The 81,603-nt window shown below is 68.8% G+C and carries 66 protein-coding genes, 1 tRNA gene, 1 pseudogene and 1 riboswitch; of the genes and pseudogenes, 38 read left to right on the forward strand and 30 right to left on the reverse strand.

The features are described from left to right. Positions 1-130: 130 nt before the first annotated feature. The 4 genes from AB0M88_RS24115 to AB0M88_RS24130 all read right to left on the reverse strand — a co-directional run bounded on the left by AB0M88_RS24115 (position 131) and on the right by AB0M88_RS24130 (position 2,556). The gene (locus AB0M88_RS24115) at positions 131-412 is read right to left on the reverse strand and encodes a DUF3040 domain-containing protein (protein ID WP_364105792.1); all 282 of its coding nucleotides are present in this window, start codon (positions 410-412) and stop codon (positions 131-133) included. 190 nt (positions 413-602) lie between these two features. Continuing rightward, positions 603-830, reverse strand: a complete 228-nt coding sequence (locus AB0M88_RS24120; RefSeq protein ID WP_364105794.1) for a hypothetical protein — start codon at positions 828-830, stop codon at positions 603-605. A 10-nt stretch (positions 831-840) separates the two neighbouring features. Beyond that, positions 841-1,929, reverse strand: coding sequence for a crosslink repair DNA glycosylase YcaQ family protein (locus AB0M88_RS24125; RefSeq protein ID WP_364105796.1), 1,089 nt, complete (start codon positions 1,927-1,929; stop codon positions 841-843). An 18-nt stretch (positions 1,930-1,947) separates the two neighbouring features. After that, a complete protein-coding gene (locus tag AB0M88_RS24130; protein WP_364105798.1) occupies positions 1,948-2,556 on the reverse strand; it encodes a GNAT family N-acetyltransferase in 609 nt (202 codons plus the stop codon). A gap of 199 nt (positions 2,557-2,755) precedes the next feature. Between AB0M88_RS24130 and AB0M88_RS24135 the strand changes: the two genes are divergently transcribed. Next, on the forward strand, positions 2,756-3,400 hold the full coding sequence (locus AB0M88_RS24135) for a TetR/AcrR family transcriptional regulator (RefSeq protein ID WP_364105800.1): 645 nt from the start codon (positions 2,756-2,758) through the stop codon (positions 3,398-3,400). A gap of 144 nt (positions 3,401-3,544) precedes the next feature. On the opposite strand, the gene AB0M88_RS24140 is transcribed toward AB0M88_RS24135, so the two are convergent. Continuing rightward, a complete protein-coding gene (locus AB0M88_RS24140) occupies positions 3,545-4,783 on the reverse strand; it encodes a saccharopine dehydrogenase NADP-binding domain-containing protein (protein ID WP_364105802.1) in 1,239 nt (412 codons plus the stop codon). A gap of 227 nt (positions 4,784-5,010) precedes the next feature. Beyond that, positions 5,011-5,151, forward strand: a riboswitch (cyclic di-AMP (ydaO/yuaA leader). Positions 5,152-5,157: 6 nt separating this feature from the next. Between AB0M88_RS24140 and AB0M88_RS24145 the strand changes: the two genes are divergently transcribed. Continuing rightward, positions 5,158-5,832, forward strand: coding sequence for a transglycosylase family protein (locus tag AB0M88_RS24145; protein ID WP_364105804.1), 675 nt, complete (start codon positions 5,158-5,160; stop codon positions 5,830-5,832). Positions 5,833-6,634: 802 nt separating this feature from the next. Here AB0M88_RS24145 and AB0M88_RS24150 read toward each other — a convergent pair. Beyond that, the gene (locus tag AB0M88_RS24150; protein WP_364105914.1) at positions 6,635-6,982 is read right to left on the reverse strand and encodes a nuclear transport factor 2 family protein; all 348 of its coding nucleotides are present in this window, start codon (positions 6,980-6,982) and stop codon (positions 6,635-6,637) included. Between the two features lie 91 nt (positions 6,983-7,073). Here AB0M88_RS24150 and AB0M88_RS24155 point away from each other — a divergent pair, with 91 nt between their 5' ends. Both AB0M88_RS24155 and AB0M88_RS24160 read left to right on the forward strand, forming a co-directional pair. Beyond that, positions 7,074-7,946, forward strand: coding sequence for a LysR family transcriptional regulator (locus AB0M88_RS24155; protein ID WP_364105806.1), 873 nt, complete (start codon positions 7,074-7,076; stop codon positions 7,944-7,946). 9 nt (positions 7,947-7,955) lie between these two features. Continuing rightward, positions 7,956-8,309 (forward strand): hypothetical protein, encoded by a 354-nt coding sequence (locus AB0M88_RS24160; RefSeq protein ID WP_364105808.1) that lies wholly within the window; start codon positions 7,956-7,958, stop codon positions 8,307-8,309. A gap of 16 nt (positions 8,310-8,325) precedes the next feature. Here the strand turns inward: AB0M88_RS24160 and AB0M88_RS24165 are convergent, their stop codons facing one another. Further along, positions 8,326-8,949 carry a class I SAM-dependent methyltransferase gene (locus AB0M88_RS24165; RefSeq protein ID WP_364105810.1) on the reverse strand — a complete coding sequence of 208 codons (624 nt, stop codon included), beginning with the start codon at positions 8,947-8,949 and terminating at the stop codon, positions 8,326-8,328. A 148-nt stretch (positions 8,950-9,097) separates the two neighbouring features. Here AB0M88_RS24165 and AB0M88_RS24170 point away from each other — a divergent pair, with 148 nt between their 5' ends. Next, positions 9,098-11,623 (forward strand): right-handed parallel beta-helix repeat-containing protein, encoded by a 2,526-nt coding sequence (locus tag AB0M88_RS24170; RefSeq protein WP_364105812.1) that lies wholly within the window; start codon positions 9,098-9,100, stop codon positions 11,621-11,623. Between the two features lie 65 nt (positions 11,624-11,688). Continuing rightward, entirely contained in the window at positions 11,689-12,210 is a 522-nt protein-coding gene (locus AB0M88_RS24175; protein ID WP_364105916.1) for a sigma-70 family RNA polymerase sigma factor, read from the forward strand. Here the strand turns inward: AB0M88_RS24175 and AB0M88_RS24180 are convergent. Next, positions 12,207-26,183 (reverse strand): hypothetical protein, encoded by a 13,977-nt coding sequence (locus tag AB0M88_RS24180; protein ID WP_364105814.1) that lies wholly within the window; start codon positions 26,181-26,183, stop codon positions 12,207-12,209. The two genes, AB0M88_RS24175 and AB0M88_RS24180, sit on opposite strands and share 4 nt — an antisense overlap. Before the next feature lie 121 nt (positions 26,184-26,304). Between AB0M88_RS24180 and AB0M88_RS24185 the strand changes: the two genes are divergently transcribed. From AB0M88_RS24185 to AB0M88_RS24195, 3 genes are read left to right on the forward strand one after another with little or no spacing between them, the layout of a single operon-like run. After that, positions 26,305-27,345, forward strand: coding sequence for a hypothetical protein (locus AB0M88_RS24185; RefSeq protein ID WP_364105816.1), 1,041 nt, complete (start codon positions 26,305-26,307; stop codon positions 27,343-27,345). Between the two features lie 8 nt (positions 27,346-27,353). Beyond that, positions 27,354-27,659, forward strand: coding sequence for a hypothetical protein (locus AB0M88_RS24190; protein ID WP_364105818.1), 306 nt, complete (start codon positions 27,354-27,356; stop codon positions 27,657-27,659). Between the two features lie 12 nt (positions 27,660-27,671). Next, the gene (locus AB0M88_RS24195) at positions 27,672-27,977 is read left to right on the forward strand and encodes a WXG100 family type VII secretion target (RefSeq protein ID WP_364105820.1); all 306 of its coding nucleotides are present in this window, start codon (positions 27,672-27,674) and stop codon (positions 27,975-27,977) included. Positions 27,978-28,026: 49 nt separating this feature from the next. Here the strand turns inward: AB0M88_RS24195 and AB0M88_RS24200 are convergent, their stop codons facing one another. Together AB0M88_RS24200 and AB0M88_RS24205 are read right to left on the reverse strand one after the other, a co-directional pair. Continuing rightward, the gene (locus tag AB0M88_RS24200; protein WP_364105822.1) at positions 28,027-32,496 is read right to left on the reverse strand and encodes an FtsK/SpoIIIE domain-containing protein; all 4,470 of its coding nucleotides are present in this window, start codon (positions 32,494-32,496) and stop codon (positions 28,027-28,029) included. Then, positions 32,496-33,680: a hypothetical protein gene (locus AB0M88_RS24205; RefSeq protein ID WP_364105824.1), complete on the reverse strand. Its 1,185-nt coding sequence runs from the start codon at positions 33,678-33,680 to the stop codon at positions 32,496-32,498. The genes AB0M88_RS24200 and AB0M88_RS24205 overlap by 1 nt, the downstream gene beginning before the upstream one ends. A gap of 193 nt (positions 33,681-33,873) precedes the next feature. Here AB0M88_RS24205 and AB0M88_RS24210 point away from each other — a divergent pair, with 193 nt between their 5' ends. Then, complete coding sequence (locus AB0M88_RS24210; protein ID WP_364105826.1) at positions 33,874-34,389, forward strand: hypothetical protein; 516 nt, start codon at positions 33,874-33,876, stop codon at positions 34,387-34,389. Positions 34,390-34,443: 54 nt separating this feature from the next. Here AB0M88_RS24210 and AB0M88_RS24215 read toward each other — a convergent pair whose 3' ends face one another. The 3 genes from AB0M88_RS24215 to AB0M88_RS24225 all read right to left on the reverse strand — a co-directional run bounded on the left by AB0M88_RS24215 (position 34,444) and on the right by AB0M88_RS24225 (position 39,293). Next, positions 34,444-35,958, reverse strand: coding sequence for a S8 family serine peptidase (locus tag AB0M88_RS24215; RefSeq protein ID WP_364105828.1), 1,515 nt, complete (start codon positions 35,956-35,958; stop codon positions 34,444-34,446). Positions 35,959-36,041: 83 nt separating this feature from the next. Then, positions 36,042-37,655 carry an RICIN domain-containing protein gene (locus AB0M88_RS24220; protein ID WP_364105830.1) on the reverse strand — a complete coding sequence of 538 codons (1,614 nt, stop codon included), beginning with the start codon at positions 37,653-37,655 and terminating at the stop codon, positions 36,042-36,044. A 198-nt stretch (positions 37,656-37,853) separates the two neighbouring features. Next, complete coding sequence (locus AB0M88_RS24225; protein ID WP_364105918.1) at positions 37,854-39,293, reverse strand: glycosyltransferase; 1,440 nt, start codon at positions 39,291-39,293, stop codon at positions 37,854-37,856. On the opposite strand from AB0M88_RS24225, the gene AB0M88_RS24230 reads away from it, so the two are divergent. Continuing rightward, positions 39,198-39,491 (forward strand): GNAT family N-acetyltransferase, encoded by a 294-nt coding sequence (locus AB0M88_RS24230; protein WP_364105920.1) that lies wholly within the window; start codon positions 39,198-39,200, stop codon positions 39,489-39,491. The two genes, AB0M88_RS24225 and AB0M88_RS24230, sit on opposite strands and share 96 nt — an antisense overlap. A 112-nt stretch (positions 39,492-39,603) precedes the next feature. After that, positions 39,604-41,235, forward strand: coding sequence for an esterase-like activity of phytase family protein (locus tag AB0M88_RS24235; RefSeq protein WP_364105832.1), 1,632 nt, complete (start codon positions 39,604-39,606; stop codon positions 41,233-41,235). Between the two features lie 68 nt (positions 41,236-41,303). Here AB0M88_RS24235 and AB0M88_RS24240 read toward each other — a convergent pair whose 3' ends face one another. The 3 genes from AB0M88_RS24240 to AB0M88_RS24250 form a co-directional block, all read right to left on the reverse strand. Beyond that, a complete protein-coding gene (locus AB0M88_RS24240; RefSeq protein ID WP_364105834.1) occupies positions 41,304-41,744 on the reverse strand; it encodes a hypothetical protein in 441 nt (146 codons plus the stop codon). A 348-nt stretch (positions 41,745-42,092) separates the two neighbouring features. Continuing rightward, positions 42,093-42,941 carry a hypothetical protein gene (locus tag AB0M88_RS24245; RefSeq protein ID WP_364105836.1) on the reverse strand — a complete coding sequence of 283 codons (849 nt, stop codon included), beginning with the start codon at positions 42,939-42,941 and terminating at the stop codon, positions 42,093-42,095. Next, a complete protein-coding gene (locus AB0M88_RS24250) occupies positions 42,938-43,144 on the reverse strand; it encodes a hypothetical protein (protein ID WP_364105838.1) in 207 nt (68 codons plus the stop codon). Before AB0M88_RS24250 ends, AB0M88_RS24245 begins: the two co-directional genes overlap by 4 nt. Positions 43,145-43,216: 72 nt before the next feature. Here AB0M88_RS24250 and AB0M88_RS24255 point away from each other — a divergent pair, with 72 nt between their 5' ends. Next, complete coding sequence (locus tag AB0M88_RS24255) at positions 43,217-43,570, forward strand: hypothetical protein (RefSeq protein ID WP_364105840.1); 354 nt, start codon at positions 43,217-43,219, stop codon at positions 43,568-43,570. A gap of 40 nt (positions 43,571-43,610) precedes the next feature. Here the strand turns inward: AB0M88_RS24255 and AB0M88_RS24260 are convergent. Next, a tRNA-Arg gene (locus AB0M88_RS24260) sits at positions 43,611-43,686 on the reverse strand. 377 nt (positions 43,687-44,063) lie between these two features. Here AB0M88_RS24260 and AB0M88_RS24265 point away from each other — a divergent pair. The 5 genes from AB0M88_RS24265 to AB0M88_RS24285 all read left to right on the forward strand — a co-directional run bounded on the left by AB0M88_RS24265 (position 44,064) and on the right by AB0M88_RS24285 (position 46,923). Next, positions 44,064-44,456, forward strand: a complete 393-nt coding sequence (locus AB0M88_RS24265; protein WP_364105842.1) for a YbaB/EbfC family nucleoid-associated protein — start codon at positions 44,064-44,066, stop codon at positions 44,454-44,456. Further along, on the forward strand, positions 44,453-44,758 hold the full coding sequence (locus AB0M88_RS24270; RefSeq protein ID WP_364105844.1) for a type VII secretion target: 306 nt from the start codon (positions 44,453-44,455) through the stop codon (positions 44,756-44,758). Before AB0M88_RS24265 ends, AB0M88_RS24270 begins: the two co-directional genes overlap by 4 nt. Then, the gene (locus AB0M88_RS24275; protein ID WP_364105846.1) at positions 44,755-46,002 is read left to right on the forward strand and encodes a WXG100 family type VII secretion target; all 1,248 of its coding nucleotides are present in this window, start codon (positions 44,755-44,757) and stop codon (positions 46,000-46,002) included. Before AB0M88_RS24270 ends, AB0M88_RS24275 begins: the two co-directional genes overlap by 4 nt. Continuing rightward, positions 45,999-46,301: a hypothetical protein gene (locus AB0M88_RS24280; protein ID WP_364105848.1), complete on the forward strand. Its 303-nt coding sequence runs from the start codon at positions 45,999-46,001 to the stop codon at positions 46,299-46,301. The genes AB0M88_RS24275 and AB0M88_RS24280 overlap by 4 nt, the downstream gene beginning before the upstream one ends. Before the next feature lie 70 nt (positions 46,302-46,371). Continuing rightward, positions 46,372-46,923 carry a flavoprotein gene (locus AB0M88_RS24285; protein ID WP_364105850.1) on the forward strand — a complete coding sequence of 184 codons (552 nt, stop codon included), beginning with the start codon at positions 46,372-46,374 and terminating at the stop codon, positions 46,921-46,923. A gap of 130 nt (positions 46,924-47,053) precedes the next feature. Here AB0M88_RS24285 and AB0M88_RS24290 read toward each other — a convergent pair whose 3' ends face one another. From AB0M88_RS24290 to AB0M88_RS24310, 5 genes are all read right to left on the reverse strand, one after another. Next, positions 47,054-47,674 (reverse strand): hypothetical protein, encoded by a 621-nt coding sequence (locus AB0M88_RS24290; protein ID WP_364105852.1) that lies wholly within the window; start codon positions 47,672-47,674, stop codon positions 47,054-47,056. A 374-nt stretch (positions 47,675-48,048) separates the two neighbouring features. Beyond that, entirely contained in the window at positions 48,049-48,501 is a 453-nt protein-coding gene (locus tag AB0M88_RS24295; protein ID WP_364105854.1) for an NUDIX domain-containing protein, read from the reverse strand. Between the two features lie 7 nt (positions 48,502-48,508). Then, positions 48,509-48,910, reverse strand: coding sequence for an MFS transporter (locus tag AB0M88_RS24300; RefSeq protein ID WP_364105856.1), 402 nt, complete (start codon positions 48,908-48,910; stop codon positions 48,509-48,511). A gap of 513 nt (positions 48,911-49,423) precedes the next feature. Further along, positions 49,424-50,176, reverse strand: coding sequence for a hypothetical protein (locus AB0M88_RS24305; protein WP_364105858.1), 753 nt, complete (start codon positions 50,174-50,176; stop codon positions 49,424-49,426). Then, entirely contained in the window at positions 50,166-51,182 is a 1,017-nt protein-coding gene (locus AB0M88_RS24310; RefSeq protein WP_364105860.1) for a restriction endonuclease, read from the reverse strand. Before AB0M88_RS24310 ends, AB0M88_RS24305 begins: the two co-directional genes overlap by 11 nt. A 418-nt stretch (positions 51,183-51,600) precedes the next feature. Here AB0M88_RS24310 and AB0M88_RS24315 point away from each other — a divergent pair, with 418 nt between their 5' ends. From AB0M88_RS24315 to AB0M88_RS24325, 3 genes are read left to right on the forward strand one after another with little or no spacing between them, the layout of a single operon-like run. Then, positions 51,601-52,155, forward strand: a complete 555-nt coding sequence (locus AB0M88_RS24315) for a hypothetical protein (protein WP_364105862.1) — start codon at positions 51,601-51,603, stop codon at positions 52,153-52,155. 16 nt (positions 52,156-52,171) lie between these two features. Beyond that, positions 52,172-52,501, forward strand: coding sequence for a hypothetical protein (locus AB0M88_RS24320; protein WP_364105864.1), 330 nt, complete (start codon positions 52,172-52,174; stop codon positions 52,499-52,501). Continuing rightward, a complete protein-coding gene (locus AB0M88_RS24325) occupies positions 52,498-52,845 on the forward strand; it encodes a hypothetical protein (RefSeq protein WP_364105866.1) in 348 nt (115 codons plus the stop codon). Before AB0M88_RS24320 ends, AB0M88_RS24325 begins: the two co-directional genes overlap by 4 nt. 591 nt (positions 52,846-53,436) lie before the next feature. Here the strand turns inward: AB0M88_RS24325 and AB0M88_RS24330 are convergent. The 3 genes from AB0M88_RS24330 to AB0M88_RS24340 are packed head-to-tail and all read right to left on the reverse strand — an operon-like array spanning position 53,437 to position 55,349. Continuing rightward, on the reverse strand, positions 53,437-53,838 hold the full coding sequence (locus tag AB0M88_RS24330) for a contact-dependent growth inhibition system immunity protein (RefSeq protein WP_364105868.1): 402 nt from the start codon (positions 53,836-53,838) through the stop codon (positions 53,437-53,439). A gap of 34 nt (positions 53,839-53,872) precedes the next feature. Continuing rightward, on the reverse strand, positions 53,873-55,039 hold the full coding sequence (locus tag AB0M88_RS24335; RefSeq protein ID WP_364105870.1) for a putative T7SS-secreted protein: 1,167 nt from the start codon (positions 55,037-55,039) through the stop codon (positions 53,873-53,875). After that, on the reverse strand, positions 55,032-55,349 hold the full coding sequence (locus tag AB0M88_RS24340; RefSeq protein ID WP_364105872.1) for a hypothetical protein: 318 nt from the start codon (positions 55,347-55,349) through the stop codon (positions 55,032-55,034). Before AB0M88_RS24340 ends, AB0M88_RS24335 begins: the two co-directional genes overlap by 8 nt. Before the next feature lie 445 nt (positions 55,350-55,794). Here AB0M88_RS24340 and AB0M88_RS24345 point away from each other — a divergent pair, with 445 nt between their 5' ends. The 4 genes from AB0M88_RS24345 (at position 55,795) to AB0M88_RS24360 (ending at position 63,105) form a co-directional block, all read left to right on the forward strand. After that, positions 55,795-56,046, forward strand: a complete 252-nt coding sequence (locus AB0M88_RS24345; RefSeq protein WP_364105874.1) for a hypothetical protein — start codon at positions 55,795-55,797, stop codon at positions 56,044-56,046. A gap of 513 nt (positions 56,047-56,559) precedes the next feature. After that, the gene (locus AB0M88_RS24350; protein WP_364105876.1) at positions 56,560-57,822 is read left to right on the forward strand and encodes an ATP-binding protein; all 1,263 of its coding nucleotides are present in this window, start codon (positions 56,560-56,562) and stop codon (positions 57,820-57,822) included. 467 nt (positions 57,823-58,289) lie between these two features. Beyond that, positions 58,290-61,520 carry a DEAD/DEAH box helicase gene (locus AB0M88_RS24355; RefSeq protein WP_364105878.1) on the forward strand — a complete coding sequence of 1,077 codons (3,231 nt, stop codon included), beginning with the start codon at positions 58,290-58,292 and terminating at the stop codon, positions 61,518-61,520. A gap of 169 nt (positions 61,521-61,689) precedes the next feature. Further along, positions 61,690-63,105 (forward strand): plasmid pRiA4b ORF-3 family protein, encoded by a 1,416-nt coding sequence (locus tag AB0M88_RS24360; protein ID WP_364105880.1) that lies wholly within the window; start codon positions 61,690-61,692, stop codon positions 63,103-63,105. A 123-nt stretch (positions 63,106-63,228) separates the two neighbouring features. Here AB0M88_RS24360 and AB0M88_RS24365 read toward each other — a convergent pair whose 3' ends face one another. Beyond that, positions 63,229-64,455, reverse strand: coding sequence for a glycosyltransferase family 4 protein (locus AB0M88_RS24365; RefSeq protein WP_364105881.1), 1,227 nt, complete (start codon positions 64,453-64,455; stop codon positions 63,229-63,231). A 139-nt stretch (positions 64,456-64,594) separates the two neighbouring features. Further along, complete coding sequence (locus AB0M88_RS24370) at positions 64,595-64,882, reverse strand: hypothetical protein (RefSeq protein ID WP_364105883.1); 288 nt, start codon at positions 64,880-64,882, stop codon at positions 64,595-64,597. Positions 64,883-65,312: 430 nt separating this feature from the next. Between AB0M88_RS24370 and AB0M88_RS24375 the strand changes: the two genes are divergently transcribed. After that, a complete protein-coding gene (locus AB0M88_RS24375) occupies positions 65,313-66,530 on the forward strand; it encodes a helix-turn-helix domain-containing protein (RefSeq protein WP_364105885.1) in 1,218 nt (405 codons plus the stop codon). Positions 66,531-66,814: 284 nt separating this feature from the next. Then, the gene (locus AB0M88_RS24380) at positions 66,815-67,021 is read left to right on the forward strand and encodes a GntR family transcriptional regulator (protein WP_364105887.1); all 207 of its coding nucleotides are present in this window, start codon (positions 66,815-66,817) and stop codon (positions 67,019-67,021) included. 191 nt (positions 67,022-67,212) lie between these two features. On the opposite strand, the gene AB0M88_RS24385 is transcribed toward AB0M88_RS24380, so the two are convergent. Then, a complete protein-coding gene (locus AB0M88_RS24385; RefSeq protein WP_364105888.1) occupies positions 67,213-67,506 on the reverse strand; it encodes a hypothetical protein in 294 nt (97 codons plus the stop codon). Positions 67,507-67,732: 226 nt separating this feature from the next. Between AB0M88_RS24385 and AB0M88_RS24390 the strand changes: the two genes are divergently transcribed. The 8 genes from AB0M88_RS24390 to AB0M88_RS24425 all read left to right on the forward strand — a co-directional run bounded on the left by AB0M88_RS24390 (position 67,733) and on the right by AB0M88_RS24425 (position 78,905). Then, positions 67,733-69,688 carry a hypothetical protein gene (locus AB0M88_RS24390; RefSeq protein ID WP_364105890.1) on the forward strand — a complete coding sequence of 652 codons (1,956 nt, stop codon included), beginning with the start codon at positions 67,733-67,735 and terminating at the stop codon, positions 69,686-69,688. A gap of 496 nt (positions 69,689-70,184) precedes the next feature. After that, entirely contained in the window at positions 70,185-71,273 is a 1,089-nt protein-coding gene (locus AB0M88_RS24395) for a DNA cytosine methyltransferase (protein ID WP_364105892.1), read from the forward strand. A gap of 41 nt (positions 71,274-71,314) precedes the next feature. Further along, positions 71,315-73,891: a Z1 domain-containing protein gene (locus AB0M88_RS24400; RefSeq protein ID WP_364105894.1), complete on the forward strand. Its 2,577-nt coding sequence runs from the start codon at positions 71,315-71,317 to the stop codon at positions 73,889-73,891. Beyond that, entirely contained in the window at positions 73,888-74,892 is a 1,005-nt protein-coding gene (locus tag AB0M88_RS24405; RefSeq protein ID WP_364105896.1) for a PD-(D/E)XK motif protein, read from the forward strand. Before AB0M88_RS24400 ends, AB0M88_RS24405 begins: the two co-directional genes overlap by 4 nt. Continuing rightward, a complete protein-coding gene (locus tag AB0M88_RS24410) occupies positions 74,889-76,730 on the forward strand; it encodes a hypothetical protein (protein ID WP_364105898.1) in 1,842 nt (613 codons plus the stop codon). Before AB0M88_RS24405 ends, AB0M88_RS24410 begins: the two co-directional genes overlap by 4 nt. Next, positions 76,727-77,638: a hypothetical protein gene (locus AB0M88_RS24415; protein WP_364105900.1), complete on the forward strand. Its 912-nt coding sequence runs from the start codon at positions 76,727-76,729 to the stop codon at positions 77,636-77,638. The genes AB0M88_RS24410 and AB0M88_RS24415 overlap by 4 nt, the downstream gene beginning before the upstream one ends. After that, complete coding sequence (locus AB0M88_RS24420; protein ID WP_364105902.1) at positions 77,635-78,423, forward strand: DUF6339 family protein; 789 nt, start codon at positions 77,635-77,637, stop codon at positions 78,421-78,423. The genes AB0M88_RS24415 and AB0M88_RS24420 overlap by 4 nt, the downstream gene beginning before the upstream one ends. Further along, on the forward strand, positions 78,420-78,905 hold the full coding sequence (locus tag AB0M88_RS24425; RefSeq protein ID WP_364105904.1) for a very short patch repair endonuclease: 486 nt from the start codon (positions 78,420-78,422) through the stop codon (positions 78,903-78,905). Before AB0M88_RS24420 ends, AB0M88_RS24425 begins: the two co-directional genes overlap by 4 nt. 170 nt (positions 78,906-79,075) lie before the next feature. Here AB0M88_RS24425 and AB0M88_RS24430 read toward each other — a convergent pair whose 3' ends face one another. Both AB0M88_RS24430 and AB0M88_RS24435 read right to left on the reverse strand, forming a co-directional pair. Next, a complete protein-coding gene (locus tag AB0M88_RS24430) occupies positions 79,076-79,504 on the reverse strand; it encodes a hypothetical protein (RefSeq protein ID WP_364105906.1) in 429 nt (142 codons plus the stop codon). Further along, the gene (locus tag AB0M88_RS24435) at positions 79,429-79,794 is read right to left on the reverse strand and encodes a hypothetical protein (protein WP_364105908.1); all 366 of its coding nucleotides are present in this window, start codon (positions 79,792-79,794) and stop codon (positions 79,429-79,431) included. The genes AB0M88_RS24430 and AB0M88_RS24435 overlap by 76 nt, the downstream gene beginning before the upstream one ends. 1,002 nt (positions 79,795-80,796) lie before the next feature. Here AB0M88_RS24435 and AB0M88_RS24440 point away from each other — a divergent pair. The 3 genes and pseudogenes from AB0M88_RS24440 to AB0M88_RS24450 form a co-directional block, all read left to right on the forward strand. Then, positions 80,797-80,949: pseudogene (locus tag AB0M88_RS24440) on the forward strand (IS1380 family transposase); the annotation flags it as partial. Between the two features lie 51 nt (positions 80,950-81,000). Next, positions 81,001-81,318, forward strand: a complete 318-nt coding sequence (locus AB0M88_RS24445; RefSeq protein ID WP_364105910.1) for a transposase — start codon at positions 81,001-81,003, stop codon at positions 81,316-81,318. After that, positions 81,315-81,603 (forward strand): IS3 family transposase (locus AB0M88_RS24450; protein WP_364105912.1); only part of this gene is annotated, 289 nt, incomplete at its 3' end. The genes AB0M88_RS24445 and AB0M88_RS24450, both read left to right, overlap by 4 nt.

Here is an 81,603-nt window from a genome sequence, read left to right on the forward strand (position 1 = left end):
CCGCGGGGGGGCCCCCGGGCGACCGCCACACACACCCACCCCACCGCCCCCCGGCCCCCCCCCCCCCCCGCCCCCGCTTCTCTGGGCGACTTCTCGGTGCGACTTCTCGGTGCGACTTCTCTGGGCGACTTCAGCCTTTGGGGACGCGGCGGGTTCGGAGGATGACGGCGGTGGAGACGGTGACGGCGCAGGCTCCGGTGATCGCGGCCGGGCTCCACCAGGTGAGGATGCCCAGGGTGATCGCGGTGGCCCAGAGGACGACGGCGGTCAGGATCAGGGTGATCGGGAAGCGTTTGCGGTGGGCCGGGGCCAGGGGCTGGGCGCCCTCCAGCCGGGCGCAGAATTCGGGATCGTCGCGCCTTAACTGGCGCTCCAGTTCTGCCAGTCGACGGCTGTCTTCCCTGCTCAGCATGTCGCCACCTCCGCTCCGGCCGCGGGCCACGCACCTGACCGGGAACATGACCACCCCGATCAATGCCATTGTTACTCGCGCGTTGCCTGAGCGATACCTGAAGAGACTCCAACCTGAGGACGAATCGCCGCCTTTGCCGGATAAGGCCGAAAATTCCGAGTTATCGACGGTCAACTTCTCCGGTGATCTGTCAAGAGCGAAAACGATCGTCGGCCGACCGGCGCGGGGCCGCGAGATATTCCTGCACCTGCTGTTGCTGCCGAGTCTTGAGCGCGCCCACGTTGTAGATCTCGTCGAGCGGGCCCATCAGCCGGGCGCCGGAACCGCCACGCCGCAAACGCCGGGCCAGCAGCACGAACGGCGCGAGCACGATGACCAGGCCGACCGCAACGGCCAGCACTCCGAGCACCTGAGTCATGCCGGACAGCCTATTCGAAGGTGACGGTGGCGGACGGAACACCGCGGGCGCGGGCCACGTGCATGGACTCCTCCTCGATGTCGGCGCGCTGGGGTGGGGTCAGCGGGCCGAACGGGGTCACCGTCAGGTCGACGCGCTTGCGGGCCACCAGCTTGGCCCGCCACACGCCGACGATCTCGCCGTCGGCCAGGACGACGCCCGGGTTGCCGAGGATGCGCCAGACCTCCTTCTGCCGGTCGCGGCCGGGCACCAGCAGATCGCGGTCACGGGCCTGGAGAAGAGGATCCATGCCGGGGAGGAGGCGGACGCTCTCCGGAGTCGGGGGCGACTCGAACTTCTTGACCGCGGACGCCGGCAACCAGCCCTTCTTGCCGTCGACGGTGACCTCGGCCAGGTCGGCGGGCCAGACCCGCTTGATCTCGGCGGTCGTGGTGCCCACATATTTCGCCACCTCGGCCGGGGTGGCGGGGCCGAGAAACCGCAGGTATGTCGCGATGAGGTCGGCCATGCCCTCGTTTGCGGAAGGGATCGGGGGGGCGCCGGGGATCGGGCCGAGCGTCGCCTCGCGGCCGCGGGACTCGACCTCGACACCGCCGGCCAGGCCGGCCACCTGCCAGATGTTGCCGCCGATGTGCCGGGCCTTGCAGGAACGGCACTCATAGGTCAGCTGTCTGGGCACCCGCTTGCTGACCTGGGTGCTCACCTCGCCCCGGGCCATCGAACGGGTCAGCACCTCGCGGAACGCGGCCGCGGTGACCCGGAACGCCTCGATGCCGAGCTTGCCCGCGTCGGGCATCTGACCGCTCTTGATGCGGGCGGCCGCGTCGGCGTCGGTGAGCGGCCACAGCTGCTGGACCAGGGCCGGAAGGTCACGGCGACGATGCAGGTGCGGGGCGCCGCGGGCCGCCCAGACCATGAGCAGCCGGTCGTCGTCGAAGTCGGCCGTGGTGCGCGCGGCCAGGGCGACCTGGAGGGAACCCGGCATGTATTCCTGCACGCCGAGATCGAGCACGTCGAGGTCGGCCGGCTTGGCCCGGCCACGCTTGGCCAGGCCGTGCGCGGCCACGCGGAATGCCATCACCTGGGCGCGGTCGGCCATCGAGCCACCTCTCGAAAACTAGGTGCGACGACCGTACCGCCGGGCTGCGACATTTCTCAGCCGTTCCATCCGGGAGCCGGCCCGGCCCTCGACCAGTTCCCAGGTGTCCAGGCTGGTCGGACCGTACGGGCCCTCCTGCAGGATCGGCGGCTCACCGGTCAGGCGGAAACCGCAGTGACGGGCCACGGCGGTGCTCCCGAAATTACCCGGATCGATCCGCAGAAGGAGGCGGGACAACTTCAGCGTGCCTTGGGCGTACGCCGAAAGCAGTGACAACGCACCCGCCGCGAGCCCCCGGCGCCGATGCGGCGCACCGACCAGATAGCCGAGCTCGGCCTCCTTGAGGCCGAGGTCGACGCCGAAGAGCAGGACCTCGCCGAGGGGCAGGTTGCCGTTGGTGGTGATCGCGAGCTGGATGCGCTGGCCGGTGGTGCGGCCCTGGTAGGCGCGTTTGAGATAGGCGATGCCGGCCTCGACGTCGAACGGTGACGGCATCGGCGTCCAGCGGGCGATGTCGGGGTCGTCGAGCATCACGACCAGGTCGTCGAGGTCGTCCGAACGCCACTCGCGCAGGACGATGCCGCCTCCCGTCAGAGTGAGCGGGTAGGGAAGGCGGCTCGCGGTCACCAGTGAATCGTGCCGGTAAAGGGGTGGTTCCGGCCAGTAGCGAGAGGGTTGTGAAGGTGTTGCGTGCGGGACAGTGGGGGCGTAGAGGCAGCAAGGCGGGCCGATCGAACAGACCAACGTGGACCGTCGAGAGGCTTGATCACCTGGGCTTTTCGGCGCTGCTTATGAGTAGTCGACGCGGAGGGCCTACGGTGGGGGCGTGGAAGAGCGGACGGCGGTTGCGCCGCGCCGAGGCGGTCCAGCGCGTCGCGGCGAGAACTACGGCGGCCGATCCCGGCAGGAACGCGCCAGCGACCGGCGGACGCGGATCGTGACGGCGGCGGTCCACCTGTTCGGCACCCGCGACTATGAGCAGGTCACGGTCGCCGACGTCTGCGCGGGGGCGAGGGTCTCCAAGCGCTACTTCTACGAGCACTTCACCGACCGGGAAGATCTGCTGCTGATCGTGCACCGCGAGCAGAACCACTGGCTGCTCGCCCAGGTCGCGGGCGCGGCCCCACGCCAGGCGGCGACGGCCGAGGAATTCCTGCGGCCGATGATGCGGACACTGATCGCCAAGCTGGTCGAAGATCCGGAACGGGCCCGGGTGATCTACGTCAACGCGCCGCGGATGGAGACCCGCCGCCGAGGCGTACTGCGGGAGGACGCCCAGCACTTCGCGCCGCTGGTCAACCGGTTCGTCGGGACGACGACCGACAAGCGGCGGCTGGAGCGCACGCTGCTGGCCCTGATCGCCGGGATCAGCGAGGTCATCATCGACTGGATCTCCCGCGGCATGGCCGAGGACCCGGACGAACTGGCCGAGCACCTGACGTGGATCGCCGGCCACCTGCTCGCCCGCTGACGTTTGACGCGCGCACTCGTCGGGCAGTCTCACGTTGATCAGGTACGCCTGTGTTCCGGACAAGGCCGGGAAAACGGGACTCCGGCCTTGTCCGGCGGGCGGGCACCCGCTCGGTCAGCCGGCGCTCGGTCAGCCGACGCTCGGTCAGCCGGCGCGGGTGGCGGTTATGGTCAGGCCGGCTCCGCGCAAGCGGTCGACCAGCGCATCGCCCATCGCGGTGGCCGGGGTCAGCACTCCGCCCTCGGACGGCGGCAGCGCGTCTCGGTCGAAGGCCAGCGCCAGCGCCGACTCGCCCAGCATGACCGCGGTCGCGGCGTAACCGGGATCGCCCTGGGCCCGGACCCGGGACCGGTAGCGCACGCCCGTCGTCGTGACGGTGAAGACGTCGACCGTGAAGTGGCCCGACGCGCGGGTGCGTTCGCTCGGGCCGGTGCCCGGATCGGGCAGGATCCGGTCGAGGATGGCCGGCGGCGTCACGGCCAGGCCGACCATGGCGGCGCCGAGGCCCAGCTTCAAAGCCCCGGCCAGCAGCGGCGAAAGCGGGGAAGTGCCGACGCTCATCGTCTCGCGGTAGCGGAACGCACGGCCGTACGACCAGCCCCGCAGGGCATTCGAGCGGCGCACGATCCGGGTGTTGAACGAGGCCATGAAGAACGGGGCGAGGCTGCCGCGCAGGGACGGATCGACCTCCGCGCCGGGCACGGTGAGCATGTCGGACTGGCGGCCCAGGTCGGGCTCCGCGGCGCGGTCGGGGCTCAGCGAATAGGGACTCGCCGCGATGCGGCGCCGCGCGCGGTCCTTCTTCAGCTCCTCCGCCTGGTTGCGGATGGTGCCGATGGTGCCACCGCTCATGCCGCCGCGGAGGCTGGTCACGACCAGGGTGGTGGTGGTCAGATCGCCCGCCTGGTCGGCCTTGACCTGCCGGTCGAGGACGTGGACGCCGATGTCGGAGGGAATCGAGTCGAAGCCGCAGGCGTGCACGATGCGGGCGCCGGTGCGGCGGGCCAGGTCGTGGTTGGCGTCGATGCTGTCGCGGACGAAGAGCACCTCACCGGTCAGGTCGGCGTAGTCGGTGCCCGCGGCGGCGCAGGCCGCGACGAGGGCGCGGCCATATTTCAGGTACGGCCCGACCGTCGTGACGACCACCCGGGTGGAGGCGGCGAGCCGGGCCAGAGCGGGTTCGTCGGAGGCGTCGGCGACCACGATCGGCCAGTCGACGCCCAACTCGGCCCGAATTCGAGTGAGCTTCGTCTCGGAGCGGCCGGCCAGCGCGAGACGAGCGCCGGCGGGGGCGTGCGCGGCCAGGTGGCGGGCGACGAGGGCGCCGGCGAAACCGGTCGCGCCGTAGACGACGACGTCGTACTCGCGTGTGGGCTGGGTCATGGTTGCCGATTCTGCATCAGACCAGGGGGCCACGGAGCGGATGGTTACCGACCAGTAATTTAATCGCGTCGCATATCGGTCATACTCGTCCTAAAGAAAGATCAAATAGGGCAATTACTGAGAACAACGTCACTAGACCTTGGCGATCGCCGAATCGGCCCGGCTAGGTTCGGTCGGTCCGCCAACGTGGACACCGTGGGCGGAACGCCGAGTCCTTGCCGCCGCCCGACGGAACTTAACCCAAGGCATGGAGCGGGGGACCCAAAAGTTCCTCGGCGCGCTGCTGCGCGCCTCGGGGTGAAGCCGCCATGCGCGGCCGGGCACCTCAGCCCGAACCCGACAGCTCACCTCGCAGGCGTGGAGGTTTCTCTGTCATGGCACAGATCCGTAAGCATGCCCGAATTGCCCTCGGCCTCACCGCCGCGGGCGTGGCGGGCACAGCCGCCCTGCTCGGCCCGGCCTCCGCGGCGCAGGCGTCCAGTGTGAACTGGGACGCGATCGCGCAGTGCGAGTCCGGTGGCAACTGGAGCATCAACACGGGCAACGGCTTCTACGGTGGCCTGCAGTTCACCAAGGGCACCTGGAAGGCGTACGGCGGCACGAAGTATGCCAGCACGGCCAACAAGGCGAGCCGGTCCGAGCAGATCGCGATCGCCGAGAAGGTTCTGCGCGGCCAGGGCATCGGTGCCTGGCCCGTGTGCGGCAGGAAGGGCGGCTCGACCAAGCACTACTCGGGCAGCAACACCAGCGGTTCGCACAGCAGCAAGTCGAGTCACAAGGCGACCCACAAGGCGAGCCACACCTCGAAGTCGGTGACCCACAAGTCGTCGAGGACCACCCACCACAAGGCGACCACCACCAGCCGGGTCGTGCGGTCGGCGTCGGTCAAGGCGACCGGCAAGACCTATGTGGTGCGTTCGGGCGACACCCTGTCGGCCATCGCGACGCGCTACCAGGTCAAGGGCGGCTGGCACGCCCTGGCCTCGCTCAACACCGGCATCATCAGCGACCCGAACCTGATCTTCCCCGGTCAGCGGATCGCGCTCTGAGCTGCCCGCTCTGAGCTGCCCGCTCTGAGCTGGCGACTTTGAGCTGGCCCGCCTTGAGCCAGCCCGGTGTGAGCCGGCCCACCTTGAGCCGGCCCGCTGTGAGCTAGAAAATTCCACCGCACCAACCCCCGGGTGCCCCATCCCCGGTGATCAGCCACTCCGGCCCCGTTCCGTGCGAAGCACGGTGAGCCATGGGTCAAGCCATGCCCCCGGGTGATCCCATGTCCACAGAGGCCACGGTGGCGAGTGCGCTGTGGTGGTGCCATTCCCCCCGATCGGCACCACCACAGCAGCACATCGTCGTGTCGCGCTAAGCGCCGACGCCGGCTCCCAGGCCAACGATCAAGCCTTCGCGAGATCGCCGGCCTGGGCGCCACGCCTTTCGCGACCGCGCTCGGCCAAACTCACCCTCGGCACAACCACGTTCAGCGCCACCGCGCACTGCCCAACCTCGCTCGGCCCGACCGCGCACTGCCCGACCCGCACTGCCCGACTCGCTCGGCCCAATCACGCCCGACCCAACCGCGCTCGGCACCACCGCGCAGTACCAACCGCGCTCGGCCCAACCGCGCTCGGCCCAACCGCGCTCGGCCCAACCGCGCTCGGCCCAGTCACGCTCAGCCCAACCGCGCTCAGCCCAATCACGCTCGGCCCAATCACGCCCGGCCCAATCACGCCCGGCCCAATCACGCCCGGCCCAATCACGCCCGGCACCACCGGCCCGGCACCACCGCGCATTACGCAACCAGGCTCGCCACAACCGCACGCTGCGCCACCACGCACTGGACGACTCGAGAAGCGATCAGCGCGACGCCGGTGTGACGAACTCGGGCTGATCGAGCACCCGCAGCCACGAGCCGTCGGGCTGGCGGCGCACCACCTGGGCGCGGGCGCCCGCGCCGTCGCGGGGTGGCGTCGAGGTCAGCGCCAGGTCGCCGCTGATCAGCGTGGGCAGCGGCTGCTCGGGCGTGAACTGCGGCATCTTGGGGAGCAGCTCGGCCCACAGCTTTTCGATCGCGGAGCGGCCGACGGTCTGGCGGCCGGGCGGATAGGCCATGACCGCGTCTTCTTCATAGAGCCGAGCCAGGCCCTCCGCATCTTTGGCGTTGGCCCGCTCGACGAACAGGCGGGTCAGGTCTTCGGGCGTCATTGCCTTCTCGTGTTCGCTCATGGCCCCACCCTGCCGGGGCGCGAGCCAGTAGTCCAACAGATGGTTGTTGTCGTAACTAGAATCCCCAGTTATGGAACTGCGCCAGCTCCAATACTTCGCCGCGGTCGCCGACGAGGCCAACTTCACCCGCGCCGCGGCCCGCGTGCACATCAGCCAGTCCGGCGTTAGTGCGCAGGTCAGGGCCCTGGAAAGGGAACTCGGGGCGGAGCTCTTCGACCGGTCCGGGCGCACCGCCCGCCTCACCGAGGCGGGACGCGAGGCTTTGCCGTACGCGAAGGCCGCGCTCGACGCCGTGGCCGGCCTCCGGCAGACCGTCGACCAGGTGCAGGGGCTGGTGCGCGGCCACCTGACGGTCGGCATGGTCATCGGCTGTGAGGTGAAGCCGCTGTTCGCCGCGCTGGCCGCGTTTCACCGCGAGCATCCGGCGATCGAACTGGAGCTCGCCGAGGACAATTCCGACCAGTTGGTGGCCGGTGTGCGGACCTCATTGCATGACATCGCGCTGGTCGGGCTGGCCGGTGATGTTCCGGAGCATCTGGCTTCCCACGTCATCGCCCGCGAAGGCCTGATCGTATTGGTGCCGCCCGATTCGGAACTGGCCGGCCGGGACGCGATAACCGTGGAGGAGCTCACCGCGTACCCGATCGTCACCCTGCCGGAAGGCACCGGCATCCGGGCCGTTTTCGACGAAGCCTTTATCTCCCAGGGTTTTATGCCCGATCTGGCGCTCGCCGCGTCGGCGCCCGGCGCCGTCGCGAGTCTCGCCGCCCGCGGTTTCGGCGTCGCGGTCCTGAGCGAGTCGATGGCCGCCAGCTTTCCAGATCTGAAAGCGGTGCCGATCACCGGAGTCCCCGTTCCGGCCGTGCTCGCGTTGGTCTGGCGTCCGCGGGTCAGCGCCGCGCTTCAAGCGCTGCTGCCACATTTGAAAGCAGCGTTCGGCTAGTCTCCGGGCGTGGCCGTCCCGCTTCGTGAACAACTCCGGAAAGCCCTGCCCGTCGCGATGAAAGCCCGCGACCGGGTCGCCGTCGGCGTGCTGCGATCCACGCTGGCCGCGATCGACAACGCCGAAGCCGTGGTGCCGGCGGAAACGAAGGCCCTCGCGATCGAGCAGTCGCCACTCGGGGTCGGGGCCGCCGAGGCCGAGCGGCGCGTCCTCTCCGCCGGCGACATCGCGCGGATCGTGCAGGACGAGGTCGATTCCCGCGAGGAGGCCGCCGTCGATTACGAGCGCGCCGGGCATGCCGACCGGGCGGCTCAATTGCGCGACGAGGCCCGCTTCCTGGGCGAATTCCTCACCGTTTCCTAGGGCCCAGGCGGCCTCCTCACCGTTTCCTGGCGGCTATCCGTTCGACCGTGCCGGCCTTGAGCCGTTCCGATTCCTCGATGAGCAGCCCGGCCCCCTCGACGATCGGGCGCGGGCGCCGCGTCATGTGCTCGCCGCCGTGGGGAATCGTGTAAATCTCCAGCAGCCGCTGACCCGCCCAGATCGGCCACCAGTTGCTGCCGATGTGGTCGAGCAGAAGCAGGAGGCCGCCCGGCCGAAGCACCCGGCACATCTCGAGAAGGGCGGTCCGCTCGTCGGGCACCGCGCACATGGCCAACGTGCACACGACGGTGTCGAAAGCGCCGTCGTCGAACGGAAGCGCCTCCACGTCGGCCTCTTTCAGTTCGATCGCGCGGCCGAGCGCGGCCGACCGGGAACGGGCCCAGGCGAGCATTTCCGGGCTCAGGTCGACGCCGGTCAGGCGCGCTTCGGGCGGATAGAGAGCGAGGTTGAGGCCGGTGCCGACGGCGACCTCGAGAACGTCGCCCCGGGCCCGCGAGCACACCCATTCCCGGCCGCCCCGAAACTGGAAGCGCTCCAAGAATCGCATCGCCCGGTCGTAGCGCGGGGCGACCTCGTCCCAGTAGCGACGCGATCTGATGGTCGGGTCTTCGACTTCCATCGGGCACCTCCCGGTCGGCCCTCCATGACATCAGAGCGGCACCATCGACGTCGACCGCTCCGTGTTCCGCCCCGGTTCACCGGAAATCTCGACGCCGTTGGTCCGGGCACCGCAAGGTTCTCGTGGCGTAAGCGGCGAGGAGCGGTGAATGCGGGCGGCACGGCGAAGCGGTGGAGTCACCGAAACCATCCGAGTGGCTCCCGGCGAGCGCAACGCCACGCAGAGCATCGAGGCCGCGTTGCGGTCGGCGGCGCCCGGACAGACCGTGCTGCTCTCCCCCGGCGTCTACCGCGAAGACCTGGTCATCGACCGCGAGGTCCGGCTCGTCGCCGAGTTGGGCCGGGGCACGGTCTGGCTGATCGGGCGCGTGCCGGTGCGGCTGACTGCCGCCGCCACCCTCGCCGACCTGGTGTTGACCGGGGGCGACCCGGGCGAGGCGGTGCTGTCGGTGACCGGGGGCAGCCCCGAGATCGTGGGTTGCGAGTTCCGGGACGGACGGGTCGAGGTCTCCGGCGGGGCCGCACCCGAGCTGCGCGACTGCCGGTTCACCGGCGGGCGGCTGGCCGGACTGTACGCGCTCGGTGACAGCGTGGTCCGGATGACGAGCTGCCTGGTCAACGGCGTGGACGGGATCGGCGTGGTGGCCGGCGGATCGGCCCGCGTGTCGATTGAGGACTGTTGGGTCAGCGGGGTCAGCGGCTCGGGCCTGCGGGCCCGCGGCAACGCCCGGGTCGAGATCGCGCGCGGCGGGCTGACCGCCCCCGGGCGGCACGGCGTGCTGGCCGAGGAGACCGCCGAGGTGACCGTCCGCGAGGCGGCGATCGAGCGGAGCGGCGCCGACGGTGTGCTGGCGAGCGGGTCGGCCCGGGTCGACCTGGTCGGGTGCCGGATCGCCGACGGGGCCGGGGCGGGCGCGGTCGCGACCGACCGGGCCGAGGTGACACTGTCCGGCACCGGGATCGACCGGGCCGCGACGACCGGTGTGGTCGCGCGCGGCGAGGCGACGGTCCGGGTCACCGGCGGGTCGGTACGGCACGCGGGCGGTAACGGGATCTTCGTGTCCGAGCGGGCCACGGCCACGCTGAGCGACACCGCGGTCGGCGACTCGGCGTACAGCGCGGTGCACGCCGGCGGCTCGGCGCGGCTGACCGCGACCCACCTGTGGATCGGGCCGTCGGCCGAGCACGGGCTGCACCTGATCGGCGAGGCGACCGCCGAACTGACCGGCGGCCGGGTCCGTGGGTGCGCTCTGGCCGGGATCAGCCTCGAGGACCATGCCTCGGCCCAGGCGACCGGCACGGTGCTCGACGGCAACCGCAACGGCGTGCTGCACGGCTCGGACCGGCCGGTGAAGCTCACCGAGTGCGTGGTCAGCGCCAGCGAGCGGGCCGGGGTGCAGATCGGCACCGGTGCCACGGCCGAGATGAGCGACTGCCGGGTCGAGCGCACCGGCACCGCCGGCATCGTCTTCGAGAAGGACAGCGGCGGCTCGGTGACCAAGTGCTCGGTGACCGGCGCGGCCGGCTCGGGCATCGTGGTGTGGACCGGCGCGACCCCGGACGTGCAGGAGAGCTCGTGCACGGAGGGCGGCAAGAACGCGCTCTTCGTCGGTGAGGGCGGCGGCGGCACGTTCACCGACTGCGTCTTCACGGCCAGCGCGTTCCCGGCTGTCCACGTCGGATCGAAGGCGACCCCGAAGCTGGTGCGCTGCCGGATCCGGGACACCGAGGTCGACGTGGCCCTGGACGACGACGCGGATCCGACCTTCGAGGACATCACGCTCACGGACGTACCGAATTCGCTGTTGCCCGGCTCGGCCGCGCCCGCCCCGGAAGGCGGTGGCGGCACGGCGGCCGAACAGGAGGCCGACCTCCCGGAGTTGCTCGCCGAACTGAACGCGCTCGTCGGCCTCGACCGGGTCAAGCAGGACGTGCAGGCCCAGGTTAAGCTCATGCAGACCGTGCGCCGCCGGCAGGACGCCGGCCTGGCCGCGCCGCCGCTGAGCCGGCACCTCGTCTTCGCCGGCAACCCGGGCACCGGAAAGACCACCGTGGCCCGGCTCTACGGCAAGTTGCTGACCGCGCTGGGCATGCTCGAACGCGGCCACCTGGTCGAGGCCGACCGTACGGCGATGGTCGGCGAATACGTCGGGCACACCGCCCCGCGCACCCAGGGGATCTTCCGCAAGGCGCTGGGCGGGGTGCTGTTCATCGACGAGGCCTATTCGCTGGTGCCGCCGGGCAACCCGCAGGACTTCGGTCACGAGGCGATCGCCACGCTGGTCAAACTGATGGAGGACCACCGCGACGACGTGGTGGTGATCGTGGCCGGATACCCGCTCGAGATGGGCCGGTTCGTCGCCTCCAATCCCGGTCTGGCGTCCCGGTTCTCGCGCACGCTGACCTTCGAGGACTACGGGCCGGACGAGCTCACCGAGATCGTCGAGACCCAGTGCCGGCAGCACGAATACCGGCTGGCGCCCGACGCCCGGGAGGCGCTGCACGCCCACTTCGCGACGCTTGATCACGGCCACGGTTTCGGCAACGGGCGTGCCGCGCGGCAGCTGTTCCAGCGGATGACCGAACACCAGGCCCAGCGGGTGGCCGATCTGACCGATCCGTCCACTGACGACCTGCTGGAATTGACCGCATTGGACATCCCGGTCGGCGGTTAACAGCCTATGAAATAAGGGTTTTTTCCTCGCTTTGCCGTCTAATCGAACATAGCGTCCTGGCTGTGATGGGCGTGCCGCGGGAACTCACCGCCTGGTTCGAGGACGTGCTGGTGCCCGAGAGCACCCCGCTGCTGCGGCGCTACGTGCGCCAGCTGGTGCCGGGCGACCCGCACCGCGCCGACGACATCGTGCAGGAAACCCTGCTGCGCGGCTGGCGGCACATCACCACGTTGGCCGCGACCCGCTCCCCGCAGGCCTGGCTCTCCCGGGTCGCCCGCAACGTCGCCATCGACTGGGCCCGCCGGCACGCGGCCCGGCCGACCGAGGTCGACGAGGACCTGGCGACGTTCCCGGCACCCGACGACGAGCACTACGACGCGGCCCTCGACCGCACGGTGCTGATCGGCGCGCTGCGGCGGCTGTCACCGGCCCAACGGGAGATCCTCGTGCTGGTGCACTGCGAGGACCGTACGCACGCCGAGGTCGCGCACTCGCTCGGCGTGCCGGCGGGGACGGTGAAGTCCCGCGCCTTCTACGGCACCCGGGAACTGCGCCGCGTGCTCGGCGACATCGGCGTCACCGGCTAAAACTTCAAAAGAGCGAGGACATCGGGCGGCAGGGCCGCTTGCGGTTCCTCCGGTACGGGCGGGGGCTGCGCGCCGTGCTTGTACGGCAGTGGCCGCACCTCCTCGCCCAACTGCTCGGACATCTTCTCGGCGACGTTGGTGAGCCAGCGCTTCACGTCGGCCGGCTGCACGCCCGGACGGACCTTGTCCGACATGTACCGGCCCGACTTGTCGTTGACCGTCCACACTCCGGTGCCGGGGTCGCGGCTGAGTTCGCCGCTGATGCGGGCCGGGCCGGCCCAGGCGGTGCCGTCGTCGGTGAAGCGGGCGCCGATCGTCGGGTGGCCCTGCTCGTTGATGCTCGCCTTCAGCTGCTCGACGGTCAGGGTCGGATCCTTGGCGTACATGGCCGTGAACAGCTCGCCGATCTGCCGGTCGGAGACCGCGGTCAGCAGCTCCTCGCTGCCGATCCAGATCTGCCCGCCGGGGTCGACGACGTAGTGCCAGTGGGCGTCCGGGCGTCCGGCCCAGACGAAGTCGTGGAAGCCGGAGAGCGGCATGAGCGCCGGGTTGATCCGCACCTCCTGCGTCGGCAGGGCGTCGCCCTTTACCCCCTTGGCGTCGTGGGGCTGGGGCGGCGACAGCTCGAACGGCTTGACCTTCTTCGGATAGACCGCCGGTCCGTATTCGACGTCGAGGTCGGCGGGCCCGCGGTCGGCCTCGGCCGGCTCGCGGGAGTGCGAGAGCAGATTGGTCATGCCGCGGTCGAACTCGGCCGGCTCGCGCAGGTGCGAGAACGGCTCGGGCGGCGCGCCCTCGGTGGTGTCGGCGAGCAGGTTGAGCACGGACTCCGGGAGGGCCGGGGGCGCCGGCGGCCGGCCGGGCGGGGGTGGCGGAGGGAGCTGCGAATCGTCCTTGGGCGCGGGCGGTGGGGGCGGGGGATCCTGCGGCGGGGGCGGGTCGCTGTGTTTGTAGGGCTGGGGGCGGACTTCGGTGCCGAAGTGGTCGGACATGCGGGCGGCCACGTTGGTGAGCCAGCGTTTCACGTCCGGCGGCTGGATGCCGGGGCGGACCTTGTCGGACATGTAGCGGCCGGACTTGTCGTTGACCGTCCAGACGCCCTTGTCGTCGCGACTCAGTTCGCCGCTGATGCGGGCCGGGCCGGCCCAGGCGGTGCCGTCGTCGGTGAAGCGGGCGCCGATCGTCGGGTGGCCCTGCTCATTGATGGCGGCCCTGAGCTGCTCGATGGTGAGCGTCGGGTCCTTGGCGCTCATCGCGGTGAACAGGTCGGCGATCTGGCGCTCGGAGACCGCGGTCAGCAGTTCCTCGCTGCCGATCCAGATCTGGCCGTCCGGCGCGACCACGTAGTGCCAGTGGGCCTCGGGCCGGCCCGCCCACAGGAGTTCGTCGAAGTCGGCGAGCTTCATCAGGGCGGGGTTGACGCGCACGGCCTGGGTTTGAAGGGCGTCGCCCTTGACGCCTTTGGCGTCGTGCGGCTGCGGCGGTGAGAGTTCGAAGGGTTTGACCTTCTTGGGGTAGACCGCCGGGCCGTAGTCGTGATCGAGATCCTGGGTGGCCGCCGCACCGCGTTCCGACGAAGCGGGGGCCTTCCGCACGTCGAAGACGGCGTGGTCACCGGTGACCGGTGCGAACACGTCGTCGGCGTCGCGGAGGCCGAGGATGCCGTTGTGCAGGCCGATCTGCCCGGTGCGCACCTGTTCGGCGATCTCCGGGGCGAGCCGGTTGAACTCGGCCACCCGCTGGTCGTAACGGGCCCGCAGAGCGGGACTCGCGTCCTTCGGCAACGTCAGCGCGGTCGCGCCGAGCAGGCCGTGGTCCGGGGCGCCGGCCGGGCGCATCAGCCCGGCCAGGCCGATCGTGTGCTCGCTCGCGCCGAGCTGCACGTCGAGCTTGTTGATCGTCTCGGCTCTGATCGACTGAGGCCGGGGAACAGCGAGGCCGTCCCTCCAGCGGATGCCGGCCGGGTCGGCCGGGCGTACGTAGATGGCGAGGCCGTGCCGGTCGGCGAAGGTCTGGAAGCGGTCGACCCGCGGGGCATGCGAGGAGCCGAGGTTCTTGAGCTGGTTCCAGCGGCGGAGACGCTTGGCGAAGGCGAGTGAACCGTCGGGGCGCGGAGTGAACGGCTTCGACAGTTTGTGGAGCACGCTGCGCGACAGGTTCTTGAGCGTCGCGAACGGGGCGGGCCCGGCGGGGCGAACCGCGGGCGAGACCGCCATGTAGTGGTCGCCCGAGCGGAAGATGTCGACGACGTCGGCACCCTCGCGTCCGGCCAGGGCGGGCGCGATGCCCGTCTGGTGCACCCGGAACTGCACGTCCAGGGTGTCCGCGAGCAGCGGCAGGAACGCCTCGCCGAGCGGTGTGCCGTACGCGTTCTCCCAGTCGGCGACCGCGCGCACCAGGCCGTCGAACTCGTTCCGGTCGAGGGCCCGGTTCGCGTCCAGGTAGTGGTGCGCGGTCACGTCCCGCAGGGTCGCGTCGTCGAGTTTCGCGAGTTCGAAGTGGACGCCGCGCTTGGCCAGGTAGTCGAACATCTGCCGCATCGACAGCGCGTCGTCGTGCAGGCCGCCGTGGGCGTTGAGCTTGATCTCGCGGGTCGCACGGATCGAGGCCGAGTTCGCCGACCTGCCGCTCGCGACCAGTTCGGCGGTGCGGGTGGTCTGGTACGCCTCGCGCAACTGCGACAGCGGGAGCAGCTGACCGGTTTCGGCACGGGTCACGCCGTACGCGTCGAGGCGCGCGAGCAGAGCGGCGCGCGACATTCCGTCGATCTCGTCCCGGACCCCCGCCATGATCGCGTGGTTGCGGTATTGCCGCACGACCTGCGTCGGCACGTGTTCGCGGCCGAGGGTCTGCAGGTGGTTCTCGGCGAGGTTGCGCAGTTGTTCGGCGGCGTGACCGAGGTCGGTCTGGGTCGGTACGAGCCCGTCGTCGTTGCGGATGCCGTTGCCGCGCCACGTTTCCAGGTCGCTCTGGATGCGCCGCGGGTTGCCCAGCCAGTCGTGCAGGCCGGTGCTCGCGTCGAGGCGTGCCCGCACGCGGTCGGGGGCGCTGCCGAGCACCGAGTAGAGCTGGCAGCGACCCTCCCCGGGCACGTTGTGGATCAGACCGCCGGGCACCGCGCCCGGCGTGGCCGGGACCGGGACCGAGACCTTCTTCTTGAGTTTGTTCACCGGCCTGGCCGCCGAAACGGGGACCGCGGCGCGGGATTTCGCGGTGGCTCCGTCGTAGTGGTCGCCGTCGCGGTGCACCTGGATGAGCGGCGCGTCGTCGCGGCCCAGCGTGAGCGGGTCGAACCGCGGCTGGTGTACGTCGATCCGGGCGTCGAGCCCGTGCGCGAGCAGCGGCAGGAACGTCTCCCCGGCGTTGCCCGCCCAGGCCGTCGGCCAGTTCTCGACCGCGTCCATGATCTGCGCGTATTCCATGTCGTCGAGCGGCCGAGCCGGGTCGACGTAGTGGTCCATCGCGCGGTCGTACAGCTCGCCCAGGCTCGCATCGGGGTGCACCTCGCCGGTGACCCGCTCGATCAGCTGCTCCCGGCTCAGCCCTTCGACCTCGGTGCGCATGAGTCCGAGGTTGTTGTGCCGGAACGCGTTGATCGCGGCGAGCGGCACCGACGCCGCGCCGCCGTCGTGGAGGTTGCGGTGGACCAGCGTGCGCAGGTGGCCCGCGGCCTGAGCGAGCTCGGATCCGGCCGGCACCGGGCCGGGCCGGCGCACCATCTCGCCGATCTGGCTGCGCACCTGGCCCGAGTTCTTGAGCCAGGCGTGCAGTTCGGGCGAGCCGAGGCCGGCCGTGGCGAGCCGGTCGCCGATGAGCGAGGGGTTGCTCGCGACCATCGAGTAGAGCTGGCAGTTGCCGTCCCGCGGCACGGCGACCGGCAGCATGGGGGTGGCCTTGTCGGCCGGGCCTTGGATGTGCTGGGCGAGTTCGGTCATCCGCACGTCGGTGGCCGAGGCCGAGGCGACCCCGAGGTAGTCGTGACGGAACTGGTCGAGCAGCTTGTACTGCTGCTGCTCGAGCGCCCACCACTTCTCGCCGGCCGTCTCCCACGCCGCGACGAGCCCCGGAATCTCCTGCTCCTTGGCACCCCCGGGATCCCGGTACGCGTCGAACCGGGTCGCGTCGAGTTTCTCGGCCGCCGCCACGAACTCGTCCGCCGCTGTCGCCAGGTTCTTCTCGTGGGCGACCAGCGTCTCGAAGGCGCCCTTGCTCGCGTCCGAGGACAGGCCGAGCGCGGTCCGGGAGTCGTGCAGGCCCATCCGCAGCGTGACCACCGAGATGTCGTCCGGCGACGCGCTGCTCACGAACTTCGTCTTGCCGAAGGTCTTGTCGAGCTGGATGGTGATCTCGACCCGGCTGAGGTAGTCGATCGCGGCCGACCGGCTCTCCGGCTTGGTGTTGCCGAGCACGCCGGTCGACCCGCTGCCGCTCTCGGTCGCGACCTGCGAGTCGCCGGCCGAGATGCCCGGGCCGCCCTGTTCCAGGGCCTGATAGGCGTCGTCGGCGTAGCCGCGGCCGACCAGCGGGATCCGCGGGGTGCGCAGCGACTGGACGATCTGGTTGGTGCCCGCGCTGTAGCCCGAGGTGGTCAGCGGGGCGTGCTCACGGAACACGCCCGAGCTCACCCCGCCGAGCGAGGCCGCCTCGGGCACCAGCTTGATGTTGACCTTGGCGCTCTGCCCGAAGATCTGGGCGCTGACCGCTTTCGGCAGGTCGAGGCCGTCCTTGGTGATCATCTGGCCGACGCCGGGCAGCAGGATCGCCGGGGTGAGGCCCTGGTGGATGGTGTGCGCGCCGGCGTAACCCGGCTTGGCCAGTCGCTTGGCCGCGCCGGTGAGCAGCTTCTCGACCGTCTTCTGAAGGTGCGCGATCTGGGTCATGTCCTCGGCCGAGAACCGGGGCGGGATCGGCAGGCCGTTCGAGGTGGTCCAGCCCGGGCCGAGCTCGCCCGGCTGAGCGATCTCATAGGGGGCAGGCGCCTTGACCTCCTCGGCCGGATCGCGGGGCAGCCGCAGGTCGTCGGCCCACCGGTCCTGCTCGACCACGTCGTGCACGACCAGCAGCGGCTCGCCGACCGGCTTGCCCCGGTCGAACACCATCAGCGAGAACTTGGCCGGGAACGTCATCCGGGCCTTCACGCCGCGGCCCGAGCTCATGTTGGTGTGTACGGTGGTGAGGCCGCTGGCCTGCGAGTTGGCGGTGTGCGAGGAGGCGCCGACGCTGTCCCCGACGCCCATCGCCAGGTTCTCGCCGTGGTGGTTGGAGACGCCGGTGCCGCTGGCCGTGCCGAACACCGACGAGCCGTGGGTGCGCTGCACGGTCGTGCCGGTGTCCTGCACCAGCGTGGTCTTGATGTCGAGGTCGTCGTGGCTGGCCACGAAACCCTTGAACACCGGCTCGCCGGCCGGTTCCGCGATCAGGCGTACGTCGCGGGCGTGCTGGGTCATCCGGCCCGGCTTCAGGTGCAGCACCGAGACGCCACCGTCGACCATGGACGGCCAGTGCTGCTTCACCCCGAGCGGCGTGAACAGGTAGAGCAGCCGGCGCCGATTCAGCATCGGGTCGGCCAGTCCGCGGCCGTTGATCGAATCAGCGATCCTGGTGGACGCCAAGGCCTTTCGGGCCGGCGCGATCAGGTCGGGCGTCTCGCGGAACGCGTAGAGGCCCAGGCCGGGACCGTGGCCGGGGGCCAGCCGCAGCGACGTGCTGACCGACGGGAACCACGGCTTGGCGATCGTGCCCGGGTCGGCGTCGAGCTTGGGCAGCAGCCCCAGCTTCTCGACCACGTCGGCCTCGAGCCGCAGATAGACGGCGTTGGTGATGGTGCCGTCGCGCTGGATCGACTTGAAGTGGTGCAGCCAGTCGCCGCTGCGCAGGGCCTGCGGGATGATCGCGAACCGGTCCGGATCGGTGGTGATCTCGGCCGCCACGGTCACCCGCATGTCGAACTTCACGACGTACGCCCGGGTCTTGCCCTTGCGGTTGTTGGCGTTGCGCTCGATGGCGCCGGACAGGCTCTCGCTTTTGCGCTCCGTCCTGGCGTACGCGATCTTCTCGACCCCGCCCTGCAGGACCCCGCCGCCACCGTGCGTGCTGCCGGTCGTGCCCGGCTTGCGGATGTTGGCCGATCCGTTGACCCGGCCGACGATCTGGTGCTCGGTGCTCTTCGCGCCGTCCACCTCGACGCCGCCGATCGACGCGTTCTCGACCGTGATGTGACCGTGCGCCGGGAGCAGCTCGGGCTTGCTCAGCGAGACCGAGACGGCCAGGTCGACCTGGGCGCCGTCCTCGTTGCTCATCAGCTTGTCGACGGTCCACTGGTCGTTGAGCATCGCCCGGAGCTGGCCGACCTCGTCGATGTCGTTGAGCCGCCCGATCAGGCCGATCCAGAGCGACTTGCCCTCCTCCAGCCCGTCGATGCCGTACTGGCCACCGATCCTGGTGTGGGAGAACACGTCGTCGGCGTACTTCTGGGCCGCGGTCAGCGCGTCGCGGGCCAGGTCGAGGATGAACCTGTTGCCCGGCATCGCCTCGATCGAGAGCCAGTCGTGCACCGGAAGCTTGTCCCCGGCGTCGACCCAGTCGCGCAGGGCATTGACATCGAGCTGGGTGCGGCGGCTGACCCCGAGCGCGTCCGGACGAGGGGTGAAGACCGGCTCCTGCGTGAGCTGGTGGGGCAGCACGGTGCTGTTGTCGTAGAGGACGCGTACGGGTTTGGACTCGGTGAGCCGGTAGCGGGTGAGTTCCCCGACCACCTCGGTGGCCGGCGCCGGGGCATGGGTGGCCGACGGCCGGGCCGGGCGCGGCGAAACGATCTGGCCCATCCCGACCCGCGACTTCGGCTGGAGGCCCGGCCGCTTGGTGTACGAGTACACGTGCACGGTGATCTCGAGCTGGTTGCCGAAGACCTGGGAGTCGGGGGTGCCGCCGTTGAGGCGTACCTCGTTGCCGGTCAGCTGGGAGCCGCCCTGCTTGCCGAAGCGCCCACGATATTCGACCGCGCCGTACGGCGAGAGCGCGGCCGAGACGTGGTCGTCGCTGAACCGGAAGACGCCGCCGCCCTCGAGGGTCACGTTGCCGCGCCACTGCCCGGCGGCCACGATCTTCGTTTGCGTTCCGTCCGAGCGGACGTTGCGGACCGCCTGCCCCTTCTCCTGGCCCAGGTGGTCGAAGTCGTTCACGTAGCGGCCGGTCACGTGCACGACGACGTGCCGCGTGCCGATCTTCTTGGTGCGGGTCAGCTCGGCGATCAGGCCCCACTTGAGCAGCGCCGGCTGGCCCTGGCGCAGGCCGGCCGGGGTGATCACGCGGTCGAGGGCACTCTGGTTGCGGGCCCGCTCGATCGCGGTCCGGCTGCTGCCCATCCGGGTCACCCGGGTCTGGTCGGCGAACTTGGGCAGGAAGCCGCCCTCGAACCGCCGGATCAGCTCGATCACCTCGGACTGCAACTGGCCGAAGTCGGTCAGGCCGTAGGTGACCGAGCGGCCGCCGGTCTTGGCGTAGGGCGGCACGAACCAGGTCTTCGGCGACGGGGTGAGCGTCCTTACGCCGCCCGCCAGCTCGATCGCCTTGGTGAGTGGAAGACGCCCGAACACGACCAGGTCGACGTCCATCACGGGAACCCGGCCGTCGGACCACAAGCGGCTGCCCGGCACCTCGCGAACGGCCGGCGTCACCTTCAGCCGGATGTGCGCCTCGACCCCGACGTTCTTGATGTCCTTGAACTCGGTGCCGATCCGGGACGCGCTCGCCGACGAATGCGAGGCGGTCAGCGACCGGAAGAATCCGCCCGACAGTCGCAATTGGGCATAGCCCGGCCCGAACGCCCAGCGGATCGGGATGACCGACAGCGCGCCGCCGGTGCGCGAGGTCTGCTGCACCTTGGTGGCCGAGCCGATGCCGGGCTGCCAGCGGAACGACGTCTTGTCGATCTTGGCAAGCACGCTGAACTCGGGCATCGTCGCCTCGAGTTGGAGCGAGAGCGCGTGAGCGTTGTGCGCGCTGCTGATCACCGGCGGGTGGACCGGGCCGTCGAGGGCCGGGATCAGGTGCGAGATGACCGACGACTCGGAGAACAGGTCGCGCGCGTTGCCGGCCCCGAGTGAACCCGGATCGACCGTCTTGCTGGGGTTCAGCTTGACCAGGATCTGCTCGGACACCTGCTGCCAGGTGTGGGCGGGAACTGTGCCGTCGTCGAGGTCGAGGCCGGCGCGCAGGATGCGTACCGGGGTGAAGTGCTCGACGATCTCGGCCATCGCCTGCTCGTCGAGATGGACCGGGGTGACGTTCCCGGCGCCGGTCGCCTTGGCGATGTCGTCGACCGAACGGAAGGCGACGTCGGTGTCGACCGGGGTGGCGGTCTTACTGATGCCCTGGCCGATGCCGGCGCGCGCGTCCTCGGCCGTGATGTGGAACTTCACCGGGGTGTCGACGAGGTGCGAGGGACCGCCGCTGCGGACGTTGTGGGAGTCGGTGAGGCGTACGGTCTCCTCGGCCGATTCGATCGGCCGCGAGAGGGCCATCTCGCCGCCGAACCCACCGCCCGGGCCGATGCGCTGCGGGATGGTGACGTTGGCGCCGAGGGCTCCGGTTCCGCCGGTGGTGACCGACTCGCGCGTGCCCTGCGAGAAGTCGGCCCGGGTGTCGAATTTGGCCTTGTCGTCGGCCTGGCTGAGGAACTTCGTGTCCTCGGGCTTCCAGTCCGGGCGGATGGTCACCCGGTGCCAGGCGCCGGTGCCGTCCTCGACGTCGAAGCTGCGTCCGCCGGAGGCGAAGAACGACTGCTTGTCGGTGCGCAGCGCCTCGGCGATGTGCGAGGTGTCGACGGCCTTGCCGGCGAACAGCGGGACCTTGCCGCGCCAGCTCTCGTCGAGGCGGGCGTGGACGGCCGCGTTGACGCCGGCGTCGATGTCGGTGACGAGCCGGTCCAGGTCGCCGATCGAGTCGACCTCGTAGAGCAGCTCCGGCCGCTTCGCATAGAAGCCGGGAAGGCCGCCCTTCGGCGGCTCGATCTTCGGCTCGGCCGGGACCGCCTTGTTCCCCAGCGGGACGAGCGGGATCTCCTCCGCCTCTTCGGCGATGGCGTCGAGAGTGGTCTCGAAGCGCACGTTCGGCGCGACGTCGAGGAGCGATTCCCAGAGGTTCTCGGGCGGGTGCGTCACCAGCGCTTCGCTCGCCCTGCTCCCCAGAGAACCAGAGAAATGCGGGGCCAGGACTTCGGCTATCTGGCCGAGGGCGGCCGGGCTTATTTCGTACGCCTCGTCGTGCGCCTGTGGACCCATGAGGTCGTGGGCCGTCGTACCGGTCGGCTCGACCGGCCGGAGCAGAGCATCGTCCCGCAAAAGCCCATCCTGGGCCCCCAGGTAGTGCACGACCTCGTGGGCGTAGGCGCCCGGGGTCGCGCCGACCTTCCACGCACCCTGGTTCATGCCGTCGACACCGTGGCCGACGTGGACGCTCGTGTGAGCGAGGGCCGGGTCGTCGACGAACTCGACCGCGACCCGGATCGGCTGGTCGTGGCCGGGCAGCCGGGGCGCGGGGTCGTTGACGAACCGCCGCACGCCGTCGTGGGTGGCCGCCTTGAGGTCGGCCAGCTCGTGCGGGGCGACCGTGGCGTCGGCGTCGAGGTGCACCTTCAGCGTGAAGGTCAGCTCCTGGTCGGTCGCGGTGAGCTGGTAGCGGACGGCGATCCGCTCGCCGCCGCCGACCGGCCGGCTGACCGTGAACGGGTGGTCGCCGGCCGCCTTCTCGAACCGGAACGGCTCCCGCAGCGCGGTCCACCGGTCGGTGTCGACGTCGACGGTCCGGCCGGGATCCGGTGTTCTCGTGGCTCCGCCGAGCAGTTCGCGGGGTGGCACCAGGTCGTCGCCGACATGCTCGGCCGGCGGCCTGACCATCTCGGCCGACTGATCGCCGACGATCTTCGGCTGCCCGGCCTTCGGAGCGTCCACTTTGGGCTCGGCCTTGGGGCCAGCGGGCAGATCGCGCGGTGGCTCGGGGAAGGACGGGAGGTCGGCGCCCGGGTCCTTCGGCGTGGTCGGAAGGTCGTGCGGGGTCGCCGGGAACGACGGCGGGGTATCGGTGTGGGTGAACCCGGGGGCGTGGTCGAGCGGCGGCCGGTCGTCCGCGCCGCGCAGGGCCGCCAGCTTGTCCGAGAGGCTGGTGAACTCGGCCGCGTTGGCGTCGCGCAGGTCCTCGGACAGGCTCGACAGGCTCCGGTCGAGCCGGGTGTCGAGCGGCGTGATGTGGTCGGCCGACGACATCGCCTGGCTGATCTGGGCGCCGCGATGTTCGCGGTACTGGTCGAGCCGGGCCATGTAGTTGTCGAGGATCCGGTCGATCGTGGCCTGGTCACCGCCCGCCGCGCCGAACGCGTCCTGCCACGTCTCGTGCTCGCCGGCCGGCAGGTCGCCGGTGCCGTCGCGCAGCTCGCCGAGCTTTCCGTCGCGCTCCAGTGACCGGATCCGCTCGGTGTAGCGGCCGAGCACGTCGGCGTCCGCGTTCAGGTCGGCGGCCAGCGCGAACTCCTGCTGCCACCGCGCCCGCTCACCCTCGCTCATGCCGAGCAGCTCGTTGTGGCCGTCGCGCAGCGCGGTGAACCGCTCCCCCAGCAACGCCTCGCCCGGATCGTGGGCCGGCACGGTCGGCAGCTCGGGCGGCGGCGCGTCGTCGCCCCCGTCGAAGTGCGGCCCGTGGTCCTCGACCGGCGGCCCGTCGTGCCCGTCCCGCAGCGCCGAGAGCCGCGCCTCCAGGTCGTCGAACTCGCCGGCCTCGGACGCTTCCGGCAAGTGCTCGGGCGGGTGCGGCAGGTCGTGCAGCCGCTGGGTGACGATGTAGCCGGCCAGCGCGTTCTCGTACGCGTTGAGCAGGTGTTGGAGGTCGTCGGCGTGGCCGAGCGAGGCCGCCCGCTCGATGCCGGCCGCGTGTTCCAGCCACTCGACCTTGCCCATGCCGAGCTGGGCCGCCCGCCCGTGGCCGCCGTCCACATGCGACCGGAACGACTCGAGCCGGATGTCGAGGTTGTGCGCGTCGATCCGGCTGTGCAGCGCGTTCAGGTGCTCGGCGGCGTCGCCCAGGCGGCCGTCGGTCAGCGCGGTCCGGGCGTCCGTGGTCAGCCGCTCGACCTCGTCACCGGGCAGGTGGGCCTGGCGGGCGTCGTGGGTGAGCTGGTCGAGGCGTACGGAAAGCTCGTGCGCACCCGGCGCACGCACCGGGTCCCCGGTCGGCGCGTGCGGCATCGCGTGGTCGCCGCGCAGCGCGTCGAGCCGGGTCCGCAGCTGTGCGTCGGTGAGGTGGTCCGCCGCCGGCTCGGGGGTGTGCGGCGGCTCCTCGGCTCGCGCGTCCGAGAGCCGGCCTTCGAGGTGGGTGAGCCGCTCGTGGGCGGTCGAGCGGGCGATCGCGTCGGCCGGTGAGAGCGAGGGCGGCGTCGGGAAGTCGGCGGCCGTGAGGTGCGTGGTGTGGGTGCTCCCGCCGGGCCCGTGGTCGAGCGCGCTCAGGTGGGGCCGGTGGTCGGCGCCACGCAGGGCGTCGAGGCGGGCGCCGAGCTCGTCGACGCTGGTTCCGGGGTGGTGGGCCGGCACCGAGGGCAGGTTGAGCTCGAGGTGTGCCGGATCGGTGTGGGTGTTGGCGGCCAGCGTCTTCAGCTGCAGCTCGGCGCCGGCCAGGTCGGGATCGCTCGGGTGGCCGGGGCCGCGCAGGTCGTCCAGCCGCTGCTGAAGGTGCGCGTCGTCGAGATGGGCCGGGTCGAGGTGCTCGATCTTCAGGCCCTCGGCGGTGCGCTTGACCAGCGACTCGGCGACCCGGATGTCCTTCTGGGCGCGGGCCACCGCCAGCGCGTCGCCGGAGGCGTTGCCGAGCGAGTCGTGGGCCCGCCGCAGCTGGTCGAGCGCGTGCAGGTGGTTGGCCTGGGCGGGCGAGACGAAGCCGGCCTCGTCGGGCCGCGGCGACTGGTGGGACAGGTTGACCACGTCGTGGTCGAGTGCGGCCTTCGGGTGGGCGAGCAGGTTCATCGCCCGGTCGACCGAGAGCTGGCGGGCGGGCGGCCCGGTCAGGTCGAGCTTGCCCAGGTCGCCGCCGTGCACCGAGCCGAGGTTGCCGGTGTGCAAGGCACCGAGCGCCTTGGTGTCGACATGGCCGGCGTTCAGGTGGACCGGGCTGCCCAGGTCCGCGCCGTGGGCATGGAACGCCGTCTCCGGCAGGCCCAGGTTGAACGAGACCCCGGTGTCCGAGATCCGCATCGCGCTGACGTCGCCGGTGTTGAGGGCTCGCATCTCGGCGCCGCCGAAGCCCGGCAGCCCGTCGATGCCGTTCGTGAACTTGTTGAGGCCGGCGCCCAGGTTGCCCATGTGCATGTTCGGCATCGGGACCGCCCCGAGCCCGCCCATCGCCGGGAGGTTCAGGTGGTCGACCGCGCCGAGGTTGCCGACGTCCGTCCTGCCCGGTGCGCTGAGGTCGAAGCCGCCCAGGTGCAGCGCGTTCGCCGTGTTCAGGTGGTTGAGGCCGGCCAGGTCGTGCGCCCCGACGGTGCTGATGCCGGAGAAGTCGACGCCGGTGGCGGACAGGCTCATGTTCGGCGTGTGCACGTTCGTCATCGCGTGCTCGGTCAGGTCGGGCAGGTGCAGGCCGCTCGGGCTGAAGTTGAGCGCGTTCCCGCCGCCGACGTGGGGCGTACCGCCGGGGTGGATGACGTTGACGTGGGTGAGGCCCTCGACCAGCCGGGCGCCGGTGCCCAGCGCGCCCAGCTTGCTGAATTCCGAGATGTTGAGTCCGCGGCCGAGGACGCCGACCTTGAACGCGCCGAGCACGCCGAACTTGCCGATCTCGTCGGCGGCCAGCGGGGTGAACAGGCGCAGCGCCTTCCATCCGCCGAACTCGTTCGCCGCCAGGGTCTTGATCTGGGTGACCGCCACATGGGCCAGGCCCGAGAAGTCGGTTCCCTTGATCGTCGTGAAGGCCCGGTTGAGCGCGCCCGGAAAGGTCACCGCCAGCGCCCGCGGAACGTCCTGCACCACGAAGTTCTTCAGCGTGACGAACCCGTGCACGGCCAGGTTGTCGAGCGACGTGACGAACTTCGGGATGCTCAGCAGGCCGATCTTGACCGAGTTGGCCACCACCACGCTGATGTCGCCGATGTTGGCGAAGACCTGCCCGAAGCTGAAGTTGTGGGCGATCGTCCAGAAGTCGGCCAGCCCCCGGGTGATGGTCGTCGCGCCCGACTTCGCGAACTTGACGATGTTCTTCCACGCCGCGCCGGCCAGCTTGGTCAGGCTGCTGAGCGAGATCAGTGGCCGGGTGCTCGGTCCGAGCACCGAGAGCAGGCCGAGCACCAGTCCGAGCAGGTTGGTCTTGCCCTCGGCGAAGTCGACGATCGTCTTGATCGCCATGACCGCGCCGAGGCCGAACGCGATCAGGCCGAGCGGACCCCCGACGAAGATCGCGATGACCGAGATGACCAGCACGATCCAGCCGAAGATCTCCCAGAAGATGTCGCACGCCGACTTCGGCGTCTTCGGCGACTTGATGTACGAGGCGGCGTCGTGGATCGCCGTCTGGAGCGTGCTCGCCGCGCCCTTCAGGTCCTCGCCGGCCGACTTCGCGTCGCCCTGCAGCGTGGTGACCCGCTGCTCGTCGGCGCCGCCGGCCTGGTTCAACGCGGTGTCCGCTTTGGACTGCGCCTCCCGCAGCGCGGTCACGTACGTACGGATCGCCGGGCCGGCGGCGGTGAACGCCTGCTTGACCCCGGCCACGAAGCCCTGCATCTCGGTGGTGACCTGCTTGCGCAGCCAGTCCGCGGTCTTGCCGACGAACGCGCCGTCGCCGCTCTTGGCCACCACCTGCGACAACCCGGAGTCGGCGGTCTGGGCGTTGGTGGCCATGTTGTCCATGTAGTCGGCCACGCTGAGCAGGATGTCCGGGTCGCCCGGGGTCGGGTCGCCGTCGAGCTTCAGGGCCGACCAGTCACTCGGACGTGCCACCGTGCCTCCCACCGTCGTGTTCCGACTGTCTGACGCACGCGACGGTGAAGACGGTTCATGAACCGTCGGGAGGGTCCGATGCGTCAGACGGTTCGGGACACGACGATGGGAGGAGTGTGCTGTGGCCGACCTGGTGCTCGACTACGCGCTGCTGCACGACCTGGCGAGCAGCATGCGAGACCTGAAAGCCAAGATCAAGACGGACGTGGACGCCGGCTCGAAACGGGCGGTCGTCACCAAGGACGGCACCGTCGTCAGCTCGTCCGAGGTGGGCAACACCACCGTCTACGCCGCCCTGAGCGCGTTCTTCGCCGGCTGCAACGGGCCGTTCAAGGACTCGATGGACCTGCTCGACAAGCTGGCCGAAAACTTCGACGGCATCGCGAAGGCGTTCTTCGACGTCGACGCCGACTTCTCCGGCAAGGTCGACACCGAGCGCATGCAGGCCCAGATCGCGCAGTGGCAGGCCGACGGCAAGGCCTACCAGCACTACCTCGATATCAAGGACAAGTCGGTCACGTTCCAGTACTACGACGAGAACGGCAACCTGCAGACCGGCAAGATCGGGCTCTGGGACCCCAACCAGAAGCCGCCGGACGCACCCGGGCCGATCCCGAGCTCGATCGACGGCACGTCGGTCGGCAGCAACCACACCACGGTGACGACCGACTCGAACGGCAACATCACGTCCGAGACGACGACCGTGGACTCGGGGAACGGGCTGACCTACACCGAGACGACGAACTACACCTACCACGACACCAACGGGGACGGGAAACCCGAGTACGTGGACTACTCGTCGACGATCACCCACTCGGACGGCTCGAGCGAGACCACCACCAAGACCACCAACACGTCCGACGGCTCGTACGTGGTCAAGGACACGACCAAGGACGGGACGAGCACCAGCACGGTGACCCCGAAGCCGAACGGCGGCTCGCACGACGTCACGGTCGACACCGACGGCAACACCACGACCACCGACGTCGACGTGACCGGAACCGGCACGGGCACCAAGACGGTCAGCGGCCCGAACGGCACCGACCACTACACCGGCAACCCGGACACCGGGCAGTGGACGCTGACGTCGCACGACGACCCGCCGCCCGGCAGCGACCCGTACGCCGACCCCGACCCGTACATCAGCCCCAACACTCCCTGAGGAGCCTCATGCCCAACATCACCGTCGACTACGGCAAGGTCGACGCGGCGTCGACCGCGCTGCAGTCCGCCGTCACGAACATCGTGCCGCGCCTGACCGCCCTGCAGTCCGCCGTGACCAACCTGCTGACCAGCGACGGCGGCCTGTGGCTGCAGAAGTCGAGCCCGACGCTGAGCGGCCAGTACACCGAGTTCAACAACTCGGTCACCTCGGCCGTGCAGAACATCACCAGCTTCGCCCAGCAGTTCCAGAACATCGTCGCCCAGCTCAAGGCGATGGACGACGCGATCACCCAGTCCAGCTCCAGCAACTGACCAGGAGTTCCGATGGCCGAAGTAAATGTCGATTATTCCCAGGTCAACTCGGTTGCCGCGAAGCTGACCTCGGAGGGCGGCGACATCGCCACCCAGCTGGGCACCCTGCAGACCACGGTGGCCGACCTGCTGACCAGCCAGGGCGGTCTCTGGCTGCAGCAGTCGAGCCCGGTGATGAGCCACCAGTACCAGGAGTTCAACGCGTCGCTGACCAAGGCGATCGGCGAGCTGTCGACCTTCGCGCAGAGCTTCAACCAGATCGCGAAGAACCTCTCCGACATGGACAACCAGCTCGCGGCGCCGCCGAAGGACAGCTGACCGCGCGTACGGAAATCGCCCCGGCGCCGTGAGCGCCGGGGCGTTCCTTTTATCGCAACGCCGTGTGTGGAACGACGATCGAGGTCAGCGCCCCGGTCGACGGCTCCGGAACATAGCCGCGGCCCGGCCGGCTGCCGGAACGCAGCAGAGCGGGCGGCACCCGCATGCCGAGCAGATCGCCCTCGAGCGCGGTCTGCGGCGCCAGCAGGACGCCCTGACGCGACCGGCGGGCCTCGGAGACCCAGCCGCTGAGCGCCTGCAGGAGCGTCTCGGCGGTGCCCGCGTAGGCCAGGCCCATCCGCCGGTCGCGGCCGGTCGCCACCACCTGCCGCAGCACCGGGTCGATCGGGTTGGCGAAGCCGAACACGTCGACGTCGTCGACCAGCACCACCACCGGCCCGCCGGCCTGCTCGATCGCGGCCGCCACGTGCGCCGGCTCGGGCGTCGGGCCCTCGAACACCCTGACGTTCGGGTGCGCGGCCAGCCGGCGCAGCGGCGACTCCCGCGGGGTGATCGCCACCAGCCCGGTGCCGCCGGCGAGCAGCGAGACCGCGAGGGTGGAGAGCGCGTTGCTGCGGCCGGATCCGGGCGGGCCGGCGACCAGGAACGTGTTCTGCTGGCCGGCGAAGTCGACCAGCTTCGGCGACGCGGCGTCACCGCCGAGCCCGATCAGGCCGGTCATCGGGCGCCTGCGGTCCTCCGTCACCTGAGCGAACGCCTCGGCGAACGTGACCGCGGTGGGCAGCCCGGCGACCGGGAACGGACGCCGGCCGGCCGGCACCGCCGCATCGCGGGTGGCCGCCTTGACGCCGATCCGGCGCAGCGCCTCGGCCTGCGCCGGGCCGGACGGATCCGGGGCCAGCAGCGCGATCTGGAGCTCCGAACGGTCGAGCGAACTCCAGCCCCGGCCGGGCGGAACCACCTCGGGAACCCGCCGCGGGCTGATGCCGGCCCCCGAGTAGTCGGTGCGGTCGCTCATCCGCAGCAGGATGCGGTTGTCGTTCAGCCCGCCCGCCCGGCCCGCGAGCAGGCCCCGCTCCGAGGTCATGACCAGGTGCAGGCCGGCCGCCGGGCCCTCGCGGAGCAACCCGAGGATCTGGTCGAACAGCCGGCCGCCGTCGTGCTCGGTGAGCACCGCGGCGAGCGAGTCCCAGCCGTCCACCATCAGGACCAGGTGGGCCGGGCGGTCCGCGGGCGGCAGCACCCCCCGCAGTTCCTCGATGCCGGCGCACGAATGCCGGGCCAGCAGCTCGTGCCGGGCGGCCAGCTCGGAGGCGAGCCGGGCGACCAGGCGCTCCAGCCGTTCCATGTCGGACCGCGGGACGACCGCGCCGCAGTGCGGCAGGTCGGCCAGCACGGCCAGCGCGCCACCGGCCGCGTCGACGCCGTAGAAGTGCACGTCGGCGCTGGACATGTCGCGGGCCAGCGAACCGGCGAGGGTCCGCAACAGCTGCGAGCGCCCGGACCGGGACGCGCCCAGGATGTAGAGATGGCCCAGCGTGGCCAGGTCGCAGACGAGCGTCCGCTGGGCCTGATGCTCGGGGAAGTCGGCCAGGCCGTAGGCGACCGCGGTCCGGCGGGGCGGCGCCTCCAGGTCGTCGAGCACGACCCGCGGGCCGAGCGCGGGCAGCCACGGGCTGGGCTGCGGCTCCGAGCCGATCTGCCCGGACGCCTCGGTGATCGCGTCGACCAGCACGTCGAGATCGGTGGCGGCCAGCTCGTCCGGGTCGTCGACGTCGGCGTCCGGGTCGACCGGCGGCGGCAGCGTACGGCCGAGCCGGGGCCAGGGCAGCTCGACCCCGTGCAGCGGGGTTTCCCTTCTCTGCGGAAGGTCGGAGTCGGCCTGGTGCACACCACCGACGTACGCGGTCTGGAACGGCAGCGTCGACCGGTGCGCGAGCCGGGCCAGCGCACGGCCGGGCACGCTCACCGGAATCAGCGCCGCGTCCGGCACGTCGATGACGTCGGTGCTCTCCATCGGGTCGGTCACCCGCAACGCGATCCGCAGGTTGGTGTTGGCCCGGATGTCGCTGGTCACCACGCCGCCCGGGCGCTGGGTCGCCAGGATCAGGTGGATGCCGAGCGACCGGCCCCGCTGGGCGATGCTGACCAGGCCGGGAATGAAGTCGGGCACCTCCCGCACCAGGGTCGCGAACTCGTCGATCACCAGCACCAGGCGCGGCACCGCGGGCAGCGACGGGTCGCGCTGGCGCATCACCCGATAGCGCGCCAGGTCCTTGGCCGCGACCTGGGCCAGGATCTCCTCGCGCCGCCGCAGCTCGGCGGCCAGCGACTCCAGCGCCCGGGTGACCAGTGCGCTGTCGAGGTCGGTGACCATGCCGAGGGTGTGCGGCAGGCGGACGCAGCTGTGGAAGGCGCTGCCGCCCTTGTAGTCGACGAGCACGAAGGTGAGCTCGTCGGGCCGGTTCACCGCGGCCAGCGACACCACGATGCTCTGCAGCAGCTCCGACTTGCCGGCGCCGGTGGTGCCGGCGACCAGCGCGTGCGGCCCGTCGCGTACCAGGTCGAGGGTGACCGGGCCGTCGAAGCCGGCGCCGATCACGAACTGGGTCGACGCCGGCCGGGACGTCCACGACTGCACGAGCGTGGCCGGGTCGGGCGACTCGGCGCCGAGCAGGGTCAGCAGCCGGGTGCGGTCGGGCAGGCCCGCGGTCTCGTCCGGGGTGACGTCGCGCAGCGGGGCCATCGCGCGGGCGATCCGGTCGCACCACTCGGGCGTGACCTCGTCCGGGCGTACGCCGGTGGCCTCCGGCAGGCCGGTCTGGCGCACGGTCAGCCCGTCGGCGTCGGCCCGTACGACCGCGGTGCACTCCTCGGGCAGCAGCCGCTCCTCGGCGTCCAGGCAGATCGCGAACACCCGCACGAGCGGGCCCTCGGTGAGCACCTGGACCATGCCCGGCACGTCGCGCAGCCGCCGGGCGCCGTCCACGATCAGCAGCACGTCGGGCTCGCGGAACATGACCTGGCCGAGCTGGGAGCCCCGCGCCTTGGTCCGCGCGGTGATCAGCGCGACCAGGTCCGACACCCGGTTGGCGACCGTCTCGGGATCGTTGCCGACCATCGTGTAGGGCCGCGCGGCCAGCCCCTCCTCCGGCGGCCGGGTGTGCGGCAGCCAGCGGATCCAGCCCCAGCGGTCCTGCGCCGACGGCTCGGTGAGCACGTGGATGCGCAGGTCGCGCGGGCTGTGCAGGGCCGCGGTCTGGGCGACCAGCCAGCGCGCGACCGAGTGCACGCCCTCCGGCTCCCCGGCCAGCCCGATCACGCCGCGCTCGACCAGGTCGAGGGTGACCGGCACGTCGCGGACGTTCCACCGCACCTGGCGTTCGCCGTCGCCGCGCGCCGGATCCTCGATCTCCATCAGCGAGGGCTGGTCGATCGTGCCCACCCGGAGCACCAGGTGGTCGGGATCGCGGCGGCGGCGCTCCCACAGCCGGCGGCCGGGTCCGATCGCGGTTACCCCGACCGTCGCCGGGTCGGGCGACGCCTCGCAGCGGGCCCGCCGCTCGGCGTCCACATCGGCCGCCAGCTCGCGCAGTGCGGCCGCCCGCTTGCGTTTGTAGTCGGCCCGGTCGCGACGGTACTTCTTCCGCCCGCCCCGCCGGTCGGTATACCAGTTGGCCAGCGCGAGAATCGGGCTGAACACCATGATGATCAGGTAGAACAGCGAGTGGAAGAAGACGACGAAAGCCAAGCCCATCACCATCGGCGAGAGCGTGACCAGCACCGGAATCGGCCGGCGGTTGGGCTTGGTCGGCGGAACCGGCAACCGCTTGCGGGAAAACAGCAGCGGCGGCACGATCCGCGGCGGCCGGTTGAAGTCGAGCATCGGCACGTCGACCGCCGGGGTGACCGCGGCGTCCGGCTCGGTCCGCTCGACCAGCCGCAGCAGGCTGTCGCCGACCGCCAGGTCGATGCCGGGCCGCCAGCGCTGCGGCGCGTCCGGGTCGGGCGGCGGCGCGGGCGGATCCTCCCGGTCCAGGTCGTCCTCCCGCTCGCGGGGCGGCTCAGGCGGCGGCACGGCCACGGCCAGGCGCGCCCGGCCGGTGCCGCCGGCGCTCACCCAGGCCCGGCCCGCGTGGTCGACGGTCAGGCGGGCGCCGTGCTCGGGCAGGCCGGGGCCGCCCGGGTCGATCGCCGAGCCGGGCGCCGAGCCGATGTCGTGGCTGCCCAGGCCGACCGGCCAGATCCGGCCGGCTGCCGGGCCACCGACCGCGTGCACCTCGAGCCAGTGCCGGGTGGCGTCGCCCGGCAGGTCGCGGACGGGCGCGTCGGGCGCCGAGGCCCCGAGCCCGAGCCGGATGCCGGAGTGCACCCCGGCCTCGCTCAGCGTGAGCGACGGATCAACCGGGACGCCGTCCAGGAAGGCGGCCTCGGCCGGCTCGTCGACCAGCGTCGAGACCTTCTCGGCCAGCAGGCCGACCGGGGTGTCGGCCTCCACGTCGACGGCGACGTCGCGGCTCTTCCGGTCGGGCGAGACCACGGTCAACAGGGTGCGCATCAGCGGTCTCCGGAGCTTCGCGAGGAGGAGGAGGAGGCGGCGTCGGCCGGAGCCGGTTCGATGAGGTCGTCGACGCCGGGGGCCGGCTCTTCCGAGCTTCCTTCCCGGGCTTCCCGCGGGGCCTCTTCCTGGGCCTCTTCCTGGGCCTCTTCCTGGGCCTCTTCCTGGGCCCAGACCGGGCGCCCGGGGCCGCGCGCCGGGTCGATCGCCGGAGCGGCGGCCAGGGCGCGCTCGATGCCCCTCCACAGTGGCGCGCCGTCGGCGTCGACGCCCAGCTCGGGGGCGACCACGCGGCCCTGCGAGCTCACCCGCAGGCGCCAGCGCGAACCGGGCAGATAGCCGGCGGCCAAAACCAGAAGACCCGGATCGCGGGCGGTCAGCGCGGCCAGAAGGGCCACGTCACTCTCGCCGGGGCGAGAGCAGATGAGGACCGTACGCGGGTGCCGCCCGGCCGGTCGCTGCTCGAGAACCCTGGTCAGCTCCCGCAGCGGCCGCGCGACCGGCGAGTCGAGCACCGCGTCGTGCAGCAGCAGCGTGGCCGGCGCGCCGAACAGCCCCGCGGTCAGCTGAGCGGCGAGCGCGGCGACCAGCCGGTCGGCCGGGGCGGTCGCGCCATGCACCGAGATCATGCCGGGCGAGCGGGCCAGATCGAGCAGCACCACCTCGTCACCGGCCACGCCGACCGCGACCGGAAGCTGGTCGCCGTCCCGGTCGCCGTAGACCGGCCGGGCCGCGATCCAGCCGTTGTCGCCGGCCGGCTGCCAGGGCGCGACGTCGGGCGCCGGGGCCGGATCGGGGCCGGCCAGGGTGACGGTCACCGCCTTCGGGCCCAGCCGAAGCTGGAACGGCCAGGTGCCGGGGCTGCCGGCCAGCGCCGACCGGGCGCTGTCGAGCGCCTCGCGGACGGCGGCCGACGGATCAGGCTCGGCCAGCCGGGCCGCGATCACCTTGGCGCCACGGCGGAACCGGACCGACCGGACGACCGGGGCGGTCAGGTCACGCCACGCGTCGACGAAGGCCCTTTTGATTCGGCGCGCAGTGCGGCGCAGGCCGTAGCGGCGGTCGTACCAGCGGGCGAAGACGGCCAACAGGATCAGCAATTCGATCACCGACAGCACGACCAGGACGGTCTGCCGGTGATCGGAAAGAAACTGACCGAGGCCGTGCGGCGAGAGCACGCTCAACCGGTCTTTCCTCCTACGTTCGGTCCACTCGCGATAGGACCGGTCGAGTGCACGGAAGCGAGGAATACACCATGTCCGACAAGCTCGGCCAAGACGTGAACTTCCGATGACGCCTGCGTTCCGCCGCCCGTTGTTCGAGTAGCCGGACGCGATACTTCGCGGGCGCTTCGTTTTGTCAAAGGGGAGATCCGCCTTGCCACGCCCGTCGCGGGTCCTTCTGGTCGCCCTGCTGCCGCTGCTGCTCCCGGCCGCACCCACCGGCACCGGTCGCTATTACATCGTTGGGCCGCCGGTGCACGGCCAGCCCGACTATCTGTATGCGATCGCGGTCGCGACCCTGCACAACGGAAACCGCTACCAGGAGATCTTCCGGCTCAACCAGGGCCGCGCGCAGCCCGACGGCGGCCGGCTGACCGACCCGGCCGAGGTGCTGCACCCGGGCTGGGTGCTGGCGCTGCCGAAGGACGCGCGCGGATCGCGGGTGCTGACCGAGCCCCTACCCCTCGACAACCCGCCGCCCTCACCGGTGGCGACGCCACCCCCGGCGTCCACCGGGGAGCCGCTGCTGACCTACGGGGGCTTGACGCTCGCCGTGCTGCTGGTCGGATTCGCGGTGGTCGTGCTGCGACGGCGGCCGTCCGAGCCGGCGGTGACCAGGTCTGTCCAAGATGGACCAACGGCGCCGGCACCGCCCCGCATGCCGAGCTAGGCGCGACGGCTCCTGTCGAACCTGACGCGGTGGCCCACGCCCGACCACCCTCGATCAGCTCTTCCGCCCCGATCCGGCCAACTGACCGTCGTCCAGCTTCTCGTTGAACGGGTCGTCCTGGCTGTCGACCGCTCGATCACGCGCCGCCCGCGCCTCCCGGGACACCCGCATCTGCCGCAGCCACAGGCCGAAGATCAGCAGGACGACCAGGACAATCGCCACGATCAGCACGATCGTGCCGATCACCGCGTCGTGGTCCCCCGCGACCGCGACCGGCGTGTCCAGCGCCTGCTGCACCCCGACCGGCAGGGGCCGCACCACCGCGTCGTACGGGCTGACCAACCCGGCGCCGTAGCGATCGGCCGGCTCCCACGCCGTGGCCGTGCGCAGCACCTGCTTGGCCGACTCGGGCGCGCCGAGCCCGGGGTGGGCCGACCGCACCAGAACGACCGCCCCGGCCACGTACGCCGCCGCTTCCATCGCGGTGCCGGGAGCGACCAGGTCGACGCCGCTGACCGGGTATTTCGCCGACGGATTCCGGTTCTCGCGCACGCCACCGACCCGGAGCAGGCCTTCCTCCGGCCCGGCGACCCCGTTCTTCCCCGCCGCCCGCACCGGCATCACCACGACGACGTTGTGGCCGATCGCGTTGTCGACCGCGTTGCGCACCGTCGGGTCGGCCACGTCGACGTACGTGCCGAGCGCGATGACCTGGGCCCCGGTCGAGACCGCGACCTGGATCGCGGTGGCCGCCCGCTCGGCCGTCGTGCTCCTGGTGCGGTTGGTCAGCCGGATCGGCACGACGATCGCCTTGGGCGCGATGCCGAATTTCCGCCCGTCCGCGTCGTCGTCGCCGGCCGCGATCAGGGCCATCGTGGTGCCGGTGCCGAGGCAGTCGGTGTCGCCGCGGCCGGTGCCGCTGACGATGTCGGCGCCGGCGGCGACGCGGGTGTTGAGGGCCGGGTCGAGGCCGTCGACGCCGGAGTCCACGATGGCCAGCCGGATGCCTTCGCCGGTGGTGCTGTTCCAGACGCGGCCCGGGTCGAGTTGTTGTTGTCCCCAGCTGATGGCCGGCTGCTTGACCGCGAGGCAGGACTTGGTCGGCGGTTTGATCGGCGGCTTCCCGGGGTTCGTCCTGCCGGGCGGGGTGGGAGTGCCGGGCGGGGTCGGAGTGAAGGTGCCACTCTGCGGAGTATTGGCCGGAGACGGCTTGACCGAGGGTGCCGGCTTGACGGTTACGGTCGGCAACACGCCGTAGTGCAGCTCGGACCCGATCGCGTCCCATGGCATCACCAACTGCCAGCCCGCGTGCAACGTGGCCGGATCGGTCAGCCGCCCACCGTCGGGCTGCGCGCGCCCCGAGTTCAGGCTGAGAATGTCCCCGGCCCGGTTCGAGTCGCCCAGAAACCGGGTCGAGATCTCGAACAACGTCTCCGGCTTGCCCTGATAGGCCGCCGCAACCGTGTAATAGAGCTGATAGGTCTGTGTCGGGGCGGCCTCGGCCGACGACGGCACGATCAGCGTCGCCAGCAAGGCCAGCACCGTCAGCGCGACTGCTCGCACCCTCATCGGTCAGCTCCTCGGTCGATGTCGAACAGCACTCCGCCCGGCAGCACGAGCACCGGCCCGCCGGCCGCGTGCCCGCCGGCTTCTCACCACTTCTTGACCAAGGCCCAGTCCTGGTCGTCGCCCTCGGTGCACGTCCACAGCGCCAGCCGGGTGTCCGGCGCGGTCGGCTTGACCCCGGTCACGTCCACGCACAGCCCGGACGCCGTGTTGACGATCCAGTAGTACTGCCGGCCACCGGACGAGAACGTCGGCTGCAGGCGGAAGTACTGGTTGTCCTGGTCGAAGCAGCCGGTCTCGTCGAGCTGCGACTCCGGGGCCGCCGCACCGGTGCCCGGCGGGTCGACGCAGTAGTTGTCGGTCACGCTGCGGATCCAGTACTCCTGGTTGCCGTTGGCGTCCTTGCCACGCGGCACGAAGGCGTACTTCTGGTTGTCGGGCGCCGTCTTGGCGCACGGCGCCTGGTTGACCGGCCCGTCCCGCGGGCCGGCGCCGTAGCCGGGGATGTCGAAGCACTGGGTCGTGGCCGAGTCGTAGATGAAGTACGGCCCGTAGGACGCCCCCGATCCGGAGCCCTTGACCGGCGGCTGGTCGCCGGCCGGCTTGGACGACGCCTTGGCCGGCTTGGTCGTGGCCGTCGTCGTGCCGGGCGTAGTCGCCCCGGCCACCGGCGCCTTGCCGTCGGCAAGAGTGCTCGTCGAAGCATCCGGGCTGGGACTGTGCGGCGTCGCCGAGGGCGCCTTCACCTGCAGCCGGGCGTCCTTCGCATATTCGGTGGCGTCGCGTTCCACCACGTCGGCCAGCTTGGCGACCGCCGGCGTGTCCGCGGCCGCCGAGCCCTGGGTGAACGTGGCCAGCGCCGTCGAGTATTCGCCGTCGTCCTTGACCAGCGCGCACATCGTCTTGCCGAGCGCCGGCAGGGCCGTTTTCGGGTCCCACGGCGTGCTCGAGTCGGACGGCGGCACGTACCGGACCCAGGTCTGCGGCAGGAACTGGGCGATGCCCTGCTCCCCGGTCGGCCCGAGTTTCTGCTGGTCGAAGCCGGAGGTCGCCATCACCTGCGCCGCGATCCGGCTCGGCGGCATCTCGGGGCACACCTTGCCCGCCGCGACGACGGCCGGCACCAGCGCGTCGGGCACCGGCACGACCGGGTCCTCGACCACCTGGGGGTCGGTCGTGGCGGTCGGCGCCGCCACGCCGCTGCCCCCGAACTCGGGCTGCAGCGCATACCAGGCGGCGTAGCGCTCGACGGTGTCGACGTACTCCTGGGTGCTGTCGGGAACCGCGCCGGCCGAGACCACCGCCTCCATGCTGGTGCGGTGCGCGGCCAGCGCGAGGTCCCACTGGTCACCGTCGATCTTCACGACCCGGACCTGGCCGACCAGCTGGCACATGTCGTGCGCGAGCGCGACGATGCTGGCTTCCCGGTCGGTCGGCTGGGCGCCCTGCCACGGCGCCCATTTGGCCCAGACCTGGGTGGTGAGCGCCGCCGGCCCCTGGCCGCCGACCTCTTTCATCGCCGCGACCGGCTGGCCGCTGAACTGCGACGCCGCCATCACCTGCCCGGCCAGCCGGGCCGGGGTCAACGTCGGGCACGATCCGGCCGCCGAGACCAGCGTGCGCAGGTCGTCGCTGGAGACTCTGCTGCCTTCCAGCGGATCGGCCGCACTGGCCGAGTTGTTCGCCGCGGACGTTGCCAAGGTGATCAAAGCCGCCGCGGCGAGCGCACTTCCCGCTACCACCCTGCGACCGGCCATGAGCCGTCTGAACATCCGGCGTGCCCTTCATTCGGACCAGACTCGGGACAGAACGAAGGGACCTTAACGGTCGAGAAATGTCCCAGATCGGGGCAGAAAGTAACGGCGGACTTGCACGGCATGAACGTTGAATGAACCGATTCAGCCACTCACCAGCTTCTCCAGCTCAGCGACCACTGTGGAGGGAGAAGGCATGCCGGCGATCTCCTTCGCGACCTCCCGCGCCGCCGCGCGCAGCGTCTCGTCGGTCAGCAGGCGGGTCAGGTCGGCCGCGGTGATTTCCTTGGCCTCGACGGCAAAACCGGCGCCACGATCGGCCAGTTTCTGAGAGTTGAACCGCCGGTCGCCGGCGCCCGGCGTCGTCAGCTGCGGCACCCCGGCCGCCAGGCCGCCGAGCACACTTCCCGCCCCGGAATGGTGAATGAAGGCCGCGGCATGGGCAAGCGCCCGGTCCAGTGGGATCCGGTCGACCGCCCGCACATTCGCCGGAAGCCGGTCCGCCTTCGCCGGCCGCACCAGAACGAACTCCGCATCGACCGACGCCGCTGCCGCGACGACGGCCGGCATCGGGTCCCCGTCATTCGGCCCTTTGAGCGTGCTCCGGCTGACCAGGACGCGCGGCTTGTCGCCCGCGGTCAGCAACCACTCCGGGATCGAACCGCCGCCGGAGAACGGAACCGGCCGCATCGCGATCGCCCCGGCCAGCGGCCCATCCCGCAGGCTGGGCGGGGTCACCGCGATAGTCAGCTCCGGATTCGGAATGGCGAACTTCGCCATCACCGACGACCTCGTCACGGCCTCGAACAGATCGGTGGCCGGCCACAGCGTGTTCTCCTGCAATGCCGACGGAATCGACAGCCGCCCGGCCACGACCGCCCCGGCCTCGGCGAGCGGTTCGAAGACGATCAGATCGGGGTCCTCCTTCTCCGCCAGCGCTTCCAGCGGCCCGATCAGCGCCAGATTGGCCCGGCCGAAAAGCTCGCCGACCATGGCCTGCCCGGCGATCCCGCGCATCTCGTCGCGCGCCAGGCCCGGATGCCGCAGCGCGACCCGGACCGCGCTGCGGGGCAGACTGAAACCGGCCCCGATATCGGCCGTGCGCAATCCCATGACGTCGGGCGGAAATCCGCCGCCGGCCAGAATCACCTCGTGCCCGGCGTCGCGGCAGGCCGCGGCCAACGGAACCAGCGGCAGCAGATGGCCTTGCAGCGGCGCCGCGACGAACAGAATGCGCATGAAGCGGGTTGTATCACGGCCGGACTGAGGCGAGGCTGAGGTGATATGCGAGCGAATCTGTTCTTCGGCGAACCCCCGGCGCCGGCGTTGGAATCGGCGCGGGCGGTCTACGCGGCGGCCTTCGGCCGGCCACCTTACAACGAGGGACCACGGGAGGCCGACGACTTCGTCTCCCGCGTTCTCCGGTACGCGGCGGAGCGTGACGGCGTCCGCCTGGTCCTCGTCGACGACGCCGCGATAGGTCTGGCGCTGCTCGCCCGTACGGGTGACTGGTGGCGCGACCGCGCCGCCGAGGCCGCCCGGTCGCAACGCTGGGTCGGCGATCTCTGCCTGGAGGTGGTTCACCTCGCCGTGCACCCTGACCGGCAGGGCCAGGGGCTCGGCCGGCTGACCCACGACCTCCTGATCGCCGGCTCCCCCGCCCCGACCGCACTGCTCACCTGTGACCCGCGGGCCGAGCCCGCCCGCGCGCTCTACCGCGGCCGCGGCTGGACGACCATCGGCCGGCTCGGGACGTCCGACCTCATGGCCCGGGATCTCTGAGTCTTACGCGCCGTCCTATTCGTCCCGGGGATCATGATCAACTTCCGTGGTCTAACGCCGGTGACCATCCGGCGTTCACCTGGCGGCCACCCGGCGGCCCGAGACTCCGGTCATGGACACCCGTTCAATTCGCCGCGCCCGCACGCGGCTCGCTTCCCGCCGCGGGCTCGCGCTCGCCGGCGCCGGCGCACTCGCGCTGACCCTGGTGACGCCCGGCGTGGCCAGCGCGCACCACGCGCCTTCGCTCGCCGCCCGCAACGACGCCTACCGCGTCTCCGGCGCGACCACTGTCGACCCGCGTCACGGCGTCTTCGGCAACGACCACGGCGACCCGCTCACCCTGATCGACCACACCGATCCGGCGCACGGCACGCTCACGCTCAACGCGGACGGCTCCTTCCGGTACGCCCCGGCCAAGGACTTCCACGGCACCGACACGTTCACCTACACCGTGAGCGACGCGGTGAAGCTCTACACCACACACATCGCCCCGCTGGCGACCATCGGCGGCGTGACCATCAGTGGCGGCGGCTACGGCTCGTCGCTGACCCCGGTTCCGGGCCGCTCCACCGAGTTCTACGGCCTCACCGACCGTGGCCCCAACGTGGACGGTCCGAACGGCACCAAGGTCGAGCCGCTGCCGAACTTCCACCCGCAGATCGGCCGGTTCCGCTTCGACCGCAACGGCAAAGCCGTCCTCGAGAAGACGATCACCCTGCGCCTGCCGAACGGCACCCCGTACACCGGTCACGTCAACAACGTCGCCGACACCGGCGAGACGATCACCGACCTGAACGGCAACCCCCTCCCGGCCGACGCCACCGGCTACGACTCGGAGGGCCTGGTCGCCCAGCGCGACGGCACCTTCTGGGTGTCCGACGAGTACGGCCCGCTGATCACCCACTTCGACCGCGACGGCCGCCAGATCGGCCGGTTCTCCCCCTACGACGGCAGCCTGCCGCCCGAACTGAAGAACCGCGTGCCCAACAAGGGCATGGAGGGCCTCACGGTCACCCCCGACGGCCAGACCCTGGTCGGCATCATGCAGTCGGCCCTCCAGCAGCCCGACCTGACCCAGAAGCCGGGCAACGTCACCACGCTGCGCATCGTCACGGTCAACCTGCGCACCCACGCCACCCACGAATACCTCTACCTGCTCGACGACCCGGACGACACCGGCACCGCGGTCAGCGAGATCACCGCCCTGTCAGCCACGAAGTTCCTGGTCGACGAGCGCGACGGCAACTTCCCGCCGGCCGCCTTCAAGAAGCTCTTCCAGATCGACCTGACCGGCGCCACCGACGTCGGCCCCCACGCCCCGGGCTACGACGCCACCAAGGGCGGCTACCTGATCAACGGCGGCAGCATCGAACACACGGTCGGCAAAACCGACACCGCGACCGCCACCGCCACCCTGGCCGCCGCCGGCGTCAAGCCGGTCAGCAAGGCGCCGTTCCTCGACGTCACCAACCTGCTGACCACACTCGACCCGCAGGCGAAATTCTTCTCCCACGACAAAGTCGAAGGCGTGGCCCAGCTCAACGGCGGCCGCACCGTCATCCTGTCCAACGACAGCGACTTCGGCATCGACGGCCTGACCCAGTCCACGACCACGCCGTTCACGCTGCACCCCAAGGTCTCCCCGGCCACCGAGCGGCAGGACGACGGCGAATTCCTCGCGGTCGACATGACCAAGCTCCCGGCCGCCACCAGCACGGCGACGGTCACCATCAGCGTCCGCTGACCCACGGCTGACTGAAGAAAGGGAGGCGGCCCGCTGCCGGGCCGCCTCCCGTACGCGGTACGCCCGGGTCAGCGGCGGCCAGTGGCCAGCGCGACCAGGAACTGGCCGCCACCCGCGTCGACGCTCGCGGTCACCGGCAGCCCGGGCACCAGCCGCGAGAACCGGTCGACCAGCCAGTCCGCCGTCTCCTCGGCATCCTTCTTGTTCGGACAACGGGCAACCAGCTCACGACCGCCCTTACGCTCGAGGCGCTCGGCAACGGTGATCAGCGGCGCGGGCTCCACCACACGCAGACGGTCAGGCCAGGCGATGACCACCTTGACCGCACCCTTGCGGCTGTTACAGGCCCGGTGCGCAAGCCGCTCACCGACCTTGGCCTTCTTGTCCGCCGTACGGCTGTCGACACTGGGCCCACGCGGATCGTTCACCGACATGCCGGCATCAACCGGCTCGTCACACACCCAGCACCGCCAGCCGTCGCGCTCCGCCACGTCATCCAGAAGACTCATCCCAGCAAACTAGCCTGCCAGCTCTCCGGCCCAAGACAGCCGGCCCGTCGGCATCAGTCGACGGCGACCGCCGCACTGCCGTCGTGGCCGCGGTGGTCGGCGCTTGTGCTCTCCACCGCCGCAACGATTGCTCCGCCGCCGTCCGGGCGACGGTGAGCTGGTCCGAGCCGTGGCGGCTGCCGGTCCCACCGCCCGAGCCGGCCGAGCAGCCCCTTGATGTTCTCGATCAGTTCTGGTGCTTGGCCCTGACTCCTTCAGCGACGGCTTCCGCGATTCGGTGCGCCCGCCCCGAGGGGTTCGGACGCTTTGGGTCGGCCGGTGGTGTGATGCGTGCACCATAAGCCGTATTCAGGCGAGGCCCGGTTTATCGGGAACGCGTTGCCACCACCATGCGTCACCGCCGGGCACTGGGGGTGTGGTGGCCGGGTGGGTAAGCGCCTTGAACTTTTCGTCGACGTGGCCGATTGCCCATCGGAACCGTCCGGTCGCGGCGGCCGGTAGCCGGGTGACCGCGGCGTCCAGTTGGTCTCGGGCCGTCAGGTCGTCGCGGTAGAAGTCGGTGGGGTACCAGCCGTCGGGTGGCCATCCGGCGGCGATCCGTTCGATGAGCTGTTCCCAGACGGCGAGGTAGGTGAGGGCTTGCCGGACCGCGTCGTGGGAATCCCCGCGCAGGACAGTGTTCTCGTCGGCGAGCCAGGCGGCCAGTTCGTCAGTGACCGGTGTCGGCACACGATGCTCGCGGATTACCTCGGGCAGGCGTTCGACGCGCACTGAGGGGAGCTGCGGGACGGGCTTTTCGACCGCGTCCAGCCGGTAGGCCGCGAGGTCGCCGTTCTCCTCGTCGTAAACGCGCGCCCTTGTCCGCGTCCCGTCGGGGGTGATCAGCCAATACGCCGAGGGTGGGAATTCCTGGGCGGCCCAGAGCACCGGTGTGCCCAGCCGGGCGGCGATGAGCTGGGCGGCGACGGAGATTTCGGGCTGCTGGGCCGCGCCCGCACCGAGGTAGATGTCGAGGAGCCAGGACAGATCCCCGGCGACCGGCTCGTAGGTGCACAGGACGGGCGAGTCCCAGGCGCGGTCCTCGGCGTCGCGGTCCGCGACGTCGACCGCGTCGACTGTCACGCCGGCCAGGTCGGCGAGCGCGGCGGCGAGGGCGGCCCGGTCGAAGCCGCCGGCGAGGAGCAGGTCGTATGTCATCCCTGGTAGGTCCCGTCGTAGATGGCCTTGGCCCTGGCGATCGCGTCCGGATTGTGGATGAACCGCGGGTCGCGGGTGAAAGCGGGGACCTTCGCGGGATCTCCACCGGCCTTCGCGATTTCGGTCAGGGCGGCGTACTCGTTGCGGTCCAATTTCACGATGCCGGGGCCGGAGTCGGGATAGACGGTGCCGCCGGGTTCCACTCCGTACGTCCTCCCATTGATCTCGGGGCAGAACCGCTACGAGGTGCCTCAGCCCGATCCAGGCTCACCCGGATGGCAAAGCACTCCGACCTCGATGCCACCGTCGAGATCATCGTCGTGGATGCGTACGGCGACGACGAGCAGTACACGGCCTTCCTCACCGTCCTCGAGGAACAGGTCCGGCTGCCGGCCGCGGCGCGGCTTCTCGGTATGCCGGTTACTGTCACCCGCTTCGGCTACGACAACGAGGCCCGCGGCCTGACCGCCCGCTGCGAAGCAGAGAGCGGGACCGGCGAGGTCGCGCTAGCCGATCTCACCTTCCCGCCGGAAACCGAGGCCACGTGGATCCACGCGGCCTATCGCTACTACCTAGGGCTCCGCCCGTTCCCCGCCGACCCGCGCCCGGGCTGGGATTGGCCAAGCTGACCGTGGTGTTGCGCTCGCTTCTGGCCGTGAGGTGGCGAGTTGGTGCCCCCGGTAGGAATCGAACCTACGACACACGGTTTAGGAAACCGATGCTCTATCCCCTGAGCTACGAGGGCCTGCGGCCCATATCGTACCTACCAGGGCGTTCTCCTGCGTGCTCGGGCGTCCCCTGGGATCCCAACCGGTGCCGTCGGGGGCGCTGGTTGCGGTTCCGGCGCTGGTCGGAGGACGCGCGGAGCAAATTCCGGGCATTCGTGGTCCCGGTGCTGGTCAGTTCCGGACAAGCTCAGTCGGTGCTGTCGCGTGCCAACGACTCGCGGAGCAGCATCGGAGGCTCACAGTCTCGCGTCGGTTCGATACGTCGCCCAGCACTCCGCAACTCACCGGCGCACGCCGGAGCTGAACCTTAAGCACTCGCCGAGCGTGCCTGTTTACGCGGGTGCGTCACCCGCCGCCGCTAAAGTGTGACGTTCTTCGATGGCAGGGGGCCGCGGTGATCGACGGACCAGATGCAGGGCTCAGCCTGGACCGGATAGACGAGTGGGAACGTGGCTTCGCTGAACGTGCGGCCCAGGCCAAAGCTCTGGCCGAACGCACTGCTCAGCTCTCGGCGACCGCCCGCGGCGGTGACGAGCTGATCGAGGTGACGGTCGGGCCCAACGGACAGATCACCGACCTGCGGCTAGACGAAGAGATCCGCCGACAGGCGGCAGCGACGACGGCCCGGCAAATTCTTTCGACGGTACGGGCGGCTCAGCGCGCTCTGCTTCAGCAGGTCGAAGGGGTGGCCGCCGAGACGGTCGGCGCCGACAGCACAACCGGGAAGGCCGTCCTGAGCAGCCTGAGCGCGCGACTCTCGGTCGACGACGAGGAGCCCATGCCGTGAGCGGCCAAGTGCAGGTCAACTCGACCGACCTTGTGTCGCATGCCGGCCAGGTGGACGGCATCGGGGACGGCCTGACCACCGCGCAGCAGGCCGGTGCGGCGGTTCGGGCGGACGCAGGGGCGTACGGGCAGCTGTGCCAGATCGTGCCGGCCTTGCTGAACCTTCTTCAGGACAAGGCGATCGATGGCATCGCCGCCGCAGCTACGTCGGTACACGACACCGCGAACGCGCTGCGCTCTACAGCCAGCGACTACGACGGCTCCGACGGGCGGGCCGCGGACCGGATCCGGAACACGCGATGAGCACCGCCAATCCGCTCGTCGCCACCGCCTCGAACGCGCCGGTCGACCCATGGTCCGGGGTGTGGATCGCCCAGGACATCGAGACGCTGTGCGACGGGGTCAAGAACGGCAGTTGGATCGAAGGCACCCTCGGCGCGGTCTCGGCCGGCCTCGACGCACTCGCGCTGATCTCCGATCCGATCGGCGCACTGCTCCAGTACGGGGTCGCGTGGATCATCGATCACGTCAAGCCGCTGTCCGAGGCGCTCGACTGGCTGGCCGGAGATCCCGCGCAGATCGCCGCCCATGCTCAGACCTGGCATAACGTCGCCGGCGCCCTGCACGATCGAGCCGGCGACCTGGATCAAGCCGTCCGCTGGGACACCGCCGAGTGGACCGGTGGCGCGGCCGCCGCGTACCGGAACTGGGTGGGCCAGCAGAAGGGCGCGGTCGACGGCCTCGCCCAGGCCGCCACCACCCTGGCGACGATCACGGAGGCGGCCGGGCAGCTGATCGCGGGCGTACGCATGATGGTCCGCGACGCCATCGCCACACTCGTCTCCCGGCTGATCGAGTACGCGATTGAGGAACTCGCCTCCTTCGGGTTCGCCACTCCGCTGGTGATCGAACAGGTCAGCACGCTGTGCGCCTCCTGGGCCGCCAAGATCAGCAAGTGGCTCAAAGACCTGATCGGGAGCCTGACCAGGTTGCGGGGCGTGGCCAGCAAGGTCGGCGAGCTGATCGACAGCCTCAAGGGCCTGCTCGGCCAACTCGGACACGGCGGTGACGACGCCGGTGCCGTACTGCAGACCGGCGGCGAACTGCGCCGTCCTCGCGGGGACATCGACTTCGAAGAGGACTGGGCCAATCACGCCTACGACACATTCCGAGGCAGCGACGACGAACTAGCGGGCGTTACCGCCACGGCGAGCCAATACGGATTCAGCCCGGAAGATATCGAGCAGATCAAGAACCACGTGTTCCGCGACGAACATAAGCTCGATATGTACGGCGACGACACGGTGGGCCGTTTCGACGCAAACCCGCGGATGGCTGAGGCATGGCAGCGCCTGGCCGACGGCAACCCGCACCCGGCCGACATCGACCTGCTGAAGCACGAGCGGTACGAGTCCAACTACATGACCCAGACCGGCGACCAGAGCTACGGGCGAGCCCATGCCGCGACCCTCGACGCCGGCCACACATGGGATCCTGAAGCGGCAGCTCGCGACGGGTTCGGCTACCAGCGAAGGGACGGAAATTGACAGCCTCGATCGGAATCTGGGCCCAGGGCGACCTGACCGGCGACGTGGTGCTCTACCGCTGGGAGGCCGACGACCAGACCGGCTTCGTCACCTTCGAGGCCGCAACCCAACGAATCCGGCCGGCCGACCAGAGCGCCCAGCCCATCGGCGACCTGCAGTACGACCCCACGGCAGGCGAGGCCTCCGGCACCGCCGACGGCGTGGAACGGCGCCTGTTCAACCAGGTAGTCGTCGCGATCATGCGTGCATACCGCCGATCAGGATCCGCACCGAGTACGGCCCACGCCTATTACTACTGATACCGAGAATGGCCGGGACGATCGGACTCGCGTACGCAATTCGGGCTGCAGCCCCGATGAGGAGAGGACTATGCCGACTGCCGGACATCCCGTGCTCTATGCCGTGGCCTGCGGCGGCCGTCCCGCCGCTGACCTGCCGCCGTTCATCACCGCTTTGCGGACGGCCGGCTGGCACGTCTGCGTGATCGCCACTCCGTCCGCGCTCAAATTCATGGATCTGGCCGCCATCGCCCAGCTCACCGGGCACCCGGTGCGCTACGACTGGAAACAACCCGACGAGTCCGACGCCCTGCCCCCCGCGGACGCGTTCGTCATCGCCCCAGCCACCTTCAACACGATCAACAAAATGGCGACCGGCGCCAGCGACACCCTCGCGCTCGGACTGCTCAACGAGGCCATCGGCATGCAACTGCCGATCATCGCCGTTCCCACACCCAACATGAAACTGGCCCGTCACCCCGCCTTTCACACCAGCGTTGCGCTCCTACGGTCCTGGGGCGTCGAGGTCATGTTCGACCTCGAACGCTGGCCACTGCCGGAGCCGAACATGGGCGCTCCCGCCGCTGACTTATTCCCGTGGTTCGACCTCATCGAAGCGGCAACGACCCTCCGCGAGCGGTGAACTGCTCGTTCTGGTGAATTGAACTCGCACACGCCGGCTTCAGCGTCCCCGACAAGGTGCACCTCGTAGTTCGACGCCTTCCGCGGTGTCGCCGGGCATCTCGCGAACGAGGTGCCCGGCGGGTGGCCGACTATTCGCGGGATGACGGGCCGGTCCAGCCTGGTCCGGCGTCCCGACCGTCAATGGCCCGCCGCACGACCCGCCATCGTGCTTCAGTGGCCGATGGATCGCCGACGATTTCACGCAACGCCGCCTCCGCCTCTTCGCGGCTGTGGTAAAGGCTCGTTATCGCCCTTCGAGGACGTTCGACGATCAAGACGTAAATCCCCTCTGCCAGCTCGGCGTGCAAGAGGTGGGCACGAGCCTCGACGCTGCCGCCCACTGCGGCGCCGAGTCGATCGACAACCTCGCCGATGTCTGCGGCAAGGCCGAGTTCGATGAGGTGATGAGCGATCGTCGGTTCCGAGATCTGGAGCAGCGTCACCAGATCGGGCAGGGCTGTGCGCTGGTCCCACCCTTCTTTCAGGAGTCGCTCCTGCGCACCGCTCCAGAGCCGGAACGGGTCGCTCATTTGCGAGTTCACGACGGCCTGCCAATCAAACTCCGGGTTTTCCGCGAGATGGCGTCGAAGCCATTCCATGCGTTGATCGGTTCGACGGACTTTCGCCTCGTGCGGAACAAATCGAGCGAGCTGCGCGCACACCGCTCCCTGCGTGCGGAGCAGCTCAGCAGCGATCTCTTGAACCGACATGCGGTTAACCACGCATTGCAGAAGCAGCTCGCAGTCGGTCCAGGTCCAGGTCTCGCGATGCCGGAGGGGTCGAGCGGGCGGAACAGGTTCTGTGGCTGACACACGTAGTCCTCTCGCGCGGTGATACGGCGCCGGCTTCAGCACGGTGCCGTTGGGACGCGAGACGAGCGATCCATCCGGCCCAGGAAGGCCGATTGAGGATTGGGGGTGCCGCGCGAGATTCAGCCCTGGGCGCTCGTGGCCGTGAGTGGGCTCCCGAATGATGCGGCGAGTCATCGATGCGGGATGCAGGAGGATCGCTGTCCCGACACAGCCACGCTACGACGCGTCCGCGGACGGCACAAGGAGAATGAGAATCGTCAGTCATGAATGAATCAAGGAAGATCAATTAGGCTGAGATACTCCTCTTGCCGATGCCAGCTGGTCCGCAGCAGGGGCGCGGCTTCGGCGAGCGGCACGAATCTGCAAATGACCTCCAGCCCGGTGTCCCACGCGTCGTCGTCACCGACCACGGTGTGCTTCCAGACGTCGCGGGGCTCATCGCTCGCCAAGTGGAAGTAGACGCTGATGTATGGGTCGCCGGTGTCGTAGTTGTCTTGCTGGACACCGACGACGCCGACGAGCTCGAGGTGACCTGTGATGCCGGTTTCCTCGATGACCTCGCGAGTGGCGGCGGCATCCAGGCGCTCTCCAGGCTCCGCACCGCCGCCCGGCAGGTGCGTGCCGGCCTCCGGCTGTGACGGGTAGTCGAACACCAGCAGCTGAAGACCGTTTGAGGTCGTTCGCGTGACGTATGAGGTGGCGCGGATGCGGGCTCCGGGGATCATGCTCTTCTCAACGTTGCGCCGCCTGCTGCGGCTCGCTGTCGGCCGCGGATCTGCGAAATTTCGGGAGCAGCGAGAGTCCGGCGACGGCAATGGTCAGCAAGCCTCCGACTACGATCGGCGCGCCCATGGCGTACCGGGCCGCAATTACGCCGCCGACGGCGGCGCCGATCGGAGCCGCCCCATTGCCGATAAGGCGGAAGACGTTCACGACTCGGCCGAGCATGTGGTCGGGCACGAGTTGCTGGCGCGTGGAAACGGCTGCAACTGTGCCGATTGTGAAGCTGCCTCCGATTACCGCCATGCAAAGCCCGGCGAGATAGGGCGAGCTTGTCAAGGCGAGCGCGAGGAAGCAGTGGCGCGGGCAAGTTGGGCCCATCTCGAACGCTCGGCTATGCAGCGCGTCAGCCATGACGCAGCACGTCTGGAGCAGACCCAGCTCATCGGCGGCCACGAAAACGGCGCCACCATAGGTGGTTACCGCGAAATTCGATGTGCGCTCAGCATTAGGAAATCGATGCTCTATCCCCTGAGCTACGAGGGCCTGCGGCCCATATCGTACCGACCTGAGGATATCCACGAGTGCCCGGGAGTCCCACAGGGTGCCAAACGGTGCCATCGGGTAGGCCGGCGGCGGTTCCCGTGCTGGTCGGAGGATGCGCGGAGCAAATTCCGCGCACACGCGACGCTGTCTGGCCGGCGGTGACCGCGGGTGCCCAACGGTGAGCTCGGGTGCTACCCACTCGCCGAGCAACTTCGGAGCGCGCTGAGCAGGAGAAACACCTTCGGAGGTCGACTTGACCTTCGCGAGGGGTCACGCGACTGTTCGTGCACCGGTACCGCGGGGTGCGCCTCCTGCGGCAGCGTCGCCGGGCCTTCGCTGGGCTGACGCGGCCCTTCCGCCTCAAGGCGGTGGGCCAGCGCCTCAGCGTCGCGCAGATGCTAGAAGGAGTTCGGAGACCAGTTCGACATCGTCCGGCGTGACGTCGTCGCCGCCAACGGCGCCGATCCAGCTGAGCGCCTGCTCGCGGCGGCGGACCAACCAGAGATCTACGTGAATTGCGATGTCGCCGGCGATTGACGGATCGACATGGCCGATCTGGTCGAGCGCAACGGGTCGGGTAGCCGGGTCGAGGATGAGTCTGACGATGTCGAGCAAGTCAGTTCCCTGCTTGCCGACCGAACGGTTCATGACGGCCTGAAGCTTCATGGCCACCAATGGCCCGGGCTCGGCGACCGGCGTGGTTACTTCGAAGCGCTCGCTGTTGGCTCGGACAACCTCAAGCGTGACTTCGGTGGCGGTGTCGTTGGCCCACGCGTGAGCGGAAGCGTGCAGGCGATCACCGGGATCGTCGCTGGGCATGTCGATCTCGGCTTGACGTACCTCAAGGACGTCGACTTTCACCTTGCCGTAAGGAGTAGACAATATGACGGCTGCGGGCTGGACCGGCTCAGCACCGTCAGCGGCGCGTAGTACCTCGAGGTGGGGTGTCTCACCGAGGAGCCGATCGACCACATCGAGGTCAACTGTGGCGCGATAGGGATTCGACAGCCGGGACAGGACGGCTACGCCTCCCACCACCACGGGTGATTGGCCGATCAGTGTCCGGACCTCGATTACTCCCTGCACGACGGTGGCCATCGCGTCGCCGATGAACGTGACACGACTACCAGACACGGGTCCACCCTTCTCTTGGTGTCCATTCGTCGAGAATCTCTCGACCACGACCGATGTCCTGGGCCAGGTCGAGCGCGACGAACAGCGGGTGCGCCAGCGGCCACTTCATCGGATTCATGTCGGGATCGAACCGGTGCTGTACAACGGCGGGAACCGGGGCGATCCTGACGGTCGCTCGAGCCTGCGATGGCTTACCGGCGACGCCGAGCAACGTTGCTGCGCGCTGCTGAATGGCTTGGTCGGGTACGAAGAAGTCGAGTACTTGCCCAGATCGGAACGCTACCGGCGCACCGTATGCAGCCGCCGCAGCGGAGTCCGTCAATGCCCAACCGGTTTCGCTCTCAACATTTTCCAGCCCGAGGCGCAGCGCCTGTGTCAGGACCGCATCACCGGGAACTGGCAACTGAGTGAGATACGTGCGCGGGGTTCCCCAGCGTTCGGCGACCAGCCAGAACAAACGAGAATCCGTAATAGCGTTCTTGGCGTCCAGCAGCCCCTCGCGACGAAGCTCGGCAAGAACCTCAGAGACCGTGCTAGCCGAGCGGCCGAGCTGACGCGCCAGCTCTCGCACCGCGGCTCCACGTCGAGGTTGCATCAAGATCCTGGCGGCGATCTCCAGCCCGACCTTGCCGCTCAAAGCACTCGTCCGCCGGGACCGCTCTCCGACCGGTGCAACCTCGGCGTCGATCACCACGCCTTTGGCCCGTAACCCCAGCCGGCCGCGTAGATCGTAGTAGCCAGCCTGATGGGTGGTCAGGATTCTGCGAGCCGTTTCAGTCACCCGATCTGCCACGATCAGTAACGTCGCGGCCGACGACGCATGCGCCCCGAGTGCCTGCTCCGCGACGGAATTAGTCACCAGGGCACGTCGCTTTATTTGGAGCGCCAATCGCACGCCGTTGTCGCTGAGTATCAGGTCAGCCCTGGCGTCGGATGAGCTCGGGGAGGGTTGCACGTCGATCCCCAGCTGGGCGAAGGCGTCAACTATCAGCGCCTCGGTCTCCATGCGTGCATGGTCGCAGATGTTCGGTGTTCGGTCAATACCGAACATCGAACACGCCGACCAGTAGCGCGACCCCACCCGCGCGGCACCTTCGCCCGAGGCCGCAAGGACATGGCCAGCGTTGAGCACGCCGCAAGCGAGCAAGCCCCCTCGTCGGCGATTCCGCCGCCGCCCGCCGAACCCCTTAGCCGACTACGAGGGCACCCTCGTTGCGATCTCCACGACGACACGGCCACGATCCGCCACACGCGCCTACAGGCCTCGAAGCGCGGCGTCAATTGGGGTGCCGCATGCGAGGTAACCCGGACGACGGAAGGATTCAATCGATGAGCGTCAACGAAAGTCGGATCGAGGACAGAGTCGGACGGACGACACTATTACCGTGAGTGCGCATCACATTGACGGAGCGAGAGGGGAGAGCGTGCCAATCGCGGCGAGTCTCCAGGTTCCGTCCGTCCAAAGGAATGCGATCAAGGACAGCGCGAAATACGGTGCGCCGATGACTACGAGCGCCAACTCCGTCATTGCCGCCATCGACGCCCGTCGGCCGGGCCTGAAACTTGCCAAGAAGCACTCGCTGCTGTTCTTCGTCCAGGGCCACCACATCGCCCACTTCGGCAGCCCGCTGTTCGACGAGTCCATCACCGCCACCGAGCGCGGTGTCTCAGTCCCTGACGCCGACGGCAGCCCAGCAGAGCAGCCGGAGAGCGAGGGCCCGCTCAACACCATCGGTTACGTCATCGAGCGCTACGGTGCCCTCTCGCCGGCTGACCTTCGCACCCTCATCCAGTCATCGCAGCCGTGGCAGGCCGCGACCAAGCCGGGAGGCGGCGGCCGCATCGACTCCGACATCCTGCGCGACTGGTTCCGCCGCGACGACGAAACCAACGATCCCGATGACGAACGGCCCAACCGGGCCGAACGCGCCCAGGCCGACGAGCTCTGGAAGACCCACAAGGCACAGCAAGCCTCCTGACCTGCGAGGGAGCGGTATGGCCGAACCTTATGGCCCGTGGCGGCTCGACGACTTCGAATCGAAGCTTCACGAGTGGGGTCCGACCGTTCCGCTCCCCGGCGAGGTTTACGCCGACATCAAAAGGTGGATCACCAACCGTGCTGACCGCCCACGCGGCGACGCCGTCTTGGTCGACGGTGAGGAAAACGTATGGCAGGCCCCGGTGACCTACCTGCCCGATCTAGATCTAGACAACGGTCTGCAGCGGGTGGTGTGCGCCTACCGCGTCATCGAGGCCGAGCATCGGATCGTGTGCGAGCTGTTCGCCGTATTGCCAGCCTCGATAGGCGCGGAGGCGGACGCGTGAACAGTCACTGGGAGTTGAAAGAGTTCAAGGTGCTGTTTCCTCGCTGGCGCGACCTCAGCGAGCCGAAACCTCCTGCCGACGTGGTGAAGCGCGTCGACATCTGGTGGCGCGGCCTCGAGTTTTCGCCCGATCGCCCGCGCGCTGACCGGGTCAGCCCGGACAGGGACCCTGTCGGCAACCTCTGGTGGACATGGGTTCCGAACGGCGGCTGGACAGACGAGCAGAAACGCCGTTTCCGCGTCGTGTGTTACGTGCGGATCTTCGAGCACCATGATCCGCGACTAATTGTCTGCGAGAAGTTCGAGACTTGCGAGGCCACACCGCCGCCCGCAGGAGCTGCCTAGATTCGCCGTGCCGCGCGGACGGCCGCGAGGTGAACCCATCGGTTAAAGGGATGGCGTAAGACTTACCCGCCCGTTCCGTCGGCAGCGGATGGGGTCAGCTGCCTGAACGTTGAGATAACCGACGCTGCACCCCACAACGCACGACGCCTACGACCGACCAAAATAGCGCCTGGATAGATAACTTGTCATTGAATGATGACAAGTCCAGGATCCTGTCCCTACAAGCTGTCAGGGCTGCCTTCAACTTTCGCGACGGGCAGGCATGGGCCTCGGGTGCACCGCTCGGAGAGTCGATCGCATACACCGCCCTGTGTCGTTACCTAGCCCGAGGTGACGCTCCGGTCGCTGACCCCATGGCGTACGCGAGGCATTGGATGTGCTTGGGCCGGTGCAGGCCGTGGTTGACGTCCTGGGCGCGTCACGAAGGGGATGCCGTGACCCGACCTACCCGCACCCACGCAGGTAGCCGTGCACCTTGACCTGCAGAACTTGGTCCGCAGGCAAGGCCGTCAAACCCAGACTTGCCGAGGTCTTGACCCGCCTTTCACGCCAATGGCAGTTCGGCCACAGTGCAACAACACATTGACGGGATTATCGACCCAGGAATTCGGTGGCCTGGGCGTAAAGGGCATCGAACGTCTCGTTGGGGTCCAGGGTCTCGGCGACCGCGCGCACTCGTGCCCGCTGATCCTCGTGTGCCTGCCAGTAGGACTGGGGAACGCGTCGCATCAAGGCGTCGAGGAGATCACCTGGATAGAAGTCGCCCTCGGCCAGCGGATTGCGTTCGACTTGGTCAATCGCCAGGGGGACGAGCGTGTGCAGCCCGATCTGCTGCGAGATGAGCAGACGCAAGCCCTCGGCGTCGAGCGCACCGACCGGCCGCTTGCGCAGCGCGTACGCAGTGCTGATCAACCGCGTCGCATCGGCTGGCGGGTCGCCCCAACGGTCGTTCTCGATTTCTTCGAGCGACCGGCCTTGGTCGTGCTCAGCCACTGCGTCTCCCTAGTTCGTCGCTGGAAGGTTGGTCTTAGGATCGTGGGACGAATTGCTCGGAATGGTCGAGTAATCGGCTCGCCTCAGACAGTTCGGCCTGGAACTGCGCCTTGTCTGAAGCCGAAACCCGCGAATCGCCGAGCAAGCGCTTCAGCTGGCTGATCCGATTAACCAGGCCATTCTGCGCATTCCTCACCTCGTCCACATGGTCCCATGGCGTGCCGGTCGACTTGGTCGCCACCACCTCGCCGTTCAACTCCCGGCGCGCCGCGTCCAGGTCCCGGTCGGTGAGGTGTTCCTTCATGTTGTCGGTCTTCGTCGGCCCGGACGGCTCGGACCGCCCTGTACGCACCGGGGTGACTGCATCGTCCGAAGCGGCGTGCTGCATCAGCAGCCCGCTCGCAGTGGCTGTCATGCCGGCGCCGACGGTGATGCCCGCTGCCGAGGCGATGTTCAACGGCACGCCGCCGATCGCGCCGATCCCGGTCGCGTCGAGAACCAGGCCGGTGCCCTCGCCGAGGGTGCTGACCTCGGTCAGCAGTAGGCCGCCGACGAGCGAAGCGGTCTCACCCGGATGGTGCACCATCGCGTTACCGAAGGAGGCGAGACCGTTGACGACGTGCGCGCCCGCGGTCTCGAGGAAGCCACCTACCTTGTCGAGCCAGCTGGACTTCTTGGGCGCCGAGTCCGCCTCCTGGTCCAGGAAACGGGCAGCGACGTCGCCGGCTGTGCCGACCTGTGTGCGGGCGGCGCTGAGGGTGTCGATTGCGTGCTGACGTCCAGGTGCGCCGGTGTCGACGAACGGGCCTACCGGCTGCTCGGGCGGTGCCTGCGCGGCGGCCTTCTGGTAGGACTGCTGGGCATTTTGGGTCTCGGCCTGGGCCGCGTCCCACAGTCGTATGGCGTCGGCTGCCTGCTGCTGCGCCCATTCCAGGACATGGGCGTACGTGTTGAGGGCGTCCGCTGCGGTCGCGAGCGAGTCGGCCGCCACGTACCACTTGTTGGGTTCGTAGCTGAACTTGTCCTGGAACTCTTCTGCTGCCGGGCCGGTCCACGCGCCGGTGTCGATGTCGACGAGACCGTCGCCGGCTTTCTCCACATGGCCTGACCTGGTCTTCAGAGCGCTGGCGTTCGCCCGGATTGCGGCCACGTCGCCCGGCACCAGTGCTCGCGGATCGTGCGTCTGCCCCAGCTCAGCCATCGACGACCGACTTACCCGGATCGGTGGTCAGCCGGCCGGCCACGCCTCGGTCGGCCGCCTGATAGGCCTGGGCGACCTTGCCGAGCACATCTCCGATGGCCTTGGCATCCTTGGTCAGGATGTCGATGCCCTCGCTCCAGCGATCGCAGAAGTTCTCCATCGACTTGTGCAGGCCAGCGTGGCCGTAGACGCTTTCCGCACGGTCCAGGTGCGACAGCGCTGACCCCTTCTGGTCGGCAACACTCTCCTCAATGCCGGCGGAGGCCGACTCCAGGGTGCCGATCTCGACGTGGAATCCAGGTCCGTCCATGCAAGCCCCAACCATGCCGGTCGAAGCCTTGAGGGTAGGACCACTTCACCAGTCGGCCTAGACGCGCACCGGGCACTCCTGGCGGGCACGCCTCGGGCGAGGCAGGCGGTCGGTCTGCCGCGTACGCGGAGACCATCCAGCACTACGCCGAGCTGGCCGGGCTGACTTCTATGGGACGCCGGTCGAGGTGGTGGAAAGCGCAATGAAGTCTCCCGCGTCGCCTACCTCGACTTCCAGGGAGAGGTGGCGAGAACTGACTCGTTAGGTGGTACAGCTCGACCCGGCCGCATTCCGGGACGAGGAAACCTTGGCGAACCTTGGGTACGAAAAGTGTGCACATCGTCCAACATCAGCAGGGGCGGATCACGACTGTGACGGGACCGCTGGGGGATGAGGTTTACGCGGCGGAGGACGGTTTCGTCGCTATTTGGAGACAAATTCGGTCATGACTCGCTTCATCGTCGAGAACGTGCATAGAACCTCCAGCCGTCCATGGGCCTTGGTAACCGGACGGCTCGAAGGCGACGAACTCCACATTGGTGACAAACTGACAATCAGGCACAGCAACGTCCAGGTCGCCACCGCGGTCGTACGGTCCATCGAGCTTCACAGCGCGCCGGACAAGATCGCCATCGCCATCGACGCCGCCCTGGCCGAGACCATCCAGAGCGGCACGGTGCTCGTCCAAGCCACGTAACCGAGCGCTGAGGAGCCATCGGTGCCACCTGGCTTGGATAGCTTGTCCGGCGCACAGCGGGCATTGGCCGACTTCCTCCGCCTGGACCCGGACCTTTGGCTGCCGCTCCGCTACTCAACGAATCCGGCCGGCTGAGCAGAGCGGGCAGCCGATCGGTGACTTGCTGTACGACGCCGGGGCGGGTGAGGCCTCCGGCACCGCTGCCGGAGGCGTGGACCGACGGCTTTTCAGTCAGGTAGTAGCCGCAATCATGCGTGCGTACCGCCGGTCGGGATCCCCGCCGGCCACTGCCCACGCTTACTACTACTGATGCCGAGATTGGTGTGGACGACGAGCTGGTTCAGACCCGCCATGCCCTCGGATTCGTCGATACGTGACGAGCTACAGAACTAGCCCAACTGCCCGAATCCCGCCGCAAACTGAACGTCGGTCTCCCGCATATCGAACATGATTGGGCCGCAGATCGAAAGGATCTGGGCCCGCAGATCGAAACCCTGGCGCTATCATGCGAGGGTGCCAACATCGCACCTCGTTCCACGCCGCGTCGCTGTGCAGGTGGATGCCGCCCTGGCTGACACCCGTGTCGTGCTGATCAGCGGAGCTCGCCAAGCCGGCAAGAGCACCCTGGTCCGCATTCTGGCCGGCGATCGGCTGGTCGAGCGCCGCGACCTCGACCGTGCCCAGGACCGAGCCGCCGCGATCGCCGACCCGGTCGGTTTCGTCGACTCGGCTGAGCTGCTGGTCATCGACGAGATCCAGCGCGCGCCGGAGTTGCTGCTGGCTATCAAGGCCGCCGTCGACGAGGACCCCCGTCCCGGCCGTTACCTGCTTACCGGATCGTCACGGCTGTTCGGCATGGTCGCCGCCCCCGACGCGCTGCCCGGCCGGATGGAAACCGTCGAGCTCTGGCCGTTCTCCCAGGGCGAGATCGACACCGAGCCGGACGGGTTCATCGACGCGATCTTCGCCCTCGGCCCCGACCTGCGACACGAATCGGCCGTCGCCCGGGCCGACTACGCGGCCCGAATCGTCCGCGGTGGCCTTCCCGAGGCGACGACTCGAGACGACCTCCGTCGCCGCCAACGGTTCTTCGACGCGTACGTCCAAGCGCTCGTCGACCGCGACGTCCGGCAGCTGTCCGACATCCAGCACAAGGGTGAGTTACGCAAGTTGGTGCGCCTGGTGGCCGCTCGATCCGCGACCATCATCGCCGCCAACTCCTTGGAGTCGGCGCTCGGACTCAGCCGGCCGACGGTGGCGCGTTACCTCCAGGCGCTGGAGGAGATCTTCCTGGTCAAGCGAATCCCGGGCTGGTCCCGCAACCTCGGCACCCGAGCGACCGCAGCCGCGAAACTGATCTTCGTCGACTCGGGTATCGCCGCCAACGAACTCGCCACTGATGCCCGTGCTCTGCTCAGGCCGGGGGCGCCGTTCGGCCCGCTGCTCGAATCGTTCGTCCTGTCCGAGCTGTCGCGCCAGCTCACCTGGTCCGAGCAGCAAGCCGACCTCTCCCACTACCGCGACCAGAGCAAGTACGAGGTCGACGCCGTACTCGAGAACCGAGCCGGCCACGTCGTCGGCATCGAAGTCAAAGCCGCCACCACCGTCGGCCCGGACGACTTCCGCGGACTACGCCGACTCGCCGACCGCCTCGGCGACGACTTCGTCGCCGGCATCGTCCTCTACACCGGCACCTCCACACTGCCGTTCGGGGACAAGCTTCGCGCCATGCCGGTCAGCGCCCTGTGGCAGGTCCCCTCACCGGCCGCAATCTGACCTCACGCCGCCAGACAGCGTCCTGGGCGAGCGGCCTTCAGGCATCTTCCTGTGTCGTTCTGAGAGAAGCCGCCGCCATCACCGACAAGGTCTTCAATCCCATCACGGTGAGGAAGGACGTTGAGACGCTCACCTTCGCGAGCTCTCCTGAGCAGGTATGACACCGTCCGCGGTCGACTTGATGTTCGTGAGCGTTGGAGCCATCGTTCGTACACCGGTACCGCGGGGTGCGCCCTGCGACAGCGACGCCGGGCATCTCGCGCACGAGGTGCCCGGCGCGTGGCTTCTCCCGGAACGGCTACGCGCCGATGCGACCTCAGGGTTGGATTCGGGCCACCTCTCGCGGCTTTGATCTCGTACGTCGTGTTTGCGACCTCTGTCGGGCGTCCCTCAGGGTAGGTACATGGCGCGCGGCGCCCGTTGTCGCGCGTTTAGAGTGGGCCGCTGACGGTGGCGGAAGGTGACCGATGGCGAAGCTGATCCTCTCTCCGGAGGAAGCCGTCCTCTGCGACGTGGTCGGGGTTCGCGTCTTCCTCCAGGCGCGCGCGGTGCTGGCCGATGGGGAGGTCGTTGTTCAGTCCGTCGACGCATCTGGCCAGGCGGTCGGCAAAGTTCGCGACAGCGGCGTGGTGACCGGCGAGGTGGTCTCCGGGGAAACGTCCACTTTGGCGGGCATGTGCACCTGCGCTGACGCGGACTGCGTACATGTCGTGGCGCTGCTCATCGCCACTCAGCAGGAGACCAGACCGACGAAGTCCGTGGCGCCGACTCAGCGGCGCCCGAAGGCCGGGCGGTGGGAATCCCAGCTGACCGCATTGATGCGAGACGTGGTCGGGCCGCCGCCTCCCCGGCCTGCGGATCCCGGGCTTGGCCTGCAGTTCGAGCTGGTGAACGGGTATCTTCCGCGCACCCGCAAAACGGGGCAGCGGATCTCGATGCGCCCGGTTCTTCCTGGGCGCAGGGGCTGGGTGCGCTCGGGTATCAGTTGGCACTCGATCGACTATGCCGGGGGGCATTCGCCGGATCTGGAGCACCATCGCCGGCTGCTCAACGAGATCGTAAAACTGTCCGGCTCCTACGCGCCTTACTACGGCAGCGGCGCCGGCACGAACCTCTTCCTCGACGAATTCCGTAGCCGTCGAATCTGGGACTTGCTGGCCGAGGCGCAGGAATCTGGCCTGACGCTGATGCAGTACGGAAAGAACGCCCTCCCGGTAGCCGTGGCACGCCGCCCGGCCCGGGTGTCGATGCAGGTGGATCGCGTCGACGGCGATCTGTCATTGCGCGCCGTGGTACAGGACGACGGTATGCCGGTGGACCCGGAGCACGCGATCTTCATTGGCGAACCGGCGCACGGCATCGCGTTGTGGGACGCAGAGGCTGGAGCCGAGCAGACGGGGCGCCTCATGCGACTGGCTCCCCTGGCTCGTCCGCTTCCGAAATCAGCCCGCAAGGTTCTGACCGCACCGACCATCCGGATTCCGCGAAAGCAGGAGAACCAGTTCTTCGCCGAATTCTATCCGAATCTGGTCAGGCAGGTGGACGTCGTAGCCGCTCGCCCGGACCTGAGCCTGCCTGAAGTGGGTGCTCCCAGCCTGACCGCGACGCTGGCTGCCGAACGCGGGCACCAACTGCGGCTGCGCTGGGAGTGGGTGGTCGAGGTGGGCGGCGGCCGCCACGGCGAGCCGCTGTGGTCCCCGACGTTCTCCGACGAGCAGGCCGACCTGGTACGAAAGACGGCTGATCTTGTCGGTCCGGGCCTGTTCGAGCCTGGTCCGACGGGTCCTCGGCTCGCCGACGAATCGGTGCTCGGTGGCGATGCGATGATCCATTTCCTGAGGACGGTGGTCCCCGCACTGATCGAACTCGGCGTGTCCGTGATCGAGCCGGAGGAGGACTGGGACCTTCAGGAGAGCGAAGCGCCGCCGGTCATCACCTTCGCGAGCCCCACCCAGGTCGATGAGCACGATTGGTTCGATCTGTCGGTTCGCGTCGAGGTGGGAGGCGAGCAGGTCGACTTCGAGTCGCTCTTTGTCGGGCTCGCCCGGGACCAGGAGTTCGTGATCCTGCCCAGCGGCCTCTATTTCGGTCTCGACCGCCCGGAGTTTCGGCAGCTACGCGAGTTGATCGTCGAGTCGCGAGCGCTCACCGACAGCCCGCCGGGCGTGCTGCGGGTGGGCCGGTTCCAAGCCGGCGTCTGGGACGAGCTGGCCGAGCTGGGTGAGCTGGGCGGTCAGGCCGCCGATTGGCAGCGTACGGTGGCCGCGCTGAGCGAGGTGGGGATGCTCCTGGATCAGCCGCTGCCGGCCGAGGTGAACGCCGAGCTGCGCCCGTACCAGCTGGAGGGCTTCCGCTGGCTGGCAGCGCTGCATGACAACGGGCTCGGCGGCATACTCGCCGATGACATGGGTCTCGGCAAGACGCTGCAGGCCCTGGCGCTGCTCTGCCACGCCCGCAAACACGGCCGATTCCTCGTCGTTGCGCCGGCCAGCGTCGTGCATAACTGGACGGCCGAGGCCGGCCGCTTCGCCCCCGATCTCGAGGTCCGGGCGATCACCTCGACTGCGGCCCGGCGAGGAGTCGACCTGGCCGAGGCGATCGAACAAGCCGACGTGGTGATCACCTCGTACACCCTGTTCCGGCTGGAGTACGACGAATACGCCTCGGTGGACTGGGCCGGCCTGGTGCTGGACGAAGCACAATTCGTGAAGAACCCCCAGTCGCAGGCGTACAAATGTGCCCGCCGCCTCCCGGCGCCTTTCAAAGTCGCCATCACTGGCACACCGATGGAAAACAACCTGGCCGAACTGTGGGCGCTCTGTTCGATCGCGGCACCGGGCCTTTTCCCCCGGCTCGACCGGTTCACCGAGTATTACCGTCACCCGATCGAGCGGAATCACGACCAGGATCGGCTCGCCCAACTGCGCCGGCGGATCCGCCCGCTGGTGCTGCGCCGCCGCAAGAACGAGGTCGCCGCCGAGCTGCCGGCCAAGCAGGAACAGGTGATCGAGGTCGACCTGTCGCCCGGACATCGCAAGATCTACCAGCGTTACCTTCAGCGGGAGCGGCAGAAAGTCCTCGGCCTGCTCGGCGACCTGGAGAAGAACCGTTTCGAGATCTTCCGCTCGCTGACGCTGTTGCGTCAGGCCAGCCTGGACGTGGCTTTGGTCGACGACCAACACCGCGCCATCTCGTCGACCAAACTCGATCTGCTCATGGAACAACTCGGCGACATCGTCGAGGAGGGGCACCGCACCCTCGTGTTCAGCCAGTTCACCCGGTTCCTCGGCGCGGCTCGCGATCGATTGGAACAGGCCGGGATCGCGTACGCGTATCTGGACGGCACCACCCGTGACCGCAAGCGGGCGGTTGAGGAGTTCAAGACCGGCGCCGCGCCGGTTTTCCTGATCAGTCTGAAGGCCGGTGGGTTCGGCCTGAACCTGACCGAGGCGGACTACTGCATCCTGCTCGATCCGTGGTGGAATCCGGCGACCGAGGCACAGGCGGTGGACCGGGCCCATCGCATCGGACAGACTCGCAACGTGATGGTTTATCGCCTGGTAGCACGCGACACCATCGAGGAGAAGGTGATGGCCTTGCAGACCCGTAAGGCCGAACTGTTCGCCGGGGTGATGGACGGCGGCGAATTCGCATCGGCCGGACTCACCGCCGCCGACATCCGCGAACTCCTCAAATAGCCGTCCGCTGGCGCTGGGATTGGTGTGGACGACGGGCTCGATCAGATCCGCTGCGAGCGCGTCCTGGCAGGACGAGCTCCACGCGCTTTCCGCGGCAGGTCCCGCACTTGCCGCAACGGACCGCGCGGGCCGCAGAGCAGCGCTTGTCGCCGCTCCGTATGCTCGCGCCGTGACGTCCGAACTGTGCCGTTTGGCCGATGAGTGTCTGCTGATCACCCGGGCCCGGCAACTGGCGGCGTGGGTCGGCGCGGGGAAGCCGGTGACGACGAAAGGCGTCTTGCGACCGGTTGACATCGCTGCTGTCGGCGCCGCTCTCGATGTGGCTGTCCCGGTTCGGGTTCGGACGGCCGCGGACGTCGAAGCGATCCACCGGCCTTGGGTCGCGGCGGAGGCCATCGGGTGGCTGGGCGTGGCGGCCAATCGGGCGGTCGCTACCGCCGGCCCCGAAGACGATGTCGTTCAGCGCTGGTGGACCGGAGTCCGGGCGGTGCTGCGAGTCGAATCGCATGACGATCGGGACCGCGGCGCCCCAGTGTTGCTGCGGAGCATTCTCACCGTGTTGACCACCCAGCCTTCACTCGGAGTCGCTGACATCCCCAAGGCCGCTCATGATCTGCTCTACCACTCTGATATCGGGGACACGAGCGCGGCTTACTCGGCATTCCGGCAGAGTGTCATGCCGGAAGACGCCGGACTCGAACTGCTCGGGGAAATCGGTGCGGTTGGCGACGACGGCCATCCAACCGAGTTAGGTCGGTGGATGCTGCAGCGCTTGATCGAGGAGTGGCCGCCGCCCGTTGCGCTCGATGCGCCTGCCGCCGCGATGCTCGACCGGCTGGCCGCGCTGCCCGGAGACGAGATACGGCGGCAGGCTGGGCCGTGGCTGGCCGAGCGCGGAGCCGGCCGTGCAGCAGCGGAACTGCTCAACGCAGCCGCCGCTGCCCCGCCGGCACAGCGAATCGCCGCTGTCGACGTCGTGGCCGGCCTCGGCGAGCCCGCGCTGCCCGCATGGCAGCAAGCCGCAGAGGTACCGACACTGGGTCCCCACGCCCGGCTGGTGCTCGCCGACCTTGAGCATGACGGCGACGAGGAGGTGCCGGAACCTGATGCGGCCGACCTACGGTGGCTCGGCGTCGAGTACGCGGCCGCTGCGCTGGCGGTCGACGGCCCGTACGAGGCGTTCCTCGTCCTTCACGAACGCGGCGGCCTGGATCAGCTGGGCGGCACCGGACACCCTGACGAGGCGGCCCTACGCGAGAGTTTGGCCGAACTGATCGCGTCCGGCGGGCCGCCGATCCCGACCTACCAGTTGAAGATCACGCTTACCAGGGTGCGGCCGCCGGTCTGGCGGCGTGTTCGCGTGCCGGCCACCGCGACGTTGGACGAGCTGCACCGGGTCGTCCAGATCGCCTTCGACTGGGACGACGATCATCTGCACGTGTTCACGGCGGACGGGCGCCGCTACGCCGATCCGTTCTTCGGTCTGGACGAGACCGCGGACGAGTTCCGGGCCCGGCTCGGAAAGGTAGCGCCGAGCGTCGGAGCCACTCTGACGTACGTCTATGACCTCGGGGTGCCAGCTTGAAGCCGCGGGCGTGCAGGTACTCGAGGAAGGCGTGCACGTTGGGCCGCCCGGGCCCGAGGACACGCTCGACCACATCGCCGTTGCGTCTTGGCTTGGAGAACCGGCCCCGCTCCATCGCGTCGGTCATGCCGCGCGCCCCTCTCCAGCCAGCACCAAGCCGGTCACCGTCTCCTCGACAATAGGCCGCCCCACTGATCTCGTGATCAACGATTGGTAGAGCGCCTCCGTCCGGACGACCATCCGCTCCACGGTAAGCGCCTGGACGCGCGCGAGCCCACCGGCTATCAGCCGCTCCCGCAGGTGCCGGTCACCCAGCAGCCTCCGGATGACGTCCGCGAGCGCGGCCGGCTCACCGACCGGCGCCAGCAAGCCGGAGATCCCGGGCTGGACGGCCTCGCGCAGCCCGTCGGTGTCGCTGGCCACGACTGGAACTCCGCAGGCCATCGCCTCCAGCGCCGCCATGCCCAGCCCTTCCACATGACTGGGCTGCACATATACGTCCGACGCGTGCAGCAGTCCGGCGATCTGGTCATGGCCGCAGTCCTCGATGAGCTGCACCCGGTCGGTCAGATCCAGCTCGCCGATTCGGCGACGCATCGAAGCAGCGTAGGCCTGCGAGCCGGAGCTCGTCGTGCCCACCAGCAGGACCCGCAACTGCGGTACGGCGTCGGCAACCAGGCGGGTGGCCTCGATCAGCTCCAACAGCCCCTTGCGCTGCTTGAACCGAGCAATGCAGGTGAGCACAATCTCGTCCGGGCCGATCCCTAACCGGCGGCGGGCGGGGCCAGGGGCGGCCGGGGTAAACCGGGAGAGATCGACGCCGAGGTCGATGCGCCGCAGATTCACTGCGCCGAAGTTGCGGGCCACGTTCTCGTAGTAGGCGCTGACCGCGATGTGAGCGTCGACGGGCAGGTGCTCGAACACCAGCCGACAACGGCCGGCGCCAGCCGGGCCGCGCTCACGCTGTACTTCGTGCGAGGTCACAACCAGCGGGATGTCGTGCTGCAGCTTCAGGACAGTGCCCAACAAGGCGGTGTCCTGGCTGTTGGCGTGAATGACGTCCACGCCAGCCAGGTCGATCGAACGCGACACGGCCGGCAGCAGCCCGAAGGCCATCTGTTCCCAGGTCGACACATCCGGGCCCGACAGGTGCGCCAAGTACGACCGTTCCCGCACCACCGTCACTCCGCCCTCTTCACAGACGGTCGAGTCCTCAGCCGCCGAGCTGCCGTCGGTGAAAACCGTGACCTGGTGACCGCGGCCGGCCAGACCGGCCGCGAGATCACGGCAGTAGCTCTCGGCGCCGCCGATGACCGGGTGGTAGTTGGTGCTGAGCATCAAGATGCGCACGGCGTCCTCCGCGACTGTTCGCTGACCTTTCCGTGTAGTTCCACCGCCGTCGTTCTCCTCTCTCAGGTGCTGCAATCGAGCAAGTGCGCAGAGCGGTCGACAGGCCTTGGCCGCGGGCGGGCCGTTGCGCTGCGTTTCGCTACTGCGGCCTTCGGTCCTCCGGCATCGGGTCGTCGCCGCCAAGGCCCGGTTGCTGCCCGCAAGGAGGTAGCCACTCGGTCGGGCGGACCGCGGCGGCCAGTGCCTTAGTGCGGACCAGCGGAGAGAACGGTCCGATGGTCGCGCCGTCGTCGCTGAGCCGCAGGCAGTCGAGGCGTACCCATTCCATGGAGGCAAGCAGCTTCTGGTCGACGGCGACGCTCTGCACGATCAACAACGCCAGGCCAGTGCCGTAGAGGTAATCCTTCTGCTCGACTGCGAGCGTCATACCCGGGGTGATCCGAGGTACCTCGTTCGGGTGCATTCAAGCCTCTCAGTGGACGGCGGCCGGGGACGGGGGAACCCCAAGCCGCCGCCGGTCTGGTCCCAGGCACCGTCGCGCTGGACGAAGTCCGGGTTTGTTGACAGCGGCTTCAACACCGGGGAGAACCGGCCCGCCGTGAGCACCCACGGCCGGGTGCCTGAGTGACACCGTAAGTGGCTGCCTGGACACGAAGAGGGAGAAATCCTCCCCCTCCGTTTCAACCCCTGGCGTACCCCGGCTTGAAGACCTTGGTGTCCCGGCAACAGACTCGGCGGCCCTGGGCGACAGCCAATGGGCGGCATTTCAAGTCCAGCGTGGACCTCTGCACCACCCACCCATCGCAGATCGTCGCGTACGGTGATCAGTGACGCCTCGCGCAGGAGGTACCCGTCCAATGCATGGCCACGACGATCTTCTGACGCTGCCGACCGGACAGCGGATCAAATTGCTGCGGACCCGAGCCGGGATGACCCGCGCAATTCTTGCCGGGCTGGTCGGCAAGTCGCCCGACTGGGTCAAGAGCGTCGAGAGCGGCCGCATACTGCCGCCCCGGCTTACCACTCTCGGGCAACTCGCTCGGGCGTTGAAGGTGCCGGTGACAACGCTGATCGACAAGGACGAGCAGGTCACCCTGACCCCCGGAACAACGCATCCCGCCCTGTCCGCGGTTCGTGATGCGCTCAACCGGTGGCCCAGCCCGACCGACCAGCCGCCGCAACCGCTCGAGCACATCGCGTCCCGCCTCGACATGGCTTGGAGGGCCCGACACGCCTCCCCTGACCATCGCACCGTCATCGGCGGACTGCTGCCCGACCTGATCCGCGACGCCCAACTGGCCACCCGCGCCTACCATGGCCAGGCTCGCCTCCGCGCCCAGGCAATGCTTGCCGACGTCCTCGGCTTGGCCCAGATGTTCCTGGCCTACCAGCCCGCCGCCGACCTGCTGTGGCGCGTCGTCGACCGGTCGATGCTGGCCGCGCAGGAGTCCGGCGACCCGATCGCCTTGGCCGAGGCCAGTTGGTTCGCGATCGAGGCGCACCGCGACGCCGGCGACTGGGACACCGCCGACGCGGTCAACCGCGACGTCCTCACCGCGCTGGGTCCGCACCTGAGCGACGCCCGCCCGGACCTGCTCGGCATGTACGGTGCCCTGCACGCCGCGGCGGCGTTCACCGCCGCACGGGCCGGTCGCACAGGACCCGCCTGGCGATCATGGGACGAGGCCGACCGGGTCGTCCGCACACTCGACGACACCTTCTACCAACGCGTCACCAGCTTCTCCAAGCCGGTAATGCTCGCCCACGCGGTGACTCTCGAGGTCGAGCTACGCAAGGGCAGCGACGCCGTCCGAATGGCAACCGAGGCCCAAGCCGCCGCCATCCCGTCTCGCCCACGCCGCGCGCGCCACCTGATCGAGGTAGCCCGCGGCCACCACCTCAAACACGAATACGGCGCCACGCTGATCTTGCTCAATCGGGCCCACGAAAGCGCCCCGGAAACCATCCGGTTCAATCACTACGCCCGCCAGATGACCGCCGACGTCCTCGCCGGACCACCCGCGCTGCGCCGCCAGGCCACCGACCTGGCCTTCAAAGTCGGACTGCTCGGCTGACTTCACTCCTTCGCGCCGCCCAACGCCGAAAACTCAGCGTTGATCAAGCTCTGCGACCGGCGGCCCTGACCTCCTCGCTGCCAGCGAAGTTCCGCGCACCACCGCAAGAACGCCAGAATGCCAGAATGCCAGAATGCCAGAATGCCAGAATGCCAGAATGCCAGAATGCCAGAATGCCAGAATGCCGCTTATGGTGTGGCCGCCGCAGTTGGAATCACCAGGCTGTCGCCGCTCGCGGAAGAGTGGATTTCGCGGAGCATTGACACAGGCTCGCGCGGTGAGTGATGTTTGGACACGCGTTACCACGGATCAAGGCAGGCGACCTTCTACCGAACCGGCCGATCCCCTCGGAGAACCAACTCGTCCAGGAATACGCCGTCGCCCCAGGAACCGCCCGCAAAGCCATCCAACTCCTGCGCGAACGCGGCGTGGTGGTGACGGTCGTCGGCCGTGGCACCTACGTCGCCGCGATCACCGACGAACATGCTTAAGCCCAGTAACTCGATTGGGACAAACCTGAACGCGACGCAGCAGGCGGCTAGGGAGCGCGCGGCAACTCGCCATCGGCATCCACCGGCTGACGCGATCCACCGGTGAAGTGCTGCCTACCGTGTTGGCCGCCACGTGCGCGGGAACGGCCGAGCTGCCCGGTCGCGTCGGACGAAGGGCGGCGCGCGGCGAGCTACGAGAAGAGGCGCCCGATGCCGTCACCGATGATCCGAGCGGCGTAATCCGCCATGAAGGCGGAGATGGGCCCGTCTGCAACTTCGACGAGCAAGTAGCGCAATGCCCGTAACTGGATCTCTACTCCGGTCTGGTCGACCGTTGTGGTGGCGGCCTGTTCGGCGAGTGCAACACGTCCGAGGAGGTCAGCTTCCTCCGAGCTGGTCATCCCGAGCAGGCCGGTCGCGTCCCGGAGCGCCCGGCAGAGGCTCAGCACATCCTCGGCCGTTCCGGCGATGGAGTTGTCCGCCATCTGCTCAGCAAACCGGACGTCGGCATGTCACGCAAGCGGGTCCGCAAGCCCTCCGGGGAGAACTGCCGACTGAAGCGAGGCCGACCCTGTGGCGCCTTGGTGATCAGGGACGGGTGGTTGGTCGCCACCAGCTGGCCTATTCTCAAAGGCGCGCAAGGTCACCTTGCGCATGTTGTCTAGGGGTCGAGCCTCTAGGCCGAGTGATTGGCGACGCATGCCCAGATATGTGCACGTACCCACTGATGCCACGGCGCATCTGATCCGGCAGGCCTATGACGCGGGGGGCCCCTACCAGTGGGCTCGTGAGGGCTGGCGTAACTCCGACGAAAGCGGTGCTACCCGCATCGTCTTCGACGTCGAGCGGCAAGCGGCGGAGCGCCTCGGAGTTCTCCGACGGGTTATCGTCGACGACGGTGCCGGCATGGAGCCTGACGACATGAGGGACTTCCTCACCACCTTCGGCGGCGGCGGCAAGCCCATTGGGGTCGACAGTAACTTCGGCCAGGGCTTCAAGTCGTCGGTGCTTCCCTGGAACCCTTACGGCGTCGTCGTCATCAGCTATACAGCGAACACCCCCGAAGGCTCGATGCTCTGGATCGAACGTGACGCCGAGGGCAACTATCGCCTCCGCGAGTGGGACATCGAGGACGAGTATGGTGATATCGGCCGCGCCGACGTTATCGCCCCCGGCGAGGATGCCGAGCATGGCTGCGACTGGTCTCGAGTCCGACCGGATTGGGTCAAGACCGGGACGATCATGGTGTTGCTCGGTGACGGGCCTCGTGCTGACACAGCCGAGGGCGACCCTGATCCGACACGAGCGGAGACCGCCAAGGGTCTCCTTCGGTACCTCAACAGCCGGCTACTCGACGTGCCGGTGCGCGACGGCAAGGCCCTGGACACGACAGTGGTCGTACTGGAAAGGCTCAGGGAGCGCACACAGAATCGCCGCTCATCAAAAGACATCACGGTCAAGCTGCCGGATGACGACGTCCTTGTGGTCCACCAACGCAAGGTTTACGGCACCCGATACTTCGTTCCAAAGGAGGCGATAACAGGCCCTGCGATCAAGGTCGACGATCACGGTACCGAGGTTCAGTGGTTCTACGTGCCCGAGCCCCACCAGCCGGTCGGGGGTAGTCCGGACTACATCGGCCAGAAGCCGGTGGTCGTGGTCAACTACCAGGGCGAGGCATACCACGCCGACTCGAGCGTCCATCGATACCGGCAATTCGGCGTGACTGATGAGATCCGAGGCCGCACCTGGCTCGTAGTACGACCGCCTGTGTACAGCGACCAACGGCCCACCAAGTGGGGCGTGCTGACGCAGGCCTCGCGCAACATGCTCATCGCGAAGGGCGGCTCCGAGCTGCCCTGGGAGGCCTGGGGCGACAGCTTCTACAACAGCTTCCCAAAGGGGTTGGCCGACGCCCGTGACCAGGCTCGGGCGAAGACGACGATTAGCACCGACCCGCACATGGCAAAGAACCTGTCGCGCATCCTCGATCGGCTCAACCCCCGGTTCAAGGCCTCCAGACTCGTGTCCTCGGCGCTGGGCAAGATTGTTGGCTTCCCTGCGGGCGGCAAGGCCGGGGCGCCGGCCACGCGTTTAGCCAGGGTGCCGGCTAAGGCCTCGAGCAGCGGGGGTGTCGGCGGCACCGCCGGCAGTCAGGATCTCGTCACGGAGTCCCCCGGCGGTCCGGTCAGTGCGAAGGAGGCGCAGCTGCGCGGCGGTTACCCCACCTTCATCTGGAAGGAGTTCGCCAAGGAGCACCAGAAGTACCTCGCGGACTATAACCCGAAGGACAACGGGACCGACGGCGACGGCAACGTCTATCAGGGCGCGGTCTACCTCAACGTTCGACACCCCGTCTTCGTTCAGGAGATGACCTATTGGTCCGACTCAGTCTGGCCGAAAGCGGACCCTAAGGAAGTCTCCAAACTGGTGAGGAGCGTCTACGGGCAGGAGGCCGTCGCCCATGTGGTGCACGCGCAGCGCCTTAACGGCTCCGTCGTCGGCCGGGAGGCAGACGGCACGGTTGACCGACTCGGTCCCGAAGACGTCAAGGAACTCGTCGGCCGAGCTGCGCTCTCTGCGGCCTTGCTGGGGCTCGTCAACGTCGAGCAGAGGCTCCTGACCCAGGGTGGTGGACTCTTCGGCAGCCGCGCCAACGCCTCCTAGTCGGCGCTCGTACATCAAAGCTCCCCGCAGCCGGCCGGGCGGCGGGGAGCTTTGCTGCCGACCGCAGCGGTAGTTCCAGGCGCCATCCTCCGTAGGTTCGAACTCACGCATCGCCCGCTGGTGGTGCTAACGGCGTGGCGTGGAACGGCTGGTCGCCCAGCCTTGGGCGGAGAGCGCGGCGGTCTCAGAGAAGAGGTGGCCTGCGGCTGCGGACCCGAAACATCACTTAGAGTGACAGAGCTGGCGAGGTCCGACACTCTCAGTACCGCCGACCGATCGTCTCCAGGGCGTCGGCTGTCGACCGGCCAGCGCTGACGTCGTGTTGAGCCTGTGCGTAGACGAGTCGTCGTCACATCTGAGGACGTCCGGGCAACTGCCTCGGCAAGAGGTCTACAGAGCGCCATCGCCTCGGCCCGACCGGGTCTTCGGGGTTATTCTGTAGGTTCAGCTGGCGGGTCTCTGTACGTGGGCGCAGGGAGCCGGCTATCGTTTACTCATGCCTAGCCCGTACCGTGTTGTTGATCTTTTCGCCGGGTGCGGCGGCATTACTGAGGGTTTCCGCCTCACTGAACGCTATGTGAACGTCGCCGCTGTCGAGCTCGAGGTTGACGCCGCATCGACGTACGCCGAGAACTTCGGTGAGGACCACATCTATCAAGGCAGTATTGTGGACTGGTTGAGGGACGGGGAGGCTGTGCCCGAGGCGGACGTCGTCGTCGGCGGGCCGCCATGCCAGGGCTTCTCGAACTTGGGCGCCAAACTTGAGGACGATCCGCGTAACGAACTGTGGCGCGAGTACGTGCGGGTGCTGGCTCTGATCCGCCCGAAGGCGTTTCTGATCGAGAACGTGCCTCGATTTCTGCAGAGCCGGCAGTTCGCCGACCTAGAGGCCCTGACCGAAGAGGGAGGATCGCTGGCCGATTACGTCCTGGAGAAGGACGTTCTCGTCGCGGCCGACTTCGGCTCAGCTCAGATCAGGCGTCGTGCAATCGTCATCGGTACACGCCGCGACCTTCTCAAGCCGATCGAAATCCCGACTGGGTCGGTAGCCGCCGAGAACAGGAAGACCGTCCGCCAGGCCCTTCGCCACGTACGCAGACACGTGCCCGAAGACCGCTGGGACCTGCCGAAGAGGACAGTCCGGCACTTCGAAACCACTCTTCCCGGGCCTTTCAAGGGCCGAGACCTGCACGTCACGCGCTTCTACGAGGATCGTTCACTGGAGCGCTTCGGGTGGATCCCCTCCGGTGGCAACCGCTTCGATCTGCCGGACCGCCTGAAGGCGCCGTGCTGGATCAAGCACACGTCTGGATCTGGCGACGTCATGGGGAGGCTGTGGTGGGACCGGCCTTCGGTGACCATCCGCACCGAGTTCCACAAGCCTGAAAAGGGCCGCTACCTTCATCCCACCGAGGACCGCGCCATCACCCACCTCGAGGCGGCGCGACTGCAGGGTTTCAGGCCGGACTTCAAGTGGTGCGGAACGAAAGACCAGATCGCTCGGCAGATCGGCAACGCCGTGCCCGTCGAGCTCGCCGAGGCGCTGGGTAGGCATATCGCCGAGGCACTCGACGACCGCGCCTGACCGTCACGTATCGTCGCAGCGCTCGGATAAGGTTACCGATTGTGGACGAGGCACTCTTCGAGATGTTCCTGGACGTGACGTATCGGCGCAGCCGTGACGTCGCCGTCGAGACCTTCCGCAAGCTCCATCCTGATGTGGTGGACGAAGTGGTCGCCGAATTCGACCGGAGAACCGCCAAGGTCAAGAACGGGTATCCGCCGAAGATCCTCGCCGCACCAGGCAAACGCGGCGCCGGCTGGTACGCCGGCCCACAGCCGAACGACGTCTTCTGGCCGCCGTTCAAGAGGTTTCTGCTCGACGAGAAGCAGTGGCCGGAAGACCGGGTCGACGTACTCGACGAGATCTCATCGAAGATCATCGGCTTCGCCGACGACCCCGCCGAGTTGAAGTTCCAGACCAAAGGCCTCGTGGTCGGCCACGTCCAGAGCGGGAAGACCACCAACTTCACCGCCGTGGTCGGCAAGGCCGCCGATGTCACCTACCGGGTCGTGATCATCCTCTCCGGCATCCACAACGGGCTGCGGATGCAGACTCAGCAGCGACTCAAGGAGCAGCTGTTCGACCTGAACGCGGGCGGCTGGATCGAAATGACCGACGTCGAGCGCGATTTCCGGCGACCGACCCAGAGCGCGGTGTCACTGCTGCAGCCCGAAGGTCAGAAGGTGGCCGTATTCGTGGTCAAGAAGTGGCATACCGTCCTCGCGAAGCTGATCCTGTGGTTGAAAACGGCCCGTCCGATGCTGGCCAACATCCCTGCCCTGATCATCGACGACGAGGCCGACCAGGCCAGCGTCGATACAAAGCAGATCAACCCCAAGATCCGCGAGCTCCTCGCTTTGTTCCCCCGGGCCACCTATCTGGGCTATACGGCGACGCCGTTCGCTAACGTGCTCATCGATCCGAACGTCGACGACCTCTACCCGGAGTCGTTCATCGTCAGCCTGCCGAAGCCGGACGGCTACTTCGGAGCGGAGACGATCTTCGGACGTGACGCCGTTGAAGGAGAGGCGCGGGGGGCGGACCTCGACGGCAACGACATGGTCCGCATCATCGACGATGACGAGGTGCCGTCGTTGCGGCCGGCCAGTAGGGCCGCGACCGCCGGGTTCAGCCCTGATCTGACCGACTCGCTCCGCGAAGCCGTTCAGTACTTCTGGCTGGCCACCGCGGTTCGTCGTTCCCGCGGCGATGCGGGCCATTCCACCATGCTGGTGCACACGAGCATGACGACCGCGGTCCACGAGGCGTTCCGTCCGGTGCTCGAAGCCTTCAAGAGACGTGTACTGGACGGGCTTGCCGCACAGGATCCAGCGGTGCTCGAGTCTCTGCGGGCGCAGTGGCGAGACGAAGCCGGCCGCGTGTCGTTGGGCGGCCACCCGCCGGTCGACTTCGAGGTGTTGAACCCGTTACTGCGACAGGTCGTGCAGGACACCACGGTCCTGCTCGACAACTGCCGCAGCAAGGACCGGTTGGACTACACGGGCGCCCCCGTAACGGCGATCGCCGTCGGCGGGAACACCCTCTCCCGAGGCCTGACGCTCGAAGGGCTGGTCACGAGCTTCTTCGTGCGATCCGCGTCGACCTACGACACGCTGCTTCAAATGGGCCGTTGGTTCGGCTTCCGCCCCGGTTACGAGGACCTCCCCCGAATCTGGATGACTGAGCGGCTGCGATCGTGGTTCCGGCACCTGGCCGCCGTGGAACACGAGATTCGACTGGACATCGAACGCTACGAAGAGCAGGACCTCAGCCCCCGCGACGTCGGCGTGCGGATCCGCACCCACCCGGTCCTCAACGTGACGGCGAAGATGGGTGCCCATCGGATCGCCTACGCCTCTTACGGAGGGCGCCGTGTCCAGACCAGGTACTTTCCTGAGGACGATGCATCCTGGCTTGAGAAGAACCTGGTCGCGGGACGATCCCTCGTCGAGGCGGCTGTCACCGACGGCGTCCTGCCGGAAAGAACCGAAGGCACCCTGCTGCTACGCGAGGTCGACGTCGCGCACATCGTCGCGTTCCTGGCCGGGTATCAAGTCCATGAGGACTCAGCGGACCTCAGAACCGACCTGATCACCAAGTACATCCGCAAGGAGAACAAGCAGAGCGACTCATCGCTACTGACCTGGAGCGTCGCAGTGGTCGGGTCTCCGTCGGAGAAGGTAGACGAGGATCACAGGATCACCTTCGCCGACGGGTTCACCGTCGGAACGGTCAACCGATCGAAGCTCAAGGAAAGCGGCGGCGCGAAGGCCGACATCAAGACCCTGATGAGCAAGGAGCACCGGGTCATCGACCTCGACATCGCACCGGCAGCCGCCCGGCGCATGCCAGAGGCCGACCTGATCGACAGCCGCGATCGGGATCCGGGTCATCGTCGACAAGGGCTGTTGCTGCTATACCCGATCGCCAAGGACTCCCCGCCGGACCCGGGCAACGAACTCACCCGTGCGCCGCTGCAGGCCGCCGCTCACGTGCTCGGCATGGCACTGGTCTTCCCCGGCACCGCCGACGACTGGGTCCCGAACGTCAGCTATATCCAGGTCGACCTGCGAGACCAGGCCATCGACGCCGCCGACATGGAGGAGGAGCGCGCCGCACTGTCCGAGGACGACTCGTGACGGACGGCCTGCCGTCGACTGTGCGTACCGGCTGGCTTCTCGCGGCCGCACGGCGGGCCGAGGGTGCGGTGGCGACCCTCGACCTGCCGGTGTCCACCTACTCAGGCCCGGCTGCGCTCGGCCTCGACGGCCGCGGCGATCACCACTTGCTCCTGCCGGTCGACGACGACCACGCCGTCGTCGAGGACGGCAGGTCGGCACATGTGCGCGTCGACACCCGTCCGCTGGTAGTCGACGGTCACCGCCGCCGCTTCGTCGACGTCGTCTGTCACCGTCCCGACCTCTTCGACGTCTTCGACGAGATGGTCGTGGCGCTCCTGCAAGGCGTTGACGAAACGCCAGCCGGGGTGGGCGAGGTCGTCGAACGGGTACTCCAGCAGTGGCGGGAGCTGCTGCGCCCCAGCGCTGGCGTCCTCGGCGAGCGTGAGCTGCGAGGGCTGATCGGGGAGCTCATCGTCCTGGAACTACTCGCCGACGCAGGCCTCGTAGGCGCCGTCGAACGGGTCTGGACCGGCCCCGACAGAGCAGCGCACGATTTCACCCTGGGCCGGCGCAGAAGGGTCGAGGTCAAGACCGTCGGCGTACGCGGCTCCACCGTGACGATCCACGGTCTCGACCAGCTGCACCCGAGCCGCGACCACGACCTCGTCCTGACCCTGGTACGACTCGAGGCGACGGCGGACGGCCGTTCGCTGCCGGACGTCGTCGAGGCGCTGCAGACCTCCATCGGCGACAGGGTGGGTCTGCGCCGGCAACTCGCGAAGGCCGGGTACGCCGAGACGGACGCCGATCGTTACCGCGGCCGCAGATACGTCCAGTCGAACCTATACGCCTGGACCGTGGGAGGCGATTTCCCCCGTTTGGACGTCGACTCGTTCAAAACCGTCGTCCCGGACGAGGTGGTCGGCGTCGAGTACGAGCTCGACCTCGCTGGCCTGACGCCGTACGCGGTGACCGATCGCGGCGCCGGACAGCTGATCTGTACGGGATCGGTGCAGTGACGACACGCTGGTGGTCACAGCGGTTCCCGCCCGAGGGGTCGGCGGCCTCCGAAGGTATCCGCAGGCAACTCGGCACGCCGCGTCTCGATCCGCTCGCCGTCCTGGTGCGTGAGGCTGCCCAGAACAGCGCCGACGCACGTAGCGGAGAGCAGCCGGTCGACTTCAGCGTCTCCCTGCGGCGTCTCGGCTCCGACGCCCGACGGCGCTGGAGTGACCTACTTCTACCCGAACCCGACGGCGACGGCTCCGTGGGTCTGGCCGCGTGTCTGGCCGACGAGTCGTCGGTCATGTTGACCGTCTCCGACCGCAACACGACCGGGCTGGGCGGCCCGTTGCGCGCGGACGAGGTCGGCGACGATCCGGACTTCGTCAACCTCGTCCGGAACATCGGTGAACCCCGCGACAAGGAGTTCGGCGGGGGAACCTACGGATTCGGCAAGGGCATCCTGTTCACCACCAGCTCGGTGGGCGTCGTCGTCGTCCGCTCCCGCTGCCTATGGCAGGGCAAAGTCCAGAGCCGTCTCATCGGCGTCGCGCTGGGCCACAGCTTCCAGACCGCGGGCGTGCCGTTCACCGGACGTCACTGGTGGGGGACCCCAGGCAGCGACGGCGTCATCGACCCCCTTCTCGACGACGAAGCTGACCAGGCAGCCCATGACCTGGGCTTCCCTCCCTTCGAAGGACCGGAGGTCCTCGGCACCGACGTCGTCATCCTCGGTGCCGACCTCGGCCGGCGACTTGACGAGGCAGACGACGAACAACCTCGCGACGTCGACACCGCAGCCGACTACATCGCCTCGGCGATGCTGTGGAACCTTTGGCCGCTGTTGTCCGCCACCGACGGCGGTCACCCGGCCATGACGTGCCGTGTCGTCACCGACAACAGAACCGTGGAGATTCCCGACCCCGTCGCGGTGCCCCGGCTATGGCCCTTTGTCGCCGCACTGCGGGCCATCGACGCCGGCGACGCCAAAGACATCGTGCGGCGTCAGCCGACACAGCTCACCACAGGCTCCTTCTTCGCCGTGACCAGTGTGTCTACGAGCAGACGCGACTGGCGTGACGCTGCAGCACCCTTCACCGGCCCGGCCCGGCACTGCGCGCTCATGAGGCAGGCCGGTCTCGTCGTCACCTACCTCGAAGGTCCCGCACTGCCCGCTGACGACCAGCAGTACGGCGCCGTGTTCCGCAGCAGCCGTGACGCCGACGAGTCGTTCGCCTCCGCCGAACCACCCACCCACGACGCATGGGTGACCCACGGACTGGCCGAACTCGACCACCGCACCGTCGAGACGGCCGTCCGAGGCATCCGCGCACGGCTCGCCGACATCGCCGCCGTCGCATCCCAAGGAACCAGCACGATCGCCACGCAGCCCCCGCTCGGGCACCTCGCGCAGCGCCTAGGCCACCTCGTCGCCCCTACCGCGGTATCTCAGCCCGACGGCGGACGGCCGGGAGCGAACCCTTCCGGTGGACGCGGGGCAGGTCGCGGCCGTCGACCCGCGGCCGCTTACACCCAGCCGCCTCTGTTGACCATCGTCGACGGCGAACCGCTCATCGTCACCACAGTCGAGGTCACCGACAGCGACGAAACGCTGTGGCTGACGGCCGAAGCCGTCGTATCCCTCGACGTCGGCAACGAAGCGGAACCGCCGACCGGCGCCGCCAGCCCACAGATCATCGAAATGCGATCCGACGACGTCCGTATCCCCGGAGAGCGCGTCCGCCTCCGTCCGTCGGATCCCCGGCGGTGGACGATTCTCGTCAGGCCCGTGGCTGACGCCGCAACGCAAGTCTCGGTCCGCGTCGACCGCGTCGGAGACGGAGCCGGCGCGTGACAGCATCCGTCTATCCCTACCTGCGGCCGAAGGCCGAGTGCCTGACCATGGGCGCTTGGCAGTCACTCGACCCCGACGGTGCACCGACAGCGCTTCCCCCCACGGTCTTCGCCTGGGACTACCAGACCGACCTGCACCTGAGTAGAGAAGTCCGCATAGACACCGTCGCCCTGCGCCGGCAGTCCGGCCTGCCCGAAGATGCCGCACTGGTGTGCGTGTGCGAGTGGACCGCATCCAACTCGTTGCTCTCCGGCATCCTCGACTACGTCGAGATCCTCTCCTCGGCGGCTCACACCCTGCAGGGTCGTATCACAGGCACCGACCTGGGCGGCTCGCTGACACTACGCACCGCCGTCGTCGTTGCGGCGGACACGACCGACCCGCGACCCTTCGTCGCCGCCCGCGCCGGCGAGGTACTGCTCGACGAGGTCGTCACCATTAACCTCGACGGCGACGACGCGATGTTCCCCGTCAGCGTCTGCGACTTCACTGCAGCGGGCGTCGACCCGCACGCCCGCTGGTACCTGCAGACTCCGGCCGACCCGTACACCGCCGCCCTGGGCGGCCTACGGCTCTACCTGAACGCCGACGATAGAGAACTCGTCAACGCCGCGGTCCGTGTGGCCACTCCCACCGCGGCGCAACAACGACTCATCGACGACATGCGCCACGATGTGACGCGACAGCTCGTCGACCTGGTTCTTTTGCGACCGGACTGGCTCGAGGCTCTCCCCTCCTGCACTGTCGAACCCGAAAGCTTCGGCGCCAGCCTCGCGATCGTGCTGGAAACCCTGTTCCCCGGAGAACCCCACCAGACACTCGCCGCACAACGCGTCGAGCGCCCCGGAGACTTCGCCGCTCGACTCCAGGGCGCACTTCGCCGTGCCACGGCCGACGGTGCGCTATGACCCTTCTGCTCTATCCCAGACTGACACCCTTGGCTGCACGGGCCGGGTTGACGGAACAGACCGGCAAGACCCTCGACGCCTTACGGCGCGGTGCTGGACCACGGCATCCCGACATGTACTACGCAGCGACCGGCGGCGAGCCCGCCAGCGTCGAGCACCTCACCCGACTCGCCGACAAGCTGAGAGACTCGGTGACCCATCACGGCTATCCCCACCCTGGAACCGAAGCCTCGCGCATCGCCGCAGACCGCGCGTTGGCGGCCGCGATGATCGACAACATGTGCCTCCGTCCCGCAGAAGCCGCCGCGAAGGACCTGTGGACGTTCCTCGCCGTCCAACTCGTGCCCGACGTCGTCGCCTGGCGATGGCAGAGTCCCACCAGTGAGCAGCGATGGATCTGCTCCGACATCACCCGCCACGCCCTCGGCCGGCTCTGGTGGCAGGCGTACACCCTCGGCGTCGTGACGGCCGACGGCAGCACGGACATCGCCCTGTTGCAGCGGCTCAGCGAATCCGACCTCAACCAGATCTTCGAACGGCGCACTATCGGCGGGCGCCCCGCGCTCGCCCGCGCAATCGTCCGTGCCGTCACCGAACCCGACCTCGCACCGCCGCACATCGCACGGCGTCGCGTCATCCGCGACGTCACCAAACGCGTCCGGCGTCTGCTGCCCTTCACCCTCTTCCTCACGCTGGACGACGAACGCCTTCAGGCCAGGGTCGATGACCTGGTGCGGGAGTCCGTCAAAGCGCTCGAACAGACGTCCAGGACGAAACAGCAATGAGCAACGGGTCAAGCTCCTCCTGGGCGTCGAGCCCCGGCAATCGGGCCAGCATGCAGGCCAACAAGTCCCGCGACACCAGACCGGAACTCGCCCTCCGAAGCGCGGTCCACGCCCTCGGCATGCGCTACCGGGTCGGTATTCGACCGGTAGCGAGCCTGCGCCGCACCGCCGACCTCGTCTTCACCAAAGCGCGCGTAGCCGTGTTCCTCGACGGATGCTTCTGGCACGGCTGCCCGCAGCACCACAGTGTCGCGAAGACCAACGCGACGTTCTGGGCCGACAAGGTCCGTCGAAACCGCGAACGAGACGCCGAAACGGACCGACTCCTCGCCGAACACGGCTGGACCGTAGTGCGAATCTGGGAGCATGACGACTCCAGCGCGGCAGCCGTGAAAATCCAGAGCCTGCTGACCGGGCGCCCCGCGCGGCCAAAGCGCAGCCGCACGCATTCCGATCAACCGCAAACCGTCAAGACTGAGTAAAGACGCCGGGGATCCCATAGGCCCTCTACGCCGAAGGTCAGCGCTCCACGCAGTCTCACTAAAACATCACCACCGCGATCCCCGGAGGATTCCACGGAGTCCGTGCCCACCGACGGCAGCCGCATGACGGGGCACCGCGCGCCGTTGGCTTGTGTTTAGTCGACTTGTGTTTAGTCGAACAGTGCCTGCTGCCCGTCGACTTCGATGCGGTCCTCCACGCGTTGTTCATCCTCCGAGGACGGCCCCCAGCAGAGCGGTGGGGGCGGATCGTGTTCAGCCTCGGCCAGAATCACCGCGGCCAAGTCCATCATCTCGGTGATCGACTGCGCATGGATGGTCAGGAACTCCGGCCGATTGTGATCGAGGTCGAATCCGCAGGAACTGCGTTGGACCAGCGGCTGTAACCATCCCGCGTGCGCCCGGTCGATGGCCGCCACGACAACCGGCCGCTCCGCCCAGGAGTGCTCGGCATGGCTGCGGCAACTGGCGGCCGGTACGCATCCGGTCGCCGCCAACGCGTACGTCAGCCCGGCGACCCCAAGTTCAAGGCCGCACAGGCTGACCGAGGCGACGTCGCCATGTTCGGCAAGCGCAGCCATGTCCGTTCATCGTCGGGATCCTCGGACGGGAAATCCGGGTTGTGCGCCTCGATCACTCGGGCGAAATACTCGAACGTCGCGACATCAGTTGATACGGCGTTCACCGCCGCCGCAGCGGCCCGCTCGTCGGCTACCACTCGGGCGGCTTCTGACAGTGGCTCGTCGTAGATCGCCCATACACCTCGGAAGAACCCGATGCCCTCATCACCGATCTCGTCCTCTGCCGGCATCCAGAACGGGGCATCCCGCGGCAAAGCCGGATCAAGCTCGATCTCCGCACGGGGGATCAACCGTGTCTCCTCCCGGAAGGCCCTCAGAGCAGTCAATCACTCCGAGCTACGGATCAGACGGCTAGGGGTTCGAGTCGTTCAGGCGCACCTATTCTACGGGGTCCTGAGATGTGGACTAGCGGTTCAGGCCATTCTTGCTGTCCGGCCTATCGGACAATGGGTATCGCGTGAGTGCGACGCGCAGGTGTCACCGCCGAGACGTTTTCTCGCTGGGTGCCGCTTTGTGACCTGCGGCGTTATCGGTGGGTCCTGCTCGGCCGCCGGCCAGCGGCGGTGGTCTTGGGTCCGCGCAGGCCGTCGAGGTGTTCTCCATCCTCCCGGCCAGTCTGCCGCCCCGACGCTCAGCAGATCTTGCCCATGAGCCCGTTGCCGCACCATCGCGGGAATCTGGCAGCGCGGTCTAAGGGGAGACCCCCTGCCAACTATCGGCCGGGCCGTGGCTAGCTGATCAGGACCTGGGAGGAGGATGGGAACATCAAGTGTCACCCTCGTCGACCGGGTAGTCCCGATCTTGGTTTCCCAGACCTGCGTCTCTGACGTCGGGTCCTCTGTAGGCGCCAGCACCAGCACCTTGCGAGTTCGGGCGATCTCGCTAGCCTTTCTCCCGAAGCTCGAGTCGTCCACGTCACCTTCCAGGACTGCTCGATAATGCTCGTAGAAGGACTTGGCCCGGGCATGGATCTCCACCCAGGTAAGCAGCTCGATGTCGTCACGTTCCTGCCTGCCCTTCCGCGCCGTGCCCGACAACGTGTATCCACTCGCGGTGATGACGGCCATCGAGACCGCGCCCTTCTCCGCCTGACGCAGTTTCTCCGCATAACGGTCTATTTGATGGAGATCGTCGATGGACACCGGATGGCCCGAGCGCTTGATCGTGCGGCGCACCGGAGCGGGCAGACCGGCGAAGGCCGAGGCGGCCAGCCCCGACGTGTGCGCCTCCGGCCCGTGCATCGAGGCCCTGGCGCCAACACCGGGCGTGGCCCGATCCCGGGCCAGCAAACGCTGTTCCCGGTCTACGAATACCACCCGTTCATCACCGACCGCGATGGCGACTTACTCGAACTGGAAGCCGAGTACCGCCGCCACGCCAAGGTCCAACTGGTCATCCGCGACCTCAATCACGGCATGGTCTTGTCCCACCTGCCGACCAAGAGTGTTTCGCCCCGGGTTTGATGGAGACATCGAAGCCTGGGAGAAGATTTAGCTATGCCGGCACCGAAGAAGTACCCCGATGAGTTGCGTGAGCGGGCGACCCGGTTGGCGGTCGAGGCCCGCCGGGACCCGGCGTCCGCGGTCGGGGCGATCCGGCGGATCGCCGATCAACTCGGGATTCATCCCGAGGCGTTGCGCGGCTGGGTGAAGAAGGCCGAGATCGATGCCGGGGACCGGCCGGGCACCACCAGCAGCGACGCGGAACGCCTCGCCGCGCTCGAACGCGAGAACCGTGAGCTGCGGCGGGCGAACCAGATCCTGAAGTCCGCAGCTTCTTTCTTCGCGGCGGAGCTGGACCGTCCGTCGCGATGAAGGTCGCCTTCGTCGACTCGGTGAAGGCCGAACACGGTGTCCAGCCGGTCCTGCAGGCGCTCGAAAGCACGCCGGCGCAGATCGCACCGTCGACCTACTACGCCGCGAAAACCCGCCCCGCCTCGGCCAGGACAGTGCGTGACGCCGAGCTGACCGTCACGATCGAGCAGATCCACGAAGACAACTACAGCGTCTACGGAGCCCGCAAGATCTGGCACGAGCTGCACCGCCAAGGCGTGCCGGTGGCCCGGTGCACCGTCGAACGGCTGATGCAAGCGGCCGGGC

Source organism: Actinoplanes sp. NPDC051411, from assembly GCF_040682075.1.
Taxonomy (GTDB): Bacteria; Actinomycetota; Actinomycetes; order Mycobacteriales; family Micromonosporaceae; genus Actinoplanes.

Bases quoted from the DNA above. Each gene is read 5' to 3' on its own strand.
- AB0M88_RS24115 (WP_364105792.1), bottom strand. From the start codon at position 412: ATGCTGAGCAGGGAAGACAGCCGTCGACTGGCAGAACTGGAGCGCCAG.
- AB0M88_RS24120 (WP_364105794.1), bottom strand. From the start codon at position 830: ATGACTCAGGTGCTCGGAGTGCTGGCCGTTGCGGTCGGCCTGGTCATC.
- AB0M88_RS24125 (WP_364105796.1), bottom strand. From the start codon at position 1,929: ATGGCCGACCGCGCCCAGGTGATGGCATTCCGCGTGGCCGCGCACGGC.
- AB0M88_RS24140 (WP_364105802.1), bottom strand. From the start codon at position 4,783: ATGACCCAGCCCACACGCGAGTACGACGTCGTCGTCTACGGCGCGACC.
- AB0M88_RS24145 (WP_364105804.1), top strand. From the start codon at position 5,158: ATGGCACAGATCCGTAAGCATGCCCGAATTGCCCTCGGCCTCACCGCC.
- AB0M88_RS24150 (WP_364105914.1), bottom strand. From the start codon at position 6,982: ATGACGCCCGAAGACCTGACCCGCCTGTTCGTCGAGCGGGCCAACGCC.
- AB0M88_RS24155 (WP_364105806.1), top strand. From the start codon at position 7,074: ATGGAACTGCGCCAGCTCCAATACTTCGCCGCGGTCGCCGACGAGGCC.
- AB0M88_RS24165 (WP_364105810.1), bottom strand. From the start codon at position 8,949: ATGGAAGTCGAAGACCCGACCATCAGATCGCGTCGCTACTGGGACGAG.
- AB0M88_RS24170 (WP_364105812.1), top strand. From the start codon at position 9,098: ATGCGGGCGGCACGGCGAAGCGGTGGAGTCACCGAAACCATCCGAGTG.
- AB0M88_RS24175 (WP_364105916.1), top strand. From the start codon at position 11,689: ATGGGCGTGCCGCGGGAACTCACCGCCTGGTTCGAGGACGTGCTGGTG.
- AB0M88_RS24190 (WP_364105818.1), top strand. From the start codon at position 27,354: ATGCCCAACATCACCGTCGACTACGGCAAGGTCGACGCGGCGTCGACC.
- AB0M88_RS24195 (WP_364105820.1), top strand. From the start codon at position 27,672: ATGGCCGAAGTAAATGTCGATTATTCCCAGGTCAACTCGGTTGCCGCG.
- AB0M88_RS24200 (WP_364105822.1), bottom strand. From the start codon at position 32,496: ATGCGCACCCTGTTGACCGTGGTCTCGCCCGACCGGAAGAGCCGCGAC.
- AB0M88_RS24215 (WP_364105828.1), bottom strand. From the start codon at position 35,958: ATGAGGGTGCGAGCAGTCGCGCTGACGGTGCTGGCCTTGCTGGCGACG.
- AB0M88_RS24235 (WP_364105832.1), top strand. From the start codon at position 39,604: ATGGACACCCGTTCAATTCGCCGCGCCCGCACGCGGCTCGCTTCCCGC.
- AB0M88_RS24240 (WP_364105834.1), bottom strand. From the start codon at position 41,744: ATGAGTCTTCTGGATGACGTGGCGGAGCGCGACGGCTGGCGGTGCTGG.
- AB0M88_RS24245 (WP_364105836.1), bottom strand. From the start codon at position 42,941: ATGACATACGACCTGCTCCTCGCCGGCGGCTTCGACCGGGCCGCCCTC.
- AB0M88_RS24255 (WP_364105840.1), top strand. From the start codon at position 43,217: ATGGCAAAGCACTCCGACCTCGATGCCACCGTCGAGATCATCGTCGTG.
- AB0M88_RS24275 (WP_364105846.1), top strand. From the start codon at position 44,755: ATGAGCACCGCCAATCCGCTCGTCGCCACCGCCTCGAACGCGCCGGTC.
- AB0M88_RS24285 (WP_364105850.1), top strand. From the start codon at position 46,372: ATGCCGACTGCCGGACATCCCGTGCTCTATGCCGTGGCCTGCGGCGGC.
- AB0M88_RS24290 (WP_364105852.1), bottom strand. From the start codon at position 47,674: ATGTCGGTTCAAGAGATCGCTGCTGAGCTGCTCCGCACGCAGGGAGCG.
- AB0M88_RS24295 (WP_364105854.1), bottom strand. From the start codon at position 48,501: ATGATCCCCGGAGCCCGCATCCGCGCCACCTCATACGTCACGCGAACG.
- AB0M88_RS24300 (WP_364105856.1), bottom strand. From the start codon at position 48,910: ATGGCTGACGCGCTGCATAGCCGAGCGTTCGAGATGGGCCCAACTTGC.
- AB0M88_RS24310 (WP_364105860.1), bottom strand. From the start codon at position 51,182: ATGGAGACCGAGGCGCTGATAGTTGACGCCTTCGCCCAGCTGGGGATC.
- AB0M88_RS24320 (WP_364105864.1), top strand. From the start codon at position 52,172: ATGGCCGAACCTTATGGCCCGTGGCGGCTCGACGACTTCGAATCGAAG.
- AB0M88_RS24335 (WP_364105870.1), bottom strand. From the start codon at position 55,039: ATGGCTGAGCTGGGGCAGACGCACGATCCGCGAGCACTGGTGCCGGGC.
- AB0M88_RS24340 (WP_364105872.1), bottom strand. From the start codon at position 55,349: ATGGACGGACCTGGATTCCACGTCGAGATCGGCACCCTGGAGTCGGCC.
- AB0M88_RS24345 (WP_364105874.1), top strand. From the start codon at position 55,795: ATGACTCGCTTCATCGTCGAGAACGTGCATAGAACCTCCAGCCGTCCA.
- AB0M88_RS24355 (WP_364105878.1), top strand. From the start codon at position 58,290: ATGGCGAAGCTGATCCTCTCTCCGGAGGAAGCCGTCCTCTGCGACGTG.
- AB0M88_RS24370 (WP_364105883.1), bottom strand. From the start codon at position 64,882: ATGACGCTCGCAGTCGAGCAGAAGGATTACCTCTACGGCACTGGCCTG.
- AB0M88_RS24375 (WP_364105885.1), top strand. From the start codon at position 65,313: ATGCATGGCCACGACGATCTTCTGACGCTGCCGACCGGACAGCGGATC.
- AB0M88_RS24380 (WP_364105887.1), top strand. From the start codon at position 66,815: ATGTTTGGACACGCGTTACCACGGATCAAGGCAGGCGACCTTCTACCG.
- AB0M88_RS24385 (WP_364105888.1), bottom strand. From the start codon at position 67,506: ATGGCGGACAACTCCATCGCCGGAACGGCCGAGGATGTGCTGAGCCTC.
- AB0M88_RS24395 (WP_364105892.1), top strand. From the start codon at position 70,185: ATGCCTAGCCCGTACCGTGTTGTTGATCTTTTCGCCGGGTGCGGCGGC.
- AB0M88_RS24420 (WP_364105902.1), top strand. From the start codon at position 77,635: ATGACCCTTCTGCTCTATCCCAGACTGACACCCTTGGCTGCACGGGCC.
- AB0M88_RS24425 (WP_364105904.1), top strand. From the start codon at position 78,420: ATGAGCAACGGGTCAAGCTCCTCCTGGGCGTCGAGCCCCGGCAATCGG.
- AB0M88_RS24430 (WP_364105906.1), bottom strand. From the start codon at position 79,504: ATGGCTGCGCTTGCCGAACATGGCGACGTCGCCTCGGTCAGCCTGTGC.
- AB0M88_RS24445 (WP_364105910.1), top strand. From the start codon at position 81,001: ATGCCGGCACCGAAGAAGTACCCCGATGAGTTGCGTGAGCGGGCGACC.